This is a genomic window from Mesorhizobium sp. EU05-FHT14A09 (assembly GCF_058790995.1).
Map to the genome: position 1 here is coordinate 57,163 of NZ_JBYTDF010000007.1, position 114,968 is coordinate 172,130.

Sequence of the window (114,968 nt, forward strand, 5' to 3'; positions counted from 1 at the left end):
CAGCCCTATGCCCAGCGGTCACAAACCGGAACCCGCATTGAGCAGGCCGGCCCGTGACGGCCGCTGCGAAAGCTCGTGGATCAGGTGATCGGCAATTACCCGGACGGAGGGCAGTTGCCCACGCCGATGCGGCATCAGCAGTGTCGTCGTCACGCCACGCGCCGTCCAGCCGGGCAAGATGCGGACGAGTGCGCCGGAACCGATCAGCGCCGTACAGAAGCTGCTGGCCAGGCAAGCCACGCCAAGCCCCGCTTTGGCGGCTTCCAGCAGGGACACAGTTTCATTGGCGATATAGCGCGGTAATGGCGTGACATCGGCGGCCGCACCTTCGTCATCGTGAAGCGTCCAGGCGCGATCGGACGACGATGCCATCAGCCCATCGAGCCCGTTCGCCTGCTCGGGACGCGACGGCACGCCCTTCTCTGCGATGTATCCGGGCGACGCGACGAGCCAGGCAGGGTCGTGGTTGATGCGACGCTGCACCAGATCTGTATCCGGCAACGGGCCGAAATGATTGCGAATGGCGATGTCGAAACCTTCCTGCACGATGTCCACCAACCGGTCCGAGACATCGAGCACGACACGCACCTTCGGGTAGCTTGCCGCGAGACGCGGAAGCAGCGGCGCCAGATGGAACTGCGCGATGGGCAATGATGCGGTGATCCGAACGGTTCCACTGGGCTCCGCCAGACGTCCTTTGATGACATCTTCCGCCGCCTCTGCCTCGATGAGCATTGCGGCGGCATGGCGATGGAAATCGCGGCCGATCTCGGTCACGGTGAAATTGCGCGATGTCCGCTGGATCAGGCGCACGCCGATCGCCTTTTCCAGTTCGGAAAGCCGTTTGCTGAGCGTGGACTTCGGGACGCCCAGAGCCCGCCCTGCGGCGGCAACGCCGCCGTGGTTCACCACCTGAACGAAAACGAAGAGGTCGTTGAGATTGAGCATTGGCAGCCATCGTTCCGATTTGTGGACGATGGGTCTACGGATACCCCACTACAGCTTCTGCGTCCAATTCCGCATCTCTTTGCCACCGCCGCGATGGGCGGGGCTTCGAACCAGGAAAGACGCACACGGATATGGCCAACATCTCGATCATCGGCCTCGGAGCCATGGGGCAGGCACTCGCCGCCCGCTTTCTCCAGCAGGGTCACAGGCTCACGGTGTGGAACCGCACACCCGACAAAGCCGTACCGCTGCTCGCCAAGGGTGCCCGCGAAGTGAAGTCCGCTGCTGACGCCGTCGCTGCAAGCGACGTCACCGTCATGTGCGTGCTGGACTATGCCGCGTCGGCAGCGGTGATCGATCAGGCGGCTTCGGCGCTGCCCGGACGCACGCTGGTCAATCTCACCAACGGTACGCCGGCGCAGGCGCGCGCCATGGCCGAGCGGGTCGGCGGACTGGGCGCGGCCTATCTCGACGGCGGCATCATGGCGACGCCTCCGATGATCGGCGGCGAGCATGCACTCATTCTCTATAGCGGATCGCAGGCAGCCTTCGATGCGCATGCCGATGCGCTCAAGGACCTCGGCGCCGCCAATTATCAGGGCAAGGATGCCGGATTGGCATCGCTGCACGACCTCGCCCTGCTCAGCGGCATGTACGGCCTTTTCGCGGGCTTCTTCCATGCCACCGCGCTGGTCGATTCCGAAAGCATCCCGGCCGGCGCGTTTTTCAAGCTGCTCGGCCCATGGATGACGGCAATGATGGGCGAACTGCCAGGATATGCCGATAAGATCGACAGCGGCCGTCACGACCTCAATGTGGTGTCGAACCTCGGCATGCAGATGGCCTCGCTGGACAACATCCTGACCGCGACGCGCGAACAAGGCGTCGCCACCGACCTGCTCGACCCGCTGCTGGGCCTGTTCCGCAAACGCCACGGAGCCGGCTTCAGGCAAGAGGACATCTCTGGCATATTCGAGCTGATCCGGCGCCGCGCCGGAAGTGAGGTTACGGGGATGGAGTGACCTTCCTGTCCCGCTCGCCCCCAGTGGGAGACAATGTCTGCGGCTGGGCGTGCTCAGCCGCCAATTTGGGTACGGCCGAGTTCCGTCTTCAGCCAAGCTGCGACGATGCCAGGTGTGTCGTCAATCTTCCACACGAGATCGAGCCCGACCCGCCAGTCAGTGAATGGATACGCGTCCAGCTTGAGTTCGGTCACAAGGCCAGCCTGCAGATCTGGCGCCACCAGCCGCTTGGGCACGATGGCCCATCCCAAGCCGGATCTGAGAAGGTCGAGCAACGATGCCTGGCTTTGGACGACCCATCTGCGCGGGGATTTCAGATATTCGCTCGTCAGGAGATGCTTGGTCTGTCCTGCCAGAAAGAGCTGCAGGTGGTCGGCGAGATGGGAGAACCGAACCGCATCGACCTGAGCCAAAGGATGGTCGTGTCGGGATGCGTTGATCAGGACAACGTCGCCCAGCCTGCGAAAGCCTATTCCCGACGGGTAATGCGGGCGTGCACATCCAAGCGCGAAAGTCGCATCTCCCTTGATCAGCATATCGACCATCCCTTCGCTTGTCGGCTGCAGGACGTTGAGCTGGATGCCCGGAAACTTCCGGCTGGCGGCCGCCAGCACTCCGCCTATTTCAGCGGCAGGAAAAGCATCTTCAATCACGATCGACAGGTGTGCTTCCGAGGTGCCGCTTAACGCATAAGCCCGCTCCTGGAGGCTGTCGCAGTGCGAGAGGATGGCCTCCACCTCCGGCAAAAGGGCTTCACCCGCATGGGTCAGCAGCGGGTAGCGTCCTTGCCTATCAAACAACGAAATACCGAGATCAATTTCGAGATCAGCGATAGCGCTGCTTACCACCGATTGCGCCCTGCCGAGTTTTCGAGCGGTCTCAGAGAACGATTTCTCGCGGGCGGCCGCTTGAAAAATCCAGAGTTTGTCGAGCGAGAGGTCCATTTGATCCATCGGGAATCCAGATGGGTCCCAATTTTACACGCCAGCGCAACCTCCACAATATTCCGCTTGCCGCACGCACAAGAGGCATTCGACCTCGGCGTCGGCATTCATTTCCAGGGAGGGAGAAATGTCAGTTGAAGTCCATGAAGTAGACCGCAGGCTGCCGCCCGTCCGCACGGCGGTTTTGGGTTTCCAGCATGTCCTAGTCATGTATTCGGCCTGTGTCGTGGTGCCGTTGATACTCGGTGCGGCGCTGAATCTGCCCAAAGAGCACCTGATCATCATCCTCAGCGCGGATCTGTTCGTCGCGGGCATCGTATCGCTGATCCAGTCGCTGGGATTGCCCGGCTTTGGAATGCGGATGCCTGTGATGATGGGGGTAACCTTCACCTCGATCGCCCCTATGATCGCCATCGGCATGAACCCGGGGCTTGGACTGCCGGGCATCTATGGCGCCATCATCGCATCGGGCGTGTTCGGCATCCTGTTTGCCCCTCTGATGGGCCGCTTTCTTCGGTTGTTCCCAGCTGTCGTGACGGGCTCGGTGCTGCTTGTCATTGGTATCAGCCTCATGAAGGTCGGCATCGATTGGGCAGCTGGAGGACCACCTTTGCTGCCCGACGGCAGTCCGAACCCAAAATACGGGTCTCCCATCTACCTCGTCATCTCGCTTGGCGAGCTGATCCTGATCCTGATGCTGTCCCGCTTCGCCAGGGGCTTTCTTGCCAACGTCGCGGTGCTGGTCGGAATTGCGGCCGGTTTCGTCGCTGCCTTTGCCATTGGCGAGATCAACCTGTCGGAATGGTCCCAGACACCCTGGCTGGCCTTCATTCGCCCCTTTGCGTTTGGCATGCCGGTCTTCGATCCGCTGGCGATCCTTTCGATGTGTCTCGTCATGCTGGTCACGATGGTCGAATCCACCGGAATGTTTCTGGCGCTCGGCACCATCGTCGATCGCCCCACAACGCCGCCACGCCTGGTCAAGGGCCTTAGGGCCGATGGGCTTGGCGCGGTTCTCGGAGGCATGTTCAACGCCTTCCCCTACACATCCTTCTCCCAGAACATCGGGCTGGTTACGTTGACAGGGGTCAAGAGCCGCTACGTTTGCGCCGCCGGTGGTCTCATACTCGTCGCCCTCGGGCTATTCCCGAAGCTCGCCTATGTGATCGCTTCGACCCCGCCCTTTGTGCTCGGCAGCGCGGCTCTCGTTATGTTTGCGATGGTTGCCATGATGGGCGTGCGCATCCTTTCGACCGTCGACTTCGAGAAGAACCAGGGGTCCGTTCTGGTGGCCGCAGTCAGCGTTGGTGTCGGCATGATCCCGATGCTGGCGCCGAGCTTTTTCGCTCACCTCCCCGCATGGACAAGCATCGTTACCGAAAGCGGGATCATCCTCGCCACACTGTGCGCCATCCTGCTCAACTTGCTTTTCAACGGATTGGCATCCGACCAGGCCGCAGAGACCGAAGCGCGTCGCAGCGCCCTCGCGGCCGAAGCCTGAATTCCTCTAACCATCTGAATATGGAGAAAATGATGTCACTGATCCTATGCGCCGACCACCTGATTACAATGGACGACAACAATACGGTGATCACGAATGGCGCAATCGCCGTCGGTACAAACGGCCGGATCAAGGCGGTGGGCGAAGCAGCAAGTGTGATTGCGGCGAATCCGGGAATTCCCGTCAGGAAGCTTGCCAACAGGCTGTTGATGCCAGGCTTGATCAACGCCCATGCCCACTCTGGTCTGCTGCGCGGAACCGCTGAGGGACTTCCTGTTTGGGAATGGCTTCAGCAATATATTGATCCGATGCATCGCGTCGTGAACGCGAAGGAGGCCGAGATCGCTTCGCACCTCTGCTATGCTGAAGCGCTGTTGTCGGGAACGACGACAATCCTCGATATGTGGCGGTATATGCATGGCAGCGCCAAGGTCGCCAGGGAACTCGGTATCCGCGCCATTCTGGTTCCCTACGTCGGTGAACACCCGGATCACAACTATTTCGAGACGTTGGACACCAATGAGGCACTTATCCAGGAATGGCACGGGCGCGCTGAAGGAAGAATCCAGGTCTGGGTTGGTCTTGAGCATATGTTCTATGGCACGCCCGATGCGTGGACCCGCGCGACAGAGCTTAGCCGCAAATACAAGGTCGGCTTTCATACCCACAGCAACGAGAGCCGCTTCGATGTCGAGGAAACCGAACGCCGCTATGGCAAACGCCCCGTCCAGGCACTTGAAGCCTTCGGGATGCTTGATGCGCACCATGTCCTGCTTGCCCACTGCGTCTGGCTGTCAGAGGACGAGATCGACATCCTGGCACGACGCAAGGTTGGTGTTGCCCATAATCCGGTGAGCAACATGAAGTTGGCAAGCGGAGCGGCACCGGTGCTTTCATTGCGACAAAAGGGGGTGGCCGTTGGCATCGGGACCGATGGCGAAAAAGAAAACAACAACCTCGACATGTTCGACGAGATGAAGTCCGCTTCTCTCCTGGCAAAGGTGTCTACCCTTGATGCGGCAGCTCTCGATGCATGGTCCGTATGTCGCATGGCAACGATCGACGGAGCCAGAGCATTGAACTTGCACAAGCAGATCGGCTCTCTCGAAGTCGGCAAGCAAGCAGACTTGATTGCGGTTCGCACCGACACGCCACGGATGACCCCGTTGCTAGGTGGGGCTGCGGGAAACCTTCATCACAATCTGGTCCACGCCGTGCAGGGCGGAGATGTCGATTTGACGATGGTTGCGGGACGCATCGTCGTCGATGGCGGGCGCTTGCTCACCGCCGATGTCGGCGCACTAATAGCCGAAGTCAATGCAGTCGTTCCCAGCCTGTTCGAGCGGCGTGCGGAATGGCTGAAAAGCCACGGCGCGATAAATGAACTTCGGCGCGCAGCGTTCGAAAGTGCCGAGATGGCGTGAAGTAATTTGCCGCAAGGGCATCTATCTCGCGCCGCTTGGCACGTATGCATTGAGCCTGCGGCGCACTCGCTGAAGCTTTGACCGATTTCGTCGGCGATCGGCGCGCCCTGCTGATGTGATCGGGAGACGGTAGCTGGACACCTGAACGCATGATCTCGAACGTCGACAGACCTTTCGGGATCCTGCCTCAAGGTTTTGCGGACATCCTCTGCTGCAGCAATTGCATCAGCTCGCCATTTCTGGGGAGCTTGTCGGCCTTCTTCTGCTCGCTGAGCCAATAGAACTGGCCCGGCTTCAGACTGGCGGGCAGTTCGTAATCCATCCCGTCCCAGACGTCTTCACGGAATGAATAGAACGCCCAGTGACCGCCACGTGCGTCGACGGCGTCCATGACATCCTTGAGGTAGGTTCCGCAATCCGCCCACAGGCGCATGCAGCCGAACTCTGCCGCCACGATGCGTGTCGGCTTCAGGCCCTGCGCCTGCGCCCAGTCGAATGCCGTATCGATGTGAGCGCGGACGGCATCGCGGTCCCAGGCAATCGTGCCGCCCGCATAGTCCGTTTTCACGCCCGGATAGCGAAGCGGGATCTTGCGTTTCATGTTTGGCACGCTGGTCGCCTGATAGGGCTCGTACATGTGGAAAGCGTACAGCACCCGATCGTCGGAGAGAGGTTTTGGCCAGGCAGCAAGCGAGCGCGGATTGGCATAATAACCACTGTCGACCATCACCGGCGTGACCGGATCGACGGCGCGGATCGCCGTGACGATCCGCTCATAGAGCTTTGTCAGATCGCGCGGGCTACCCGCCTGTTTTGCCTGCCAGGCCGCGAGGTCGCGCGACGCACCGTTCTCGGCAAGGCCGGTCGTCTTCTCGGGCGCGGGTTCATTGACGATGTTGTAGGCGGCAATGGCTGGATGATCCTTGAGCGCGGCCGCGAGGTCGGACCAGAAGCGAACCGCTTGGTCAGCGAAAATAGGATTCGACCAGAGCCGATCGTCGAATTTGCCACCATTCTGCTGCGCCCAGCGGGCGCCCGGCAGACTGAGCGGAACCACGACGACCTTCAGCTTTGCGGCCTGCGCCGCATCCAGCACCTTGCGGAGCGTTGCGAGGTCTTTGGCTTTCAGACCTTGGTAACGATCCGCGTCCCCAATCAGGAAATCCCGTCCCTCGCCCTTCCATTTGCTGAAGGTGAGGCGCACCCAAGTCGCGCCCGTCGCTGCAAGCGCCTTGAAATACGCTTCGCCGGGAGGTGTTTCATTGAAGCTGTTCCCGCCTCGCTCGCGCTGATCCCAAAAACCCATGAGATCCGCGGCGGCGGCATGGTTCACGCCCTGCATGCCCAACAAGGTCCCCAGGATGGCCGCAAGGCAGCATCGTTTCATCGTGACGTCTCTCCAGATCAGGACGTCGGTGCTTGCGTTTGGTGGCGGTTTTGTGTCGCGGCGCGCCGCGAAAGCGAAACGCGCTTGCGAGCGAAGCGAAAAGCCTGAGCTTCATTTCTTTAGAATTTGACATTGAAGTTTGCGCGAACGGACTGGTCGATGGCGTTGCCGCCATATTGCCCGCCATAGGAGATGCCGAGAGTGGTGTTCGTGGTAATGGCAACGTCCAGTCCGACATCCAGCAGCAGCGCATCCTTCGCGATCGGCACGCCCGCGACGGTGAAAGGCGAGCCGCCGGCAAAGGCGAAGGCGGCGAGCGGCGTGGTGTCGCCGAAGGCATGGCGCCAGCCGAGCGTGCTGCGCAGCGTTGCGGCAATTTCTCCCGAAGCAAAGTCGGTCGAGGCGTGCAGGCCGAACGTCGTGAAGGTGACGCCCGTGCTGGTGCTGTTGCTACGCAAGGCCGCAGCACCGCCGTTCTCCGTGAAACCATCGGTGCTGAGTTTCACATAGGCGAGGTTGGCAAACGGCTCGAAGCCGAATCTGCCGGCATGGATGCCGTAACCCAGTTCGCCGAACACCTGTGTCGTGCCGGCGCGATCGTCACCCTTCAGGCTGTCACCGAAGCCGGGGAACGCCACGCTGCGGCTGGTGGTGATGTCGTGCCACGTATAGGCCGCACCCGTGCGGAAGCCGAGGTTGCCCCATTGCGTGCCGCCGTAGAGGCCGAGGTGATAGTTGTCGCTCAAGCCCGATGAGGCCCGGTTCCTGACATTGAAATCGATTCGGCTGTATCCCGCCATTATGCCGAGGCGCCAGGTGTCGAAGATCGGAGCATCGCCGCCGATGAGAAAACCGCCGGTCGAGTGAGACAGGCGCGCCGCATTGCCGTCGCTGTTGGTGGAGCCCCAACCGCCAAAAGCCTGTCCCCAGAACGCAAAACGGTCGGTCGTGGGTACGACTGCAATTGCAGCCGTCGTTCTTGTATCGGACGAGACGAAGGCGGCATGAGCGCACGTCTTGCCAACAGCCGGGTCGGCATAGGCCATCACCGGGACACGCGAGGTGCCGACCGCGTCAAAAGCGGCGCGGATGCGGTTCGTGGCGGCATCACGCACGAACTGGCTGTCCTCGATCAGCGCCGTCTTGGCTGAAGCATTCGCCTCGCCCGATACCTGATCGAAGGCGTTGCGGGCGGCGGCATCAGTCGGCAGCGCCAGCACCGCGTCGTAGAGCGCATTGCCCGTGAAGAATGGATTGCCGCCCGAAATGCTCTGGATGCCATAGGCAGCCGCCTTCTGATTACGGGTCACGCCGGCGTCGGCGAAGTCGCGCACCCTCGATGTATCGAGATAGGCGCTGTTGGCGTCATAGTTGGCGGTGACGCCGACGAAGGCCGAGATCGGCCCGACATCGCCGGCCAGAGCGCCGAAGGTTCCGGTGAGGCCGCCGGTGGTCGTCAGGACCGTGTAGCGTGCGAGCGCCCGGCCGGAAGCTGAGACATCCAGCGTTGCGCCGCTGATGTTGGCGGCGCCGGTGACGGCGATGCGGTCGGAGGCGCCGGTGCCGTCGATTTGGGCAGAAAACCGGGAACCGGCAACCATGGCCAGGTTGCCCTGCACCGAGAGCGTGCCGATGCCACCGTTGCCGGGCGCGATCGTGCCGCCCGCGTTGATGCTGGTGTTGCCGACCGTGCCGGTGCCGACAACCGTTCCTTTGATCGTCAGCATCTGCGAGGAGGCGATCGAGCCGTTGACCGCGAGCGTCGCGCCGCTGTCCACATTGGTCGGGCCGGTGTAGGTGTTCATCGCCGAGAGCGTCAGCGTGCCGCTGGCCAACGTCAGCCCCAGCCGGCGTGCGCCGCCATCGCGGATCAGGCCGGAGAAGGCCGAGTTTCCGGCGGTCGAACCGTCGATGGTCAGGATGCTGTCGGCAGCGCCGCCATTCTCGATGATCCCCGAACCGGCCGACAGGCTTTGGACGGCGCCGATCACGGTGCTGTAACCGTTGAGCCGGAGCGTGCCGCCGGGGCCGCTATGTTGATTGTCGAAATTGACTGCCACATCCTTGGTCAGGGCATTATCGGCCAGCGTATTGAGCGTGCTGGCGTCGTAGAAATACTGCTGCCCACCGCTGACGGCATTGGCAGCAGAGGCGTTGAGTACGCTGGTTTCGCTGAAATACTGCGTCCCGCCGCTAACCGCATTGGCAGCCGAAGCGTTGAGCGCGCTGGTGCCCCAGAAATACTGTGTTCCGCCGCTGACCGCATTGGCGGCAAAGGCGTTGAGCGAACTGGTGTTGTTGAAATCCTGCATCCCACCGCTGACCGCATTGGCGGCCGAAGCGTTGAGTGCGCTGGAGCCCCAGAAATACTGCTCCCCGCCGCTGACCGCATTGGCGGCAGAGGCGTTCAGTGTGCTGGTGTCGCCGAAATTCTGCGTCCCGCCGCTGGCGGCGTTGGCAGTCGAGGCGTTGAGTGCGCTGGTGTCGCCGAAATTCTGCGTCCCGCCGCTGATGGCGTTGGCAGTCGAGGCGTTGAGTGCGCTGGTGTCGCCGAAATTCTGCGTCCCGCCGCTGACGGCGTTGGCAACCGAGGCGTTCAGCGCGCTGGTGTTGTAGAAATTCTGCGTCCCGCCGCTGACGGCGTTGGCGGCAGAGGCATTGAGCGCACTGGTGTCGATGAAAAACTGCGTCCCACCGCTGACAGCATTGGCGGCCGAGGTGTTGAGTGTGCTGGTGTTGTAGAAATACTGCACCCCGCCGCTGACCGCATTGGCGGCAGAGGCATTGAGCGCGCTGGCGTCGTTAAAACCCTGCGACCCGCCGCTGACGGCATTGGCGGCAGAGGCGTTGAGTGTGCTGGTGCTGTAGAACACCTGTGTCCCGTCACTGACCGCATTGGCGGCAGAGGCATTGAGCGCGCTGGTTTCGGAGAAAAGTTGTTTCCCGCCGCTAACAGCGCTGGCGGCAGTAGCGTTCAGTGTACTGGCGCCGTAGAAACCCTGATTTCCGCCGCTAAGAGCATTGGCGGCAAGGGCGTTCAGCGCGCTGGTCCCGTCGAAATTCTGGATCCCACCGCTGACGGCATTGGTCGCCGAGGCGTTCAGCGCGCTGGCGGCGTAGAAAGTCTGCTTTCCACCACTGACCGCATTGGCTGAGGAGGCATTCAGCTGGCTGGCTCCGCCGAAACGTTGGTTTCCGCCGCTAACGGCATCGGCGACTGAGGCATTCAGCGTGCTCGTATTGTAGAAATACTGCTCCCCGCCGCTGACTGTATTGGCGGCAGAGGCGTCTAGCGTGCTGGTTTCGACGAACCCCTGAATTCCGCCGCTGACGGCATTTGCGGCTGAAGCGTTCAGTGTGCTGGCGCCGTAGAAATTCTGAAATCCACTGCTGACCGCGTTTGTGGCAGAAGCGTTCAGCGCGCTGGAATCGTATAAATACTGCGTTCCGCCGCTGACGGCGTTTGCGGCAGAGGCGTTCAGCGTGCTGGTGTCGCGGAAATACTGGTTTCCACCGCTGACGGCATCTGCGGCAGAGGCGTTGAGCGCGCTGGCGTTGTAGAAAAGCTGCGTTCCGCCGGCAAATGGGCCACTCGTCGTCTGGTTGCCGGTGAAAGTCTGCGCGGCAGCTGTCGATCCCAGGCAGATGGCCACAACCCCAGCCAGCGCCGTGCTCCCGAGCAGAAGGGAGATGCGGCTCTTGCCACGATTGTTATTCATGATCTTCGCCCCCGCGCCGTAGCCAGCCACTTCAGAAATAAAGGCAACGTTCAGCTTGCGATCGGCGCAGGGGCTCTTTTTCTTCGGCGCAAGGGCTCATCTCATGGTGAGCCGGCATGTAATGATGCGGGCAGTTGAAAGCGGCTTGGGGAAGATCTAAACGAGGACATGGAGGACAGGCTTTTATTATCGACAAACTCCGTCGAGCCGGATTTGCGCAGCGATTACTGGCGCGAGATGGTTGCCCCGTTTTTTGATGCCGAGCCGCTTGAAACTGCGCGCAACACCCATCTGGAAGGATCGATCGACGCACGTTTTATTGCCGGACTGAGCGTCTCCCGCACGACCTTCGGTGCCCAGCACCTCAACCGAAGCCGGCGCCTGACCCTGAGCAGTGAAATGAGCGATTTCTACATGCTCGAACTCTTCACGGCGGTGAACGGAAAGATGGATTGCCAAGGGCACACGATGGCCATCGAAGATGGCGATGTCTGCCTTCTGGATCTTGGCCGGGCTTTTACAAGTCAGTTTTCCGCTGGGTCAGGGCTGCCCCTTGTTTTGCCGCGCGCGCCGCTGGATCGGGCGCTGGGTGGCCGGCCCCTGGACGGCCTCCTCCTCAAGGCCGGCCTGCCGGTCACCCGGCTGATTTCCGATCTGATTTTGAGTCTGGACCGCTTGCCATCCATGGGCATCGCGGTTGCGTTGGCCATCGAGGAGGCGGTCACGACGCTGCTCGTCTCCGTGATTGCCGGCCGGACCGTCGACGAGCTGCCGGAGGATCCAGTGCTGAGCCGGATATTCCGCCAGCGTGTCCTGCAATTCATCGATGCGAACCTGCACCGCCCGGACCTCGATCTGGCACTTCTCATGCAGCAGTTCCGGGTGTCGCGCGCCCATCTCTACCGGATGTTCGCCGGGGACGGCGGGGTGCGGGCCGTCATCCGCGACAGGCGGCTGAATGCCGCCTACCGCCAGCTCCTTTCGCACCAAGGCAAGACCGGTTCGATCACCAGCATCGCCCACAAGTTGGGTTTCTCCAGCAGCAATCAGTTCTTGCGGGCTTTCCGCGAGCAGTTTGGCGTGACGCCGAGCGAGGTTCGGCATGAGGGCATGTCGATTGCGTCTGGCGAGGCGGAACGCGGTCTCCAGGCCCATCTTCGCAAAGTGAAGCGATAGCCTGGATGTTCAGTGCCGGCATGGCCATCCCGGCCAACGTCTGGAGCCGCGACGGCTGGGCCGGTGGCATCACCGAAGGTTCGGATTCGGGCGCTGACATCGAGCATTTGCGCCACCACGCGAACCACTCGAGTATCGCAACGACCGGCCGCTACAATCGGAAACCGTCGAGAGGACCCGGAAAGCTGCCGAGCTTCGTGTCGCCCATCGCGTCGGCAAGACCGACTGAGGAACGCCGTCGGAACGCCATCGCCTGACACGTTCTCAGAAACATAAGAAAAGTTTGCGGTCAGATGGCGCGCCCGAAGAGATTCGAACTCCTGACCCCCAGATTCGTAGTCTGGTGCTCTATCCAGCTGAGCTACGGGCGCGCAACAGGCTTTGCCTGACAGCAATCACGGCCTGCGTTTGGTGCCGCCGCGATGCGAGGTGTTCCCTAACGACTCAATTTCCGAAAAGCAAGCGATCAATGAAAAAGTTTTGCCGTCGTCGTGAAAGGCGGCGTTGGCCGGCCGTCAGGCCGACCGCCTGAGACCCCGACGGGCGCGGTCGAGACTGACCGGCTGATCAGGGATGCTGACCGAGAACACGGTGCGGCCACCGATGCTTTCGAGCAGCTCGAGCTTGCCGCCATGGGCGCGCACCAGCTCATGCGCGATTGCCAAGCCGAGACCGGTGCCGCCGCTGCGCGCCGAACCACGGAACGCCAGGAACAGGTTTTCGCGTGCCTTCGCGGGCAGGCCGGGGCCGGTGTCCATGACCAGGATCTGGCTTGTCCCGCCGGTCCGGTCCGCCGATATGACCAGACGCCGGACGACCGCGCCTTCCATGTCGGCGGCCATGGCCTGCACGGCATTGCGCGACAGGTTGGTCAGGACGCGAAACAGCTGTTCGGAATCGGCATCGATCTCGAAGGCGGCATCGACGCCATTCTCGAAATCGATGCCGTCGCCCATGTCGAGCAGTCCGTGCACCTCGTCGACCAGCTGGCGCAGGCGCAGCATGCGGCGGGACGGTGGCGCCTCCTGGGCGCGGCCATAGGCGAGCACGCCTTCGGTGTAGGAAACGGCGCGGTCCAGCGCTTTCAGCAATTTCGGCGCGAAGGCCTGGACGCTGGCATCCCGCACCTGCAACAGGCGATCGGACAGAAGCTGCGCCGACGCCAGCACATTGCGCATGTCGTGGTTGATCTTGGATACGGCGAGACCGAGATCGGCAAGATGCCGCTGCTCGGCGAGCATCTTCTGCAGCCGCGTCTGCATCTCAGCCAATTCGCGTTCGGCGACACCGATCTCGTCGTCGCGGTCGGCGGGCCGCACGATGCGGCCCGGATCGTCCGGCGCTTCCGAGAAAACAAGCATCGAGCGTGTCATCGCCCGCACCGGTCGGATCATGATGCGGTCGACGGCGACATAGACGAGCATCGCGGAAAAGACCGAGATCAGGAGCCCGATCAGGGCGATGTTGCGCGAGAAGGAGAGCATGGCCGCGCGCAGCCGGTAGTCCGGCATGATCAGCTCGAACTCGCGGCCCTGCTCGCCGACCGGACCGAAGATGCGCAGCGTGTGGTCGCCTCCCCAGAACAGGGTTTCGAGCGCATCCGAAAGCTGCTCGAACATGCCTGTGTTGGCGATGTCGATATGCTCGTCGACCTTGGGCGGCATGGCCGCAACCGCCAGCAGGCGCGAGGAATCGCCATCACGCACCGCGATTGCCTTGGCGCCCAAGGCCATCAAAAGGTCGTCTTGGGCGGTGCGGGACAAAGCTCCCGGATCTCCCTCGACCAGAACCACCGACACGGCGGCGGCCGTGTTGAGACGCTCGTGCAGCCAGCGCATCCTGTAGTCGGCGATGGACGGCAGGAAGATCAGCACCTCGGCCAGAAGCACGAAGACGATGGTGAGCAGGATCAGCTTGGCCGACAGGCCGCGTGCCAAAGGCACCGCACGGGCCAAGGCTCCGGCCACAGGCCCGGCGGCCTCCGTACTCTCAATCGTGGAAGGTTCGACGCTCATACACCCAGTGCCGCCATGCCTTCTGATCCAAACTAGGCAATTGTGACGGAATTTCCAGCTATATGAGATCCGCCGACATCTTGCGCGAATCTTTGCCGCCGAGTCGGATTGACTTCCAAAACCCTTCTACCTATAAGCCCCGCTCACGCTCGGGCCCTAGAACCCGGCGCGGTTTCGGTCGCGCCAAACAGGGCCCAGCCAACAAGCTCCTGTTACAAAGTGACAGACACAAGAAGGGCCGCACCCCGCGGTATTTAAACAAATGAAGCGTACCTACCAACCCTCCAAGCTCGTTCGCAAGCGCCGGCACGGCTTCCGCGCCCGCATGGCCACCAAGGGCGGCCGCGGCGTCGTCGCTGCTCGCCGCAACCGCGGTCGCAAGCGGCTGTCCGCTTAAGCGGACGCCACGGCCGTTGCCCTCGACCCGGCCAATGGGACAGGCACCCAAACGGCTTCTGAAACGCACGGATTTTCTGACCGTCCGGCGCGGCGAAAAGCGGCGCGGGCGGTTTTTCCTCGTTGAAGTACTGAACCGCGGCGACAGCGATGCGCCGCGTGTCGGGTTCACGGTCACCAAGAAGGTCGGCAACGCCGTCGTGCGCAACCGGGTCCGCCGGCGACTGAAAGAAGCCGTGCGCACTTATGCCGCCGCTGACATGGAAAGCGGCCATGACTATGTCATCGTGGGGCGCGAGGATGTCCTCACCGCGCCCTTCGGCGAGTTGAAAGCCGAGCTTTCCCGCCGTATCCACGCAAAACGCTAGCGCGACAGGCCAAGGTCTCGATGGAAAACAACCGCAATTTCTTCATCACCATCGCCCTGTCGGTGCTGATCCTGACGCTGTGGCAGGTGTTCTACATGAACCCCCGCGTCGAATCCCAGCGCGAGACGGCACGCATCGAGGCCGAGCGTCAGGCCAAGACGGCACCGGCAGCGGGAGCAACCGGCGCGCAGACACCGGCACAGCCAGGTGCGGTGCCGAGCCTTCCCGGCACCGACGGCGCGACTCCGGCCGGACGCGAACAGGCGCTTGCCGCCACCAGCCGCGTCAAGATCGATACGCCGAGCCTCGAAGGCTCGATCAACCTCACCGGCGCGCGTCTCGACGACCTCAAGCTGAAGCGCTACCGGCTGACCGTCGACAACACTTCGCCAGAGATCGAGCTGCTGAACCCGTCGGCACTGCCCAACGGTTACTATGCCGAGCTTGGTTTCGTCGGCAATGAAGCGACCGGCAAGGTGCCGAGCCCGGACACGGTGTGGACGGTCGATGGCAACGCCACGCTGACGCCGACGACGCCGGTGACGCTCGCTTACACCAACGACAAGGGCCTGACCTTCAAGCGCACCATCTCGGTCGACGCGAACTACATGTTCAAGGTCTCCGACACGGTGCAGAACACCGGTTCGGCGGCTGTCAGCCTTTCCAATTACGGCCGTGTCACCCGCTTCGACAAGCCGAGCACGCCGTCGATCTACGTGCTGCATGAAGGCCTGATTGGCGTGACCGGAAGCGAAGGCCTGCAGGAGCACAAATACGCTTCGGTCGAAAAGGACAAGCAGTATGTGCCTGCCAAGTCGACCGACGGCTGGCTCGGCATCACCGACAAATACTGGGCCGTGACGCTGGTTCCGACCGAAAAGCAGCCGTTCCAGCCGCGCTTTGCTTATTTCGACGACGGCCGTCCGCGCTATCAGTCGGACTTCCTGACCGATCCGATCACCGTGGAGCCCGGCCAGTCCACCACGGTGGAATCGCTGATCTTTGCCGGCGCCAAGGAAGTGTCGAAGATCAACGCCTATGAAAAGGATCTCGACATCCGCCGCTTCGATCTCCTGATCGACTGGGGCTGGTTCTCCTTCTTCACCAAGCCGATGTTCTGGCTGATCGACACGCTCTACAAGTTCTTCGGCAATTTCGGCCTGGCGATCCTCGCCACCACCGTCATCGTCAAGGCAATCTTCTTCCCGCTCGCCAACAAGTCGTACAAGTCGATGGCGAACATGAAGAAGGTGCAGCCCAAGATGCTTGAGATCCGCGAGAAATATGCGGACGACAAGATGAAGCAGCAACAGGCGATGATGGAGCTGTACAAGACCGAGAAGATCAACCCGATCGCCGGCTGCTGGCCGGTGCTGATCCAGATCCCGGTGTTCTTCGCGCTCTACAAGGTGCTCTATGTCACCATCGAAATGCGGCACGCGCCGTTCTTCGGCTGGATCCACGACCTGGCGGCACCCGATCCGACGTCGCTGCTCAACCTGTTCGGTCTGCTGCCTTTCGCCACGCCGGCCATGCTGCATATCGGCATCTGGCCACTGTTGATGGGCGTGACCATGTTCCTGCAGATGCGCATGAACCCGGCACCGCCGGATCCGACGCAGGCTGCGATCTTCACCTGGATGCCGGTGATCTTCACCTTCATGATGGCGGGCTTCCCGGCCGGTCTGGTGATCTACTGGGCCTGGAACAACCTGCTGTCGATCCTGCAACAGGGCGCGATCATGAAACGGCAAGGCGCCAAGATCGAGCTGTGGGACAATCTGGCCGGCCTGTTCAAGAAAAAACCGACGCCCGCGGAATAGCGGGCCTCAGCCATCCCTTTGGAAAAAGGCCCTGGCATAGCCGGGGCCTTTTGCTATTGGCGAAAGGAATAGGCTATCCTCCAGTTCCGCCGCAATCTCGACGGAGATCACAATGAACGGCCCTAATCCCAATACCAAGCATCCGACGCTGCATCACAATCGCGTCGGTTTCCTGAAGCCGATCGTCAACGCTCCCAACATCGAGATCGGCGACTATACCTATTATGACGATCCGGGTGGTCCGGAGAGTTTCGTCGAGACCTGCGTGCTGCATCACCACCCTTTCATCGGCGACAAGCTGATCATCGGGAAATTCTGCGCCATCTCCGAAGGTGCGCGTTTCATCATGAACGGCGCCAACCATGTCATGGGCGGTTTCTCGACCTATCCGTTCAACATCTTCAGCCATGGCTGGGAAAAGGGTTTCGATGTCGCGACATGGAAAGCCGAACTGCGTGGCGACACGGTTATCGGCAATGATGTCTGGATCGGCATGAACACCGCGATCATGCCGGGCGTGAAGATCGGCGACGGCGCCATCATCGCCGCCAAGTCGGTGGTTACTCGTGACGTGCCACCCTATGCGATCGCCGCCGGCAACAGCGCCAAGGTGGTGAAAATGCGCTTCGACGACGAAACCATCACGCGCCTCAGGCAGATCGCCTGGTGGAACTGGCCGGCAGACAAGATCACCCGCAATCTCGATGCCATCCGCGGCGCCGATATCGACCGGCTCGAGGCATCGACGTGACGGCGGAAACGATCACCACCGTCGGCGAAGACATCTTCACGCGGCCATGGGTCTTCATCCGCGGCGTGCCCGCCATGAAGTTCCTGCCACCTGAAGGTCCACCGGAGATCGCCTTCGCCGGCCGCTCCAATGTCGGCAAGTCGTCGCTGATCAACGCGCTGGTCGGCCAGAAAGGGCTGGCGCGCACTTCCAACACGCCGGGCCGGACGCAGGAGCTCAACTATTTCGTGCCGGACGGGTTTTCCGGGGAAGGCGCCGACCTGCCGCCCTTGGCGCTGGTCGACATGCCGGGCTACGGCTATGCGCAGGCCCCGAAAGAGCAGGTCGACCAGTGGACGAAGCTTGTCTTCGACTATCTGAAGGGCCGGGTGACGCTGAAGCGTGTCTATGTGCTGATCGACGCGCGCCACGGCATCAAGAAGAACGACGAGGACGTTCTGACCCTGCTCGACAAGGCGGCCGTCTCCTACCAGATCGTGCTGACCAAGACCGACAAGATAAAAGCGGCTGGGGTGCCGCGCCTGATTGAAGAGACGTTGCTGAAGATCAAAAAACGGCCGGCGGCTTTCCCGGGCGTGCTCGCGACGTCATCGGAGAAAGTGGACGGGCTGGAAGAGCTGCGCGCGGCGATCGTGCTGGTCGCCAACGGCGGATAGACGGTCAGTCTATTCTTGTGGCCAGCCGATCCTGAGCCGTGAACGCCTCGGTGCCGTAGGCCTTCAGGAAGACGTCGACACCGGCCCGCACCACATAGCGTATCTCATGGTCGGCAGGCGACTGGCGGCGATAGCCGTACAGGCGCTGCCTGAGCAGGCCGGCCATGCAGAGCTCGGAGAGCTGGTAGGCGGCAAGATCGACGTCGGCTATCTCGAGCAGGCCCTTTGCGATCGCCCGGTTGAGGAAAGCCTCGACCTTGGCATGACCCTGTTTGGGTCCCTTCTCGTAGAAACGCAGGCCGAGCTCCGGAATGCGCTCCGCGACGCCGATGACGGTGCGCTGCGCCATCACCACCTTGTCCGAGGTGATCTTGTAGGAAAGGGCCATGCCGAAGTCTTCGAGGACATCGCGCAGATTGTCCTCGCGGTCGAGCACCTCATAGAGATTCTGGAAGATCTTGCAGCGTTCTTCCTCGACCAGAGCCTCGAACAGCTCTTCCTTGTTGTCGAAGTAGACGTAGATCGTGCCTTTCGAGACGCCGGCCTCGCGGGTGACGTCGTTCATCGAAGCCGCGTCGAACCCCTTGTCCATGAAAACGCGGCGCGCGCCTTCCATGATCTGGTCGCGTTTCACCGGGTCCTGGCCTGCCGCGGGCCGGCCACGCCCCGCCGTTTCCTCGGCTCTCTCCAATTTCGCTTCGGTATCTATCAGTGTCTCGCTCATTTCCCTGTACGCGTAAAATAATTCGAACCAATCGGTTCGATATCTCTTGATATGGGCTTGTTCTTACGTTAAGTCAACATCGAACCGAACGGTTCAGTTCGCAAATCACAAGAGCGTTGCCATGTCGAACTCTTCTACCCCGAGCACAGCCGAGGTGCATCCGTTTCCAAACGCCAAGGCGCCATCCGCCGAAGCACCGACCGCGCCGGTGGAAAGCGCGGCCGCAGCTCCGGCGCCGGCCAAGAAGAAGCGTTCGGTGCGCTCCCTGCTGCTCCCGATCATCGGATTGGGCCTGGTCGGCACCGGCCTCTGGTACGGCTATGGCTACTGGACCGACGGCCGTTTCATGATCTCGACGGACGACGCCTATGTGCAGGCCGACATGGCCTTCGTTTCGCCGAAGGTCTCTGGCTACATCGACGAGATCAAGGTCGAGAACAACCAGCATGTGAAGGCGGGCGACCCGCTCTTCGTCGTCGATGCCGGCGACTATCGCATCGCCGTCGACCAGGCTGCCGCCCAGATCGCGACGCTGGACAAGACGCTGGCGCGCATCGACGCGCAGATCACCGCTGCCCACGCCTCCCTGCAGCAAGCGTCGGCCCAGAAGAATTCCGCGCAAGCCGCCGCCGACAATGCCCAGCGCACCCAGGGACGCACGGCGCAACTCGTGAAGACCCATGTCGCCACACTGGCGCAGCTGGACGATGCGCAGACGGCGGTCGACCAGACGCGCGCCTCGCTCGCCAGCGCCGAGGCCCAGATCGCAGCGGCGACCGCCAACATCAGTGTCCTGGAAGCGCAACGCGCGGAATCCGCCAGCACGCAGGCCTCGCTGCGCCTGACCAAGGACAAGGCCGAGCGTGACCTCGGCTTCACCGTGTTGCGGGCTCCCTATGACGGCGTCGTCGGCAACCGCTCGGTCGAAAAGGGCAATCTTGTCAGCCCGGGCCAGAAGCTTGCGGTGATCGTACCGCTGAACAAGCTCTACATCGTCGCCAACTTCAAGGAGACGCAGCTCGCCCGCCTGGTGCCGGGCGAGAAGGTCCGCATCGCGGTCGACGCCATGCACAACGAGACGTTCGAAGGAACCGTCTCGTCACTGGCGCCGGCGTCCGGCGCGGTCTTCTCGATGCTGCCGCCGGAGAATGCCACCGGCAACTTCACGAAGGTCGTGCAGCGCGTGCCGGTGCGCATCGACGTGTCGTCCGATGCCATTGCCACGGGCAAGCTGCGCGCGGGCCTGAGCGTCATCGTCGACGTCGACAGCCGCACCGCACCGGCCACAACGACCAAATAGCGGGAAGACACCATGTCGAGCGTCGACGCCGTTGCCGCAGCAAGGCCTGTCGATCACATCGAACCGCGGCGCATCATCGCTTTCCTGGCGATGGTGTTCGGCATGTTCATGGCGATCCTGGACATCCAGATCGTCTCCGCCTCACTGGCGGAGATCCAGGCCGGGCTTTCCGCCAGTTCCGATGAGATACCGTGGGTTCAGACCTCCTACCTGATCGCGGAAGTCATCATGATCCCGCTGTCTGGGTTCCTCAGCCGCATGCTGTCGACACGTGTGCTGTTCACCGTCTCCGCGGCCGGCTTCACGGCGGCGAGCGCGCTGGCCGCCACCGCGACCAACATCGACCAGATGATCATCTACCGTGCGATCCAGGGGTTCATCGGCGGCGGCATGATCCCATCGGTCTTCGCGGCCGCCTTCACCATCTTCCCGCCGTCGCGGCGCGCCATCGTCTCGCCGATGATCGGCCTCGTCGCCACGCTTGCGCCGACCATCGGCCCGACGGTCGGCGGCTATATCAGCCACGCCATGTCCTGGCACTGGTTGTTCCTGATCAATGTCGTACCCGGCATCATGGTCGCGACGGCCGCCTGGACGCTGATCGATTTCGACAAGCCTGACATGAGCCTCTTGAAGAAGTTCGACTGGTGGGGCCTCGCCGGCATGGCGGCGTTTCTCGGCTCGCTGGAATATGTGCTCGAAGAAGGCCCGAACCACGACTGGCTGCAGGAGCAGTCGGTGTTCATCTTCGCCATCGTCATGACGGTGGGCGCGATCGTGTTCTTCTGGCGCGTGTTCACCGCGGAAGAGCCGATCGTCGACCTGCGTGCCTTCAGCAACGTCAACTTCGCCTTCGGCTCGCTGTTTTCCTTCGTCATGGGCATCGGCCTCTATGGGCTGACTTATCTCTACCCGATCTATCTCGGCCGCATCCGAGGCTACGATTCGATGATGATCGGCGAAGCGCTGTTCGTGTCCGGCCTTGCCATGTTCCTCACGGCTCCGGTCTCCGGCATCCTGTCGAACAAGCTCGACCCACGGCTGATGATCGCAACCGGCTTTGTCGGCTTCGCCGCCGGCACCTGGCAGATGACGCATCTGACCGCAGACTGGGATTTCTGGGAGCTGTTCGTTCCGCAGATCCTGCGCGGCGCGTCGATGATGCTGTGCATGGTCGCGATCAACAACATCGCGCTCGGCACCCTGCCGCCGTCACGGCTGAAGAACGCGTCGGGCCTGTTCAACCTGACCCGCAACCTCGGCGGTGCGGTCGGACTGGCGCTGATCAACACGATCCTGATCGACCGCAACGCCTTCCACTACGCCCGCCTGTCGGAGCATGTGCAGTGGGGCAGTGAAGCCGCCCAGGACAAGCTGCGCAACATGACGCTGAACTTCCAGTCGCAAGGCGGGCTTGATGCCAACAGCGCCGCGCTTTCCAAGCTTTCAGGCATCGTGCATCAACAGGCAGCACTGCTTTCCTTCATGGACGTGTTCTATCTGCTGACGATGCTGTTCCTGTCGCTGGCGGCCTTCGTGATGGTCATCAAGCGGCCGCCGACCGCGGCCGGCGGTGGAGGCGGCGGCGGTCACTAGAGCGTTTCCGTCTTTCAAGGAAACGCTTGCCCCCGGAGCCGTCAGGCGGCAGCGGCTCGGAAATTCAAGGCAACGCCATTGATGCAATGGCGCTTGCCGGTGGGCGGCGGGCCGTCGTCGAAGATGTGGCCGAGATGACCACCGCAGCGGCGGCAATAGCATTCCACCCGCACCATGCCGAGCGTCCTGTCTTCATGCGTACCGATGGCATTAGGCATGGCTTCCCAGAAACTCGGCCAGCCGGTGCCTGAGTCGAACTTGGTCTCGGATGCATAGAGCTGCAGGTCGCAACCGGCACAGGCAAAGACACCCTTGCGGTGCTCATTGAGCAGCGGGCTGGTGCCGGGATACTCGGTATCCTCCTGGCGCAGCACGGCATATTGCTCGGGCGTCAGCTGGCTTTTCCATTCGGCATCGGTCTTCTGGATTTCGAATGTCTCGGCTTGCGCCGGCTGCGCGCCGCCAAGGCGCGAGAACACCCAGGCACCCGCTCCGACCGTCACGACGGCTACCGTGCCAAGCAGGAAATCGCGCCGATCCATGAGCCTCATCCTTTTCTGTATCCTGCCCCGTTCGACATCCACGGTGAAGTCACTTCCAGGTGACTGTTTTTCTGCTCGACGGGGCTGAGTAAAAACGGCCGCACGCCAGTCTGGGAGGACCAACGCGCGGCCGCCATGCCTTATTCCTGCTTTTCGCGGGAAACCGGCCTGCCGTTACATCTTGGGCAGAAGAACCTTGTCGATGACGTGGATGACGCCGTTCGACTGCTCGACATCGGCGATGGTGACATGCGCGACATTGCCGCTTTCGTCGGTCACCGTGACCTTGCCACCCTTGTCCTTCAGTGTCAGTTCGCAGCCACCGGCAGTCTTGACCTTGTGCGCGCCGCCATCGGCCTTGACCATCTTGGCGACGTCAGCCGACATCGCCTTGGCGGCAACGACATGACAGGTGAGGATCTTGGTGAGCTTGTCCTTGTTTTCCGGCTTCAGCAGGGTTTCGACCGTGCCCTTGGGCAGCGCCGCAAAAGCTTCGTTGGTCGGCGCAAAGACCGTGAACGGGCCCTTGCCCTGGAGGGTTTCGACCAGGCCGGCCGCCTTGACCGCGGCAACCAGCGTGGTGTGGTCCTTCGAGTTGACCGCATTCTCGACGATGTTCTTCTCGGCATACATCGGCGCGCCGCCGACCATCGGGTTCTTGGCATAGGCGATACCGGCGAGTGCGGATATGGCGACGGTGCCGGCGAACAGCAGCTTGGTGATCTTGTGCATATTCAATCTCCTCTGGTTCCAACCCTCTTCGGGGACGCAAGGAGATACGGAACGTGATCTTCGTGAGTTTCAGCCGATCGAATTTTTTTCGACACAGCGCGCGAAGCAGGCGCTCAGATGTTCCTGAGGTCGCCGGCAGCAACCACCGGTCCGGTGGGCTGGCCGGTCGGCGAGCCGCCCTTCGGTTCCAGGCTGATGGCGAGGACCGCCCCTTGCGCCAGTTTCTGCCGCAGGGGCGCGGAAGGAACCAGTTGTGCTGTCGTGCCGGCTGGAACGACACCGACGGACACCGGCGCGTTCTTGCCTTCGATCAGCCAGAGTTCGAAATCCTTGTCCGAGGCCAGTTGGCCGGCAAGACGCGACAGTCGCACTTCATTGCGCCCCGCATCATAGACCGCGACATAACGCACATCGCTGCCGTCGGCGGCGAGTGAAGCGACCAGTTCGGTCTGCAAGGGCGGAGGGCCGAGGTAAGGAATTGCGACGGCGAGCACCAGCGCGGTGACAGCCGCTGCAGCCAGGCCGCGCCAGAAGGAAAGGCTCGCCCAGAGACTGCCTGGATCTTGCAGCGCGGCGCTGCTCGCGAACAGCCGGCGATCGATCGCTGCTTTCACCGACGCCGGCGCCTCCACCTCGGCATAACCGCTATCGAGTGGCGAAAGCCGCCCCACCCAGGCATCGACCAGGCGCGCGAAGGCAGGATCCTGATCGACCCGTTGTGCCGTCGCCTGGCGTTCGTCCGTCGAAAGCACGCCGAGCACATACTCCGCGGCAAGCGCGTCGTCGTCGCGTTCCGGTCCGGTATGGTCGCTTTGCGTCATCGCTCCAGGCATTCCCGCAATCTGATCAGGCTGCGTCGCAGCCAGGTCCTCATCGTGTTGAGCGGAACGCCATGGCGCTCCGCCAGTTCGGCGTAACTCTCTCCCTTGAGATAGGCGCCTCGCACCGCATCCGCGCGATCCTCTTCAAGCTCATCCAGGCACCGGTGGATGCGGTCAGCCTCGCCGCCCGCCACCGCCGTCGCCTCGGGCCCCGGCGCCGGGTCGGCCACATCGAGCGCGGCGTCGATGTCGGCCGCTGGCCGGCGACGCGCCCTGATGCGATCGATGGCGTGGTTGCGCGCCACCGCGATCAGCCACGACATCGGACTCAGTTCCGACACAGCAAAGCGGTCGGCTTTCGTCCAGACCTTGACGAACACCTCCTGCAGCGCCTCCTCGGCTTCTGCGCGATCGTTCAAGACACGCAGGCAGACGCCGAAAAGTTTCGCACTCGTCTGCCGGTAGAGCAGATCGAACGCGGTCCGGTCCTTCAGCGAAGTCCGGACAATCAGCTTGGTGATGTCCTCGAGCGTCATCGCACCAGCCTATGATGACGGCAGCGATTTGCCTAGCGGCAGCAAAAGCTCTCGAAGCACTCAGGCATCGCGGCGAAACGTCCCAAAGTGGAAACGCTGGGTCGCCCCCCACGGCGTGACATGGTCGTGGCGTCTGCTGTCGACGAGCCGAAAGCCGGCGCCAAGCGTGGCGCCGAGAGATCGTGCGTCATAGCGTAGTACCGTCAGTCCACTGCATTTTTCCGGACCATCCGGTGCAAAGGTACCGATGATCGCATGACCGCCGACGCGCAGGGCCGAGCGCAGCCGCTCGACATAAGCGGCCCGGTCGCTCTCCTCGACCAGGAAATGGAACGCGGCGCGATCGTGCCAGATGCCGTAGGCCCGTTCGGGGCGCCATTGTGTGATGTCCGCCACGATCCAGTCGACCTTGCCGGCATCAGCACCGAGACGCGCCTGCGTGGCCTCGAGTGCTACCGGTGAGATATCGAGGACAGAGAGATCGTCATAGCCGAGTGCCAGCAGCGTGTCGGTGAGGATCGAGGCGCCGCCGCCGACATCGATGATGCCGGTGTCCGGTCTGGCGCCGGCCATTTGCAACAGATCGAGCGAAGGTTCCGGCGTCTCCTGGTACCAGCTCACGGACGTCGTTGCCTTGCTGGCGTAAACGTCGTGCCAGTGGGTTTTCGAATCGACCCCCGTCATCGTGACACCTGTTTGACGGTTTCACCGCTGTTCACGAACAGATGACTCCGGCGTCAGGCCAAAACAAGGCTTGCCGCCTGCTATCGATTGCCCCTCTCGCTGTTTCCCGCTAAGACCTCGCCGTTTCTTTCCAGACAGCCGGGAAATTCGCCATGACGGAAGCCGCCGCCAACGCCGAGATGCAGGCCGCGCTGCTCTCAAGGGCACTGCCTTACATGCAGCGCTACGAGAACAAGACAGTCGTGGTGAAGTATGGCGGCCACGCCATGGGCGACATCGAACTCGGCAAGGCCTTTGCCCGCGACATCGCGCTTCTCAAGCAGTCCGGCGTAAATCCCATCGTCGTGCACGGCGGCGGCCCGCAGATCGCAGCCATGCTGGCCAAGATGGGCATCGAGTCGCGCTTCGAGGGCGGCCTGCGCGTCACCGACGAAAAGACCGTCGAGATCGTCGAGATGGTTCTGGCCGGTTCGATCAACAAGGAGATCGTCGCGCTCATCAACGCCGAAGGCGAATGGGCGATCGGCCTGTGCGGCAAGGACGGCAACATGGTCTTCGCCCGCAAGGCGCACAAGACGATCAAGGACCCGGACTCCAACATCGAGCGTGTGCTGGATCTCGGCTTCGTCGGCGAACCGGTCGAAGTCGACCGGACCTTGCTCGACTTGCTCGCGCGGTCGGAAATGATCCCTGTCCTGGCCCCGGTGGCGCCCGGCCGCGACGGCCACACCTACAACATCAACGCCGACACCTTCGCCGGTGCCATTGCCGGTGCGGTCAAGGCCACGCGCCTGCTGTTCCTCACCGACGTTCCCGGCGTGCTCGACAAGAACAAGAAGCTGATCGACGAGCTGACTGTCGCGGAAGCCAAGGCGCTGATTGCCGACGGCACGGTTTCCGGCGGCATGATCCCCAAGGTGGAAACCTGCATCGAGGCGATCGAGCGCGGTGTCGAGGGCGTTGTCATCCTCAACGGCAAGACGCCGCATTCGGTGCTGCTCGAGCTTTTCACCGAACATGGCGCCGGCACGCTGATTGTGCCGTAAAGCTCCGGTTGGAGCTTTCTTCGAACCGCGACAGGCTCTAATTCAGGCAATTGCGGACGCCAAGCGCGATGCACTACGATCGCCCTAGTCCGACTGTTCGCCTGCCTTTAGCCTCCGCAACTCGTTGTGCTGGAGATCCGCCGCGGCGGTCATGAATTCCAGGATGGTGGCGAGTTCCACGTCGTTGAAGTTGCGCAGCATCCTTTCGCCGACGCTGGCAATACCGCCATAATAGCGCGCGCACAGGTCTCGCGTCTTTTCCGTGGCTTCGACAACCACCTTGCGCCTGTCCTCGGTGCTGCGCGTTCGCGTGAGAAAACCACGCGCTTCCAGTCTGTCGATCAGAGCCGTGACCGCGGCCGGGGTCAGCCCGGAGACCCGTGCGATGGCCCCTGCAGACTGCGGCCCGTGATAGAGCAGGCTGAGGCAGCGGCCTTCCGCGCTGTTGATGCCCATTTTCTCGCGCACCGCCTCGTCGAAACTCTGCGTCTCGTCCTGCCAGCGCATGATGGCGCTCAGCAATGCTCCAAGCAGTTCGTCGCGACTCGTGGTTGACGATGTTATTTCGATCATCTAAATATCATTCTATCGAGCATTTCGACTGACGTATCATTAAATGAAAGCCGAGATGCCGACAAGTCGACCCTTGCAGAAGGAGAGCCTGATGGCCCAGTCACAGATGTCACGAGAAGAAGAAATGCGTTTCGCCGAACGTTCCATGGAATGGTACGGCTGGGGATCACCGATCGGCCTGGGTGTGATGATCGTCGCGCTGGCTATGGCAGCCGTGCTGCTGCGCATTGCCATCTACGGTTTCTGAGCCGACGACCCGGTCAGGCGGCGCGGCAAACCGCGGCATCGACGATCACCAGATTGCGGCCCCGTCGTTTGGCTTCATAGAGACGCAGGTCGGCGCTGCGCATCAGATCCGGCAATGTCATCTTGTCCTGGCAGAGCGCGCCGCCGATCGACACTGTCAGCCTGACGGTTCGCTCGAGCGGCCTGAACAGGATCAGTTCGACTTCGGTGCGGATGCGTTCGGCGATGCGGGCTGCCTCGCGTTCGTCGGCGCCGTGCAGGAAGGCCGCGAACTCCTCGCCGCCGATGCGGCCGAGCACGTCGCCGGAGCGCATGGCGCGCTTGATGGCAGCGGCAATCAGCAGCAAGGCTTCGTCGCCGGTCGGGTGGCCGTAGCTGTCATTGATGGCCTTGAAGTGATCGGCATCGATGATGAGCAGCGCGCCGCCGGTCTTTTCCTTGGCGTTCTCCAATGCCATCAGAAAGCTCTCGCGGTTGAGCATGCCGGTCATGTCGTCGCGGCTGGCCTTGTCGGACAGTCGCCGGTGCGCCACCGCCAATTGCGCATGGGTGCGGGCAAGCTCGCGGTGCGCGGCCTTCAGCCTGTCGCCCTGCGCAAACATATAGGCACTTGTCGGCCCGGCAATCAGCACCGGGCATACCGTGCCGATGATCCAGGCATCGAGGCCGATAAGGTCACCAGCCAGGGCGCCGATAATCAGAACGACCAGAAGCGATACGAGAACCGCAGCCCCAGCAACAGCTGCGGAACGCACGACTATGCTGGTCATCACTGCCCTCCCTCCCGGCTGGCGGCCTTATGACCGCTAGACTTGAAGGTCTCCTTTAAGCGCTGGCTAAAATTTGAACGATCGCGCGAGTTTGACTTCGATCGGCCCCGGAAAACGATCGACAAAGCAGCTTCCGCTTCGCCGGTTTCATGCGATAACTGCATCATGACCGAATCCCCAGATCCCGCACGTTTTGCCCATGTCACCGACTGGGTCTTCGACCTCGACAACACGCTCTATCCGCATCACTCAAACCTATTCTCGCAGATCGACGCGAAGATGACGGCTTATGTGTCGGAACTGCTCACCTTGTCGCGCGAGGACGCGCGCAAGCTGCAGAAGGAACTCTATCTGGAATATGGCACCACGCTGAACGGCCTGATGGAACGCCACCAGATCGACCCTGACGACTTCCTGGAGAAGGTACACGACATCGACTATTCCTGGCTGGTGCCGGATCCGGTGCTGGGAACGGCGATCCGCCAGTTGCCGGGACGCAAGTTCATCTTCACCAACGGCGATCGCGGCCACGCCGAACGCGCGGCGCGGCAGTTGGGCATCCTCGATCATTTCGACGACATTTTCGACATCGTCGCCGCGGGACTGACGCCCAAGCCGGCACGCCAGACCTATGAGAAATTCGCCAACCTGCACGCCGTCAGCGGACCGAGTTCGGTGATGTTCGAGGATCTGGCGCGCAATCTCGCCGTGCCGAAGGCACTGGGCATGACGACGGTGCTGATCGTGCCGCGCAACTTCGAGCCGACCTTCTCGGAGATCTGGGAACGCGACCCCGACAACGCCGACGACGTCGACTATGTCACCGATGATCTCGCCGGTTTCCTGTCGACCATCGTCGAAACGAACGCTTGAGACGTTTCACTTCCGTCGAAACATTCATCGATGCCGCCGCCCACGGCGTGCTGGACCGGTTGCCGGCGCGCGGCGTGTCGGGCGCGGCGATCGAGTTCCTCGTCTTCGGCCTCAAGCAGGGCTGGGCCTGCCTGTTCGGCGGAGCGATGCTTGCCCTGATCATGGCCACCAAGCTCTGGTGGCCGGATCAGGCCTGGCTTGCCCGCTACGACTGTCTGTTCCTGGCGGCGCTGGCGATCCAGCTAGCCATGCTCGGCTTCAAGCTGGAAACCTGGTCTGAGGCCAAGGTGATCCTGGTTTTCCATGTCGTCGGCACGGTCATGGAGATCTTCAAGACATCGGCCGGTTCGTGGATCTACCCGGAAGATGCCTTCTTCCGCATTGGTGGCGTGCCGTTGTTTTCCGGCTTCATGTATGCCGCCGTCGGCTCCTACCTGGCGCGCGTCAGCCGCATCTTCGACATGCGCTACACCGGCTACCCGCCGCTATGGGCAACCGCCCTGCTTGCGGCAGCGATCTACGTCAACTTTTTCGCGCATCATTTCACGGTCGACATCCGCTATGGCCTGTTCGCCGCGACGGCCGTCCTCTTCTTCAGGACGACGGTGCACTACCGCGTCTTCCGCTTCCGCCACCGCATGCCGCTGCTGCTCGGCTTCCTGCTGGTCTCACTGTTCATCTGGTTCGCCGAGAACATCGGCACATGGTCCCGCGCCTGGATCTATCCGAACCAGAACGAGGGCTGGGCGCCGGTTTCCATCCAGAAACTCGGCGCCTGGTATCTCCTGATGATCATTTCGTTCGTTCTGGTCACACTCGTGCACCGGCCGCGAACGATGGATGAGACCGCCCCGAAAAGCGCACCTCAGAGCGCGTAGAAGCGGCGGATGATCTCCCAGGCTTCGTCGGCGGTATCGACGAAATCGATGATGTCCTGGTCGCCCGGCGTGATGGTGCCCTGCTCGGCCAGATAATCCAGGTCGATGGCGCGCTGCCAGAATTCCTTGCCGAACAGGATCACCGGCACGCGCTCCATGCGTCCCGTCTGAATCAGCGTCAGCGTCTCGAAGAACTCGTCCATGGTGCCGAAGCCGCCTGGGAAAACCGCCACGGCCTTTGCCCGCATGACGAAATGCATCTTGCGGATGGCGAAGTAGTGGAAGTTGAAGCACAGCTCCGGCGTCACATAAGGGTTGGGTGCCTGTTCATGCGGCAACACGATGTTGAGACCGATCGACGGCGCTCCGACATCGTCGGCACCGCGATTGCCGGCCTCCATCACGCCTGGCCCACCACCGGTGACGACGACGAATTCACGATAGTAGGAAGCAGCCGAATGCTGCGAACACAGCCGCGCGAACTTGCGCGCCTCGTCGTAGTAGCGGCTGTTCTTCTCGAGGTTGCGTTTCTGCGTCTCGTTCTTGGCCGCCCATGCCTCGCCACCCGGCTCCGGAATGCGCGCGCCGCCGAACAGGATGACGGTTGAGCGGATGCCGCGTTCGGCCAGGATCATCTCCGGCTTCAGCAGTTCGAGTTGCAGCCGCACCGGCCTCAGCTCGCGCCGCGTCATGAACTCTTCGTCGTTCCAGGCAAGGCGATAGGTCGAGGCGCGGGTCTGTGGCGTATCGGGTACGCTTTTGGCGCGCTCCAGGTCTTCGTCCGAGTGAGGCAGGGGCGTCCAGCCCGACTTTTCCATTGGGTTCATGTCCACCCGTCCAAATCCCTTTCAAGCGTCGTCCCATGACGCAGCTGCGATTGACCCTCACATTCCCATCAAATAGGGTCCGCGCGGCTTTCAAACAGGTTAAGAGCCTGCCTTTCACTGCGTTGTAACGGAGCATTTGATGTCGAAGCCCGATCTGGCGAGCCTTGAAAAGACCCTCGACAAGGCTTTCGAGGAGCGCGACGGCATTTCGACCGCGACCCGCGGCGAAGTGCGCGACGCCATCGAATCAGCGCTGGAACTGCTCGACAAGGGCACTGCACGTGTTGCCGAACGCCAGGACGATGGTCCGTGGAAGGTCAATCAGTGGCTGAAGAAGGCCGTGCTGCTGTCGTTCCGCCTCAAGCCGATGGAACTGATTTCGGGAGCGCCTGGCGGCGCCTCCTGGTGGGACAAGGTTCCCTCTAAGTTCGACGGCTGGGGTTCGCTCGAATTCGAAAAGGCCGGTTTCCGCGCCGTGCCATCCGCGGTCGTGCGTCGCTCGGCCTATGTCGCTCCGGGAGCCGTGCTGATGCCGTCCTTCGTCAATGTCGGCGCCTATGTCGACAGCGGCACCATGGTCGATACCTGGGCCTCGGTCGGGTCCTGCGCGCAGATCGGCAAGAATGTGCATCTCTCCGGCGGCGTCGGAATTGGTGGCGTGCTGGAGCCGATGCAGGCCGGCCCGACCATCATCGAGGACAATTGCTTCATCGGCGCGCGCTCCGAAGTGGTCGAGGGCTGCATCGTGCGCGAAGGCGCTGTGCTCGGCATGGGCGTGTTCATCGGCAAGTCGACCAAGATCATCGACCGTGCCACCGGCGACGTCTTCTACGGTGAAGTGCCGGCCAATGCGGTGGTGGTTGCCGGTTCGCTGCCGGGCAAGCCGTTGCCGAATGGCGAGCCGGGCCCGAGCCTCTACTGCGCCGTCATCGTCAAGCGCGTCGACGCCAAGACCCGGGAAAAGACCTCGATCAACGAACTGCTGCGCGACTGAGCGGTGATCGCGTGAGTCTCCAGCAGACGCTTTGGGCGTTTTTCGGTTTCAGCGGACGGCTGAGCCGGCAAGCCTTCGCGCTTGCCGGGTTGCTGCTTTACGTCATCCGCCTCTACGCGGTTACCCGCCTCGATATCGACATCAATCAGAACATCGTTGAACAGTTGCCGCCACTGTTTCTGATGGCGATGTGCGTCCTGTTTGTTTCACATCTCGCTCTCGCGGCGAAACGGCTGCATGATTTCGACAAGACCGGCTGGTACGGTCTGTTCTTCATCCTAGGAGACATTTTCGTATTCCTCCTGCTCTGCCTGCCGCAGGGAACGAAGGGCGCCAACCGCTATGGCAGCGAGACCAACGCTCCGGCCTGACGATACATTGATATTCTCTGCGCGAGAGCATTTTGTAGTTTCCGTGAAACACGGAAACGCTCTAGTCTTGTCGCTACAATGGAATCCTAACAGATTCTTAGCCGATCCATGCAAGATGGAGCGGATGTTGTAGCGACATCTGAGGGGGAACGACTGTCAGACCCGACAAAAGTTCTCGGCAGCAGCCTCTCCGGAAGAGCGGCGCGCCTTTTCGACTGGTTCTCGACTCCCTTGGAGAACGAGGCCACGGCTGTTCGCTCTCGTTTCCTTGAAACGACCTATGACCGCAAGTTCGCCATCCTCTTCGCCAGCCTGAGCGTCATCGTTCTTGCCGGCACGACAATCGTGCTGACAGGAGCTTGGTGGCCCTGGCTGTGGATGGCAACCGAGCTTGTGTTGCTGGCCGTGCGGTTCACCTTGATCATACGCTGCGAGGTTGCGCGGCTGCAGGGCGAAAACCCGCCTCTTGGCGCGCTCATGGCGGCGGGTGGTATCTGGTCGGCGGTTTTCGGCCTCGGCTGCTTCGGCTGCATCGCCAGCGAAAACCTGGTCCTTTCGGTGCTTGCCGGACTGAATGTCGCCGGCGTGATCGGTGTCATCTCCTCGCGCAATGCCGCGACGCCACGCTATGCCATCCTGGTCATGGTGCTGGTCAGCCTGCCCTTCATGGTCGGCGCGCTGCTTTCCCAGCAACCCGGCATGTGGGTGGTCGGCCTGCAGACGCCTTTCTATGTCGCCGGAATCGTCGGCGTCCTGGTGCACAATCATGCCATCAGCGTGCGCATGATCCGGGCGGAACTCGACAACCGGGATCTCGCAGTGAGAGACGCCCTGACCGGCCTGCCCAACCGCATCCTCATGCAGGAGGAACTGCATCGGATGTGTGGCCAGCTGGCTTCGCAGGCGGCCAATGGCGGCAAACCGTTCGTCGTGCTCAGCATGGACCTCGACGGCTTCAAATACGTCAACGACAGCCATGGCCACACCGCCGGCGACCGGCTGCTGCGCATTGTTGGCGAGAGATTGCGGAAGACCTTCCGCTCCACCGATATGGTGTTTCGCATCGGCGGCGATGAATTCGTCGTGCTTTTGCCGGCCACATCGGAAATCGAGGCCGCTCATCTCGCCAAGCGGGCGATCGAAGCGATTTCAGAACCGTTCGAGATCGAGGTCGGATCGCCGGCCTATATCGGCATGAGCGCCGGCAGCGCGCGAGCTCCTATCGATGGCGATACGCCGGAGAAACTGCTGACATGCTCCGATATCGCGCTTTATGAAGCCAAACGATCCGGCAAGGGCCGGCACCGCTCTCATCTGCCAAGCACGGCTTGAGGGTCCGGCTAGGCCTGTTCGATGGCGTCGGCCGTCAATTTCGGTGAACCCTGGCCCCGCTCTTCCGCCTCCTTCACCAGGGCCGTGATCCGCTCCGTCAGTGGTGCCCGCACGCCGCCTCTGGCGGCCAGCCGCAGGATCGTGCCCTGCAGCTCCTCGATTTCCGTCTTGCGGCCCAGTTGCAGATCCTCCCACATCGACGAGCGCGCCTGCGGATCGATCGCCAGCATGCGCCTGGCCAGGCGCAGAAAAAGGAAGTCCGGCAGCCTCAGGATCGTCGGCAGCAGCGCGGGCGGCGGACCGGCAACCCGGCCCGGCCGGATGCCTGCCGCCTTCATCGCCGCCAGTGCCTCCGCGACCTGAGCCGCCAGCAGCGAGCGCCAGCGCCGGTCGGAAAGTTCCGTCGCCAACGGCAGGTCAGACAAGGCCACCAGTGCGTTGTTGAGGTTGAACAGCAGCTTGCCCCATTGCACCGAGCGCAGGTCGGCGTGGGTGGCGGTCGCGAAACCTTCGACATTCAGCAGGGTCGAGATTCCCGGCACGCCGCTGTCGACCAGCACGGTTCCCTCGCTGGCGCGATGCACCCGGAAAGAGGTCTCGTCCTCCTGCTGCACGACATTGAAAGGCACCATCCCGGCGAGTACACGCTGCCCACCGACGGTTGCAACCAGGCGGTCGACATTACCGACGCCGTTCTGCAGGCTGACGACGACCGCATGGCTGGGCGCGTGCGCCGCAATCTGCCTGCCGATCTCGTCCGTGGCGCCGCTCTTGGTGGTGACCAGAACGATGTCGGCATCCTTGAACGCCGCTTCAGCGTGCGTTTCGACCGCAAATGCCGCCTGGCTCAAATGCCTGTCGCGCTTGTCGAGATCGGTGACACGCAGGCCACCGCGCAACAGGGCCCTCTCGATCCGCGGGCGGACCAGCAACGTCACCTTGCGTCCGGCCAGCGCCAGACAACCGCCGGCATAGCAGCCGATGCTACCGGCGCCGGCGACAACAACGGATGCGTCGCGCAATGTCATCGCAATCTCCGAGCAAGGCACAGCAGCTAGATGGCTGCCGGCCTATTGTTGACCCGTTCAAGCAGGCTTGCCAAGAACCGCAGGCCTTGCCACTTCAAGGGCCGTGACACGATCCACTCTTTCGAATAACGCTGCGTATATGACACTGCCGACCGATCCCGCCCAGAATCTCGCCGCCCTCATCCGCTGCCCCTCGGTGACCCCGGCCGAAGGCGGCGCACTGTCGTCGCTGGAGACCATGCTGAAACCGCTCGGCTTTGCCATCGAGCGCCCGGTATTCAAGGAAGACGGCACGCCCGACGTCGAGAACCTTTACGCGCGGCGCTCCGGCAACGGACCGCATTTGATGTTCGCCGGCCATACCGATGTGGTGCCTGTCGGCGACGAGGCGGCATGGACACATCCGCCGTTTTCGGCAGCGATCGCCAATGGCGAGATGTATGGCCGCGGCGCCGTCGACATGAAAGGCGGCATCGCCTGCTTCATCGCCGCGCTTGCCCGCCATGTTGCTGAGAAAGGCGCGCCGAAGGGTTCGGTTTCGCTGCTGATCACCGGTGACGAGGAAGGCCCGTCGATCAACGGTACGGTCAAGCTTCTGGAGTGGGCGGCGGCGAAAGGCGAGAGCTGGGACGCCTCGATTGTCGGCGAGCCCACCAACCCCGATCAGCTGGGCGACATGATCAAGATCGGTAGGCGCGGCTCGCTGTCGGGAACGGTGACCGTCAGCGGCCGCCAGGGTCACGTCGCTTATCCGCACCTTGCCGACAACCCCGTGCGCGGCCTGATCACGCTCACCGATGCGCTGCTCAACCCCGTCTTCGACAAGGGCACCAGGGATTTCCAGCCGACCAATCTCGAGGTCACGTCGATCGATGTCGGCAATCCGGCCACCAACGTCATCCCGGCCAAGGCGAGCGCCACCTTCAACATCCGCTTCAACGACACCTGGGATGCCGAGACGGTGCAGGCCGAGATCCACAACCGGCTCGACACCGCCAGCGGCCGCAAGAAGTACCGCAAGGGACGCAAGGAGCCGATCGAGTTCGAGCTGGTCTGGAAGGACCGGCCGAGCCATGTCTTCCTGACGCGCGACGACAAGCTGATCGAGACGCTGAGCGGCTCGGTTGCCGCCGTCACCGGCCGCAAGCCGCAGCTGTCGACGTCCGGCGGCACGTCCGATGCCCGCTTCATCAAGGACTATTGCCCGGTGGTCGAGTTCGGCCTGGTCGGCAAGACCATGCATATGGTGGACGAGCGCGTGGCGTTGGACGATCTCGAAACGCTGACCGTGATCTATCAGCGTTTCATCGAGGACTGGTTCGGGTAAGCGGGCCAAGCATGCTTTCAGCCGATGAAATCCAATCGTCGCTGAACGGCGCCTGGCGCATGATGCTGGGCAAGGCCGACGGCCTGCGCCTGCTCGACCTGTCGGCCGACGGATTCTGGAATTCCTTCTTTGCCATTCCGGTGGCCGTGCCTGCCCTGATCGTGGGCTGGGTCGGCATCTCCAACTCGACGGGCGAGACCGCAGCGGAACGGTTCGAACTGCTGTTAAAGCTGGCTGTCGTCGACGTCGGCACCTGGATTTTGCCTTTGCTGGCGCTGGCAGCGGTGGCGCCGCGTGTGGGGCTCGGCTCCCGCTTCGTGCACTATGTGGTGGCCGGCAACTGGGCCGGCGCCATCATCGCCTGGCTGATGCTGCCGGGCGCCCTGATCCGCTTGCTCGTTCCCGCGGCGGACCAGGCGAGTGGCCTGGTCTCGCTGGTGCTTTTCGTGGTCTCGCTGGTGTTCAGCTGGCGCATGACCAACATCGCCATCGGCAAGGGCGCCGCGATGGCCACGGCGGTGTTTGCCGGCATGTTTGCCGTCTCGCTGATCGCCCTGTTCGCGCTGCAGACACTGCTTGGCATATCAGCCCTGGGCGCCTAGGGCGCTGCGGCCCGTCGCTCGCCAGCTTCCGGCGAGCGCAGCCACCAGCATCAGCGCCACAGCGACCAGGGCAGCAGCAGCAAATCCCCATGTCGCGTAGAGCGGACCAAAACCGGTCGTTCCGGCAAATACCGCCAGATAGGTGACGGCGCTGTTGAGGCCCATGATGGTGCCGCGGCGTGCCGGGTCGATCGCCGCCAGCCGCATGATCAGCACATTCAGACCAAAGTGATTGGTGAGCCCCCACAGAAAGGTCAGCACCAGCACGCTGAGGAAGCTGTCGCCGGCCAGGGCAAAGCCGAGGTAGACGGTTCCGACGGCCAGGAATGCGAAAGGCATGACGCGGCCGGGGCCGAGCCGGTCGACGACGCCGTCAAGCAGGGCCGCGGCGCCGAAGCCGATGCCGTAGACCAGTGCCACGATGCCGTTGGCGCTCACCGGTTCGCCAAGACCGCTGTGCAGATGATCGCCCAGATAGCCATAGATGCCATAGAAGGCGCTCATGAAAGCCGCGCAGGCGACGAGCAGCGGCTTGACGCCGCCGATCCGCAATGCAGCCAGCGGCTGCGGTGCCGAGCCGGTCGCCGGCACGTCACGATAACGGCTGGCTTTCAAGGTCAGGAAGGCGGCAAGCGCAAGCAGCGCAACGACGGCATAGACGGCACGCCAGTGAACGTAGTCGGCAACGACGGCCGACAGCGAAACACCGGCGACCATGCTCAGCGTCCAGCCGGTCAGCACCAGGCCGATGGTGCGGCTTTCACGCCCGGCCGGGGCTACCGCCGCCGCGCTGGAATAGATTGCCGGCAAAGCAACGCCGGAGGCAATGCCTGCCACCAGCTGTGCTCCGGCCAGCGCCGGCACGATAGGCGCAAGCGCGCTCAGGGCCAACGCCGTGGCCAGTCCGAGCAGCGCCCACAACAGCATGCGCCTGGCACCGAACCGGTCGACGTGGCGCGCCATCAGCAGGGCGCTGGCGGCCGTTCCCAGCCCAAAGACCGCCGACGCCGACATGACCAGCGCAACGTTGGAGCCGAGTGACCGCGCCACCTCCGGCGCGATCGGCCCGAGCACCAGCGAATTGGAGCCGATGACCGCGATGCAGAACGTCAGCACATAGGCGACGGCCGGCATCCGCGCAGCAGGTTCGGCAAACAGGGGAGATGATTGATCTGTCTTCGGCATGAGCGCATGATGACGGAATGACATTCCGCAACAAGAGGAATTTTTGGCGATGACGCAAGAAACAGATGACGTTCGGCAAAACGCTGTTCCGACGCGGGACCTCGACGAGATGGACCGAAAGCTATTAGGCGCGCTCTGCGAGGATGCCACTGTCAGCTATGCCGAACTCGGGGAGAAGGTGGGGCTTTCGGCGCCCGCCGCGCATGAGCGGGTGAAGCGCTTGCGCCGCAGCCAGGCGATCCGCAGCACGTCGGTGCTGATCGATCCGGTCGCTGTCAACAAGCCGTTGCTCGCTTTCGTGCATGTCGACACGCGCGGCTGGGGCAAGACGCCGGAGCTGATGGCGATTTCGGCCTATCCGGAAGTCGAGGAGATCCACTCAGTCGCCGGCGATGCCTGCATGCTGCTCAAGGTTCGCGCCAGGGATACGCGGGCACTCGAAGGACTGCTGGCCAGGCTCTATGACACGCCGGGTGTCATGACCACGCGCAGCTATGTGGTGCTGTCGACCTATCTGGAACGGCCGGTGCAACCCGGTTCGACCAAGGTCTGGCCGATGCCGGGCCACATGGCGCAGCCAATCGAACACCGGCGCAACGTCAACGCGCTTGCCAGGAGCGAATAGTTCGCGGGGACTGAAGCAATTCCAGCAAAAGTGCGTAGCGGTTTTGCGTCCGGAATTGCGTCGAAACAAGGAGATAGAGCATTGAGGCGACCCTGTTTTCGCCGGAAATGCTCTAAGACGTCGGGTAGTCGACGCCGGTGAGGAACAGGCCGTCAGGCGGCGCAACCTGGCCGCAGGAGGCACGGTCACGTGCCTCGAGGGCGGCCCTGAGATCGGCGGCGGTCCATGCGCCTTCGCCGACGCGCTTCAGCGACCCGACCATGGAGCGCACCTGATTGTGCAGGAAGGAGCGTGCCGAGGTGCGGACTTCGATCGTCTCGTCCTGGCGCGAGACATCCAGCCGTTCCAGCGTGCGCAGCGGGCTGTTGGCCTGGCATTTCGTGGAACGGAAGGTGGTGAAGTCATGCCGCCCGAGCAGAACCTTGGCCGCTTCATGCATGGCTTCGGCATCGAGCCGTTTCGGCACCCACCAGACCTTGCCCATGTCCAGTGCCGGCGGCGCGCGGCGATTGGCGATGCGGTAGATGTAGTGGCGCCCGACCGCGGAGAAGCGGGCATCGAAGTCGTCCGAAACGGCGGCCGCCGCCAGAACGGTGACGCGTTCGCCAGCGCGCTGCAGATAGGCATTGACGGCGTCGCGCACCGTATCGGCCGGCCATGCCTTGCTCAGGTCCGCATGAGCGACCTGGGCCGTGGCATGCACGCCGGCATCGGTGCGGCCGGCTCCACGAATGGAGATCGCGTCACCACAGAAACGCGTGATCGCCTGCTCGATTGCTGCCTGCACAGAATGCTGGCCGGCAGCCTGCCGCTGCCAGCCGGAATAAGGCCCGCCGTCATACTCGATGTCGAGGCGATAGCGGGGCACGTCGGGGCGCTACGCTGCCAGCGCGGTGCCGAAAGCCGAAGCGTAGACCAGTTCGCCGCTCTGCGGCGCCTCGCCCCAGGCCTGCGCCTGCAACGCTTCGCCCTGATAATCGCTGGCGAAACCGGAGGCGCGCTCGTGGCTGTAGCCGAAGCGGCCGTAATAGGCCGGGTCGCCCAGCACGATGGCCAGGTTCTCGCCGGCATCCTTGAGACGAATATGCGCTTCGCGCACCAGCGCGCCGCCGATGCCCGTGCCGTGGAAATCCGGCTCAACAGCCAGCGGCGCCAGCGCCACGGCCGGGTACTGCTTGCCGCCGTTCTCGACATAGAGGCGCGAGAACAGGATATGGCCGACAACCTGGCCTTCTTCTTCCGCGACCAGTTCCAGGACCGCATCGCCTTGCGCGACGATCGCATCGACGAGACCAGCCTCGGTCTGCTGGCCGAAAGCATGTTCTTCAACGAGGCGGATCGCCTCGCGATCCCGCGGCGTCGCCGCGCGTATCGACATCATGCTCATGACAGTTTCATTCCTTCTTCCAATTTTGCCCCGCGCAGGAACTCCTGTGCGGTCACGGGCTTGCCGCCCGCGCGCTGCACTTCGACCAGCCTGACCGCACCTGACCCGCAGGCGACCGTCAGCCGGTCGTCGAGAATTCCTCCCGGTTCCCCCATGCCGTCGGCGACAGTCGAACGCAGCAACTTCAGCCGTTCGACCCGGCCGCCGATCGTGGCCTCGCACCATCCGCCGGGGAAGGGCGAAAGGCCGCGAATGTGGTTGTGGACCGTATCCGCAGGACGGGTCCAGTCGATCCGGGTCTCCGTCTTATCGATCTTCGCGGCGTAGGTCACGCCCTCGGCGGCCTGTTCCACAAAGCTCAGCGTCCCGGCCTCCAGCCTCGACAAGGCTTCGACCATCAGTCCGGCGCCTGCAGCCATCAATCGGTCATGCAGATCGCCGGCGGTCATATCGGGATCGATCGCCAGTTTTTCAACAAGTCCGACCGGACCGGTATCCAGTCCCTGCTCCATTCGCATGACCATTATGCCGGTTTCGGCATCGCCGGCCATGATGGCGCGCTGGATCGGTGCTGCACCACGCCAACGTGGCAAAAGCGAGGCGTGACCGTTGAGACAGCCGAGGCGTGGTGCGTCGAGAATGGGCTTCGGCAGCAGCAGACCATAGGCCACGACAACGGCAACATCGGCATCCAGAGCGCGAAAAGCCGACTGTTCGGCCTCGCTCTTCAGCGACACCGGCGTGTGGACCGCGATGCCCAGCCGTTCGGCCTCGCGCTGCACGGGCGATGGCGTGAGCTCCAGGCCGCGACGGCCGGCGGCACGTGGCGGCTGGGTGTAGACGGCAACGATGTCATGCCCGGCCTCGGCCAGCGCGCGCAGCGTCGCGACCGAGAAATCGGGCGTGCCCATGAAGACCACGCGAAGTGTCATGAATTCGTCCCGGGTCAGCCCACCAGGCGGCTTGGCGCCTTGTCGCGGGCGAGCTTCTTGAACTTCTTGACCACCATGTCGCGCTTCAGCTTCGAGATGTGATCGATGAACAGCACGCCGTTCAGATGGTCGATCTCATGCTGCAGGCAGGTGGCCATCAGGCCGTCGGCATCGATCTCCTGCAGGCGGCCGTCGCGGTCCAGGTAACGGACCCGGACGGTTGCCGGCCGTTCGACCTCGGCATAGTAATCGGGGATGGACAGGCAGCCTTCTTCGTAAACGGAGCGCTCCGACCCGCTTTCGAGAACGTCCGGATTGATGAAGACATGCGGAGCCGGCGGCTCGCCTTCCTTGGCGAGGTCGATCACCAGCATGCGCAGCGGCTCGCCGATCTGGATCGCGGCCAGACCGATGCCGGGAGCATCGTACATCGTCTCCAGCATGTCGTCGGCCAGCTTCAGCAACGGCTGATCGATACGCTCGACCGGCTTGGAAACCTGGCGCAGGACGGGATCGGGAAGAATGATGAGCGGCTTGATCGACATATCGCTCACCTAAAACCTTGCAGGGAAGGCGTCAACCACACAGCCGTCAGCATGTTCACGGTTTGATCTTCTCCTGTCACAAGAATCGTTTATGCTGTGCTGATGAACGACCTCAGCTCCATCCTTTCCGAACCCGTCGCCCGGCTCGGCGCGACGACGATCACGCTTGGCCAGGCATTGGGCTTCGTCGTGTTTGTCGTCCTTGTCCTGTTCATCGTGCTCATCGCCGCGCTGTGGCGCGCGGCCAAGGCACGCAGCGTCGCCGCGGCCGAAGCGGCCGATCACGCCCGCGACGCGGACGCCCGCATGGCCGGCATCCTGCAAAGCCAGGCCGAAATGCAGGGGCGCATGGGTGCACTGGCGGACGTGTTCGGCGCGCGCCAGGCCGAATTGACGCAATCGATCGGCCAGAGGCTCGATGCCATGACCGGCCGTATCGGCCAGACGATGACCGAGCAGACGAAGTCGACGCATGAAAGCCTGGCGAAGCTGCAGGAGCGGCTGGCCGTGATCGACACCGCGCAAGGCAATATCCAGTCGCTCGCCGGACAGGTCGTGCAGTTGCAGGCGATCCTGTCCAACAAGCAGACGCGCGGTGCCTTCGGGCAGTCGCGCATGGAAGCGATCGTCGCCGATGGTCTGCCGCATGGTTCCTACGAATTCCAGGCAACCCTCACCAATGGCAGCCGCCCGGATTGCCTGGTGAAAATGCCGAATGGCGCGCCCTCGCTTGTTGTCGACGCCAAGTTCCCGCTCGAAGCGTGGAATGCCATCCGTGCCGCCGAAAGCTCTGAATTGCAGAAAGTCGCAGCGCAGGCGTTCCGACGCGATATCGAGGTGCATATCCGCGACATCGCCGAGAAATACCTGATCCAGGGCGAGACCCAGGACACCGCCTTCATGTTCGTGCCGTCGGAATCGGTCTTTGCCGAAATCCACGAAAATTTCGAGGCGCTGGTGCAGCGTGCCCATCGCGCCCGTGTCGTCATCGTCTCGCCATCGCTGCTGATGCTGTCGATCCAGGTCATCCAGGCGATCCTGAAGGATGCGCGCATGCGCGAACAGGCGCATCTGATCCAGGGCGAAGTGATCCGGCTGATGGAAGACGTCTCGCGTCTCGACGAAAGGGTGCGCAAGCTGCAGACCCATTTCGGCCAGGCCTCGAAGGACATCGACGACATTCTCGTCTCCTCCTCCAAGGTCACCAAGCGCGGCCAGAAGATCGAGGCACTGGAGTTCGGTGCAACCGAAGGCACGGACGCCGCGGCCGCCGGTCAACGCAAGGCCGACGCAGCACCCCGAACGGCAGACTCAAAGACCGGACAACTCAGATTGCGAGTCGTCGACCCCGACGACGCCTGATTGTCTCCAGACGTCTTCTGACGCTTATTGCCCTTCGATCGTCGTCTCAACGCTCTCGAAGCGCGGCATCCAGCCGAGCGCCGAGCCATGGAACTTTTCCAGGCGCGGCACGAGTTCCTGTCGCTGGCGAGCGGTACCGGTTCTGATCCCATAAATCTTCGGCCCGTCGCCGGCACCGACGACATAAAGATGTGAGCCGCAATCGCCGCAGAAGGCTTGCAGGCGCTTGGCGCCGCTGCTGCCGGTCTTCTCAAAGATTTTCGGCTCGCCCCTGGTAAGCCGGAACTGCGCCTCCGGTGTGGGAAGGGAGACGCGAAACGCCGTGCCCGTAAGTTGCTGGCAATCGGTGCAGTGGCAGATCAACGTTGCGCTTGGGTCGACCTCGGCCTCATAGGCAATCGCGCCACAGTAGCAGCTCCCGTCGATCTTCATGGTCTTTTCTCCCGATGTTTTGCGGCAATCTAGCGCTGCGGGACAGTCCGGCAATGGCTGTCTGCAACTGGCGTCATCATTGGTGGAGCGGAATGGCGTCAGATGAACCGACATTCGCTTCTATCCCCTTGTTTTGCCCTATGATCTTGGTCCGAAATGCCGGCAATCTTTCGGAACCGTGCTCTGGCATGGTGCCTTGCTCTTTCCGAAATCTGTTGTTTCATTGCTTCCTGTCCCAACGGAGGAGCGAATCATGGCTAAAGGTTCGATGAGGCCGGGCAAAGAGGCCCGCAAACCCAAAAAAGACGCCAAGAAGCCAGCAGCGGCGCCAACGATAAAGGCAACGCCCGTGCAGGCAACACGCATCAAAGACAAGTGAGGTCGCGGACAAACGACCAGCACATTACAGCCGGCGCTATGCCGCGCCGGCTGTAAAATTGGCATCCCGGAACGTCACACTTCACGCAGCCCGCGCCGGAATGCAGCCATGAACGGCTCCATCAGATAGGCAAGCACCGTCCGCTTTCCCGTCACGATCAGCACTTCGGCCGGCATGCCGGGCATCATGACGACGCCTTCCTCGAGTGTTGCCAGCTCGTTCTGCGGCACTTCGATCCTCGCAAGATAGTAGGTCTGACCGGTCGCTTCGTCGGTTACCCTGTCGGCGGAAACCGATTTCACCGTGCCGGTGACGCGCGGCATGCCGCGGCTGGAATAGGCCGTCAAATGGACGGTCGCCTGAAGGCCGGCAGCCACAACATCGATGTCGCTCGGCGAAACCCGCGCATCGATCAGCAGTTCCTCAGTTGTCGGCACGATATCGAGAATGGCCTGGCCCGGCCCGATCACGCCGCCAGAGGTTTTGAACTTGAGATTGGCGACCTTGCCGGTGACCGGTGCGATGATGACCGTGCGGTCGAGCACGTCCTTGCTGGCATTCAGCCGTTCGGCGGCGTCGATGTAGCTGGCTCTCGCCTTCTCCAGCTGGTCGGCGATGTCGGCCGACTGTGTGGCTTTCAGCGACATGCTCTGGGTGTCGAGTTCGCCGATCTTCTGTTCAACTTCGGCGATCTGGCCGATGAAATTGCCCCGGTCTCCATCCAGCGCCGCCTTCGAGCGCTCCAGCTTCAGGGTCTCTGACCGTGCCAGCAGCGCCTTGTCGACCAGGCTCTTCTTGACGCTGTGCTCCTGCTCGGTCAGCGCGAGCTGCGCATCGACACTGACCACCTGCGACCGCAGACCGGACAGCTGCTCCTCGAACTGGCGCTTGCGCACATCCAGGATCTGCAGCTGCGCGTCGAGCGAAGAACGGCGCTGGTTGAACAACAGGGTCTGGCCAGCGATGATCTTCCTGGCCCGCTCATCGCCGCTGGCCAGAAGGTCCGGCGGAAAATTGATCTCGGTCCTCTCTTCCTGTTCGGCGCTCAGGCGCGCCTGTGTAGCCTCCAGCGTGCGGGCCTGCTCCAGATAGAGATCATAAAGGGCTGCCGCCTGCGTACTCTGCAAGGTAACCAACTGATCGCCCACGCGTACAAGGTCACCGTCGCGTACTTTCAACTCCTTGATGATGCCACCCTCGAGGTGCTGGACGGTACGCCTGCTTCCATCCGGGCTGATAATGCCGGTTGCCGTGGCTCCCTCGGCCATCGGCGCCGCCGCCGACCAGACAATGCCGCCGACGATGAACATGTAGGCGAGGGCCATGCCGTAGCGGGCCGGTTTGCGGACAGCGTCCCTCAACCTCGGCGGCTCGACCCTGGCGTCAATGACGTTCGGCGACTTCCTGACCAGTGCCTGCGACTTGCCGGGCTGAAACTCTGACATCTTTCTCTCCCCTGGAAGCATCCCATGCGGTCCATTTCGCTCAGGCGATCTGTTCTATCTGAGGCGCAGGCGCGCCACTTTTCTGCGGTTTGGACTCGGCGTCTCCATCAGCCTGTGGCTCGTCGGAGGCCCTGATCACGTGCAGTGGTGGGCGCTCGCCTTCCTTGGCGATGGAGCGCAAGCGGACGAGGACTTCGTCGCGTGGTCCGAACAGATGCAGTCGACCATCCCGCAGGAAAAGCACCTTGTCGGCCTGGGCAAGCGTCGATGGACGATGGCCAACAATGATCAGGGTCGTCCCCTGTGCCTTCAGCTCGGCGATCGCGGCGGCCAAAGCCGATTCGCCGACCTGGTCGAGATTGGCGTTGGGCTCGTCGAGCACGACAATCCTGGGCGAGCCGTAGACGGCGCGGGCAAGGCCGATGCGCTGGCGCTGGCCGCCCGACAGACGCGACCCCGCATCGCCGATCGGCGTCTCGTAGCCCTGTGGCAGGCGTTGGATCATGTCATGGGCATGCGACAGCATGGCCGCATCGATCACGGCCTGATCCTCAGCCCTGGCCATGCGCGAGATGTTGTCGCGCACGCTGCCGGAAAACAGCTCGACGTCCTGCGGCAGGTAGCCCATCGCCTCGCCGAGCTGCTCGCCGTTCCAGTGCTGGACGTCGGTGCCATCGAGGCGGACGGTTCCAGAGCTTGGCAAGACGATGCCGGCGATCAATCGGCATAAGGTGCTCTTGCCGCTGGCGGACGGGCCGATGATGGCTACCGCCTCACCAGGCTGGAAAGCGACGCTCAGATTGTCGATGATGGCGGGCCGACCGGGCTGGGCAGCGTAGGAGACGTTTTCGAGAATGATGCGTCCCTCCGGTTCCGGCAGGCGGATGCGATGGGGCTCCGCACTGACATTCTGCAGGCGCTCGGTCAGCCGCGCATAAGCGATGCGGGTCTGACCGAGATTGCGCCAGATCGCCATCAGATGTTCGACGGGAGCGAGCGCACGGCCAAGCAGGATGGAGGACGCAATCATCACGCCGCCGGTGGCTCCGCCCTGCAGCAGCAGATAGGCACCGAGACCAAGCGTTGCCGATTGCACGAACAGCCGCACGAATTTGGTGATGCCGACGATGGTCGCGCCGCGTTGCGAAGCCAGATCGGATGCGTTCAGGAAGGCATCGTTGCTGGCGCGGAAGCGTTCCAGCAGGCCAGGCAGCATTCCCATCGCACGAACCACTTCAGCGTTGCGGATCGCCATGTCGGCTTGCTGCAGCGCCTGGATCTGCGAGGTGCTCGCCACCAGGGAGGACTTGCGCGTCACCACCTCGTTGAGCACGCCGAGAAGAACCAGCAAGATCGTCGCGGCGAGCGCGAATGCGCCAAGCGCTGGATGCAACAACCAGATCAACAGCAGGAAGACCGGGGTCCAGGGTAGATCGAACAGCGCTGTCGAGGCCTGTGACGAGAGGAAGGACTGTACCTGGCCAAGGTCGCGCAACGGCTGGGTGCCAGCCTGGTCGCCAAGCAGGCGGGCGCGGACACTGCCGGCGATGATGATCGGGCTCAGGCGATCGCTCAACCAGTTCGCGGCGCGCGCCATGATGATGTTGCGCAACATGTCGAGCAGGCCGAGCACGAGCAGCGCCGCGCCGGCCATGACCGTCAGCAGCACCAGCGTTTCAAGATGGCCGGTGACCAGCACGCGGTCATAGACCTGAAGCATATAGATGGGCGATGCCAGCATCAGGAGGTTGATGGCGAGACTGAAGACCGCGACGATGATCATCGCGGATTTCACCTGCCCCATGGCATCATCGAGTTCCGTCTTTCTCGCCTTGCGCGCCCGTGAACCCACAATTGCCATCACATCACTCCTTTTTCAGTTCACTCAGGCCAGAAGCGCGGGATCGATGAACAGGTCGTGCGAAACGAAACTGCTGAACGCGTTGGTTATGGCGGCGTCCGGATTTGTCGTCGTCCGCTCGCCAAGCACCACGAAGGTCGAGCTCTCCATGCCGGGAGCCGTGCTGGCCACCCGCGCGACCCAGTAGGCGAGGCCGCTGACCGTGAGCGAAGCCAGGGATGCCGAGACGGATGCCGGATTGGAGCGGACAAAGACATCTTCGCCGGCCTGGTAGTCGAAGATCAGGTTGTTGGTGCCGCCCAGCACACGAAAGATGTCCTGGCCGGCCACGCCGCCATCGCTGACGCCGTCGCCGAACACCGTCTTGGTACCAGTACCGGTGATCGAGAGGATGTCGGCGCCGCTGCCGCCACGCATCTGGTCATTGCCGCTGCCACTGATCAGCCGATCATTGCCGCCGGCACCGATCAAGGTGTTGGTCAAGGCGTTGCCGACGAGCACGTCACCAAAGCTTGAGCCCGTCAGGTTCTCGATGCCGCTCAACTGATCGCCCTGCGCATGGCCGCCGACGCCAGTTGCCGCGCCGGTGTTGTCGAGCTGCACGAGGACGCCAGCTGTGGAACTGGAATAGGACGCGGTATCGAGACCGTCGCCGCCGATAAGCACATCGGCTCCACCACCTCCGGTCAGGACGTCGTTGCCGGCGCCCCCTTCGAGGCGATTGGCACCGGAGGCCCCAATCAGCTCATCGTTGAATGCCGAGCCGACGATGTTCTCGACGGCGACCAGCACGTCGTTCTGGGCATCGCCGCCGCTCGACAACACGCCGGACGTCAGACTGTCGGACAGGACCGCACGCACCGCCGCAGCGGACGTCGAGTACTCAGCGGTATCGATGCCGTCGCCGCCGATCAGGAATTCGGTGCCGGTATTGGCACCACCACGAAGGAAATCGTTGCCCGCGCCGCCGTCGAGACGGTTGGTCGAGCCGTCACCGATCAGGATATCGTCGAAAGCCGAACCAATCAGGTTTTCGATGCCACTGAGGATGTCGCCCGCCGCATCGCCGCCGCTGGCCATAGCCCCAGCGAGATTGACTGATACCGCCGCCGCCGAGGTCGAATATTCCGCGGTGTCATTGGCGCCCAGGCCGCCATCGATGTGATCCGCCCCAGCGCCGCCAACAAAGATGTCGTTCAGTTCGCCACCCACGAGACTATCGTCGAAGGCCGAGCCGATCACACGCTCGATCAATTGCAGCTGGTCGCCTTCGGCATCGCCACCGGTGCCGGTCCCTGTCGCCAACGGATCGGCCACTGTGGTGTTGAGATGGATCGTTACCGCCGCGGCCGAAGTGGAGTAGTCGGCCGTGTCGACGCCACCTTGACCGATCAGAGTGTCGGCGCCGCCATTCCCGGTAAAGGTGTTGGCATTGGCATCGCCGACCAGAATGTCGTTCTGCGCCGAGCCGATGATGTTCTCAATGCTGATCAGCTGGTCACCCGCGGCAGCGCCGCTGACGGAGCCTGTGGCCAGGTTGATGCCGACGGCACCGCCTTGCGAATAGTCAACGGTGTCGACGCCCGCACCGCCATCCATGATGTCCGCGCCCGCGTCGCCCTGCAGCATGTCGTTGCCGGCACCGCCGAGCAGGCGATCGTCGCCGGACGACCCGACCAGCCGGTCATTGCCATCGCCGCCATCGACCAGATCGTTGCCGTCGCCGGCCTGCAGATCATCGTCGCCGCCTTCGCCGAACAGCTGGTCGTCGCCAATGGAAGCGGTCAGGAAATCATTGCCTTCGCCGCCATGCATGACATCGTCGCCCAGGCTGCCGATCAGCTCGTCATTGCCGCTGCCGCCATCCATGAAGTCGTTGCCGTCGCCGCCGGTCAGCAAATCGTCGCCCGAACCGCCATAGAGCGTGTCATTGCCGAAGCCGCCGATCAGCGTGTCGTTGCCGCTGCCCCCGAACAGGCGATCGTCGCCAAAGCCGCCGTCGAGCGTGTCATTGCCGCCCCCGGCTGCATCAATGCCATCCGGAATGCCGTCACCGTCGAGATCGTCGGCAATGCCGTCCTGGTTGGCGTCATCAGCGCCGTCGCCGATCAGAACATCGTTGCCGTCCATGCCGCGCAGCAGATCATCGCCCGCATTGCCGATCAGCTGGTTGTCGAGCTTGTTGCCGGTCAGCGTGTCGTTGAAAGCTGAGCCGGTGATGTTTTCGATGCCGCTCAGCACGTCGAGCGCGGCATCTCCGCCGGAGCCGCGCGCGGTGCGCTGTGGATCCAGGGGCAACGCCACCATCACCTTAAGGCCCGAGGTCGAGTAGTCGGCCGTGTCAATGCCGTCGCCGCCGTTCAGCGTGTCCGCACCGGCACCGCCGCGCAGCAGATCATTGCCCGCACCGCCGTTGAGGGTGTCATTGCCATCGCCGCCGTCCAGCACATCGTCGGTGGCAGCGGCGTTCAGCGTGTCATTGCCGGCGCCACCGTCGAGATAGTCGCGGCCGAGGGAGGTCGTAGCAACTGTGATGACGTCGTTGCCGCCCAGCCCTTCAATGCGATAGCTGCCATCCGCCGGTTGGGTGAAGTTGTCCGTATTGCCGGAGAGCTGGATCAGCACGAAAGGATCCGCTGCCATGCTGGCCAGTCCCGCCGACACGCGCGGCGCGGCCGGTGCCGTCGCTGCGGCTGGCATGGATGCAGCCTCGTTGGCTGCAGCGGTGATCTTCTGGCTGCCGATCTGACGGGATATCGATATCTTGCGCATCTGAGCCTCTCTCCGTCTGCCCCTTTGCGCAGACGAAACTCTGCGAGGGCACCCAACGGGAGATTAGCGGTGAAGCGACGCCGGCGGCACAACGCTTAGGTGGAGTTACACTTCTGGCGTAGTCCACGGCCTCTTTGGTAGGATCAGGTAGCCCTGCCAATGCCCGGACCACAGCGTTCGTCGCACTGCCGTCCAATAAAAAAGGCCCCGCACGAAGCGGAGCCTTTTTCGGTCAGGCTGCAGCGATGGGAGGATGCGCCGCAGCCGACTATGAGTTTATCAGCCGGCAGCCGCGTAGCCGGTTGCCGTGATGCTCGACCACTCGTTTTCCTGAACCGCAACCACGAGGTTGAGGTCGGTCGCGGTGTCGTGGCCATAGGCCTGGACGTCGATCGCGAAAGTGGCTTCGTTGCCGTTGATGTCGACGCAGACATCGATGTCATGATTGACGTCGAGGTTGCTGTCGATGTCCGAATACAGGTCGAAATCGACATCGATGTTGGAATCGAAATCGTACGAGGCATCCAGGTTCACGTCGGAAGGATCACAGTAGAAGGTCATGTCACTCTCCTTGTCGCTTTGATGATGTCCGGTTCACAGGTCCGGCGCATTTGAAGCCTAGGCCTCATCGATCCGATCGGCAAATATTCAAGCGGAGTAAATTTGTCATCTTGCAGAGTAAAACTTTCGATATTCAAAACTAAACTCATTTGTAAAAAACGAAAATAGGCGCCTCCCTTATCGGAAGGCGCCTATTCATATTTTCTTTTATTCGTTTCAGCCAAAAACGGCTAGCAGATCACCCAACTGGAAGGTGAGTTGCGCGTCGGTCAACGCCAGGCCGGCATCGGCATCGACCGCAATGGCGTGCATGATCGTGGCCGTCTGCTGCGCGCTGAATGCCCCCCGCATCGGCATTGCACCAAAATCGGGATTGTTGGCGAAGAACTCGTCCAGGGTGAGTGTCGAACGTTCGCCGTCGAGACGCAGTGTCACGACAAGATCGTCGCGGTCGCCTCTGTCGCGCTCCATCGAAACAGCTCTCGAACCCAGCAAGGCATCGAGACCTTCGATGGCGAGACGGTCGCCGCCGCCGACCGAGAAGTCGGCAATGGTATCATCGTCGAAAGCGCCAACGATGAGATAGGTGTCGGCTCCGGCGCCTCCCCTCATCACGTCGTCACCGTCACCACAGGACGAGCCGAGCAGGAACACATCGTCGCCGGCGCCGCCCGAAACATCGTCGCGACCGTCGCCGCCGCTCAGCAGATCGTTGCCGTTTCCGCCCGCGATCTGGTCGTTGCCGTCGCCCCCGACGAGCATGTCGTTGCCGGCGTCGCCGGAAAGGGTATCCCTGCCATCGCCGCCGAACAACCAGTCGTCGCCATCGCCCCCGCCGAGAGTGTCACGGCCGTCACCACCAAAGGCGGTGTCGTTACCGCCGCCGCCGCTGATGCGGTCATCGCCTTTGCCGCCAAACAGCCAGTCATCGCCATTGCCGGCGCGGATGACATCGTCGCCACGGTCTCCGCGCACCAGCGAGTCGCCATTGTCCGTCACGATGGTGTCGTCCCATCGGGTGCCGACATATTCTGTGTAGACGACCTGGGTATCGATTGCCGATGTCGCCAAAACGACGCTCGAGGAATACTGGTCCTCCAGGGCGATCGCATCAGCCTGGAGATCGGCGAAGCTGTTCTCGCCATGCGCAGTCACATTCGCTTCGAATGTCGCCAGATTGCCCTGTAGGGTGCCGACATCGGATCGACAGGACTCCACCGCGACATCATTGACCTGGTGGGCAGCAGCCAGACCCGTTTCGAAAGCAAAACTGGCGCCGATGGCCGACACGACGGTCTGCTGGCTCATTGCGTGGGCATCCGTGCCGGTAACGGTCCTGCTGTTGGCGACCGAAATATCGGCATTGCTCATCGTGACCACCGCTGAGGCCATGGCAAGCGGTGTTTGATCGCCGGCGGCCTGTGCAGCCGCCTGTGCGCCAACTGCGGCGATGGCAAACGACGCAAGCCCACGGTCTATGGTGGTCAGATGGACCTGGGTGTTTGAAAACGTGGATTGACCGAAAGCGTCCGCGCTAACCTGCGCGGAAACACCGATTGCGCTTTGCGTCGTCACCGTGCGCACCTGCACGGTCTGCGACGGATGATTGCCGCAGCCGTGCTGGTGGCCTTTGTTCCAATTCGACGCGCTCATGGCGAACTCCTCCATTGCGCGCCAAGCATAATCGCCATGGCGGTGCCGGAAACGGTTTCATAGCGATGATCGCCTAGATTGCCGGCCTACGCCTTCCGGCTGAGCGCCGTTGGAGCGGATGGTGCTCCTAAGACGGTCCTCATGCCGTGTCCGCGGAGTAAGCCTCGGAAGTCCAAGCAAATTCGGCCGCTTGTCCGACATCCATGGGCTCTTTCGAAGAGCTTTTTTTGCATGTGAAGCGCCTCACATCGGAGGCGACCTCATTGCGATACGACTGGAGCAATTCCAGCAAAAGTGCGCAACGGTTTTGCGTTCGGAATTACGCGAAACAACAAGTTGGCATTTCCGTGAAAAATGGAAACGCTCGGATGAAACCGATGCGGAAAGAGGGTTCCGGCGGCGCAAAGGCAAGCGCCCACAAACCGAGGAGACTAGTAAAATGACTGGGGATGCACAAAAGGCGGTTGTGCTGGTAGTTGATACCTTGGCGCTGCGATGCGCCGGCATTACGACTTTGATCAACGAATGGGTCAGCCCTCTCGGCAAGTCGGCCCTTGCGATAGAACCGGAGAAACTCGGTCTCTATTCTCAACCAGGCAACATCGTTTCACTTATTGTCCTGAATGTCGGAGGCTCATCACTGCACGATCTGCAGACGCGGACGGTGCTGCAAAGCGTCCGGGACCAGTTCCCGACCACGCCTTGCGCCATTCTGTCGGACCGGCCGGAAGCGGAAGAGGCGGTCGGCGCTGTAAGCTTCGGCTTCCAGGCTTTCATCTCGACCACCACGCCGCTGGCCGTGGTACATCAGGCGCTCGCTTTCATCATGAACGGCGGCGCGTATTTCCCTCGCGAAGCCCTGCTGGAGATCGCGGACGGGCGGGATCGTGCTCGCCACCACTCAACCGCAGCGGCGGGCAGCAGCCTGCTGACGCCACGCCAGAGCCAGGTTCTGGATCGGCTTCGCTCCGGCAAGTCCAACAAGCTGATCGCTCGCGAACTCGACATGCAGGAATCGACGGTCAAGGTCCATGTCCGGCAGATCATGAGCAAGCTCGGCGCAACAAACCGCACCCAGGTGGCGATCATGGCCCTGATGAAGGGCGATCTTGCTGCCGGCGGGCCTGAGCCAATGGTGGCTTAGGCGGCAAAAAAGCGCCCGCGAGGCGGCAAATACCTTCGGGTCGCTATCCAAGCTGCGCCTGCGCGCGTAGACTTCCGCAGACCAGGCAACAAACGAAACTTCAGAAGAAGCAAAACAGAATCTCATTTGAACTGAGATCACGTTGGGGGCACCGATGTTGATGACCAGTCTGGACCAGGAATCAAAACACACGCTGGCGAAATTCGCCCACTATGACCGCGACCTGCTGGACAGGATGTTCGGCGACGCCAAGCCCGAAAAATACGCCGCGGGACGGCTGCTTTTTCTCCAGGATGACCCATCGGATCGCGTCTACGGCCTGCTTGCAGGGTCCGTGGAGATTTCGATCTTCTCGGCCGAAGGCGACAAGCTTGTCGCCAACCTGCAGTTGCCCCCCAGCCTCATCGGCGAAATTGGCGTGCTGGACGGTGGTCGCAGGACGGCGACAGCCATCTGCAGGTCGGACTGCTCCATTGTATCGCTGACGCGCAAGCAGGTTCTGGACCGCATCGAGCGGGATCCTCAGCTCGGACGCGCCATCATCGAACTGCTGTGCAAGCGGTTGCGATGGATCAGCGAAGAGCTTGGCGACCACACCTTCCTCGCCATCGAAGCAAGGCTCGCCAAACGCTTGCTGCATCTGAGCGAGCTGCTTGCCGATGGCTCCGGCTGGATTGCCATCTCGCAATCGGAACTCGCCCAGACACTTGGCGCGACGCGGGAATCCGTCAACAAGCTGCTGAACGACTGGCGCGGCCGCGGCCTGATCGCGACGAAACGCGGTCACGTCAAAGTCAACGATCCCGCCCGCCTGCGCCGCGTCAGCTCCGATTGAGCGCTGCAAAACTCAGGCGCTTCTCGAACCCGGGGCGGAGCCTTCGTCATCGCGCGACAATCCGGATCGATGGCCCTGCCATGCGGGACAAGCCGATCAAAGCGCCAGGTCCGGACCGCGCCCCCGGCGGGGTTTGCTGTTTTTGGGTTCGAGGCGCGATTGGAGATATTGCAATGCTGCCCGGCTCGGCATGAAGAAATAACCGCCGCCACGTGTGGTGACAAAGGAAGGCAGGTTGGTCAGTTCGACGCCGCCCTCCCAGCGCGGGATGGTGAAGCGGCCAGACTCTCCGCCAGCCACTTCGATCTGCTGGTTGCCGATCAACGGATCCTTCTCGCCGCGCAGTCCTTGGAAATTCTGCGCCGACATCCAGGTCTGCTGGATGAATTCGTATTGCCGTTCGAAACTGGCATTGAAGCAGATGAACAGCAGGCCCTTTTCCGGCTTGCCATCGGCACCTTTGTCCAGGCTGTAGCTGCGGCCGACCCGCAGGATGCGGTGGCGTTTCGATATCCTGAGCTGGGTGTCGATATCGGTGCCAAGCGAATCGCGCGGATTTGAACGCCTGATGTGTGCGCCCAATGGGCAATGCAGCCCCTGCGGGTCTTCCGCGCCATAGGTGAACTGGTTGTCGAGCTCGCCGCCCGGCTTGTCGGGGTTGCGAATGAGCGAAGAGCCGTCCTTCCAGCGACCGACGATGCGGGCGCCGACCCAATCGGCATCGACGGCGCGGTATGCAGCAAGGCCGCTGGCGCGCAGATTGTCCGCTTCCGTCCGGCAGTAGGTGTTGAAGCCTTCGACATCCTGCGCCAGCTGGCGGATGACGACGAAGGAGCCGTTGCGGCCGAAATCATGCACGATGCTTCTGCCGCTGATCGGCTTGCCATCGGCGTCGATCGCAAGCAATCGCCCCTCGGGGTCGAGCTCGGAAGGCGTCGTCGGGCTGGGAGGATAGTAGCCGTATTCGTCACGGTAACCGAAAAGGAATTCACCGGCAGCGATCTGATGGATCGGGCTCGAATTGTGGTTTCGCCGGCGCCTCGTGCCCTTGATGACCGGCTGGGAGATGCCGTCGACGAAACCGAAATGTTCCCGGGCTGGCGGCCGTTCGTCCTGGCCGTAGGCTGGCGAGGATACGACCTGTTTCAAGCGCTGCGCTCCCGCCGGTTTCGGCGGAAGTCGAACCGGGCATCCGGGCCCGTCGCGCCCGATCTCGAGCGCAATGGCTGCCCTGTCGATGAGGCCCGCCGATCTGGCCAGGTTGGTGGTCTCGAGGGCCATGCCGTTCAGCGTTTCCTCGCTGTCGGCATAACAGAGGATGGCAAGGTCGACCGGCGTCTGCCTGGAACCCCAGCCCCATTTCTCCGGAGCGCTGTCACCCTGGTCGTCCAGGATGCGGCTGCGATACTCGTTGGCCATGCCTTGCCGAAACGTCATTGGGAAACTGGCAAGCGGATCGCTGTTGGGACTGCTTGTCAGACCAAGCTTCTTCAACCCATTCGGGCCGAACACGCAGAACATGGCTTTCCCAGCCGGCCTGATGTCGCCGAAACTCGTGTTCTTCACCAGATGGTCAAGTATCTGAAGGCGCTGCGCCGTGCTGGCGTTCTTCTCATCGATTTCGAAAGCCAGCATCCTGGCGAATGGAAGGCTGCCGAGCGGACCGAAAATCAACGACTGTATTTCACCGCTTTCCAGGCTTTCGACGGCGGTATCATCGGACTGGTAGAGAAGCTTGCCGAGCGACGACTGTTTCGTGCCCTCCTGCCGGGGCAACGAGGTGAACAGGCTCAACCAGTCACGCGCTTCGCTGGCGCGCGCGCTGTAGAGCCCTTGCCGTATCTGCGAGTTCTTGCGGATCAGCGTCGTGTTCAGTTTGGGATAGGCGGAATACCAGAAAGAGGTCGGGATCTGTTCGGCGCGCGCCCAGCGCTTGAAGCGATCACCGTCGCGGCTGCCGTCGAGAAACAGAAAGCGTGCGCGCGGGAAACCCTTGGTGTTGCTCCAGATCGCGGTCAGGCCAGCTGAGGCCTTGGTGACGAAATCCTCGAGATAGCTTTCCCAGCTGCCGCCATAGTTGCTCAAGAACACCAGCCGATCGGTCCCGGGGACCCTGACCCAGCGCGCGAAATGGATCTGTCCGGTATCGCCGAGATGTCCTGGCCGGAAAGCCCATCTGGCAGTGATCGAAATCACGTAGAACGAAAAGCCGAGCAGGAACCACCGCAACCATCCGGGCTTCATGACCGAGACCGCCGTCATATGGTTCTGGCGATAACCCAGGGCATCTTCGTGCACCTGCAGCTTCGTCAGCGTGTCGAGCTTGATGCCTGCGCTGCTGACCTCTTCCTTGCGCTCGATACTGCGCAACCAAAACGCGACTGCCGCAAACAACGCCGTCGCGGTGATGGTCAGGCCGACCACCGCCAGAATGAAAGAATCGCCGATCCGCGCCAATGTGCGGAACCAACCGCCGCTGGTATCGAATTGCATGACATAGGTCAGCCACGTGCAGACGCCGACGAGGACAACCAGCGGAATGGCTGTCCGCAGGTTGAAGACGATATGGCGCAAGGCCCGCAGGAGCGTACCACCAGGGTTTTCGAGTAGGCTGTCTGCGGGGGAAAAAACCCAGTTGAATTCTGACGACAGCTCTCCCCGGACCTTCGTCAATATCTGCGCTGCTGACATATCGCTGGGAACCAGCGCTTTCGAAGTGCCTGGAAGTGCTGTGGGGTCCGGCTTGCGCCAGATGCCGTCCTCGACGATTTTGGCGGCCTCATTTGCCAGTTCCTGCTCGGCGATGATGCGCTCGACAGAATGTCCGGGTGTGCCGCAGAAAACGAGCCCTGCCATGCTGCCATAGCGGGGCGATACATCGACCGTGTGCTTCTGCAGAAACGCCTCGAATGTCCCCTTCAGCGGGTCGGCGGCATAACGTTCGAACAGTGGCACGAAATGGCCGTGCACGGCATCGGCGAAAGCCTTGATGACTTGCTGTTTGGTGCCGTCGCCTGACAGCTCCAGCAACAGATAGAGGTCATCGCCATCAGGCTTTCGGGAATCGCCGGTCGGAATAAGGCTGAGACTGGCGAAGTGAATGGTCCCAGCCTTATCAAGGCCCGCCTTGATCGCACCAAGCGCCGGATTGCCAAGGCCGTCGACATCCTTTCGCAACTGCTCCTGATCGATACCGGCCTGCACCCTTGCACACACCGTGACCAGCGACTGTTCGGTCAGGCAATTTTTAGGCGGGACGTCGAATTCGACCATGAGCCTGTCCGGGTAAGGACCCAGGCGCGTCAGCTTGCCCTCCTTGCCGCTCGCACGCCGAAAACCCGGCTTCGTGAACAGAGCGCGGAAGGCTTCGGCAATCTGCACGCTGGCGATCGCAGCGCCGATGCAGCGATGGATGCCGACGCCGAAGACCATGTTCTCGCTCAGGCTGCGGTCCGGATTGAAAGTCCAGGGGTCGTTGACGACCGATTCGTCGAACATCGCCGAGCGCGTGGCGGGGAGAACCGTGACCCCGGCGGGAATGCTGTAGGGGCGGCCTCGTTTGACACCGATGGTCTTGGCCTCGCCGGCGTAGCGCCAGGGCCAGATCCAGTGCGGCTTGAAGCGCATGGCCTCCAGGATCGCCTTGTCGAGGCGCGCGTTGTCGCCATCCTTGATGGCCTTCTTGATGTAGTCGAAAATCTCCGGCCGGCTCAGCACGGCATCCAGGCAGTTGATGCCGCCCAGCAGGTTGGTTGGCGCGAAGCCGACGACCATGCCGACCATGATCGAGCGCACCACCTCGCGCTCCGTCGCCGCCGGGTTGGTCTCGTGCACGATCTCCATGACCCGCTTGAACGGATTGTCATGGTCGGATTGCGCCATCTGGACGAGACGCCCGAGCGGCGTATCGACAACTTTGCCCTGCTTGACGGCGTTCTCAGCGATGATGATGGAACGGTCCACCGTCGCGAACAGGCTCGCGGCACCGGCTACCGCAAGCTCGCGCGTGACCGCGTCCGCGCCCCAGTCCCCGAACAGGATCTGATTGATGGAGATGGCCCAGTCGCCGAACTGCCGTGGGTCTTCGATGTCCAGTCCATAATAGTCCCGGCAGATGAGGACCGGAACGATGCGCATCAACTGGCTGGCGGCATCGAATTTCTCGCCGGCGTAACTCACGATCTCGTTCGAGCATTCGGCGGCAATGCGGCGTACCCGATCGTCCACTTCCTGGGGAGGAAAAGCGCTGAGCACCACGGACTTCTGTTCGCGATAGAGTTTCCCGTCCTTGAGGCTGAGCAGGAAATCGAAACCACCGGAAAATTCACGCAGTTCGCGGCCATAAGGCGTTTCGAATTCATCCTGACGCTCGAGAACCTCGCGCACATCCTCGAAACGGGTAAGAAAAACGACCTTGCCCCAGCGCACGCGCGGAAAGAAACGCCGGAAGAACCCAAGCCACCAATCGGGATGCTCGAAAAGCCAGGTAAATATTCGTCCGACAAAGGTCGTCTTGCGCTGTCTCTCGCGGTCGAATGGCGGCGCTTCTTCGCCGAATGGCAGCTCAGTTTGTCCCTTCAACACCCCGTCATAATATTTGGTCGAGAAGCCCATCCTGACGATCCCCCGGGAAAACGCAGAGAAATGCTGGCTATGCTATGGTCCGGTACATGTCCGGTAAGTGATCCTGTTCACATTCCTGCCGTGCAGGACGGCAAAAACGCCAGCCTTTGCGACGCTCAGCCGGCGGCGTCGAAATTGTCGAGCAGGCGCTGATTGATGGAGCCGTCAGCGAACGGTATCCAGTCGATCCAACTGCGGCTGAAACGCGGATGCCTGGCTTCGAAGAGCTCGCGTTCGGCACGCGCCGCCTCGATCTGCCCGCTGCGGACGAGCGCCCCGATCTTGAGGAAGCGCGGGTAGAAATAGTCCTGGGCAAATGACAGCGAGCGCTCCGCGGTCGTTATGACGGCCGGCCAGTCTTCCAGCAGTGTGTATGCCGCCGTCAGCTCGCCCAGCGTGTGAAAGCGATAGTTCTCGAATGGCGACAGGCGATCGGCTCGCTTGAGTACGGCGATCGCTTCCTGCGGACGCGATGCCATGAGCCGGGCACTGCCCATCGCCTGATAGGCCAGCACGAAGCTTGGATTGTAGTGCAGTGCCTGCTGCAGGAAATCCAGCGCCACGAGCGGCCGTCGCTTGAGCACTTCGATGGAGCCCAGGAATGCATAGGGGCGGGCGTCCTGACTGTCGACGAGAAGAGCTCGCTGGGAAAGCTCTGCCACGCGGGCAAGATCACCCGGTTCGCCGCGGTTGAGCCAACCGCGCCACAGATACCACCAGGCCAGCTCGCTGAGCACGGTGCTGGAATTGGGATCCTCGTCATAGGCCTGCTGGAACAGATTGAGCGCCGCCTCCATGTCCGCCCGCGTGCGCCGCTGCATGTGCCAGCGGCCGCGGCGCACCAGTTGCCAGGTCTGCAGCCTTTCCCAGGGAACTTGGAAGGTTCGCACCTGCTCGACGCGGTCGACCTCGCGCTCGAGGGTGGAGACGATCTCTCCGCCGAGATCGTCCTGAAGCTGGATGAGTTCATCGAGCCCGCGTTCGAACCGGCCCGACCAGACGACACGGCCGTTGCTGCTGTCGGTGAGCGACGCGCTCAGCCGAATGCGCTTGTCGAAGCTGGCAACCGAACCCGTCACCAGGTATCGAGCCCCTAGCAGATTGCCGATCGCGGCCGTTCCCAGCCATTGATCGCGAAACTGGAAGCTGGAATCCCTCGCGATGACCGGCAATGACCGTGTCGCCGCGAGCCCATGGATGATGTCGTCGACGATGCCATCGGCCAGATAGTCCGTCGACCGGTCTGGACTGCTGTTCTGGAAGGGCAGCACGGCAATGGCCGGCTGATTGTCCCTGGCATCGGTGTTGCCGGGCTGGACGATGGATGAGCGAACCGCGGCGAACGCCATGGACTTGGCCTGGCCGGAGGCCGGAGACGTCACCAATATCCTGACGGGCAGGGCAATGTTCTTGAGCTGCATCGGGCCGAGATCGGTGAATTCGACCGAAAACCTGCCGCTGACATGTTCGTGCGTCGTGCCGGCGATGGCGACACCGCTGGGCGGCGAGAATTCCTGCAACCGCGCCGATATGTTCACGCAGTCGCCGAAGGTGCCGTCCTCACTCTGGATGACCACGCCTGTCGCGACACCGATGCGGAACGGCATGCGCAGGTTTTCAGCCGCCGTGGCATTGAGTTTGTCGAGGCGCAGCTGGGCTTCCAGCACGGCCCGCAGCGCCTCCACGGGGCTGCCGAATTCCGCCATCAGGCTGTCGCCTGCCGCTCCGAAGATGCGGCCACCGAACTCGCCGACCGTTTCAGCGATCAGATTGCGTCGCTCTTGGAAGATCCTGACGGCCGTTTCCTGATTTTCATTCATCAGGCGCGAAAAACCGACTGCGTCGATGGCGCAGATGGTGGAAAGCTGCCGGATCGCCTGCTGATCAACCATTCATGTTGATCTCAAAACCTCAATAGCCGTCAGGCCGGCACAAGCCTGAATCGGCCGTATCAAGGCCGATGGCAGATACTTTAAATCGCAGAACGATCGGAAGTACTTCGCCATTGTCCCCGCTTGGGCAAAGCCTGCGGAAACGCTAGCACGGATTTATTCACTCGCAAAATCATTAGAGTACAAACAACCCTGCCTGGCCTCGGAAATTTATGCGAGGCGGCATCCGGGCAGTAAAATTCCAACAAGTGAAACGCTTCGCGGCGAAGATCAACCGCGAAGCGGTGCCGATTTTACTCGGCGATGTCGACGCTTTCGAAACGATGCGAGCCAAGCGGATCCATGACGTAGCCCGTTATCTTCTTCGACATCGGCAGCGACACCGTCGAATGATCGAGCGTTGCCCAGGGCGCCTGTTCTTTGAACAGGACCTGGAGCTCATGATACATCTTGGTGCGCTCGGCCTGATCGGACGTGACACGGGCCTTCTGCATCAGGTCTTCAACCGGCTGATAGCACCAGTTGGCGAAGTTGGCGCCACCGACACCCGAGCAGGCGAAGAAGTAGCTGATCAGATTGTCAGGGTCGCCATTGTCGCTGGTCGCGCCGAGGATGATGGCGCCGTCGCGGTCCTTGTCGCGGGCGCGTTTCACGTACTCGCCCCACTCATAGGACACGATCTCCACCGTGACGCCGACCTTGGCGAAGTCCGCCTGGATCAGTTCCGCGGTCCGCTGCGCGTTCGGCATGTAGGGACGACTGACCGGCATCGCCCAGATCTTCATCTTGAGATCCTTGACGCCAGCTGCTTCCAGCATCTTCCTGGCCGCTTCCGGATCGTATTTGTCGTCGGCGACAGCATCGTTGTAGCCCCACATGCCTGGCGGCAACGGGTTCTTGGCAACTTGCCCGGTGCCCTGGAAAATAGCATCGATGATCGCCTGCTTGTTCATGGCCATGTTGAGCGCGCGGCGCACTTCCGCCTTGTCGAAGGGCGGCACCAAGGTGTTGTAGGCGAGATAAGCCACGTTCAGCCCGGGCTTTTCCATCACCGTCAGGTTGGGATCGGTCTTGAGGTCGGCAATGTCGGCAGGCGCCGGATAGGGCGCCATCTGGCATTCGCCTGCCCGCAGGCGCTGGATGCGTGCGGTCGGATCGACGGTGATGGCGAAGACCAGCTCGTCGAGCTTCGGCTTTTCGCCGAAATAGTCGGGATTGGCCTGGAAGCGGATGACCGCATCCTGCTGGTAGTCGACGAAGCGGAAGGGGCCGGTGCCGATCGGCTGCTGGTTGAGTTTTTCCTTGGTGCCGGCGGCGAGGAGCTTGTCGGCATATTCCTTCGACAGCACCGAGCCGAAATCCATCGCCAGCATGGCCAGCAGTGACGCGGAGGGCTGGTTGAGGACGATCTTCACCGTATTGTCGTCAACCCTGGAGATGTCCTTGATGAGGTTCTGCATCTCCATGCCTTCGAAGATCTCCCAGCTCGAGCCGGCGACATAGCCGAACCAGGGATTGTCCTTCAGGCGCTGGCGATCGAGCGAGAAGATCACGTCATCGGCGGTCAGCTCGCGGCTGGGCGTGAAATAGTCGGTGGTCTGGAACTTCACGCCCTTGCGCAGCTTGAACGTGTATTCGAGCTTGTCGTCCGAAATCGTCCAGCTTTCCGCGAGGCCAGGGACCACGTTGGTGGTACCCTGCTCGAACTCGACCAGCCGGCTGTAGATCGGCTTGGACGAGGCATCCCAGGTGGAGTTGGTGGAGTAGAGCGCTGGATCGAAACCCTCTGGCGCGCTTTCCGAACAATAGACAAGGCCCTTGGCCAGGGCCTGGCTGGCGAACAGGCCGGACAGAAGGGCGACGGCCGCGCCGGTGGCGAGCCGTGCGGCCAGGCGGCCGCGTTTTGGAACAGTCATGATCTTCCCCTTTTTTGGTTGTTTTTAGCAGTCACACGATGGCCCGCCCCTCACAGCGGCTAGTCGGCCCTGCCGCCGGTGGTTTCCAGGCCGCGGCCTGCACGCCAGACCGGATCCGGCCGCGTCCAGAGAATGTCTGACGTGATGAGACTGGCAACTTCCCGGGCATGCAAGGCCAGGAATTTTTCACCCTTTTCGGCAGTGCCCTTGCTGGGGAAGCCCCAGGTGCCGGTCTTCGGCGCGCGCTCGGAGAAAGAGTAGAAACGCGAGGCACCATGCGGCGCTTCGTTCTGTCCGGCCTGCAGCGCCTCCGCTTCCTTGAACTTATCGGTTTTGACGATATCGCCGGCAATCGCCAGCATGACGGAGGCTTCGCCTTCGCAGGCGTGCTTGGGACCATCGTCGGATTCGAACAGCGCCGAGGTCTCTTCCTGCGCCAGGAACCATGGCGTCGTCGCCACGATCGGCATGTCGAACTCGACCGCCAGTTCGCGCACGGCAACGGCCAGCGGGTCGACATTGCCGCCATGGCCATTGACGATGAGCAGGCGGGCGAAGCCGATTGCCTTCAGCGAACGCGCGATCGAACGCAGCACACCGTGATAGGCGGCATAGTCCAATGTGATCGTGCCGCCGAACGGCAAATGATGTTCACTCATGCCAAGCCAGAGCCCCGGCAGGACGGCGAGGGGTACATCCTCAGAGACCAGCCGCGCCGCCCGCACTGCGGCCGCCGCAGCACTCGCCGTGTCGGTGATCACCGGCAGATGCGGCCCGTGCTGTTCCAGCGAACCCACCGGCAGGATGGCCAGTGCGTTGCCACGCTCGGCGATCGCACGCAGTTCCGGCGCCGTCATGCGCGCCCATTCGACTTCCCGAGCCATTGGTTTCCTCCTGGCAGAAATTTTGTTTTCTAATTCGCTAAATGATTTTCCTTGTTGCCGATATTGTCAACGGCTATCGTCGTGTCGTCGAACTGGACCAATGATTGGGGATTGATGGCCAAGCACCCGAAACTCGGATCCAACCTCAAGGCGCTGCGCCAGAAGCATGGCTGGAAGCTGAGCGACGTCAGCAGCAAGACCGGCGTGGCGATCTCGACGCTGTCCAAGGTCGAAAACGACCAGATGTCGCTTTCCTATGACAAGCTGCTGCAGATCGGCGAGGGGCTGGGGCTGTCGATGGCCGAACTGGTCGCCGAGCCGGAAATCTCCGGCCATCCGCTGACCCGGCGTTCCATCAATCTGCAGGGCGACGGGCTGCGGCAGAAAACCCAGAACTACGACTATCTCTACCTCAGCACGGACATAACCAGGAAACGCATGGTGCCGGTGCTGACCCGCATCACCACCCGCTCGCTGGAAGAGTTCGGCCCGCTGATCAAACATGCCGGCGAAGAGTTCCTCTATGTGCTCGAAGGCATCATCGAGGTGCACACCGAGCACTATGCGCCGGTGCGCCTCGGGAAGGGCGAGAGCATCTACATCGACAGCACCATGGGTCACGCCTATCTCGCCGTCGGCGAGGGCGATGGGCTCGTGCTTGCGGTCTGCTCCAGCGCGCAGCCGGATTTCCAGTCGGCCCTGATCGAGATGCTGGACCACTAGGGCACCCTCGCACACAAAGACGTCCCACCGCCCCGTGGCCATGAGCCTCGGAATGCGGGAACGATTCGAGGTCCCTTGCCAGGCGATGCTTGACGACGTTTTCAAATTTTGAAAATGTTTAGCGTATCGGAAAGCAAGCCTGCCATGCGGATCGCTGGCACGAAGGATCGACCATGACAACGCAAGAGCCGGTGAAAGCCGATGTCCTGATCATCGGCGGCGGCATCGCCGGCGCATCCGTCGGCTACTGGCTGGCGCCGCACCTGAAGACGGTGCTGCTCGAACGCGAAAGCCAGCCGGGCTATCATTCGACCGGCCGCTCCGCCGCGCTGTTCAGCGAAACCTACGGCACGCGCCAGGTGTGCGCCCTGACGGCGGCAAGCCGCGCTTTCCTCGAAACCCCGCCAGCAGGCTTCGCCGAGCACCCGATCCTGACCCCGCGCGGCATGCTGGTCGTTGCCTCGAGCGAGCAGGAGCACCTGCTTGCGGAGCACCAGGATGCGGTCCGTTCGATCGGACTGCCCGGAGAACGGCTCGATTTCGAAGGTGCCAAGGCCTGGGTGCCGGTGCTGCGACCGGAAAGCGTTGCCGGCGCCGTCTACAATCCCAATGCCGAAGACATCGATGTGCACTCCCTGCATCAGGGCTATCTGCGCGGCTTGAAGCGCTCCGGCGGCACCGTGATCGGCAATGCCGAGGTTACCGCTGCGGAACGGACCGGCGCCGACTGGCGCGTCGTGGCTTCGGGCAAGGAATACATCGCGCCGATCGTGATCAACGCGGCAGGTGCCTGGGGCGACGAAATCGGCGCGCTGTTCGGCGCCCGCTCGCTCGGGCTGGAGCCACGCCGGCGGACGGCTTTCGTCTTTGCGCCGCCGGCCGAGCATGACGTCACCCGTTGGCCGATGTTCATCACCGCCGACGAGAGCTGCTACATCAAGCCCGATGCGGGCCTGCTCCTCGGCTCGCCGGCCAATGCCGACGTGATGCCGCCGCAGGATGTCCAGCCCGAAATGGAAGACATTGCGCTGGGCATTCACCGCATAGAGGAGCTGACCACGCTCTCGGTCGGCCGTCCCAGCCGCGTATGGGCCGGGCTACGGTCGTTTGTCGGCGATGGCGATCTGGTCGGTGGCTTTGACAGCGCGGTGCCCGGCCTGTTCTGGCTGGTCGCGCAAGGCGGCTATGGCATCCAGACATCCGCGGCCATGGGCGAGGCCTGTGCGGCCCTTGTGCGTGGTCAGCCGCTGCCTGCACGTATCGCCGATTTCGGGCTCGACAATGCCATGCTCGACCCAAAACGGCTCGATCAATAGCAAGACCGGAAGCAATCCGGCGACCAGGACGTTCCCGTTTTTCACGGAAACGCTCTATCTCTTTGTTTTGCCGCACGATCTTGTCCGAAAAGTCTGCAACTTTTCAGGATCATGCTCGAACCGCTTCGCGGCACATGCAAAAAGCCCGCTTCATCTTGCGTGAGGCGGGCTATTCTTTTTCTGCATTCGAGTTGGTGCATGCGCCTTTCCGAAAATCGATCCCGATTTCGGAGGTCATGCACCAGGCAATCAGCGCGCCGAGAAACCCGGGGGCGTACGGCCGACGCGTGACTTGCGCGCAGCGTAGCGCGCGTCGCGTTTGGCCTTGCGCTCGGCCTCGTCCGCCAGCAAGCGCGAGATGCGGTCGTTTTCTTCCGCTTCACGCAGCGCAGCTTCTTCCTGCGCCTTCGCTTCAGCCTCGATCCTTGCGGCTTCCGCCGCGGCTTCGCGCTCTGCCTTTTCGGCTGCTTCGCGAGCCAGACGCTCCTGCTTCAGCCGAGCCTTCTCGGCTTCGCGAATGGCGCGTGCCTCGAGGATCGCCTTGCGTTCTGCCTGGCGGGCCAGCACGGCCGGATCATCCGCTGCCGGCTTTGCCTTGAAACGCTCCAGGAGCGCCTTCTTTGCCTCGTTCGCGGCATTGCGCCGCTCGAAAATGTCTTTTTCCCTGTAGATAGCCAAGTCCAGTTCCCTGAAATCTATGTGCGGGGCTTACATACGCGCGCGAAAGCAGAGATCAAGCACCAATTCGGTATGCCAGCCATGAATAGAACGCGTATGTTGCAGCGCAACGACACATAGTGGGCTGGCCCAATCCCAATATTTGGTGCTTCGCTAACGTGTCCCTATATGCGCTCGGACCAGCCAGCGGGACACGCTCATGACCGATCTTTCCGTTCTCGACCTCTCGCCCGTCGGCGAGGGCAGCACACCAGGGCAGTCCCTTGCCAATTCGCTGGACCTCGCCCGCCATGCCGAACGGCTGGGCTACAAACGCTACTGGCTGGCCGAACACCACAACATGCCAGGCATCGCCAGCGCCGCCACCGCCGTCGTCATCGCTCATGTCGCGGCAGGCACCAAGACCATCCGGGTTGGCGCCGGCGGCATCATGCTGCCCAATCACGCCCCGCTGGTGATCGCCGAGCAGTTCGGTACGCTGGCCGCCCTGCATCCCGGCCGCATCGATCTCGGTCTCGGCCGCGCCCCCGGCACGGACATGATGACGGCACGCGCGCTGCGCCGGAACCTTGACGCCGGCGTCGACAACTTCCCACGCGACGTCGTCGAACTGATGGCCTATTTCGAGCCTGCGGAAGAGGGCCAGCGCATTCGGGCGGTGCCGGGAGAGGGTGAAAACGTGCCGGTCTGGATCCTCGGTTCCAGCCTCTATGGCGCGCAGCTCGCCGCCATGCTCGGCCTGCCTTACGCCTTCGCCTCGCATTTCGCGCCGGCGGAACTCGATCAGGCTCTCGAAGTCTACCGCACACGCTTCGAGCCGTCGCAACAGCTCGACAAGCCGCGCGTGATGCTGGGCATCAACGTGATCGCGGCACCGACCGACGCGGAAGCGCGGCTGCTGTTTACGTCGCTGCAACAGGCCTTCGTCAACCTGCGCAGCGGACGGCCCGGCCGATTGCCGCCGCCGGTCGAGAATTTCGACCGCGATCTCGACCCCGTTGCGCGAACCATGCTGAACCAGGCGCTGTCCTGCGCCGTGGTCGGCTCCCCGGAAACGGTGAAGCAAGGCGTCGAAGCCTTCATCGCGCGCACCGGCGCCGACGAGCTTATGGTGACGGCGCAGGTTTTCGACCACGCCGCGCGTGTGCGTTCCTTCGAGATGCTGGCCGACATCCATCGCGGCGTGTCGAAGGCTGCCTAGGGCATTTTGTAGCCAAGTGGAAACACTTGGCGTTACAAAAATGCAGCGAAAACAAAACTTAGAGCGTTTCCGCGTTTCCGTGAAAAACGGAAACGCTCTGGAGCAAAGGCTGCGCGCTATTTGACCGCCTGCACCAGTTCCGCATCTGGATAGCAGGTTGCGGCACGGCCGTTCTTCGCCTGCCACTCGCCGATCGAGCGCCGCGTCTTGAACCCCGGCAGGCCGTCGGCGCTGCCGACGTCGTAGCCCTTCTTTTCGAGAACCCGCTGCAGCGCGGCGATGTCCGATCGGTATAGCCCGCCCACTGCGCCCCATTCCGCCGAAAAGCGGTGGTCTCCCCGCGCGATGCGATCGGCGCCGAGGCCGATGAACAGCGCATAGAGGTCGGAGGTGTTGTATTCCTTGAGCACATAGAAGTTCGGCGTGACCAGGAATGCCGGGCCATGCCGCCCGGCCGGCATCATCAGGAACGACTCGGCCGAATTCTCGGCGACCGGGAACGGCTTGCCGTCAACCCGCCTGACACCGAGCTTGCTCCAGGCGGAGACCGCCTTGCCGCGGTCCGGCCCTTCTAGCGCGCAGGATAGCGTATCGGGAGCGGTGACCTCGTAGCCCCAGCCACGCCCCTTCACCCAGCCATAGTGGACCAGATAGTTGGCGATCGATCCCATGACGTCCGGCACCGAATTCCAGATATCGGTCTTGCCGTCGCCGTCGAAGTCGACCGCGTGTTTCAGGAACGAGGTCGGCATGAATTGCGGCTGGCCGAGCGCGCCGGCCCAGGACGACTTCATGGCGCCGACCGGGGCGAGCCCGCGCTGCACGATGTCCAGCGCTGCCAACAGCTCCCGACGGAACATGTCCTTGCGCGTCGCCAGGAAGGCCTTGGTGCCGAGCACCTCGAAAGCGTCATAGGGGATCTTGGCGGTGCCGAAACCGCTCTCGCGGCCCCAGATGGCCAGCACCACCGACCCCGGCACGCCGTAACGTTTCTCGACCTGGCGCAGCGTGGCGGCGTATTGTCCGGCGCGGGCACGGCCGCCGTTGGCGACCGCCGCGACGATCTTTTCGGCAAAGTAGGCGCCGGGCGAACCGAACTCGGGCTGGTGCTGTTTCTTCGGCGTCTTCGGCTCTTCGCCGGGCAGCACCAGATCGGGCAGCTTGAGATTGGGCTTCACGCCGTCGAAGGCAGCGCTGAACGTGGCCTGCGAAATGCCTTTTGCCTTGGCTTCCGGCCAGAGATCGTTCTGCAGCCAGGCGCGGAACTGGTCGTCGATGGTGGCGGCAGCAGCTGGCCCTGCGAATCCCGCAAGAAAGGCCCCGAGCAAAAACAGCACCTGCAACGAGGAGAGCAGAAAGCGGCCAGAGAAGCGATCCATTCCGTCTCCTGGATAAATCTCGTTCAGAATGTCGTGCGCGACTTCAGCGCTGCGGCGAGCGTGCCCTCGTCGAGGTAGTCGAGCTCGCCGCCGACCGGCACGCCATGCGCCAGCCTTGTCACCTTCACGTCGAAGCTGGAGAGCTGATCGGTCAGGTAGTGCGCCGTGGTCTGGCCCTCGACCGTGGCGTTGACGGCAAGGATGATTTCCTTGATGGCGCCGGCGGCGACGCGATCGACGAGCGAACGGATGTTGAGCTGGTCAGGGCCGACGCCATCGAGCGGCGACAGCGTGCCGCCGAGCACGTGGTAGCGGACATTCATCGCTGCCGCCCGCTCCAACGCCCAGAGATCGGAAACGTCTTCGACAACGATCAGCATGGCATCGTCGCGGCGCGGATCGGTGCAGATCATGCACGGATCGGAAGTGTCGACATTGCCGCAGGTCGAGCAGATACGCACCTTCTCGACGGCCTCGCCCATGGCATTGGCCAAAGGTGCCAGCAGCTGGTCCTTCTTCTTGATGAGATGCAGCGCGGCGCGGCGCGCCGAGCGCGGCCCCAGGCCTGGCACCTTGGCCAGAAGCTGGATCAGGCGTTCAATTTCAGGGCCGGCGATTCGCTTGGACATCGCACCGATGTAGGATTTTTTCAGCCGCTTTGGAACTGAGCACCTAGGCGCGCCAACGCTGTTACGGACAAACGCTGTCGGTAGCCCGAGGCTCAGCCCTCTATAAGAATCACTGCAGCGGGCGGCTTTCCGACACGATCAGAGCGCCGATGGCATCGGTGTTTTCCGGCGTCGACTGGAACGACATCACGACGTCAGGCTCGGATGTCGTCGCCGAGGCCAAAACACGCTGCGGCCTTTCGCTTGGCACCGCCGAAGCGGTCTTGAACGGAAGCTGAGTAGGTTCGGCCGATGCCACCATAACCGGTGCGGCGGCCGGGGCTGGTGCCGGCTTCGTTGAAGCATAGGCCGTCGTCGGGATCGTGGCAGCCGAAGCGACGGCAACGGTCTGAGCCGGAGCAACCGGCGTCGCCGAGGCCATCATGGTGGCGCCTTCTTCCGGCAGCGGCTGCCAGTTGCGGCCGCGCTTCTCGTAAAAGGCATTGCCGCCGGCGACCAGCACGTAATGCATGTTCTTGTAGGGGAACTTCAGGCCAGCCGTGTGGAAGAACATCGAGTTCTTGGCCTTGGTCGAGCGCTCGCCCTTCAACACCGACTCGGCGGCGTCCATGACATCGGGCAGGGCCTTGGAGTTCATGCGACGGGTCATGACGCCGGGCGCGAACTGGCCGGGCTGACCGACAACGCTGCAGATGTTGTCGCCATACTTGCCGGAACGCAGGCGGTTCATCACCACCGTGCCGACGGCGACCATGCCGTCGCGGCTTGAACGATTCGATTCGAAGAACATCGCACGCGCCAGGCATTCCTTGTCGCGGCTGGTGTAGCGGTAAGCGCCGACCTTGGAACTGGGGGCAACCGAATCGGAAAGCTTGGCAACGGACAGGCCGTGACTGCCGGTGGTCTGGCTGCAGGCAGCCAGGAAGAGCGGGCCCAGGACAACCGTCCCGAGGGCGATCAGCTTTTTCCAACGCGTGGCGATCAACAAACGTCCCTCATTCTCGCTGCCGCCTTGTCCCCAGGATATGCGGCAAGAATGAGACACTTTCGGGCAAAAAGATGGCCAAAGCCTTACTTTGCCGAACAAGGTGAACAATTCGTGGATTTAGGGAAGTCGTTACCGAGGGGTTAACCCCAAGATATAACGCAATGTTTCATTTCGTAACAAAAGGGGAGCAAGAGAACGGTATCCGATATTCTGGAAGATTTCTCTTGCTCCTTTCCGATATACTTACTCTTTCAAATTAAAACGGCAGTTTCATGCCAGGCGGCAGAGGCAATCCTGCGGTCAAAGCCTTGGTTTTTTCCTGCATGATCTGTTCGACCTTGACCTTGGCATCGTTGTGAGCCGCCAGGATAAGGTCTTCCAGGATCTCGACCTCGTCTTCCTTGAACAGCGACGGATCGATCTTGAGTAGCTTCATCTCGAACTTGCCGGTCAGCGTGACATTGACCAGCCCGCCGCCGGCCTGGCCGGTGGCTTCGAGGGTGGCGATCTCCTCCTGCATGGACTGGAACTTGGCCTGCATTTCTTTTGCCTTGCCCATCAGGCCGAGCAGATCTTTCATCGTCTGATCCTTCTCAAAAATCGATGTCGTCGTCCGCAGCCGGCTCTATCGGCTGGTCGGCATCTTCGTTTTCTTCATTCGGCGCATCTGGAATGCGCACGTCGATGATCTTCGCGCCGGGGAACCGGGCGAGAATGGCAGCCACCGCCGGATCCGCGCGCGCGTCCGAAAAGGCGATCTCGCGACGCGTCGTCTCGACCTCGGCCATCGTCTGGCCGCCCTCTTCCTTGGACAGCGACACCAGCCAGCTGCGGCCGGTCCAGGCGCGCAGCTTCGAGGTCATCTCGTTGAGCAGCATCTTCGGCGCGTCTTCGGTCAGCGTCACGTCGATGCGACCCGGTTCGAAGTGCACCGGGCGCACGTAGCGCTTGATCTGGACCTTGAAGGCGATGTCGCGGTTCTGATCGGCGAGAGCGATGATGTCGGCCAGGGATTTGACCGGAACCGACTGCTGCTCCTGTGCCGGTTCGGGGGCCGGCACGAAGGCGGGAGATTGAACCGGCTCCACCAGGCGCATGGTCTGTCCGCCGCCCGGGGTGACCGGCATGCGAACCGATGCGGTGGCCATGGCCGCGCCGCCGTTTCCACCGCCGGGAGCAGGGGCGCCATTCGCACGCGCTGCTGTGCCGGGCGCCGGCTGCCCGTTCTCCAGCGACTTCAGCGCCTCATCGAGCGTAGGCAGGTCGGCGGCATGGGCAAGCCGGATCAGCACCATCTCGGCGGCGCTTACCGGGCGGTTGGAGCTTTGTACTTCCGGGATGCCCTTGAGCAGCATCTGCCAGGCGCGGGACAGCACCCGTACCGACAGGGTGCGCGAGAATTCGACGCCGCGCGTGCGTTCATCCTCGCTCAGCGCGGCATCATCAGCTGCACCCGGCACGAAACGCAGGCGCGTGACGAGATGGGTGAACTCGGCCAGATCGGTGAGCGCGGCCGCAGGATCGGCACCGACATCGTAGAGCGCCCTGAGACCCTGCAGCGCCGAGGCGATATCGCCTTTCATGATGTGTTCGAACAGGTCGACGATACGGGCGCGATCGGCGAGACCGAGCATGGAGCGTACGGCTTCGGCCGTGACATTGCCTGCACTGTGGGCGATGGCCTGATCGAAGATCGACTGAGCGTCGCGCATCGAGCCTTCGGCCGCGCGGGCGACCATGGCCAAGGCATCGTCGTCCGCCTCGATCTGTTCGAGACCGGCGATGCGTTTCAGATCCGCCTTGATCATGGCGGCGTCGATGCGGCGCAGGTCGAAGCGCTGGCAGCGCGACAGCACCGTGATCGGAACCTTGCGGATTTCCGTGGTGGCGAAAATGAACTTCACATGCGGCGGCGGCTCTTCCAGCGTCTTCAGCAGGCCGTTGAAGGCCTGCGTGGACAGCATGTGCACTTCGTCGATGATATAGACCTTGTAGCGCGCGGAGACCGGCGCATAGCGGACACGGTCGATGATGTCGCGAATATCGTCGATGCCGGTATGGGAGGCGGCGTCCATCTCGATGACGTCGACGTGGCGGCCTTCCATGATTGCCTGGCAATGTTCACCCGGCACGGAAAGGTCGACGGACGGGCGATCGATCTCGGCGGTCTTGTAGTTGAGCGCTCGCGCCAGGATGCGCGCGGTGGTTGTCTTGCCGACACCACGTACCCCGGTCAGCATCCATGCCTGCGCGACGCGACCAGTGGAAAAGGCGTTGGTCAGCGTCCGGACCATCGGCTCCTGGCCGATCAGTTCCGAGAAATTGGACGGACGGTATTTGCGCGCCAGGACACGGTAGCCACCAGGGGCCTTTTCCGGTGCGGGATTGTTTCCGGCTTCGCTCATCCGCCCTGACTGCTCCCTCGAACCTGTTTCCGCATAGGTTTCGCCCGCTGAGCTGCGCGCCGTTGTTGTTCGCGACAGAAGGACCGCGGAAGAAGAGCGAAGAGGCGGGAGGCTGGAACAATGACCCGTTCCGGGCTCGTTAGGGCTGCTTCCTTCCGGACCTGACCCGGTTGGCGAGTGGATCGTCCACCACCAACCTCCCACCCTCCATATCGGCAATTTGACGCCAGAATGCAAGGGTGCAGAACAACCGTCGGCTATCGGGTCAAACCAAAGGAAGGGCTTGCGACGAAACCTGTGCCGTTTTAGCCTCCTTACAACTCTCAGGGGGAATGCCGATGCTGCCTGGCCTCAAGGCCGGATTTTCGCTGGATGCCCGGTTGGAGGCAGACAGCGAACAATTGCTGTGGCTCGGCCTGTGCGAACTGCGCATCATGAACGATAGCCGCTGGCCATGGCTGATCCTGGTGCCGCAGCGGCCCGGCATCGAAGAGTTGCATGACCTCACCCCGCTCGACCAGGCGATGCTGACGTTCGAGACCAACATGGTCGGGCAGGCGCTGAAGGCAGCGACCGACTGCACCAAGATCAACACCGCCGCCCTCGGCAACATTGTCCGCCAGTTGCATGTCCATGTCATAGCCCGCAACGAAGCCGACACGGCCTGGCCGGGGCCGGTCTGGGGCCAGGGGCCGCGCGAGCCCTACAAACGCTCCGATCTCCACCGGTTTGCCGAACTGATCAAGGCGGCGCTATAAATCGCCGACACATCCGCCGAGCCCCTGAGTCTCCCCATGACCTTTCGCCTGTTCGACGCGCCGTTGCGCGAGCCCAGTCAATTCGTCGGCTTTGCCGGCAACCGCATCGACCGTCAGTCCGAGAACCGCTCCGATGACTGCGTCGAAATTGCGCTGAAAGATCCGCGCGTCCGCATCCTGCCGATGCGCGATGGCCGGCTCTACCTGAAATTGAGAGAAGACGGCACTTTCGATCCATGGTTCGACCTGGCTGAGAGCGCCGGCGTCGAAACCATACTTTCAGACGCCATCCTGCTGGGATATGCCGACGGACAACCGATCCTGGCGGCACCGGCAGCCATGGCAGCCGAAACGCTGCCGGAGACCATCAAGGCGATCGATCACCGCTCCGTCTATATTCAGGGTCTTGTCGACGAAGCAGCGCTCGGCGCGCTGGCACAAGGCGCGGCGCTGCTTTCCTGGAATGCCAGCCATCGTTTCTGCTCGAAATGCGGAAACCCGTCCGAAATGCGCGCCGGCGGCTACAAGAGGCATTGCCCGGCCTGCGGCAGCGATCATTTCCCGCGCACCGACCCGGTGGCGATCATGCTGACGGTCTCGCGCGAGCGATGCCTGATGGGGCGCGGCCCGCATTTCGCACCCGGCATGTATTCTTCGCTGGCCGGCTTCATCGAACCCGGCGAGACGATCGAAGCGGCGGTGCGTCGCGAGACCCTGGAAGAGGCCGGCATCCGGCTCGGCCGCGTCGTCTATCACGCCAGCCAGCCCTGGCCATTTCCCTATTCGCTGATGATCGGCTGCTTCGGCGAAGCGCTGAACGAGGACATCCAGGCCGACCTCAGCGAGTTGGAAGACTGCCGCTGGTTTTCACGCGAGGAGACGCGGCTGATGCTGGAACGACGCCATCCGGAAGGGCTGATGACGCCACCGCCGGGCGCCATCGCGCATCACCTGATCAAGACGTGGCTGGACAGCGCAAATTGACTACCTTCCGGCCTGGAAATCGCGGCTGATCGCTCCGATATGATCGGCCTCCACGCCTTGCCGGTGTGGCGCCAGCGACCACGCTCAGGAGCACGGCTTGATCAAACGTCAGACGCTCAATCCCACCGGATTGTTTGGCAGCCAGCAATATGGTTTCAGCCAGGCAATGGTGGTCGAAGGCGGGCGCAGGGTGCTTCTGTCCGGCCAGGTCGGCGTCGACGAACATGAAAAGACGGTCGAAGGCGGCATGGGCCCGCAAACCGTCAAGGCACTCGACAACATCGACTATCTGCTCAAACAGGCCGGCGGTAGCCTGACCGATGTGGTGATGCTGCGTATCTACATCGCGGCAGCAGCCCGCGACGACCAGGGACCGATCGCGGAAGCCCTGCGCCAGTATTTCCCGACCAATCCGCCGCCATCGTCCTGGATCATCGTCACCGGCCTGTCAGTGCCGGAATGGCTGATCGAGATCGAGGCGGAAGCGGTATTGCCCTAAAGCAGGACCGCTCCGGCCGACGGGGATCAGTCCGCCAGTTTCCACTGTTCGCGCGAATCGCTGGCCGGATAGACGCCGAGGATACGAACTTCCTTGGAAAAGAAGCGCAGTTCCTCAAGCGCGTTCCTGACGCCCGGATCTTCCGGATGGCCCTCGATGTCGGCGTAGAACAGCGTCGCGGTGAACGCGCCGAGCTGATAGCTCTCCAGCTTCGTCATGTTGACGCCATTGGTGGCGAAACCGCCCATTGCCTTGTAGAGCGCGGCCGGGACGTTGCGGACGCGGAAGATGAAAGTGGTCATCATCTTGGTGTCCGGCGAGGGGCGCTCGACCCATTGCTTCGATTTGGTCAGCACGACGAAGCGGGTGACATTCGAATCGGTGTCCTCGACATTTTCTTCCAGGATATCGAGGCCGTAGAGGGTGGCCGCGAGGCGCGGTGCCAGAGAGGCCATTGTGCGGTCCTTCTCGGCGGCCACGAATTTTGCCGAACCCGCGGTGTCACCCGCCACGACCGGCTTCCAGCCATTCTTGCGGATGTATTTGCGGCATTGGCCGAGCGCATGGATGTGGCTGTGCACCGTCTTGATTTCGGAACGCTGCACGCCGGGCAGCACCATCAGCTGGAAATGGATCGGCAGGAAATATTCGCCGATGATGTGCAGCTTCGATTCCGGCAGAAGATGATGGATGTCGGCGACGCGTCCCGCGATGGTGTTCTCGATCGGGATCATGGCGAGATCGGCCTTGCCGGTCTCCACGGCATTGAAGGCATCTTCGAAAGTCGGGCAGGGCAACGGCTCCATCGTCGGAAACATGTTGCGGCTGGCGGTGTCGGAATTGGCGCCCGGTTCGCCCTGGAACGAGATACGGTTGGTGGGGGCAGGAGACATTCTTAGCTAGGCCTTCGTCAGTGAGACAGAATTTCGCGCGCCCGTTCCAGATCCTCGGGCGTGTCGACGCCGAGCGGCACCGAACGCACGATTTCTGCATCGATGCGCATGCCTGCTTCGAGCGCACGAAGCTGCTCCAGGCTTTCGCGGCGCTCCAGCACCGATTGCTTCAGCGCCACGAACCTTTCGAGCGCGGTGCGACGGTAAGCATAAAGCCCGACATGATGGTAAAGCGGGCCTTCGCCCCAGGGCGCAGTGGCGCGTGTGAAATAGAGGGCCCGCAACCGCGTTTCCGAGAGCGGCGACCCGACGATCTTGACGACGTTCGGATTGGTTTTCTCTTCCGCGCGCACGATCTCGACGCCGAGCGTTGCTATGTCGACGGCCTTGTCTTCGAACGGCTTCAGCGCAGCGCGGATGATGGCCGGTTCGACAGTCGGCAGATCGCCCTGGACGTTGACGATCGTCTCGATCTCGCCTTTCGGATCGAAGGTCCCGAGCGCCTCGAAAATCCGGTCCGAGCCGGACTGATGGTCGGCGCGGGTCATCACCGCCTCGAAACCATGTGCGCGCACCGCGTCAGCCACCGCGTCGGTATCGGTCGCGACTGCCACGCGGCCGAGACCAGCCTCCGCGGCACGGGCCGCCACATGAACGATCATCGGCTTGCCGGCAATATCGGCCAGCGGCTTGCCCGGCAGCCGGGTGGAAGCCATGCGGGCGGGAATCAGGATCAATGTGGACATGATTGGCGCGGAACTGAACGGGCGGGACGAAAAGTGGCAAAAGGTCTCACAGGAAGCGCCCTTATAGGTGTTGCAACGGAATAGCAAAAGACCTAGTTTCCGCCCGATTTGACCCCCTCGACGGGGAGGGTCTCGATACCGACAGCCGGAAGGACGGAACGGTCTGCCGGAAAAGGGAGCTGGGGTTTATGGATTCCAACGAAGTCAACAAGGTACTGGCCGGCCTGCTCGGAACCGTGTTCGTGGTTTTTTCGGTCGGTATCGTATCCGACTCGCTGTTCGCGTCGCCCAAGCCTGAGAAGCCCGGCTTCACGATCGAAGCGGCTGAACCGGAAGCTGCGGGCGGCGGCGGCAAGGAAGCAAAGGTCGCGACCCCGGTCGCCGATCTGCTGGCCGCAGGCAAGGCCGAAGCCGGCGCCACCGTTTTCAAGAAGTGCCAGGCTTGCCACAGCGGCGAGAAGGGCGGGCCCAACAAGATCGGTCCGGATCTGTGGGACATCGTCAACCGCCCGGTCGCACATCATGAAGGTTTCGCCTATTCGGCCGGCATGAAGGATTTCGCCAAAGGCGATAACAAATGGACCTTCGAGAACCTGAACCACTTCCTGACTTCGCCGAAGGGTCTCGTGAAGGGTACTGCCATGGGCTTCGCCGGCCTGCCCAAGGACGAAGATCGCGGCAACCTGCTGGCTTACCTGCGCACGCTGTCCGACAGCCCGGCACCGCTGCCGGAAGCTGGCGCAGCACCTGCAGCCACTCCCGCTGCTGCACCAGCCGACGCCAAGCCGGCAGAGGCCAAGCCCGCGAACTGACGGATTTGTCATTCCAAAGATCACGAAAAAGCCGGGTTTGACCCGGCTTTTTTGTTGCGCGCGGGCAAATAGGCAGCTTCTGCCGGTTTGCGCCGGCTGCGAATAAGCTAAGGTGCCGGTTCAGGCCAGCAACAGGCAGAAGGATCAGGAATGCAGCGTTTCCGGCTCGGGATGCCCTTGAAGTTCCTCGCGGCAGGCGTCGCTCTCGCCGTCGGCATCCACACGGCATCCGCCGATGAGTGGCGCACCACCTCCTCGCTGCTCGGCGAATCGAAATACGGTGAGAATTTCCAGCGCTACGATTACGTGAACCCGGATGCTCCCAAGGGCGGAACGCTGAATTCGACCGTTATCGGCACCTACGACAGTTTCAACCCTTACATCGTGCAAGGATCCCCTGCTGCAGGCTTCTCGCCGTTCGGCGGCGGCCTGCTGTACGAAACGCTGATGGAGCAGGCCATCGACGAAGGCAGCGTCAGCCACCCGTTGATCGCCGACGCCTACAAGTATCCAGCCGACTATTCATCCGCCACCTACCGTCTCGACCCACGGGCCAAATGGCACGACGGCAAGCCGATCACCGTCGATGACGTGATCTGGTCGTTCACCGTACTGAAGGCCAACAGCCCGCTCTACAACCGCTATTTCGCCAACGTTACCGAGGCCGTGGCCGTCGGCGAGCACGAGGTGGAATTCCGCTTCGATCAGAAGGGCAATCGTGAGCTGCCCAAGATCATGGGCGACCTTGCCATCCTGCCAAAGCATTGGTGGGAAGGCACGGACGCCAAAGGCAACAAACGCGACATCACCAAACCCACGCTGGAAATTCCGCTGGGTTCGGCTGCCTACAAGGTGAAAAGCTTCAAGCCGGGCTCGGAGATCATCTGGGAACGCGCAGCTGACTATTGGGGCGCCAAGCTGCCCGTGAAGATCGGCCGCGAGAATTTCGACACCAAACGCTACGTCTATTTCCTCGACGACAGTGCCGCATGGCTCGCCTTCACCAAAGGCGGCCTGGAAGACATCAACGTCGAAAACAGCGGTCGCAACTGGATGACGAAGTACGACTTCCCTTCCTTGAAGGCCGGCGACGTCATTAAGAAACAGTTCCCGGCCGCGGCGCTTGCCAATTTCCAGGGGTTCATCATGAACACCCGCCGGCCGCTTTTCCAGGATCGCCACGTGCGCCAGGCGCTGTCCTACCTCTATGATTTCGACACGGTCAACCGCACGCAGTCCTTCGGGCTGAACACGCGGATCACCAGCTATTTCATGGGCAAGGATCTTGCCTCGAGCGGCCTGCCCCAGGGCAAGGAGCTTGATATCCTCAACCAGTACAAGGACAAGCTGCCTCCGGAGCTGTTTACGGACGAGTTCAAGATACCCGCTTTCGACAATCCCCAGGCAGAGCGCAAGATCCTGAAATCAGCGGTCGATCTCTTTGCGCAGGCAGGATGGGTGATCCGCGACGGCAAGATGGTCAATGCCAAGACAGGCCAGCCGTTCGCCTTTGAGATCCTCGATTCGAGGCAAGGCGCCGAAGCGACGCTCAACCCCTATGTCACCATGCTGCGCAAGATCGGCATCGTCGCCACGTTGCGCTTCGTCGACAGCAGCCAGTACGTAAACCGTGTCAACAATTTCGACTACGACATGATCACCGCCGTGCTGCCGCAGTCGGATTCGCCGGGCAACGAGCAGCGGGACTTTTGGTCGACGAAGGCTGCCGACACGCCGGGTTCGCGCAACTATTCGGGTATCAAGGACCCTGTCGTCGACGCTTTGGTCGACCGGGTCATCTTCGCCGCGGACCGGGACGATTTGCTGGCCGCCACCCGCGCGCTCGACCGCGTGCTGTTGTGGAATTTCTACGCGGTGCCGCAGTTCACACGTCCGGACGTGCGGCTGGCGTACTGGAACAAATTCGGTATTCCGGACAAACAGCCGTCCTATGTCGGGCCGGACATCGATTCCTGGTGGATCGATGTCGACAAGGAAAAGGCGCTGGCCGCCAAATACAAAGGCCTCAATTGATGGCGACCCGTCGCGCTCTGCTGGCGCTCGGGGCAGCGGCGGCGGCCGTCGCTCTTTTGCCGAGCCGGGTCTTTGCGGCAAGCCCGACCGAAACGCCCCTGCATGGGCTTTCGGCCTTCGGTGACCTTAAATACCCTGCCGGCTTCGAGCACTTCGACTATGTGAACCCGAATGCTCCGAAGGGCGGTACGTTCAACTTTGCGCCGTTCACCTGGGTGTTCAATCAGAACCCGCAGACCTTCAACACGTTGAATTCGTTCATTCTCAAGGGCGACGCGCCACCACGCATGGATATGTGTTTCGATGCATTGATGGCATCGGCGCTGGATGAACCCGATTCGATGTACGGGCTGGTGGCGGAAACCGTGACGATCGCGCGTGACCGCAACAGCTTCACCTTCAAGCTCCGGCCGGAAGCGCGGTTCCATGACGGCTCCCCGCTCACGGCGGAAGACGCCGCCTTCTCCTACAAGCTCCTGAAAAACGACGGCGCTCCGGATTTCTCCATTCCGCTGGCACGGCTCACCGATGCGGTCGCCGAGGACAAACAGACGCTCCGGCTCGTCTTCGACGGCAAGCAGAGCGAACGGCTCATCCTGTCGGTCATCGGCTTTCCGATCCTGTCCAGAGCCGATATCGAGGCCAACGGCTTCAAGGGCGGCATGCGACCGCTGCTCGGCTCGGGCGCCTACAAGGTCGGGCGCGTCGCTCCGGGCCAGACGATTGAATACGACCGCGTCGCCGACTACTGGGCACGCGATCTCAACGTCAATCGCGGCCAGTACAATTTCGATCGCCTTCGTATCGACTTCTACCTGGATCGTCGGGCGGCTTTCGAAGCCTTGAAGAAGGGCGACACCTTCTATCGGGAAGAGTCGGTCTCGCGCAGCTGGGCCACCGACTATGACTTTCCGTCGCTCAAGGAAGGCAAGGTCATCAAGCACGAGTTCGCGGCCGAAAAGCGTCCGCTCATGCAGGCATTGGCGCTCAACCATCGCCGCAACGCCCTGAACGACATCAGGGTGCGGGAGGCCATCGGTCTCTGCTTCGATTTCGAATGGACGCGGCGCAACTTCTTCTACGATCTCTATGACCGCTCGCAGTCGATGTTCGAGCTTTCCGACTATCGCGCCGAGGGCAAGCCGAGTACCGAGGAGCTGGCATTGCTGGAGCCATTGCGCGGCAAGATCCCTGAGGCGGCCTTCGGCGAAGCCGTCCTGCAACCGGTCTCGGACGGTTCGGGCCGCGACCGCAAGATGCTCGGCAAGGCGTCGAAGCTGCTTGCGGAGGCCGGCTGGAAACGTAACGGTTCCTTCGTCCAGAACGACAAGGGCGAAAGACTGACGCTGGAGATGCTGAGCGACGAAGAAGTGCTGTCGCAACGCTTCTCCCCCTTTATCGAAAACATGCGGGTCGTCGGCATCGATGCCACCTCCCGCATCGTCGACACGCCGCAATATCAGCGCCGGCTGTCGGATTATGATTTCGACATGGTCATTGCGGCGGCGCTGTTTTCACCGTCGCCGACGCAGGATGAGATGGAGCAGTTCTTCCATTCACGCAGCGCGGCAATGCCGGGAACACGCAATTATGCCGGCATCTCCGACGCGGGTGTCGATGCTCTGGTGGACGCCATCGGCGCGGCCAGGGACCGGCAAAGCCTGATTACCGCCATGCGAGCGCTCGACCGGGTCTTGCGCGCGCGGCACGACTGGATTCCAAACTATCACAAGGCGAATCACTGGGTGGCATTCTGGGACATGTTCGGCTTCAAGGAGCCGAAGCCCGATTATGCCTTCCCGATTGAAGCGTTGTGGTGGTTCGACAAGGACAAGGCGGCAAAGATTGGCAAAGGGTGATGTAGCTTTCCTCTCCCCACTCGCGGGGAGAGGATGCCGGCAGGCAGGTGAGGGGCAGCGCGAGCCTCACAACATTGAATGCTGCCCCTCATCCGCCCTTCGGGCACCTTCTCCCCGTGAACGGGGAGAAGGGAAAAGCTGATGGGCGCCTATATCCTCCGCCGACTGCTGCTGATGATCCCGACGCTGTTCGGCATCATGGCGATCTCCTTCGTGGTGGTGCAGTTCGCGCCCGGCGGACCGGTCGAACAGGTCATCGCCAAGCTGACCAACCAGGGTGGTAGTGCCTCCGACCGCCTGGGCGGCGGCGGTGGCAGCGATCTTGCCGGCGGCAACAATTTCGACCCGGCCGCCAACGTCAACTCCAAATACCGCGGCGCGCAGGGCCTCGATCCTGAATTCATCGCCAAGCTGGAAAAGCAGTTCGGCTTCGACAAGCCGCCGCTCGAGCGCTTCGGGCTGATGCTGTGGAACTACGCGCGCTTCGACTTCGGCGACAGCTACTTCCGCGACATTTCCGTGGTGAGCCTGATCCTGGAGAAGATGCCGGTTTCGATCTCCATCGGCCTCTGGATAACGCTGCTTTCCTATCTGATCTCGATCCCGCTCGGCATTCGCAAGGCGGTGAAGGACGGCTCCTCCTTCGACACCTGGACCAGCGCCATCGTCATCATCGGCTATGCGATTCCCGGCTTCCTGTTCGGCATCCTGCTGATGATCCTGTTCGCAGGCGGCTCGTTCTGGGACTGGTTCCCGCTGCGTGGCCTGACGTCCGACAACTGGGACCAACTGTCCTGGCCACAGCGCATCCTCGACTATTTCTGGCATCTTGCGCTGCCGCTGACGGCCATGGTGCTGTCGGCCTTCGCCACCTCGACGCTGCTGACGAAGAACTCGTTCCTGGAAGAGATCCGCAAGCAATATGTGGTGACGGCGCGCGCCAAGGGCCTGTCCGAGCGACAGGTGCTCTATGGCCATGTCTTCCGCAACGCGATGCTGATCGTCATCGCCGGTTTTCCCGGCGCTTTCATCTCTGCCTTTTTCTCCGGCTCGCTGCTGATCGAGAACATCTTCTCGCTGGATGGGCTTGGCCTGCTCGGCTTCAAGTCAGTGGTCGACCGCGACTACCCGGTCGTCTTCGCTAATCTCTACATCATGTCGCTGATCGGCCTGTTCGTAAGCCTGATCTCCGACCTCACCTACACCTGGATCGATCCGCGCATCGACTTCGAGCGGAGAGACGTGTGATGGCGGATATCGCAGCCAATCCCGTCGCCGATGCCGCACCTGTCGGGCGACCGAGGATCTCTCCGCTCAACCAGCGCCGCTGGGCCAACTTCAAGGCCAACCGGCGCGGCTACTGGTCTTTGTGGATTTTCCTCGTGCTGTTCGTGCTGTCGCTGGGTTCGGAATTCATCGCCAACGACAAGCCGGTCATCGCTTCCTACAAGGGTGAAATCCTGTTCCCGGTGCTGGTTGCCTATCCGGAAGAGAAATTCGGCGGCTTCTATGCGGTCACCGACTATCGCGATCCGGTGATCCGTGACGAGATCAACGCCAATGGCTGGATGATCTGGCCGCCGATCCGCTATTCCTATCGCACCGTCAACAATGCGGTCCCGGAAGCGGCTCCCTCCAAACCGTCCTGGATGTACGACGCCGAGAAGCGCTGCGGACAGTATCCGCTGAAAGCAGCCGACCCCGATTGCATCGTCGGCAACTGGAACTGGCTGGGTACGGACGACCAGGCGCGAGACGTGCTGGCGCGCGTCATCTACGGTTTCCGCATTTCCGTGCTGTTCGGGCTTATCCTGACGCTTGGTTCGGCGTTGATCGGTGTCTCGGCCGGCGCGATCCAGGGTTACTTCGGCGGCTGGACTGACCTTCTTTTCCAGCGTTTCATCGAAATCTGGTCGGCGATCCCGGTGCTTTATTTGCTGCTGATCGTCGCTGCCGTGCTACCGCCAGGCTTCTTCATCCTGCTCGGGCTGATGCTGCTGTTTTCCTGGGTCGCCTTCGTTGGCGTGGTTCGGGCGGAGTTCCTGCGCGCCCGAAATTTTGAATATGTCAACGCAGCGCGGGCGCTCGGCGTACCGAACGCCACCATCATCTTCCGCCATCTCCTGCCCAACGCAATGGTGGCGACGCTGACCTTCCTGCCATTCATCCTGAACGGCTCGATCTCGACGCTGACCTCGCTCGACTTCCTCGGCTTTGGCCTGCCACCCGGCTCGGCTTCGCTCGGCGAATTGCTGAAGCAGGGCCAGCGCAATCTCAACGCGCCCTGGCTCGGCCTGTCCGGCTTCGTGGTGATTTCGTTGATGCTATCGCTGCTGATCTTCGTCGGCGAGGCGACCCGCGATGCCTTTGATCCGAGAAAGACCTTCAAGTGAGCGAGACGCCTCTTCTCTCCGTCCGCGATCTTTCGGTTGCCTTCCTGCAAGGCGGCAAGGTCTCGACCGCTGTCGACCACATCTCCTTCGACATCGCCAAGGGCGAGACGGTGGCCCTGGTCGGCGAATCCGGCTCCGGCAAGTCGGTCTCGGCACTTTCGGTGCTCAAGCTCCTGCCCTATCCGCCGGCAAGCCACCCGTCCGGGGAGATCCAGTTCGGCGGCCAGGACCTGCTCAAGCTGGACGAGCGGCAACTGCGAAACGTACGCGGCAACAAGATCACCATGATCTTCCAGGAGCCGATGACATCGTTGAACCCGCTGCACACGATCGAGCGGCAGATCGGCGAAATCCTGAGGTTGCACCAGGGCATGGGCGAGGCACAGGCCCGCAAGCGGACTGTCGAGCTGCTCAATGAGGTCGGCATCCGCGAACCGGAAAAGCGGCTCGACGCCTATCCACACCAGCTGTCCGGCGGCCAACGCCAGCGCGTGATGATCGCCATGGCACTGGCCAACGAGCCCGAACTGCTGATCGCCGACGAGCCGACCACCGCGCTCGACGTGACGGTGCAGGCGCAGATCCTGGAACTGCTGGCCAAGCTCAAGACGAAGAACGGCATGTCGATGCTGTTCATCACCCATGACCTTGGCATCGTGCGCAAGATTGCCGACCGCGTCTGCGTCATGACTAAGGGCAAGATCGTCGAGACAGGCCCGACCAAGGAGATCTTCGCCAATCCGCAACATGCCTATACGCGGCATCTGCTCGCGGCCGAACCCAAGGGGCGGCCACCGGCAGCCGATCACAATGCCAAGGCGGTGATGCGTGGTGACGACATCAAGGTCTGGTTCCCGATCAAGCAGGGCTTCTTCCGCCGCGTGGTCGACCATGTGAAGGCGGTGGACGGCATCGACGTGACCGTGCGCGCCGGCCAGACGCTGGGCGTTGTCGGCGAGTCCGGTTCAGGTAAGACGACACTTGGCCTGGCGCTGTCGCGCATGATCTCTTCGACGGGCGCGATCCAGTTCGACGGGCGCGACATCAACAAGCTTTCGTTCAGCGCCATGCGGCCGTTGCGCAGCGAATTGCAGATCGTCTTCCAGGACCCGTTCGGATCGCTCAGCCCGCGCATGTCGATCGCCGAGATCATCGAGGAGGGCTTGAAGATCCACGAGCCGAAACTCAGCGCCGAAGACCGCGATCAACGCGTCGTCGACGTCCTGAGCGAGGTGGGCCTCGACCCTTCGACGCGCTTTCGTTACCCGCACGAATTCTCCGGCGGCCAGCGCCAGCGCGTGGCGATCGCACGCGCCATGGTGCTGAAGCCCCGTTTCGTCATGCTGGACGAGCCGACATCGGCGCTCGACATGAGCGTGCAGGCGCAGGTGGTGGACTTGCTGCGCAACCTGCAGGCCAAGCACAATCTCGCCTATCTGTTCATCAGCCACGACCTCAAGGTGATCCGGGCGCTGGCCAACGACGTCATCGTCATGCGCAACGGCAAAGTTGTCGAGGCTGGACCATCCGAACAAATTTTCGAGCGGCCGCAGACCGAGTATACTCGGGCCTTGATCTCGGCCGCTTTCCGCATCGAGACCGCGCCGCTCGGCGCCGTCAACGACTAGCAGCGGCATAACCCTCGGGGGAAGAAAGAAGCATGTCCGTTCTGGAAAAGGGCCGCGTCCTGCTCTCGGTCACCGGATTTCATCCGCAGCGCTGGCACGAATTGCTTTCAGCCGAGCGCGACGTGGTGACGGAGCCTGCCGGAAAGGACGATCCCTCGATCGCCTATGCGGTGGTGTGGAAGCACAAGCCCAATCTGCTTTCCAGCCTGCCGAACCTGCGCGCCATCTTTTCGATCGGCGCCGGCGTCGATCATATCTTCAACGATCCGGGCTTGCCCAATGTGCCCATCGTCAAGGTCGTGGCCGACAACCTCACGCAATACATGACCGAATATGTGGTCTGGCGCGTTCTCGACCATCATCGCCAGGGCTCGCTCTATCGCTATCAGCAACAGAAGAAGACATGGCACGAACCGCTGCAGCGACCGGCCAGCGACATCTCCGTCGGGATCATGGGACTGGGCACGCTGGGCAGGGCGGCAGCGTCGGTGCTGCTGTCACTGGGCTTTTGCGTCAACGGCTGGTCGCGCAGCGTGCGGCCGATGGAAGGTGTCACCACCTATGCCGGCGACAGCGGGCTGATCCCCTTCCTTAACGCGACCGACATCCTGGTGGTGCTGCTGCCGCTGACGCCAACCACTCAAGGCATGGTCAATTACGGGCTGCTGAAGGAGCTGCGCCGCAGGAACGGGCTGGGTGGCGCCGTGCTGATCAATGCCGGTCGCGGCCGGCTGCAGAAGGACGATGACATTGCGCGGGCACTGGACGAGGGCATCCTGAAGGAAGCAAGCCTCGATGTCTTCGAAGTTGAACCGCTGCCCAAGACCAGCCCGCTGTGGAGCCATCCGAAGGTCTATGTGACGCCGCATGCGGCGGCGACATCCGACCCCAACCATTTGGTGCCGATCATGTTGGCCCAGATGTCGGCCCTTGAACGCGGCGAACCGCTCCAGAACACGGTCGATCGCGCAGCCGGTTATTGATCGGCGTGCGCTGCAGCGCTTTCGGTCAAGCAGCAGGCTTCGGGATGCACTGCCGCCTGATCAGCGAACGGTTCATGGCATCGATCTGGCCGGCAGCTTTGTCGGCCGATTGCTTTTTCGCCGAACGGGTGTCGGGCAGTACAGGGCCGAGCCCGAGCGGGGTTTCGGCAAACACCGGCTTGGCATCGGTGGCGAGGCCGTTGGCACTTGCGATGGAGTCACGCTGAGAGATCAGCTTCTTGCATTCGATCCTGTCGTATTGGATCGACGTCTGCACGGCCGCATCCTGGCGCGAGACCAGTGAGGCATCGCCGGCGCAGCCAGCCAACATCAGCAGCAACAGGAAAGCGGGCGATCTCGGCGCCATCGGCGAATCTCCTAGGGCATTTTGCAGCCAAGCGGGGTCACCTAGCGTCGCAAAAAATGCGGACGAATACAAACCTTAGAGCATTTCCTCGTTTCTGTAAGAAACGGAAATGCTCTAAGTTCGGGCCGCCATTTCGCACGGCTGCAGCCATACCCGCAACTGTGCTTGGGTGCCCTTCGACCTCGGCCTGTGGCGTTCGTATCCTATCCGCGCAGTTCACGCCTCAGGATCTTGCCGACATTGGTCTTCGGCAGTTCCGTGCGGAACTCGATGTATTTCGGCCGCTTGTAGCCGGTGAGGTTCTGCTTGCAATATGCCAGCAGCGCCTCGGCGGTGAGGTCCGGATCCTTCTTGACGACGAACAGCTTGGGGATCTCGCCGGATTTTTCGTCCGGTACGCCGATCGCAGCCACCTCCAGCACGCCGGGATGCTGGGCAACAACTTCCTCGAGTTCGTTGGGGTAGACGTTGAAGCCGGAGACCAGGATCATGTCCTTCTTGCGGTCGACGATCTTGGTGTAGCCCTTGTCGTCCATGAAGCCCATGTCGCCGGATTTGAAGTAGCCGTCATCCGTCATCACCTTGGCGGTCTCGTCGGGCCGGTTCCAGTAGCCGGCCATGACCTGCGGGCCCCTGATGCAGATCTCGCCGACTTCGCCGAGCGGTACCGGATTGCCGTCCTCGTCGCGAATGGAGATTTCGGTCGACGGGATCGGCAGGCCGATGGTGCCGGTGAATTCATCGGCGTCGAAGCGGTTCGCGGTCGCAACTGGCGACGTCTCCGAAAGACCGTAGCCTTCCGAGATGTTGACGCCGGTGAGCTTCTTCCAGCGTTCGGCCACCGGCCGCTGCGCCGCCATGCCGCCGGCAAAGACCAGAAGCAATGGCTTGAAGTCGAGCTTGCGGAAATCCTCGTTGTTGAGCAGCGCATTGAACAGCGTGTTCAACCCGGGGAAGACATTGACCGGATATTTCTGCAGTTCCTTCACGAAGCCCGGAATATCGCGCGGGTTCGGGATCAGGATGTTCTGCGCACCCTGCTGCATGCCCATCAGCGCGTTCACCGTCAGCGCGTAGATATGATAGAGTGGCAGCGCACATACGAAGACCATGCGGTCCGGGCGTGGGCGCTTGACGAAGGCCGTTTCCTGCCACAGGCGGTTCTGCTCGACATTGGCCAGCACATTGCTGTGCAGCAAGGTAGCGCCCTTCGAAATGCCGGTGGTGCCGCCGGTGTATTGCAGGAAGGCGACATCGTTGCGGGTGACCGCTACCGGCTTGAAGGCCTTGCCTGCCCCTTCCCGGAGAGCGGCTGGGAATTTGACGTGGCCCGGCAGAGACCAGGCCGGAACCAGCTTCTTGACCTTGCGCACGACCAGGTTGACGATCATGCCCTTGAGGCCGCCCAGCATGTCACCCATGGAAGCGACGATGACATGCTTGATCGGCGTGCGGGCGACAACCGCCTGCAGCGTGGTGGCGAAATTCTCCAGGATGACGATCGCTTCGGCCCCGGAATCCTTGAGCTGGTGTTCGAGTTCGCGCGGTGTGTAGAGCGGGTTGACGTTGACCACGGTGTAGCCAGCCCTGAGCACAGCCATCATCGCGACCGGATATTGCAGCACATTCGGCATCATGATGGCGACGCGCGCCCCCTTGGCCAGCCCCCTCGATTGCAGATAGGCGGCGAAGGCCGTCGAATGCCGCTCCAGCTCGCCATAGCTCATGGTTTTGTCCATGCAGGTGTAGGCCGGGTGCGATGCATATTGCTTGCAGGCCGTGACCAGCAGGTCGCCGATGGATTCCGCCGGCAGGCCGGCGATTTCGGCAGGAACAACGCTCGCATAGCTTGCCAGCCAAGCTTTCGCCGGTTGGCCAGCGGCGAGGGAGGCGATCGCCTTGGGAAGGTCCTTGGTCGCGGGCCGGGCTGCCGGCGCTACTGATGCCTTGGCCGCGCTGTTTGCCTTGGCCGGGGCCTTTGCCGTGACCGCAGGCTTTGTCGCAGCGGGCTTCACTGGTGCCGCCGGCTTGGCTTTTGCCACATCTGTCTTCGCGGCCGGAGCAGCAGCGGTCTTGGCCGGTGCCACTTTGGCCGTGACTGTCTTGGCGGGAGCCTTCGCGGCAGCGGCCGCTGGTTTGGCGGCGGCCTTCGCTTTGGCCGGAGCTTTTGCCGTGGCCGCAGGCTTCGCCGCCGCCGGCTTCACAGGCGCTACCGGCTTGGCTTTCGCCACATCTGTCTTCGCGGCCGGAGCAGCAGCGGTCTTGGCCGGTGCCGCTTTGGCCGTGACTGTCTTGGCCGGAGCTTTCGCGGCAGCGGCCGCTGGTTTGGCGGCGGCCTTCGCTTTGGCCGGAGCTTTTGCCGTGGCCGCAGGCTTCGCTGCCACCGGCTTCACAGGCGCTACCGGCTTGGCTTTCGCCACATCTGTCTTCGCGGTTTTCGTGGCCGGAGCAGCGGCTGCCTTGGCCGGGGCCTTCGCCGTAACGGCCGGTTTGGCGGCGTCCGTCTTGGCAGGGGCAGCGGGTTTGGCGACCGTTTTCGCCGCGGCTGGAGCCTTTATCACTCTGGGGGCCACTGCTTTTGCGGCAGGCTTGCTCGCCGCCGGCGCTGCCTTCACGGCTGCCGACTTGGCTTTTTCCGGAGCGGGTTTCACTGCCTTGACCTGGGCTGGCTTTGCCGCCGCAGGCTTTGACGCGGTTGTCGTCACCGCCTTTGCCTTTTCCGGCGCCTTCGCTTCGGCGGGTGCCTTCGCCTTGGCCGCGGACTTGACCGAACCTGCTGTCTTCGTTGCCTTCGCCACCTGTTCCTCCCTCGACGATATGGGTCGGCTCGACCCCTCTTGGGCGGGGGCTGCTGCGCCGTGCGACTGGCGCTGTTCGCGCCGAAAACCCTGCTGCCGACTATGTATTGCGACTATTCGTCTGCGTGCAAGTCTTGCCCCAACGGCAGCTTGCCGGGAATTTGCAACAGGTCGTCAACAAGACACTGGGCGCGTCCTTTCTTGTCGCAAATAGCCGTAGGAGTTTTTTGCACTTCAACGAAAGATACGAGCTTTCATATTCCCGTGATGGAGCATTGAAGCAACAATCTTATCAATCTCTTGGCTCTTTTGGAATATTATTCCCATAACAGTATAGGGGACAGACAGGGAGTTCCAATGCCGCAAAAACGGTGCTTATATGCGCCCTTCGCGAGCCTATAGAGGGGCTTGGAAGAACACCAGGGAGTGCTCAATGAAAACGAAACTGACTTTTGCGGCCGCGTTGCTGGCCGCAACCGTCATGGGTGGGGTGGCGAACGCCAAGCAGCTGGTTTACTGCTCGGAAGCTTCGCCAGCAGGTTTCGATCCGTCGCCGTGGAGCGGCGGCAACGACTTCGACGCGTCGTCGCGTACCATCTATTCCCGCCTGGTCGAATTCGACCACGGCAAGACCACCATCTCTCCCGGCCTGGCCGAGAGCTGGACCGTGTCCGACGACGGCAAGGAATACACCTTCAAGCTGCGCAAGGGCGTGAAGTTCCAGACGACCGACTGGTTCACCCCGACCCGTGAGCTCAATGCAGAGGACGTCAAGTTCTCCTTCGAGCGCCAGTGGAAGAAGGAAAGCCCGTGGTACAGCTACCTGGCCGGCACCGGCTGGGAATACTTCGCAGGCATGGGCTTCCCGGACCTGCTCAAGGAAATCGTCGTCGTCGACGACCTCACGGTCAAGTTTGTGCTGAACAAGCCGGAAGTGGCCTTCCTGCCCGACCTCGGCATGGACTTCGCTTCGATCGTGTCGAAGGAATATGCAGACCAGCTCGAGAAGGCGAACACGCTGCCGCAGTTCTCGCAGAAGCCGGTCGGCACCGGTCCTTACCAGTTCGTCGACTACCAGGTTGACGCCGTCATCCGCTATCAGGCCTGGGACGGCTATTTCGGCGGCCGCCAGAAGATCGACGACCTGATCTTCGCGATCACGCCGGATGCTGCCGTGCGCGCGCAGAAGCTGAAGGCCGGCGAATGCGATATCATGTCCTATCCGGCTCCGGCGGACATCGCCGGCCTGAAGGCTGATGCCAACCTCAACGTCGCCGAGCAGGAAGGCCTGAACGTCGGCTACATGGCCTACAACACGACCGTCGCTCCGTTCGACAAGGTCGAGGTCCGCAAGGCCCTCAACATGGCCGTCAACAAGCAGGCGATCATCGACGCGGTCTATCAGGGCGCCGGCCAGGTTGCCGTCAACCCGATCCCGCCGACGATGTGGTCCTACAACAAGAACATCAAGGACGATGCTTACGATCCTGAAGCGGCCAAGAAGATGCTGGCCGATGCAGGCGTCAAGGACCTGTCCATGAAGATCTGGGCCATGCCGGTGTCGCGTCCGTACAATCCGGGTGCGCAGCGCGTCGCCGAGATGATCCAGGCCGACTACGCCAAGGTCGGCGTCAAGGCCGAGATCGTCTCCTACGAGTGGACCGAATATCGCGAACGCGGCAAGGCCAAGGATCGTGACGGCGCCTTCCAGCTCGGCTGGACCGGCGACAACGGCGACCCGGACAACTTCCTGTTCTTGCTCGGCTGCTCGGCCATCGGCCAGTCCAACTACGCGATCTGGTGCAACAAGGAGTTCGAGGACCTGCTCCAGGCGGGCAAGGCCACCACGGACACCGCCAAGCGCACCGAGATCTACGAGAAGGCCCAGGAAGTGTTCAAGCGTGAGGCCCCATGGCTGACGATCGCTCACTCCAAGGTGTTCATGCCGATGAACAAGAAAGTCGTCGGTTACGCCATGGATCCGCTCGGTATTCACCGTTTCGACGGTGTTGACGTCACCGAATAAGGCTTTCAACGCGAAATAGGGAACGGCGGCGCTGGACTTTCAGCGCCGCCGTTTTATTAAGGTCCATGTTCCGCTATCTACTCCACAAGCTGGCACTGATTGTGCCAACCATCTTCGGCATCTCGCTGGCAGCCTTCGCGTTTGTGCGCCTGCTGCCGGGAGACCCGATCCTCGCTATGGCTGGCGAGCGCGGCGTGAGCCCCGAACGCTATGCCGAACTGATCGAACGGTTCGGTTTCAACCGGCCTTACATCGTCCAGTATTATGACTACATCATCCGCGTTCTAGGCGGTGATTTCGGCATCTCGCTTTCCACCAAGCGGCCGGTTTTCGGCGAATTCATGACGTTGTTCCCTGCGACGCTCGAGCTCGCTCTCGTCGCCATGATCATCGCCATCCTGATCGGCATTCCCGCCGGCATCTTTGCCGCCGTCAAACGCGGCTCCTGGTTCGACCAGGCCACCATGGGCGTGGCGCTGACCGGCTACTCGATGCCGATCTTCTGGTGGGGCCTGCTGCTCATCATCTTCTTCTCCGGCTATCTCGGCTGGACGCCTGTCTCAGGCCGTATCGGCCTGCAGTTCTTCTTCAAACCCGTCACCGGCTTCATGCTGATCGACAGTCTGCTCTCCGGCCGGCCCGGTGCCTTCTGGTCCGCTTTCAGCCATCTGATCCTGCCTTCGATCGTGCTCGCCACAATTCCGCTCGCCGTCATCGCGCGGCAGACGCGCTCGGCGATGCTCGAGGTGCTGGGCGAGGACTATGTGCGCACCGCCCGCGCCAAGGGCCTGTCACCGCGTCGCGTCATTGGCCTTCACGCCTTCCGCAATGCGCTCATCCCAGTCATCACCACGATCGGCCTGCAGGTCGGTACGCTGATGGCAGGCGCCATCCTGACCGAGACGATCTTCTCCTGGCCTGGCATCGGCAAGTGGATGATCGACGCCATCGGCAAGCGCGACTATGCCGTCGTGCAAAGCGGGCTGCTCATCATCGCCCTCATCGTCATGGCCGTGAATCTCGTCGTCGACGTGCTCTATGCCGTCATCAACCCACGTATCCGGGTGCAGTGACATGACCGATCAAACAGCAGGCGAGACCACCGCCGCCACGGTGCCATCCGGCCCCAAGCAGCGCGCATTCGCCGAATTCTGGCACTATTATTCCATGAACACCGGCGCCGTCATCGGCCTGGTGGTGTTTACCCTCCTCGTGCTGGTGGCGGTCTTCGCGCCACTGGTGGCGCCGCACCTTCCGGATGAACAATACCGCGATGCCTTGCTCACTCCGCCGGCCTGGCAGGAAGGCGGCAAGTCGATGTTCATCCTTGGCACCGATGCCGTCGGTCGCGACATCCTCTCGCGCCTGATCTTCGGCGCGCGCTACTCGCTGTTCATCGGCCTCATCGTCGTCGTCTTCGCGCTGTCTTCGGGCATCGTGCTGGGCGTCCTGGCCGGTTACTTCCGCGGCTGGGTCGACACGCTGATCATGCGCGTCATGGACATCATCCTCGCCTTCCCGTCGCTGCTGCTGGCGCTTGTGCTGGTGGCCATCCTCGGGCCCGGCCTGTTCAACGCGATGCTGGCCATCGCGCTGGTGCTGCAGCCGCACTTCGCACGCCTGACCCGCGCCGCGGTGATGGCCGAGAAGAACCGCGAATATGTCGTCTCGGCCAAGGTCGCCGGCGCCAGCCATTGGAGAATGATGGTGGTGACGATCCTGCCGAACTGCGTGGCGCCGCTGATCGTCCAGGCGACGATGTCCTTCTCCAACGCCATCCTCGAAGCGGCCGCACTCGGCTTCCTCGGCATGGGCGCGCAACCGCCGACGCCGGAATGGGGCACGATGCTCGCCTCGGCGCGCGAATTCATCCTGCGTGCGCCATGGGTCGTCACCTTCCCCGGCCTCGCCATCCTGATCACCGTGCTCGCCATCAACCTGATCGGCGACGGTCTGCGCGATGCGCTCGACCCCAAGCTGAAGAGGTCGTGACATGGCGTTGCTAGAGATCAAGAACCTGACGGTTTCGTTCGATACGTCGAGCGGGCCGTTCATGGCGGTGAAAGGCATCGACCTGTCGATCGAACCGCGCGAAGTGCTGGCGATCGTCGGTGAATCGGGCTCCGGCAAATCGGTGTCTATGCTGGCGGTGATGGGCCTGCTGCCACCCTCAGCGACGGTGAAAGCCGATCGCATGAGCTTCAACGGCATCGACCTGCTGGCGCTCGACGCGGCGGAACGGCGCAAGATCATCGGCAAGGACATCTCGATGATCTTCCAGGAGCCGATCGCCAGTCTCAATCCGTGTTTCACGGCGGGCTACCAGATCGAGGAAGTGCTGCGCGTGCATATGGGCATGGACAAGGCCCAGCGTCGCGCCCGCGCCATCGAGCTGTTCAAGCTTGTCGGCATTCCCGAACCGGAGGAGCGGCTCAATTCCTTCCCGCACCAGATGTCGGGCGGCCAGTGCCAGCGCGTCATGATCGCCATGGCGATCGCCTGCAACCCGAAGCTTTTGATCGCCGACGAGCCGACCACCGCGCTCGACGTGACGATCCAGAAGCAGATCCTCGATCTCCTGATGAAACTGCAGGCCGAACACGGCATGGGCCTCATCATGATCACCCACAATATGGGCGTGGTCGCCGAAACGGCCGATCGCGTCGTCGTGCAGTACAAGGGCACGAAGATGGAAGAGGCAGACGTACTGTCGCTGTTCGAGAACCCGAAGAGCAACTACACGCGCGCGTTGCTGGCGGCCCTGCCGGACAACGCCACCGGCGACCGGCTGCCGACCGTCTCCGACATGCTGTTCGAGCCCGCCGTTTCGGGAGCCGCGTCATGACCATCGTCGTCGAAGGTAAAAACATCAAGCGCGACTATCATGTCGGCGGCGGCATGTTCCGGCCGGCGCGCACGGTGCATGCGGTGAAAGGTGTCTCGTTCTCGGTCGAGAAGGGCAAGACGCTGGCCATCGTCGGTGAATCCGGCTGCGGCAAGTCCACTTTGGCCCGCATCATCACCCTGATCGACGCGGCGAGCGCCGGCGAGCTGTTCATCGACGGCAAGAAGGTCGACATCGCCAAGGACGGCCTGTCGAAGGAGATGCGCCGCAAGGTGCAGATCGTGTTCCAGAATCCCTACGGTTCGCTCAACCCGCGCCAGAAGATCGGCGACATCCTGGGTGAGCCGCTGGTGATCAACACCGATGTCCCGGCCTCGGAGCGGCGCGACCGCGCCATGGCGATGCTGAAGAAGGTTGGCCTGGGACCCGAGCACTACAACCGCTATCCGCACATGTTCTCGGGCGGCCAGCGCCAGCGCATCGCCATTGCGCGCGCGCTGATGCTGAACCCGAGCCTGCTGGTGCTCGACGAGCCGGTATCGGCACTCGACCTTTCGGTGCAGGCACAGGTGCTCAACCTGCTTGCCGACCTGCAGGACGAGTTCCAGCTGACCTACGTCTTCATCAGCCACGACCTGTCGGTGGTGCGCTACATCGCCGACGACGTCATGGTGATGTATTTCGGCGAAGCGGTCGAATACGGTCCGCGCGACGAAGTCTTTGCCAACCCACAGCACAGCTACACCAAGACGCTGTTTGCAGCGACGCCGCGTGCCGACGTCGACAGCATCAAGGCGAGGCTTGCCCGCAAGAAGGCGGCCTAGAGCGTGATCCCGAAAAGTGGGAACCGGTTTCCGGAAAAGATCGCGCTCCAACAAACCGCGAAACCAGGATGACGTTTCAACCAAACGTCATCCTGGTCTAAAGCCGCCTTCCATGTCTTCCTTTCAGGCCATTGAAAAGCGCGGTCCGTGCCAGCAGGCGTTTGCCTGATGAACGCGGCGCGCTTGCCCGATCTGCCTGTAACCGCTGTTCTGCCAGCGCTGAACGGTGCTCTCGAAACCGGCAGCAGCGCGGTGCTGGTGGCGCCGCCGGGAGCGGGCAAGACGACGCTGGTGCCGCTCGCCCTGCTCGACGCCTCCTGGCTCAGACCCGGCAAGATCGTGCTTCTGGAACCGCGCCGGCTTGCCGCCCGCGCGGCAGCCAGGCGCATGGCCGCCCTGCTCGGCGAAGAGCCGGGCGGCACGGTTGGCTATGCAATGCGCATGGAGAACCGTACTTCGGCCAGGACCCGCATCCTTGTCGTTACCGAAGGCGTTCTGGCGCGCATGATCCTCGATGATCCGGAGCTGCCGGGCGTGTCGGCGGTGATCTTCGACGAATTCCACGAACGCTCGCTGGATGGCGATTTCGGGCTGGCGCTGGCCCTCGATGTGCAAGGTGCGCTGCGGCCCGACCTGCGCCTCGTGGTGATGTCGGCCACCCTCGACGGTGCGCGCGTGGCGAAATTGTTGTCGGGTGCGCCGGTCATCGAAAGCGAAGGGCGCAGCTTCCCGGTCGAGATTCGCTACGATGAGCGCCCCGCCGGCATGGCGGTGGAAGAAGCGACGGCCAAGGCAATAAGAACCGCGCTTGCCTACGAAACCGGCAGCGTGCTCGCCTTCCTGCCTGGACAGCGCGAGATCGAACGCACCGCCGCGCAGCTCGAAGGCCGTGTCGGCAGCGATACGGACGTGGTGCCGCTTTATGGCCAACTCGACGGCAACGCGCAGGATGCAGCCATTCGCCCGGCAGCCGAAGGCCGGCGCAAGGTGGTGCTGGCGACCGCGATCGCGGAGACTTCCATCACCATCGACGGCGTGCGCGTCGTCATCGATTCCGGCCTGTCGCGGCTGCCGAGGTATGAACCGGCGAGCGGCCTGACGCGCCTCGAGACGGTGCGTGCCTCGCGCGCGTCCGCCGAGCAGCGGGCCGGCCGCGCCGGGCGCACGCAGCCGGGCGTCGCCGTCCGACTCTGGCGCGCCGAACAGACCGCGGCGCTGCCGGCTTTCACCCCGCCCGAAATCCTCGAAGCGGACCTCTCCGGGCTGATGCTGGACTGCGCCGCTTTCGGTGTCGCCGATCCGGCCAGCCTGTCCTTCCTCGACACGCCACCGGCGCCGGCCCTGGCCGAAGCCCGTGCCCTGCTGAAAGCGCTTCACGCGATCGACGACGCGGGCCGACTGACCGAAGCCGGTTCGGCGATGCGCAAGCTGGCGTTGCCGGTGCGGCTTGCCCATATGGTTGCGGAAGCAGCCAATCACGGCCGCGCGGCGGATGCCGCACGGCTTGCGGTTCTGCTCACCGAACGTGGGCTCGGCGGCGACAGCGCCGATCTGGAGCGGCGGCTTATGCGCTTTGCTTCGGACCGGTCGCCCCGCGCCAACGCGGCACGGCAACTGGCCGAGAGGCTGGCGCGCGCCGTCTCTTCCACGACCGCGGAAACCGGCACCGCCGGGGCGCTGCTTCTCGACGCCTGGCCCGACCGTGTCGCCAAGGCCCGCGGCGAGCGCGGCCGTTTCGTGCTTGCCAACGGTTCCGGCGCCATGGTGGATGCCGCCGATCCGCTCGCCGGGGAAACATTCCTTGTCGTCGCCGATCTGCAGGGCAAAGCGCAGAATGCCAGGATCACCGCAGCCGCGCCGGTCAGCGAGCCGGAAATCCGCGAAGCCCTGTCCGACCGCATCGAAACCCGCCGCGAGACCAGTTTCGATCGCGAGAGGCGCTCGGTGCGCGTGCGCGAGACGGTGCGCCTCGGCGCCATCACCCTGGCCGAGCGCATGCTGCCGGCGCCAAAGGGCATGGATGCCGATACCGCCGTCATTGAAGCGGTGCGCGAACATGGCCTCGACCTGGTGCCGTGGAGCAAGGAAGCGGAAAGCCTGCGCAATCGCCTCGGCTGGCTGCATCGCGGCCTTGGCGCGCCATGGCCGGAGATGAGCGACGAAGCGCTGATCGAACGCCTCGACGATTGGCTGGCGCCCTTCCTGACCGGCGAGGCTTCGCTCAACGCCATTTCCGGCGGGGCCTTGACGAATGGCCTTACCGCGCTGGTGCCGCACGACCTCCAGCGCAGGATCGATGCTCTCGCGCCGACCCATTTCGACGCGCCGTCCGGCATCCACGTGCCGATCCGCTATGATGGCGAAACACCGGTGCTGGCCATTCGCGTGCAGGAGCTGTTCGGCCTAGACCGCCATCCCTCGATCGCCAACGGCACGGTGCCGCTGACGCTCGAACTGTTGTCGCCGGCACATCGGCCGATCCAGATGACGCGCGACCTGCCCGGTTTCTGGCGCGGTTCCTGGGCCGACGTGCGCTCCGACATGCGTGGCCGCTATCCGAAACATGTCTGGCCCGAAAATCCGCTCGAGGCCGCCGCCACCAGCCGCGCCAAGCCGCGCGGCACCTGATTTCGCCATGACAAGCGGCGCATCAGAAAAGCGCCGCTGTCTGTTTGCTCTCGAAGGTTTCGTTTCTAACGGAAACACTCCAACCCTTGCTTTCCATGCAATTCCGGACGGAAACCGCTACGCACTTTTCCCGGAATTGCTCTAGAAGACCTGATGATCAAAATCCTGCGCTCTCCCGATTTCCAGCCACCGGACCGGTTGCGGCTCAACACGCTGATCTGGCTGCGCTGGCTGGCGATCGTCGGCCAGAGCATCACCGTCCTGGTCGTTGCCTATGTGCTGCACTTTCCGTTGCAGGTCAGCTTCTGTTTCACGCTGATCGCCTGCTCGGCCTGGATGAACCTGTTCCTGGCCTTCCGCTATCCCGCCGCGCACCGACTGGCACCGCCGGCCGCCTTCGGAATCCTGGTGTTCGACAGCCTGCAGCTTGCCGGCCTGCTCTACCTGACCGGCGGCCTGACCAACCCGTTCGCGCTGCTGCTCACAGTGCCAGTCGTCATCTCGGCAACGTCGCTGCCGCTGCGGCTCACCGCAATCCTCGGCGCCCTGGTGGTGGCCGCGGCGACGCTGCTGGTGTTCTTCCACGAGCCCTTGCCCTGGTATGAGAACATCACGCTGGTGATGCCTGTGCCTTATGTGGCGGGCGTGTGGGTGGCGGTGCTGTGCTCGATCGCCTTCACCGGCATCTATGCTTTCCGCGTCGCCAAGGAAGCGCGCCAGCTGGCCAACGCACTCGCCGCCACGGAACTGGTGCTGCAGCGAGAACAACACCTGTCGGCGCTCGACGGTCTGGCAGCGGCGGCGGCGCATGAACTCGGCACTCCGCTCGCCACCATCACGCTGGTGGTGCGCGAGATGGAAAAGACGCTGGGCAAGGACCCGAAGTACCGCGAGGACGTCTCCCTGCTGCGCACGCAGAGCGAGCGCTGCCGCGAGATCCTGAAGCGCCTGACCAATCTCTCCTCGGAGGGCGAGCCGCTGCTGGCACAGCTGTCGCTGACCGCGCTGGTCGAGGAAGTGGTGACGCCGCATCGCGACTTCGGCATCAAGATCGATCTGCAGCCAGGCGAATGCATCGGTGCGGAACCGATCAGCCGCCGCAATCCCGGCGTGCTCTACGGGCTGGGCAACCTAGTCGAGAACGCCGTCGACTTCGCCCGCTCCGCGATCACCGTGCGCTGGGGCTGGAACGACCAGCATGTCACGCTGTCGATCACCGACGATGGCCGCGGGTTTCCGCCGGAGATCATCGACCGCATCGGCGAACCCTATATGTCGACAAGACAAGGCACCGAGCGTGGCGGCGGCGGGCTGGGGCTCGGCCTGTTCATCGCCAAGACGCTGATCGAACGTTCGGGCGCGGACATCGAGTTCCAGAATTCCGGCGGCCCCGGTGAAGGCGCCGTCGTGCGCATCCGCTGGCCGCGCGAAGTGTTCGCCAATGCAAGGGCGATGCATCCCGCTGGTTTCGATGCGGCGGAATAGCGCAGAAAGACCTCGAAACCGGGCTGAAAACCGCTCAAAATTGGACAATTACGGCTTAGTCGCTATATCTGAGCCGAAAAAATAAGAAAGAAGGACAAGGACCATCATGAGCGGTGAAGATGCCCAGGGCAGCATGGTGACGGGCGACGATACCTCGCTGTTGATCGTCGAGGATGACAAGCCATTCCTCACCCGCCTGGCGCGCGCCATGGAAGGGCGCGGCTTCGTGGTCGACACCGCTGAAAGCGTCGAGGAAGCCCTGGTGAAGGCACGCGCCAATCCACCGGCCTATGCGGTCGTCGACATGCGGCTGGGCGACGGCAGCGGGCTGGACGTGGTTGCGGCGATCCGGGAAAAACGCGCCGATGCGCGCGCCATCATCCTCACCGGTTACGGCAACATCGCCACTGCGGTGACGGCGGTCAAACTCGGGGCTGTCGATTATCTTTCCAAGCCGGCCGATGCCGACGACATCTTCGCGGCGTTGACGCGCACCGGCGCCGAACGTGTCGTGCCGCCGGAGAATCCGATGTCGGCCGACCGCGTACGCTGGGAACACATCCAGCGCGTCTACGAGATGTGCGAACGCAACGTTTCGGAGACGGCACGGCGGTTGAACATGCACCGTCGGACGCTGCAGCGTATCCTGGCCAAGCGCGCACCGCGCTGATCCCCCAGAACAATCCCGATAAATCGCCATTATTGTCGCAGGCGGTGCGGCTTTGCTTGCCGCATCCCGCTGCCTTGGGCATCATCGGGCCCAGTTGCAATTCGATCCGGAGCGTTTCCGTTATCAAGGAGCAGACATGGTGAATGACAACCCGCGCCCAATCTCGGTTTTCCGTGAATTCCTGGATGGAGAGGCCGCGGGCGGCATTATCCTGATCGCAGCGGCGGCACTTGCGCTGATCGTTGCCAATTCACCGCTGGCGGAGACCTATTTCGCTGCGCTGCATGCCTATCTCGGCCCGCTCAGCGTGCTGCATTGGGTGAACGACGCGCTGATGGCGGTGTTCTTCCTGCTGGTCGGCCTGGAGATCAAACGCGAGATGCTGGATGGCCAGCTGTCGACCTGGCCGCGCCGGATGCTGCCCGGCATCGCGGCGGCGGGCGGCATGGCGGTGCCGGCACTGGTCTACATCGCGATCAACCGGGACAACGCTGCGGCTCTGTCCGGCTGGGCGATCCCGACCGCAACCGACATCGCTTTCGCGCTCGGCGTGCTCTCGCTGCTCGGCAATCGTGTGCCGGCCTCGCTTAAGGTCTTCCTGACCGCGCTCGCCATCATCGACGATCTCGGCGCCGTCATCATCATCGCTCTGTTCTACACAAGCGGGCTGTCGCTCGCCTATCTAGCAGCCGCGCTTGCCGTCATCGTCGTGCTGATCGTGCTCAACCGCATGGGCGTGCTGTCACTCGTCCCTTATCTCGTGCTCGGCGCGGTGCTGTGGGTGCTGGTGCTGAAATCCGGCGTGCATGCCACCCTGGCCGGCGTCGCGCTGGCGCTGACCATTCCGCTGCGGGCGACACCCGGCATCGCGCATGATCTCGAGCATTCGCCGCTGCACCGGCTGGAACATGCGCTGCACCGTTTCGTACCTTTGATCATCATTCCGATCTTCGGCTTCGCCAATGCCGGCGTTTCGCTGGCCGGCTTCACGCCGGCGACATTGGTCGAGCCGCTGACGCTCGGCGTTGCCGCCGGCCTCGTCGTCGGCAAGCTGGTCGGTGTGCTCGGCGCTTCGGCATTGGCGATCAAGCTCGGGCTGGCCGACCTGCCGGCGCGCGCCGGCTGGATGCAGATGACCGGCATCGCGCTCTTGTGCGGCATCGGTTTCACGATGAGCCTGTTCATCGGCCTGCTGGCCTTTGCCGACAACCCGGCGCTTCAGGACGCCGTCAAGGTCGGCATCCTCGCCGGCTCGCTGGTCGCCGCGCTGGCAGGTGCGGCTCTGCTTCTGGCAGCGCCCAGCGTCGCGGATAATGGCGAAGACGAATAGGCAAAAGAAAAAGCCGGCGCTTCATGTCGAAGACGCCGGCTTTTTGGGTTCTGGCGGATGGCCTTTGCAATCCTAAGCCGGAGCGGTCTCCAGAAGCACGGCGACCAGCATGCCGGCGGCCATCAAAGCGAGGACAATCTTCTTCATCACGTTCATTCTGGTCTCCTTGTGATGGCCCTTAGTTGGGGCCTGTTGCGGCATCCGTCCAGAGGCGCGGATGCCGCAGGAATCAAAGCCTGAGCGTACGCAGCCTGAGCGAATTGGCAATAACCGATACCGAGGACAGGCTCATTGCCGCTGCCGCCAGCATCGGCGACAGCAGCGCGCCGAACACCGGATAAAGCACGCCGGCAGCGACCGGAACGCCGGCGACGTTGTACAGGAAGGCGAAGAACAGGTTCTGGCGGATGTTGGCCAGCGTGCCTTTGGCAAGCCTGCGCGCCCGCACGATGCCGGTGAGGTCGCCCTTCACCAGCGTGATGCCGGCACTTTCCATCGCCACGTCGGCGCCGGTGCCCATGGCGATGCCGACATCCGCCGCAGCCAGCGCTGGCGCATCGTTGACGCCGTCGCCGGCCATGGCGACGATGCCGCCGCGGCTGCGCAGTTCCTCGATCAGCGCGCTCTTGTGCTCGGGCAGCATGTTGGCACGGACCTGATCGATGCCGAGCCGCTTGGCGATCGCCTTGGCTGTGCGCTCATTGTCGCCGGTCGCCATGACAACGGTGATGTTCTCGTCGTGCAGGGCACGGATCGCCTCGGCCGCGGTCGCCTTGATCGGATCGGCGACGGCGACGATGCCGGCCAGCTTGCCGTCGATCGCCACATACATCGCCGTCTTGCCCTCAGTCTGCAGCGCCGCTGCGCGCTCAGCAAGAGCCGCCGCATCGAGAGCGAGTTCCGTCATCATGGCGAGATTGCCGAGCGCCACCTTGCGGCCGGACACCGTGCCGGCAACGCCCTTGCCGGTGACGGCTTCGAAATCGGCGGCGGCCGCGATCTTCAGGCCACGCTCCTCGGCGCCGCCGACGATCGCCTCCGCGAGCGGATGTTCGGAGCCTTTCTCCAGCGCCGCCGCCAATCCCAGCAGCTCGTCCTCGGACACGCCGCCCGTGGCAATGGCATCGGTGAGTTTCGGCTTGCCTTCGGTGAGCGTACCGGTCTTGTCGACCACCAGCGTGTTGACCGAAGCGAAACGCTCAAGTGCCGCCGCATCCTTGATCAGCACGCCGGCCTGCGCACCGCGCCCGGTCGCGGTCATGATCGACATCGGCGTGGCGAGACCCAGCGCACAGGGACAGGCGATGATCAGCACCGACACCGCCGCGACGATGGCGAACACCAGGCTGGGCTTGGGTCCGAACACGGCCCAGGCAATGAAGGCGACGATAGCCACCAGCACCACGGCCGGGACGAAGTAGAACGACACACGATCGGCCAGGCTCTGGATCGGCGCGCGGCTGCGCTGCGCCTTGGCGACCAGTTCGACGATGCGGGCGAGCGTCGTCTCCGAACCGACCTTCTCGGCCAGCATGACCAGCGAGCCATTCTTGTTCAGCGTGCCACCGGTCAGTGCATCGCCTTCGATCTTCTCGACCGGAACCGGCTCGCCGGTGATCATCGATTCATCGACGGAGGAACGGCCTTCCAGCACGATCCCGTCCACCGGCACCGCTTCGCCCGGCCGCACGCGCAGCCGGTCGCCACCCTTGACCTGGTCGAGCGGCACATCGTTCTCCGAACCGTCCGCACCGATCAGTCGCGCCGTCTTCGGTGCAAGGTCGAGCAGCGCCCGGATCGCCGAACCGGTCTTTTCCCGCGCGCGCAACTCCAGCACCTGGCCGAGGAAAACCAGCGCGATGATGACGGCGGCGGCTTCGAAATAGACCGGCACCGCACCACCATGGCCGCGGAACTGATGCGGGAAGATGTCCGGGAACAGTGTGGCGACGACGCTGTAGACATAGGCGGCGCCAACGCCGAGCGAGATCAGCGTCCACATGTTCGGGCTGCGGTTGACGATGGAAGCCCAGCCACGTTCGAAGAAGGGCAGTGCCGCCCACAACACCACCGGCGTCGCCAGAACGAGCTCGACCCAGACAGCCGCCTGCTCGCCCAGCCAGTCACGCAGGAAGGGCAGGCCGACCATCGGCCCCATGGTGATGATGAGCAGCGGAAGGGAGAGCACCGCACTGACCCAAAAGCGGCGGGTGAAATCGACCAGCTCCGGATTGGGACCTTCGTCACCCGTCGGCATCATCGGCTCCAGCGCCATACCGCAAAGCGGGCAGGAGCCGGGCTTGTCGCCAATGATCTCGGGATGCATCGGGCAGGTGTATTGCGTACCCTTGGGTATCGGCGCGGGCGCCGGCCTGTCGCCGAGATAGGCCTTGGGGTCGGCCTCGAACTTCTTCTGGCAGCTTTCCGAGCAGAAATAGAGCTTCTCGCCTTCATGGCGCAGGAAATGCCTGGCGCTGGCACGGTCCACATCCATGCCGCAGACCGGATCCTTGGCCGTCAGGAACTCTTCGGGATGCGCTTCGAACTTGCCGCGGCAGCCCGCCGAGCAGAAGTGGAAGACACGTCCGCCGTGCTCGAGGGTCGGCTTGCCGGCATTCGGGTCGACCTCCATGCCGCAAACCGGGTCGCGCAGCACAGCGTCATTCGTCGGCTTGGTGCCCGAACAACACGACCCGTCCCTGGCATGCTGATGGTGACCGTGGTCGTGATGTGTCTTCGTCATGGCCGAATCCCTGATATTTTCCGCTTTTGGGAACAGATAAGGTTTCCAGTAACTGGAAGGTCAAGAGCCAATCTGATGGCGACCCGGGGCGGCGCGGCCCCATACCCATAGCCGTCAAAACAGGCTATAGACGCCGCCGGAAAGACGCTACCAAAGGGCTCATGGCGAAGATTCCCCTCAAGCTCGACGAGATCATCGACGGCAGACTGTTGCGCGAAGAACTGTCGGCGCTCACCGCCGAGACGAACGGCGACGGATCGGATGCCGCCGTACGCACGGCTGTCCTGAAGCTGCTCAAGGCCAGGATGGCGGAAGGCCGCGTGGCCGCCGAGCGCCTGCTGATGGACGATGGCGGCGGCACCGCCTGCGCGGCACGGCTTTCCCACCTCATGGACGAGATCATCGCCGCGCTCTACGACTTCGCCGTCGGCCATGTCTATCGCGCCAAGAACCCGTCCGCCGCGGAGCGCATGGCGATCGTTGCCGTCGGCGGCTACGGACGCGGCACGCTGGCGCCGGGCTCCGACATCGACCTGCTTTTCCTGCTGCCCTACAAGCAGACCCCCTGGGGCGAGCAGATCGTCGAATACATGCTCTACATGCTGTGGGACATGGGGTTGAAGGTCGGCCATGCCACCCGCAACATCGAGGAATGCCTCAGACTGTCGCGGTCTGACATGACGATCCGCACCGCGGTGCTCGAAGCTCGCTTCGTCTGGGGCGAGAAGCCGCTCTGCGACGAGCTGATCACGCGTTTCGACCGCGAAGTGGTGCGCAACACGGGCGCCGAGTATGCGCAGGCCAAGCTGGCCGAGCGCGACGAGCGGCACCGCAAGGGCGGCGAGAGCCGCTATCTTGTCGAGCCCAACATCAAGGACGGCAAAGGCGGCCTGCGCGACCTGCAGACGCTGTTCTGGATCGGCAAATATTTCTACCGCGAACGCACGGTCGAGGAACTCGTCGCCCAGGGCGTGTTCACCAGCGATGAGTTCGCGCAGTTCCAGAAAGCCGAGGACTTCCTGTGGGCGGTGCGCTGCCACATGCATTTCCTGACCGGCAAGGCCGAGGAGCGGCTGCATTTCGACATCCAGCGCGATATCGCCGACCGGCTCGGCTACAAGAGCCATCCCGGCCTTTCGGCGGTCGAACGCTTCATGAAGCACTACTTCCTGGTCGCCAAGGATGTCGGCGACCTCACCCGCATCTTCTGCGCGGCGCTGGAAGAAGAGCAGGCCAGCCATGTCTCCGGCTTCAACCGGTTGTTCCTGACCTTCTCGCGCCGCCGCCGCAAGCTCGCCGGCACGGCCGATTTCATCGTCGACAACGACCGCATCAACATCGCCGACAGCAAGGTGTTCGACCGCGATCCGGTCAACCTGCTGCGGCTGTTCTGGTTCGCCGACCGCCATGCGCTGGAATACCACCCGGATGCACTGAAGCTGGTGACGCGATCGCTCAAGCTGGTCGACCGCAACCTGCGCCGCGATCCCGAGGCGAACCGGCTGTTCCTCGACATCCTGACCTCGGACCGCCGGCCGGAGCTCAATCTGCGCCGCATGAACGAGGCCGGGCTGCTCGGCAAACTGATCCCCGATTTCGGCAAGATCGTCGCCATGATGCAGTTCAACATGTACCACCACTACACGGTGGACGAGCATCTGCTGCGCTGCATCGACGTGCTGTCCGAGATCGAGCGCGGCGACGGCGAGAAGATCCATCCGCTGTCGCACAAATTGATCGGCGAACTGAAAAGCCAGCGCGAGGCGCTCTATGTCGCCGTGCTGCTGCACGACATCGCCAAGGGACGACCTGAGGATCATTCCGAGGCCGGCGCGAAAATCGCCCGACGGCTTGGTCCGCATATGGGGCTTTCCGCAACCGACACCGAAACCGTTGCCTGGCTGGTGGAAAACCACCTGGTCATGTCGATGACCGCGCAGACGCGCGATCTCAACGACCGCAAGACGATCGAGGATTTCGCCAATGTCGTGCAGTCGGTCGAGCGGCTGAAGATGCTGCTCATCCTCACTGTCTGCGACATACGCGGCGTCGGTCCCGGCGTGTGGAACGGCTGGAAAGGCCAGCTCCTGCGCACGCTCTATTATGAAACGGAACTGCTTCTGACCGGTGGCTTCTCCGATCTCTCGCGCGCCGAACGCACGGCGGCGGCCCGCGAGCAACTTGAAGAAGCCCTGTCCGACTGGCCGCAGGACGAACGCAAGCGCCTGGTCGGCCTGCACTATGAGAATTACCTGCTCACCGTCGACCTCAAGGACCAGCTGCGCCATGCCGCTTTCGTGCGCGAAGCCGATGCCGCGGGCAAAAAGCTCGCCACCATGGTCAAGACACACGAGTTCGAGGCGGTGACCGAGGTGACCGTGCTGGCGCAGGACCATCCGCGCCTGCTCTCGGTCATTGCCGGAGCCTGCGCGGCCGCGGGCGGCAACATCGTAGACGCGCAGATCTTCACCACCGCCGACGGGCGCGCGCTGGACACGATCCTGATCAACCGGGAATTCGACCGCGACGAGGACGAACGCAGGCGCGGCGAACGTGTCGGCAAGTTGATCGAAGACGTGCTGTCCGGCCGCTCCTGGCTGCCCGAAATGATCGAGAAACGCACCAAGCCGAAACGTGGTGCCAAGACGTTCCGCATCCAGCCGCGTGCCGAAATCCGCAACACGCTGTCCAACCGCTTTTCGGTGATCGAGGTCGAAGGGCTGGACCGACCGGGTCTGCTCTCCGAGATCACCGGCACGCTGTCCGACCTGTCGCTCGATATCGCTTCGGCGCATATCACCACCTTCGGCGAGAAGGTGATCGACACCTTCTACGTCACCGACCTGACCAACCAGAAGATTGAAAGCCAGGGCCGGCTGAAGACCATCCGCGAGCGGCTGATCGCCACGCTGGAGGGAAACCATGGCGGCCGCACCAAAGCGAAAGCCGCGGCGGAGTAACGGTAGAACCCCAATGCCCCATTGTTTCTTCACCGGTGTCTGTCACAGGACCACTGCATGAGCCTCGTCAAGAAATTCGCCACGGTTGCCTCGGGCACGCTGATGAGCCGCATCCTCGGTTTCACGCGAGAGATGTTCATGGCGGCGGCGCTCGGCACCGGACCGATCGCGGATGCCTTCAACGCTGCGTTCCAGCTGCCCAACACCTTCCGCCGGCTGTTTGCCGAAGGCGCCTTCAACGCCGCCTTCGTGCCGCTGTTTTCCAAGGAAATCGAGGCAAACGGCATCGACGGCGCCAAGCGCTTTTCCGAAGAAGTCTTCGGGGTGCTGTTTTCGGTGCTGCTGGTGCTGACGATCGCCATGGAACTGGCGATGCCGCTGATCGTGCGCTACCTGGTGGCGCCGGGCTTTGCCGACATTCCGGGCAAGTTCGACGTGACGGTGCGGCTCGCCACCATCATGTTCCCCTATCTCATCTGCATGTCGCTCGGCGCGATGATGGCCGGCATGCTGAATTCGCTGCGCCGCTATTTCGCCGCCGCGGTGGCGCCGGTGTTCCTCAACATCATCCTCATCGCCGTGCTCGCCTATGCCTGGTACGAAGGCAAGGACGCACACTATGTCGGCTACGGACTGGCCTGGGGCGTGCTGGCGGCGGGTATCGTCCAGCTCGCCATCGTGTGGATTGCGGTCCGCAATGCCGGCATGCGCATCGGCTTTCGTCGCCCGCATATGACGCCCAACGTGAAACGGCTGCTGTGGCTGGCGCTGCCGGCGGCGATCACCGGCGGCATCACCCAGATCAACCAGCTGATCGGCACGGCGATCGCATCCGGCCAGAACAGCGCCGTCTCGTCGCTCGCCTATGCCGACCGTGTCTACCAACTGCCGCTCGGCGTGGTCGGCATCGCGGTGGCGATCGTGCTTCTGCCCGAGCTGTCGCGCGCGCTGAAATCCGGCAACATGGTCGAAGCCGCCAACCTGCAGAACCGCTCCGTCGAATTCACCCTGTTCATGACACTGCCGGCAGCGGTGGCATTGCTGGTGATGGCCGATCCGATCGTGCGGCTGCTTTACGAGCGTGGTGCGTTCGCTGCCAACAACTCGACGCCGACGGTGGCGGCCATTCTTGCCATCTTCGGCCTCGGCCTGCCGGCTTTTGTTTTGATCAAGGCTTTCACGCCAGGCTATTTCGCGCGCGAGGATACGCGCACGCCGATGATCTTCGCGGCCATCTCGGTGGTGGTGAACATCGCTATCGCGCTGACTTTGTTTCCATCGATGGGTGCGCCCGGCATTGCGGTCGCCTCCGCCGTCGCCGGCTGGCTCAACGCCGTCATGCTGCTTGCCGTGCTGATCCGGCGCGGTCACTGGGGCCGCGACATCCCGCTGCTCAAGCGAATTCCGCGGCTGGTTCTGGCGGCGGCACTGATGGGCGTCGCGCTCTATTTCGGCGAACGCTGGTTTGCTGTCGAGCTGTCATCGGCATCGCATCTGGCCACCAAGGCCATCACGTTGACGTCCCTGTGCGGGGCTGGCGCCGTGATCTATTTCGTGGTCGCCTTCGCCACAGGCGGCGCTGACCTCGGCATGATCCGCCGCAACATCAAGCGCGGCGGCGCAAGGACACCGTCGGCGTCCACCGACACGGAGTGAGACAGTCCAGGCCGATTTTTTAAGGTTTCCTGCATAAGAGGAGGGGGATCCGCCGAGGCAACACAGCCTCGCACAACTAGAGCAACTCCAGCAAAACTGCGCAGCGGTTTTGCGTCCGGAATTGTGCAAAAACGAGGAGATAGGGCATTGAAGGCGATTCTTTTTTCGCCGGAAATGCTCTGGAGCGCGGGCCCATGCAGGACACCAGGCTTCACTATATCGACTGGCTGCGCGTTTCGGCCTTTGGCCTGCTGATCCTCTATCACTCGTCGGCGGCGTTCCTCTATGACCTCGACTGGCTGTTCAACAGCCCGGAGAAAAGCCAGACGCTGTCGCTGGTCACGCTGTTTCCCCGCGCATGGCGGCTGGCCTTGCTGTTCTTTGTCTCCGGCATGGGCACCTGGTTCGCCTTCCGCTCGCAAACGACTTTCGATTTCCTGAAAAGCCGCTTCGTGCGGCTGTTCCTGCCGCTGATCTTTGCCATGTGCGTGATCATCGTGCCGCAGGTCTGGTACGAGCGCTTGCTTGATGGCCGCTTCGAGGGCTCGCTGATGGAGTTCTGGGTGCTGCGCTACTTCACCGAAGGCCGCTATCCGACCGGCAATTTTTCCTGGGCGCATATGTGGTTCGTGGCCTATCTGCTGGTGATGACGGCGATCTGCACGCCGATCTTCTGGCTGCTGACCCATTCTTCGGGTCGCGGGCTTGCGGACTGGTTCGAAAGGACGGCCCGCACACCTATCATCTATCTGTTCGTGCTGCTGCCGCTGGTGCTGCACCTGATCTTCCTGCCGTTCTTCCCGCGCGAAACCAATGTTCTCTACAATGACGGCGCCTGGTTCGCGGTCTGGGCAAGCTGGTTCGGCCTGGGTTTCCTCGTCGCCAAGCACCATCTGGCGGTGGTGCCGACCATCGTCGCAAAACGCTGGCTCAGCCTCGCGCTCGCCGCCGTCCTGACGGTCTGTCTCTGGCGTTATTCCTGGATCAGCAAGGCGGCAGGCATCGGCGGTGAAACCGGGGGCATGCAGATGGCGCTGTACAAGGCGCTGACCTTCTCGCTGGCCTGGACGGTGATCCTCGCCGCCATCGGTTTTGCGGCGCTTCACCTGAACCGCAAGAGTGCCGCGCTTTCCTGGCTGAACGCCAAGATATTTCCGCTCTACATCGTCCACCAGACCTTCGTGGTCATGGCACTGTATTACCTGCTGCCGCTCGATCTGTCGTTGTGGAGCAAATTGGGCCTGGTGATCGTCATCACCGCATTCTGGTCGCTGCTTGCCGCCACGCTTGCCGACCTGTGGCCCGCGCCCTATCGCATCCTGATCGGCCTGCCCGACCGCCGCAAGGCGGCTGCCAATCGCCGGGGAGTGGCCACGGCAGAAGGCTAGTCTTCGCCCATCCACGACCCTCTCGAACCGCGCACCTCTTGAACGCGAAGCCTGCTTCGTCCATAACGCGCCGTCCGAAATTTCGCCGCGCGCGAAACGGCCCTCCACAAGCCAAGGAAACCGCAATGACCGCCTTCAAACCGCTTATCTTTTCCGGCGTGCAGCCGACCGGCAACCTGCACCTCGGCAACTATCTCGGCGCGATCCGCAAGTTCGTCGCCCTGCAGGACACGATGGATTGCATCTACTGCGTCGTCGACCTGCATTCGCTGACGGCGCAGCTCGTGCACGAAGATCTCAAGGACCAGACCCGGCAGATCACCGCCGCGTTCCTGGCTGCCGGCATCGATCCCAACAGACACATCGTCTTCAACCAGAGCCGCGTGATGCAGCACGCCGAGCTTGCCTGGGTGTTCAACTGCGTGGCGCGCATCGGCTGGATGAACCGCATGACACAGTTCAAGGACAAGGCCGGCAAGGATCGCGAGAATGCTTCGCTCGGCCTGCTCGCCTATCCGAGCCTGATGGCTGCCGACATCCTGGTCTACCGCGCCACGCATGTGCCGGTGGGTGACGACCAGAAGCAGCACCTGGAACTGACCCGAGACATCGCCCAGAAGTTCAACAACGACTTCTCGCACCGCATCGCCGAGCTCGGCGTCGGGGTGGAGATCCAGATGGGCGATGAGACCGTGAATGGCTTCTTCCCGCTGACCGAACCGGTCATCGGCGGGCCGGCGGCACGCATCATGAGCCTGCGCGACGGTTCCAAGAAGATGTCGAAGTCCGATCCATCCGACCTGTCGCGTATCAACCTGACCGACGATGCCGACACGATCTCGAAGAAGATCAAGAAGGCCAAGACCGATCCCGAAGCGCTGCCTTCCGAAATTGCCGGCCTGACCGGCCGTCCGGAAGCCGAAAACCTGGTCGGCATCTATGCCGGCCTCGCAGACACCAGCAAAGAAGCCGTGCTGAAGGAGTATGGCGGCCAGCAGTTCTCGGTGTTCAAGCCAGCGCTCGCCGACCTGGCGGTCGAGAAAATGGCGCCGATCGCCGGCGAGATGCGTCGCCTCATGGCTGATCCGGGCCATATCGACGGTGTTTTGCGCAATGGCGGCGAACGCGCCGGCGTGCTGGCCGAGGCCAACATGAAGACGGTGCGTGACATCATCGGCCTGCTGCAGGGCTGAACCAGCCGCTGATCCTACCCTCAAGGGCGGCCGTTTCCCGGCCGCCCTTGTTTTTTCGAGCAACGCCACTTGCACGGCTCTTTAGCCTGACCGAATGGCGGGGCCGCTTGCAAGGAACCCCGTGCGAATGGCAGATTGCCGCCAAAGCTGGAACGTTTCCGTTTCGAACGGACCGTGGAAACGCTCTGGCTCCTTGGTTTTACGCAAGTCCGGATGGAAAGCCGCTGCGCACTTCCCCTGGAATTTTGCCCAGAAGACAGGACATCAATGGTCTCCAAACGCCTGAGCCGTGAAGCCGGCCACCGCCGCAAGTTCCTGGCGGTCATCGACGACACGCCGGAGTGCGAACGCGCCGTGGCCTATGCCTCGAAGCGGGCGCAAAGCACGGGCGGCGTGCTGGTGCTGCTTTACGTCATCGAGCCCGACGATTTCCAGCATTGGCTGGGCGTGGAAAAGATCATGCGCGAGGAAGCCAACACCACGGCACGTTCGGCGCTGGACGGTTACGCCGGCAAGGTGCGCCAGAAGGTGGGGATCGAACCCGAACTGGTCGTTCGCGAAGGCAAGCGCGCCGACGAGATACACAAGCTGATCGAGGAAGACCAGGATATCGCCATCCTGGTCCTTGCCGCAGGCGCCGGCAAGGAAGGGCCTGGCCCGCTGGTGGCCTCAATCGCCGGCAAGGGCGCGGCGTTCCCGATCCCGGTTACCGTCGTACCGCAAAACCTTTCCGACGACGATATCGAAAGCCTGGCCTGACCGTCCTATATTGGCATTAGGATTCGACAGCCTTGCCGGCTTTTGCTTGAATGCCCGGCGGATTGGGCCTATTTAGAACCATTCCAAACTATCGCCCGCACGATACGGGCCGGAGACAGCTATGTTCATCCAGACCGAGTCGACCCCAAATCCGGCGACGTTGAAGTTCCTGCCGGGCAAGGAAGTGCTGCGCGAAGGCACCGCCGACTTCCGCGACGCCGCCGCCGCGCGCGAAGCCTCTCCCTTGGCTGGCCGCCTGTTCGACATTCCGGGCGTGACCGGCGTGTTCTTCGGCTACGATTTCATCACCGTGACCAAGGACGGTCCGGACTGGCAGCATCTGAAGCCAGCAATCCTCGGCGCCATCATGGAACACTTCATGTCAGGCCAGCCGGTGATGGCCAGCACCGCTCCATCCACCACCGCCGCCGATGAAGGCGAGTTCTACGATAAGGATGACGAGGAGATCGTCGTCACCATCAAGGAACTGCTTGATACACGCGTGCGGCCTGCCGTGGCGCAGGACGGCGGCGACATCACCTTCCGCGGCTACGAGAAGGGCACCGTGTTCCTTCACATGAAGGGCGCCTGCGCCGGCTGCCCGTCCTCGACCGCTACGCTGAAGCACGGCATCCAGAACCTGCTGCGCCACTTCGTGCCCGAAGTGGAGCATGTCGAGCAGGTGTCGTAACCGCCCCCTTTCAATACAAAACCCCGGGACATCGTCCCAGGGTTTTTGCTTCTGGAATTGCTCCAACAAAAAACCGGGCATCATGCCCGGTTTTCTGTTTGGGACGTCCGTGTTGCCTAGACGGTCCGCGTACGAAACTCTTGCCCCATGCGTCCCTTCGAACGCACAGCGCCTTGACTACATCACGATCACCTTGGCGCCGACTTCAGCGCGATTGTAGAGATCGATGATATCCTGGTTCATCAGCCGGATGCAGCCCGACGACATCGCCTTGCCGATCGACCACCATTCCGGCGTGCCGTGCAGACGGTAGCCTGTGTCACCCTTGTTGAAGAGATAGAGTGCGCGCGCGCCGAGCGGATTCTTCAGTCCCGGATCCATGCCGTTGCGGAACTGTGCCAGTTCCGGCTGGCGCTTGATCATCTGCGACGGAGGGGTCCAGGTCGGCCACTCACGCTTGATGGCGACATGAGCCGTACCGTTCCACTCGAATCCCTCGCGGCCGACGCCGATGCCGTAACGCACCGCCTCGCCTTCCGGCAGAACGAAGTATAGGAACTTGTTGGCCGTATCGACAACGATCGTGCCCGGTTTCTCATTGGTGTCGTAGGCGACGATCTGACGATGGAACCGTTGCGGGACCTTTTCGATCGGGATGCGCGGCAGTTGATAACCCGCGTCGCTGATGCCGCCATAGTCGTTGGAGAAAAGCCGCATCTGGCCGACAGTGCTGCAGCCGGCAAGCGAGGCGGCAAGCGCCGCAACGACAATGGCAGATTTCAAGCGCATGAACCGTTTCTACGCTCCGTCCCGTTGATCCGCGGCGATTCGGTAAAAATCGTTAACGTATTCATGCTGGCATTTCTTTTGCTTGCCAAGCAGCCGATGCTTATATGGAGGGGTGTGTCTGCCGGTAAGGCACCGGCTATGGCATTTTGGCAACATCTGCCAAGGGATTATCGAACAAAAACAAAGAAAGCGGCCCGAAAAACACCTTCATGCGGGCTGCCAGAGGACGCGATCATGAATATCGGCGACGCCGCACGCCGCTCCGGACTGCCTGCCAAGACCATCCGCTACTATGAAGAGATCGGGCTGATCTCGCCTGAGCGCTCCGACAACAGCTATCGCGACTATTCGGGTGACGACGTACATCGGCTTGCCTTCCTGAAGCGGGCCCGAAATCTTGGTTTCTCCATCGATGATTGCCGCCAGCTTATGGCGCTCTATCAGGATCGCGAACGCGCCAGCCAGGACGTGCGCGCAATTGCATCGGCGCATGTCTCGGCGATCGAGGAAAAGGTGCGCGAGCTGCAGTCGATGCGCGCGACTTTGAACAAGCTGATCCATGCCTGCCATGGCGACAGCCGCCCTGACTGTCCGATCCTGGAAGAGATGGCAGGAGAGATGGAGACGGTGGACTGAAGGGTTCAAACCGTGAACGGAATCGGGCATGATGGGGTATGCCCATTGTCTCACCGATAGCGCAGAATCCCCTGATCGACGGTCGCCAGTCCGAGCGCGCCATGCTGGTGCGGCGCGGTGTGCAGCGGCTGCTCACCCAGATGGGCGCACATGTCTTGCCGGAACTGTCGCTGGCGACCGGACGGCGCGCCGACCTCGTCGCACTGACCCGCCAGGGTGACATCTGGATCATCGAGGTCAAATCCTCGATCGAGGATTTTCGCGTCGACCGCAAATGGCCGGACTACCGGTTGCATTGCGACCGCTTCTTCTTCGCCACGCATCCAGGCGTGCCGGCCGAAATCTTTCCCGAGGAATGCGGCTTCATGCTGTCGGACGGCTATGGCGCCGAAATGCTGCGCGACGCGCCGGAACATCGCATGGCCCCGGCCACCCGCAAGGCGCTGATGCTCAGGATCGCCCGCGCCGGAGCGGCCAGGTTGCTGGCGGCCGAACTGGCCGGCGTTTCCGTGCCGGCGCTGGACGGCGAGAGCGAATAGCGCCTGAAGCATTTTGTAGCCGAGTGGAATCACCTGGCATTACAAAATGCGACGAAAACAAAAGCTTAGAGCGTTTCCGCGTTTCCGTAAAAACGGAAACGCTCAGCCGCTTCTTCCCGAAGCATCATCGAAGTTTCGCCGTTCACTTGCGCAACCTTGACTCTTACCCACTCTCGTAACATATAAAGTTGCATGAAACGAGACAGTCGACTTTCCGGTGTCCTGCACGTCCTGCTCCATATGGCCGAGGAAGGCCGGCCGATGACGTCGGAACAGCTTTCCAAGACACTGAGCACCAACCCCGTGGTGATCCGCCGCATCATGGCTGGCCTGCGAGACATGGGCATCGTGCAGTCCGAACGCGGCCATGGCGGCGGCTGGACGATCTGCCGCGACCTTGCCAGCGTCTCGCTGCGCGACGTCTATACCGCGCTCGGCGAGCCAATGGTCTTTGCCCTCGGCAACCGCCAGGAAATGCCGGATTGCCTGGTGGAGCAAGCGGTCAACGCGGCGCTGGATGACGCCTTCCGCGACGCGGAAGCACTGCTCATCCAGCGGCTCGGCGCGGTGACGCTGGCCGACCTTGCCGCCGATTTCCACGAGCGCTGGAAGCACAACAAGACAAAGAAGGCCAATCCCCATGCAGCCTGATGTGCAGATGTTCGCAAAACCCTTCGACGCGGTCGTGATCGGCGGCTCCTATGCCGGCCTGTCCGCCGCCATGCAGCTCGCGCGCGGGCGCCGCAATGTCGCGGTCATCGATGCCGGCAAGCCACGCAACCGTTTCGCCGCCGCCTCGCACGGCTTCTTCGGCCAGGATGGCGCCGAGCCGGCGCGCATGATCGCTGCTGCCCGCGACAAGCTCACCGCCTATCCCAATGTCTATTTCATCGCGGACGAAGCTGTCGATGCATCTGGACGGGAAGGCGCCTTCACGGTCACGCTCGCGTCGAGATCCAGGCTGGAAGCCGCACGCCTCATCCTGGCGACCGGCGTCACCGACATCCTGCCCGAATTGCCCAGACTGGCCGCGCGCTGGGGCGTCAGCGTGCTGCACTGCCCCTATTGCCATGGCTATGAATTCGATGGCGCGCCGCTCGGCGTTCTGGCAACCACGCCGCACTGCTCGGAAAAAGCCCTGATGATCCCCGAATGGGGGCCGACGACGCTGTTCCTCAATGGCCAGCCGATGCCGGATGCCCATGTGCTGGCGAAACTCGCGCGGCGCGGCGTTACAGTCGAGCAAACAGCGGTCGAGGCCCTGGAAGGCGAAGGACAGACGCTGCAGGCGATCTTGCTGGTCGACGGACGCCGGATCGCCATGACGGCGCTTTACGTGACACCGCGGACGGTGATGGCCAGCCCGCT

99 protein-coding genes, 1 tRNA gene and 1 other RNA gene (1 of these 101 running past the window's edge) are annotated in these 114,968 nt (G+C 62.6%); 57 read left to right on the forward strand and 44 right to left on the reverse strand.

The features are described 5' to 3' along the window. Positions 1 to 18: 18 nt before the first annotated feature. Entirely contained in the window at positions 19 to 948 is a 930-nt protein-coding gene (locus AC3WTO_RS22080) for a LysR substrate-binding domain-containing protein (protein WP_492463067.1), read from the reverse strand. 131 nt (positions 949 to 1,079) lie between these two features. Between AC3WTO_RS22080 and AC3WTO_RS22085 the strand changes: the two genes are divergently transcribed. Beyond that, a complete protein-coding gene (locus AC3WTO_RS22085) occupies positions 1,080 to 1,970 on the forward strand; it encodes an NAD(P)-dependent oxidoreductase (RefSeq protein ID WP_492463068.1) in 891 nt (296 codons plus the stop codon). Between the two features lie 53 nt (positions 1,971 to 2,023). On the opposite strand, the gene AC3WTO_RS22090 is transcribed toward AC3WTO_RS22085, so the two are convergent. Next, positions 2,024 to 2,923 (reverse strand): LysR family transcriptional regulator, encoded by a 900-nt coding sequence (locus AC3WTO_RS22090; protein WP_492463069.1) that lies wholly within the window; start codon positions 2,921 to 2,923, stop codon positions 2,024 to 2,026. Positions 2,924 to 3,041: 118 nt separating this feature from the next. Here AC3WTO_RS22090 and AC3WTO_RS22095 point away from each other — a divergent pair, with 118 nt between their 5' ends. Both AC3WTO_RS22095 and AC3WTO_RS22100 read left to right on the forward strand, forming a co-directional pair. Next, positions 3,042 to 4,415 (forward strand): nucleobase:cation symporter-2 family protein, encoded by a 1,374-nt coding sequence (locus AC3WTO_RS22095; RefSeq protein ID WP_492463070.1) that lies wholly within the window; start codon positions 3,042 to 3,044, stop codon positions 4,413 to 4,415. A 32-nt stretch (positions 4,416 to 4,447) separates the two neighbouring features. Then, positions 4,448 to 5,839 (forward strand): amidohydrolase family protein, encoded by a 1,392-nt coding sequence (locus AC3WTO_RS22100; RefSeq protein ID WP_492463071.1) that lies wholly within the window; start codon positions 4,448 to 4,450, stop codon positions 5,837 to 5,839. 187 nt (positions 5,840 to 6,026) lie between these two features. Here AC3WTO_RS22100 and AC3WTO_RS22105 read toward each other — a convergent pair whose 3' ends face one another. Together AC3WTO_RS22105 and AC3WTO_RS22110 are read right to left on the reverse strand one after the other, a co-directional pair. After that, entirely contained in the window at positions 6,027 to 7,181 is a 1,155-nt protein-coding gene (locus AC3WTO_RS22105; RefSeq protein WP_492463072.1) for a glycoside hydrolase family 5 protein, read from the reverse strand. A gap of 164 nt (positions 7,182 to 7,345) precedes the next feature. Then, the gene (locus tag AC3WTO_RS22110) at positions 7,346 to 10,945 is read right to left on the reverse strand and encodes an autotransporter domain-containing protein (protein ID WP_492463073.1); all 3,600 of its coding nucleotides are present in this window, start codon (positions 10,943 to 10,945) and stop codon (positions 7,346 to 7,348) included. Between the two features lie 168 nt (positions 10,946 to 11,113). On the opposite strand from AC3WTO_RS22110, the gene AC3WTO_RS22115 reads away from it, so the two are divergent. Then, positions 11,114 to 12,121 carry a helix-turn-helix domain-containing protein gene (locus AC3WTO_RS22115; RefSeq protein ID WP_492463074.1) on the forward strand — a complete coding sequence of 336 codons (1,008 nt, stop codon included), beginning with the start codon at positions 11,114 to 11,116 and terminating at the stop codon, positions 12,119 to 12,121. Positions 12,122 to 12,415: 294 nt separating this feature from the next. Here AC3WTO_RS22115 and AC3WTO_RS22120 read toward each other — a convergent pair. Further along, positions 12,416 to 12,492 (reverse strand) — tRNA-Arg (locus tag AC3WTO_RS22120). Between the two features lie 144 nt (positions 12,493 to 12,636). Then, a complete protein-coding gene (locus AC3WTO_RS22125; protein ID WP_492463075.1) occupies positions 12,637 to 14,136 on the reverse strand; it encodes an ATP-binding protein in 1,500 nt (499 codons plus the stop codon). A 262-nt stretch (positions 14,137 to 14,398) separates the two neighbouring features. On the opposite strand from AC3WTO_RS22125, the gene rpmH reads away from it, so the two are divergent. The 5 genes from rpmH (at position 14,399) to yihA (ending at position 18,130) form a co-directional block, all read left to right on the forward strand. Further along, the gene (gene rpmH, locus AC3WTO_RS22130; RefSeq protein WP_008833937.1) at positions 14,399 to 14,533 is read left to right on the forward strand and encodes a 50S ribosomal protein L34; all 135 of its coding nucleotides are present in this window, start codon (positions 14,399 to 14,401) and stop codon (positions 14,531 to 14,533) included. Between the two features lie 34 nt (positions 14,534 to 14,567). Then, positions 14,568 to 14,900: a ribonuclease P protein component gene (gene rnpA / locus AC3WTO_RS22135; protein WP_492463076.1), complete on the forward strand. Its 333-nt coding sequence runs from the start codon at positions 14,568 to 14,570 to the stop codon at positions 14,898 to 14,900. Positions 14,901 to 14,920: 20 nt separating this feature from the next. Next, positions 14,921 to 16,723, forward strand: a complete 1,803-nt coding sequence (gene yidC, locus AC3WTO_RS22140; protein WP_492463077.1) for a membrane protein insertase YidC — start codon at positions 14,921 to 14,923, stop codon at positions 16,721 to 16,723. 112 nt (positions 16,724 to 16,835) lie between these two features. Beyond that, positions 16,836 to 17,474, forward strand: a complete 639-nt coding sequence (locus AC3WTO_RS22145) for a CatB-related O-acetyltransferase (RefSeq protein ID WP_492463078.1) — start codon at positions 16,836 to 16,838, stop codon at positions 17,472 to 17,474. Continuing rightward, complete coding sequence (gene yihA / locus AC3WTO_RS22150) at positions 17,471 to 18,130, forward strand: ribosome biogenesis GTP-binding protein YihA/YsxC (RefSeq protein WP_492463079.1); 660 nt, start codon at positions 17,471 to 17,473, stop codon at positions 18,128 to 18,130. The genes AC3WTO_RS22145 and yihA overlap by 4 nt, the downstream gene beginning before the upstream one ends. 4 nt (positions 18,131 to 18,134) lie before the next feature. Here yihA and AC3WTO_RS22155 read toward each other — a convergent pair whose 3' ends face one another. Then, positions 18,135 to 18,854, reverse strand: a complete 720-nt coding sequence (locus AC3WTO_RS22155) for a TetR/AcrR family transcriptional regulator (protein WP_492463080.1) — start codon at positions 18,852 to 18,854, stop codon at positions 18,135 to 18,137. A 121-nt stretch (positions 18,855 to 18,975) separates the two neighbouring features. Here AC3WTO_RS22155 and AC3WTO_RS22160 point away from each other — a divergent pair, with 121 nt between their 5' ends. Beyond that, positions 18,976 to 20,154, forward strand: coding sequence for an HlyD family secretion protein (locus AC3WTO_RS22160; protein WP_492463081.1), 1,179 nt, complete (start codon positions 18,976 to 18,978; stop codon positions 20,152 to 20,154). A gap of 12 nt (positions 20,155 to 20,166) precedes the next feature. Next, positions 20,167 to 21,750 (forward strand): DHA2 family efflux MFS transporter permease subunit, encoded by a 1,584-nt coding sequence (locus AC3WTO_RS22165; protein WP_492463082.1) that lies wholly within the window; start codon positions 20,167 to 20,169, stop codon positions 21,748 to 21,750. A gap of 41 nt (positions 21,751 to 21,791) precedes the next feature. Here the strand turns inward: AC3WTO_RS22165 and msrB are convergent, their stop codons facing one another. The 5 genes from msrB to AC3WTO_RS22190 form a co-directional block, all read right to left on the reverse strand. Beyond that, complete coding sequence (gene msrB, locus AC3WTO_RS22170; RefSeq protein WP_492463083.1) at positions 21,792 to 22,292, reverse strand: peptide-methionine (R)-S-oxide reductase MsrB; 501 nt, start codon at positions 22,290 to 22,292, stop codon at positions 21,792 to 21,794. Between the two features lie 174 nt (positions 22,293 to 22,466). After that, positions 22,467 to 23,024, reverse strand: coding sequence for a fasciclin domain-containing protein (locus tag AC3WTO_RS22175; RefSeq protein WP_492463084.1), 558 nt, complete (start codon positions 23,022 to 23,024; stop codon positions 22,467 to 22,469). A gap of 113 nt (positions 23,025 to 23,137) precedes the next feature. Further along, entirely contained in the window at positions 23,138 to 23,845 is a 708-nt protein-coding gene (locus tag AC3WTO_RS22180) for an anti-sigma factor (protein WP_492463085.1), read from the reverse strand. Then, complete coding sequence (locus AC3WTO_RS22185) at positions 23,842 to 24,381, reverse strand: sigma-70 family RNA polymerase sigma factor (protein WP_492463086.1); 540 nt, start codon at positions 24,379 to 24,381, stop codon at positions 23,842 to 23,844. The genes AC3WTO_RS22180 and AC3WTO_RS22185 overlap by 4 nt, the downstream gene beginning before the upstream one ends. Before the next feature lie 60 nt (positions 24,382 to 24,441). Continuing rightward, entirely contained in the window at positions 24,442 to 25,065 is a 624-nt protein-coding gene (locus tag AC3WTO_RS22190) for a class I SAM-dependent methyltransferase (RefSeq protein WP_492463087.1), read from the reverse strand. Positions 25,066 to 25,217: 152 nt separating this feature from the next. Between AC3WTO_RS22190 and argB the strand changes: the two genes are divergently transcribed. Beyond that, a complete protein-coding gene (gene argB / locus AC3WTO_RS22195; RefSeq protein ID WP_492463088.1) occupies positions 25,218 to 26,111 on the forward strand; it encodes an acetylglutamate kinase in 894 nt (297 codons plus the stop codon). Positions 26,112 to 26,195: 84 nt separating this feature from the next. Here argB and AC3WTO_RS22200 read toward each other — a convergent pair whose 3' ends face one another. Next, complete coding sequence (locus tag AC3WTO_RS22200) at positions 26,196 to 26,684, reverse strand: MarR family winged helix-turn-helix transcriptional regulator (RefSeq protein ID WP_492463089.1); 489 nt, start codon at positions 26,682 to 26,684, stop codon at positions 26,196 to 26,198. A 91-nt stretch (positions 26,685 to 26,775) separates the two neighbouring features. Between AC3WTO_RS22200 and AC3WTO_RS22205 the strand changes: the two genes are divergently transcribed. Further along, positions 26,776 to 26,931, forward strand: coding sequence for a hypothetical protein (locus tag AC3WTO_RS22205; RefSeq protein ID WP_492463090.1), 156 nt, complete (start codon positions 26,776 to 26,778; stop codon positions 26,929 to 26,931). 13 nt (positions 26,932 to 26,944) lie between these two features. Here AC3WTO_RS22205 and AC3WTO_RS22210 read toward each other — a convergent pair whose 3' ends face one another. Then, positions 26,945 to 27,700 carry a GGDEF domain-containing protein gene (locus AC3WTO_RS22210; protein WP_492463091.1) on the reverse strand — a complete coding sequence of 252 codons (756 nt, stop codon included), beginning with the start codon at positions 27,698 to 27,700 and terminating at the stop codon, positions 26,945 to 26,947. 165 nt (positions 27,701 to 27,865) lie between these two features. Here AC3WTO_RS22210 and AC3WTO_RS22215 point away from each other — a divergent pair, with 165 nt between their 5' ends. Next, positions 27,866 to 28,573 carry a pyrimidine 5'-nucleotidase gene (locus tag AC3WTO_RS22215; RefSeq protein WP_492463092.1) on the forward strand — a complete coding sequence of 236 codons (708 nt, stop codon included), beginning with the start codon at positions 27,866 to 27,868 and terminating at the stop codon, positions 28,571 to 28,573. Then, on the forward strand, positions 28,570 to 29,451 hold the full coding sequence (locus AC3WTO_RS22220; RefSeq protein WP_492463093.1) for a DUF817 domain-containing protein: 882 nt from the start codon (positions 28,570 to 28,572) through the stop codon (positions 29,449 to 29,451). The genes AC3WTO_RS22215 and AC3WTO_RS22220 overlap by 4 nt, the downstream gene beginning before the upstream one ends. Here AC3WTO_RS22220 and AC3WTO_RS22225 read toward each other — a convergent pair. Continuing rightward, positions 29,439 to 30,278, reverse strand: coding sequence for an LOG family protein (locus AC3WTO_RS22225; RefSeq protein WP_492463094.1), 840 nt, complete (start codon positions 30,276 to 30,278; stop codon positions 29,439 to 29,441). The two genes, AC3WTO_RS22220 and AC3WTO_RS22225, sit on opposite strands and share 13 nt — an antisense overlap. 139 nt (positions 30,279 to 30,417) lie before the next feature. Between AC3WTO_RS22225 and dapD the strand changes: the two genes are divergently transcribed. The 3 genes from dapD (at position 30,418) to AC3WTO_RS22240 (ending at position 32,975) form a co-directional block, all read left to right on the forward strand. Further along, complete coding sequence (gene dapD, locus AC3WTO_RS22230; RefSeq protein ID WP_492463095.1) at positions 30,418 to 31,272, forward strand: 2,3,4,5-tetrahydropyridine-2,6-dicarboxylate N-succinyltransferase; 855 nt, start codon at positions 30,418 to 30,420, stop codon at positions 31,270 to 31,272. Between the two features lie 11 nt (positions 31,273 to 31,283). After that, complete coding sequence (locus AC3WTO_RS22235) at positions 31,284 to 31,643, forward strand: DUF805 domain-containing protein (RefSeq protein ID WP_492463096.1); 360 nt, start codon at positions 31,284 to 31,286, stop codon at positions 31,641 to 31,643. Between the two features lie 231 nt (positions 31,644 to 31,874). Continuing rightward, the gene (locus tag AC3WTO_RS22240; RefSeq protein WP_492463097.1) at positions 31,875 to 32,975 is read left to right on the forward strand and encodes a diguanylate cyclase domain-containing protein; all 1,101 of its coding nucleotides are present in this window, start codon (positions 31,875 to 31,877) and stop codon (positions 32,973 to 32,975) included. An 8-nt stretch (positions 32,976 to 32,983) separates the two neighbouring features. On the opposite strand, the gene AC3WTO_RS22245 is transcribed toward AC3WTO_RS22240, so the two are convergent. Then, complete coding sequence (locus AC3WTO_RS22245; protein WP_492463098.1) at positions 32,984 to 34,003, reverse strand: 2-dehydropantoate 2-reductase; 1,020 nt, start codon at positions 34,001 to 34,003, stop codon at positions 32,984 to 32,986. A 139-nt stretch (positions 34,004 to 34,142) separates the two neighbouring features. On the opposite strand from AC3WTO_RS22245, the gene dapE reads away from it, so the two are divergent. After that, positions 34,143 to 35,330, forward strand: coding sequence for a succinyl-diaminopimelate desuccinylase (gene dapE, locus AC3WTO_RS22250; RefSeq protein WP_492463099.1), 1,188 nt, complete (start codon positions 34,143 to 34,145; stop codon positions 35,328 to 35,330). 11 nt (positions 35,331 to 35,341) lie between these two features. Then, complete coding sequence (locus AC3WTO_RS22255; RefSeq protein ID WP_492463100.1) at positions 35,342 to 35,932, forward strand: transporter; 591 nt, start codon at positions 35,342 to 35,344, stop codon at positions 35,930 to 35,932. Here AC3WTO_RS22255 and AC3WTO_RS22260 read toward each other — a convergent pair. Continuing rightward, positions 35,915 to 37,117 carry an MFS transporter gene (locus tag AC3WTO_RS22260; protein WP_492463101.1) on the reverse strand — a complete coding sequence of 401 codons (1,203 nt, stop codon included), beginning with the start codon at positions 37,115 to 37,117 and terminating at the stop codon, positions 35,915 to 35,917. The two genes, AC3WTO_RS22255 and AC3WTO_RS22260, sit on opposite strands and share 18 nt — an antisense overlap. Positions 37,118 to 37,166: 49 nt before the next feature. Here AC3WTO_RS22260 and AC3WTO_RS22265 point away from each other — a divergent pair, with 49 nt between their 5' ends. Next, positions 37,167 to 37,742: an Lrp/AsnC family transcriptional regulator gene (locus tag AC3WTO_RS22265; protein ID WP_492463102.1), complete on the forward strand. Its 576-nt coding sequence runs from the start codon at positions 37,167 to 37,169 to the stop codon at positions 37,740 to 37,742. 112 nt (positions 37,743 to 37,854) lie between these two features. Here the strand turns inward: AC3WTO_RS22265 and truA are convergent, their stop codons facing one another. From truA to def, 4 genes are read right to left on the reverse strand one after another with little or no spacing between them, the layout of a single operon-like run. Continuing rightward, the gene (gene truA, locus AC3WTO_RS22270; protein WP_492463103.1) at positions 37,855 to 38,610 is read right to left on the reverse strand and encodes a tRNA pseudouridine(38-40) synthase TruA; all 756 of its coding nucleotides are present in this window, start codon (positions 38,608 to 38,610) and stop codon (positions 37,855 to 37,857) included. Positions 38,611 to 38,619: 9 nt separating this feature from the next. Continuing rightward, positions 38,620 to 39,129, reverse strand: a complete 510-nt coding sequence (locus AC3WTO_RS22275) for a GNAT family N-acetyltransferase (RefSeq protein WP_492463104.1) — start codon at positions 39,127 to 39,129, stop codon at positions 38,620 to 38,622. Beyond that, on the reverse strand, positions 39,126 to 40,061 hold the full coding sequence (fmt, locus tag AC3WTO_RS22280) for a methionyl-tRNA formyltransferase (protein ID WP_492463105.1): 936 nt from the start codon (positions 40,059 to 40,061) through the stop codon (positions 39,126 to 39,128). The genes AC3WTO_RS22275 and fmt overlap by 4 nt, the downstream gene beginning before the upstream one ends. 14 nt (positions 40,062 to 40,075) lie before the next feature. Next, the gene (gene def, locus AC3WTO_RS22285; protein ID WP_492463106.1) at positions 40,076 to 40,606 is read right to left on the reverse strand and encodes a peptide deformylase; all 531 of its coding nucleotides are present in this window, start codon (positions 40,604 to 40,606) and stop codon (positions 40,076 to 40,078) included. 102 nt (positions 40,607 to 40,708) lie between these two features. Between def and AC3WTO_RS22290 the strand changes: the two genes are divergently transcribed. After that, entirely contained in the window at positions 40,709 to 41,968 is a 1,260-nt protein-coding gene (locus AC3WTO_RS22290) for a DNA recombination protein RmuC (protein WP_492463107.1), read from the forward strand. A 24-nt stretch (positions 41,969 to 41,992) separates the two neighbouring features. On the opposite strand, the gene AC3WTO_RS22295 is transcribed toward AC3WTO_RS22290, so the two are convergent. Then, positions 41,993 to 42,400: a GFA family protein gene (locus AC3WTO_RS22295; protein WP_492463108.1), complete on the reverse strand. Its 408-nt coding sequence runs from the start codon at positions 42,398 to 42,400 to the stop codon at positions 41,993 to 41,995. A 253-nt stretch (positions 42,401 to 42,653) separates the two neighbouring features. On the opposite strand from AC3WTO_RS22295, the gene AC3WTO_RS22300 reads away from it, so the two are divergent. Continuing rightward, positions 42,654 to 42,779, forward strand: coding sequence for a hypothetical protein (locus tag AC3WTO_RS22300; protein ID WP_492463109.1), 126 nt, complete (start codon positions 42,654 to 42,656; stop codon positions 42,777 to 42,779). A gap of 74 nt (positions 42,780 to 42,853) precedes the next feature. Here AC3WTO_RS22300 and AC3WTO_RS22305 read toward each other — a convergent pair whose 3' ends face one another. From AC3WTO_RS22305 to AC3WTO_RS22325, 5 genes are all read right to left on the reverse strand, one after another. After that, complete coding sequence (locus tag AC3WTO_RS22305; RefSeq protein WP_492463110.1) at positions 42,854 to 44,224, reverse strand: HlyD family type I secretion periplasmic adaptor subunit; 1,371 nt, start codon at positions 44,222 to 44,224, stop codon at positions 42,854 to 42,856. Positions 44,225 to 44,264: 40 nt separating this feature from the next. Next, the gene (locus tag AC3WTO_RS22310) at positions 44,265 to 46,085 is read right to left on the reverse strand and encodes a type I secretion system permease/ATPase (RefSeq protein WP_492463111.1); all 1,821 of its coding nucleotides are present in this window, start codon (positions 46,083 to 46,085) and stop codon (positions 44,265 to 44,267) included. Positions 46,086 to 46,109: 24 nt separating this feature from the next. Continuing rightward, positions 46,110 to 48,857: a calcium-binding protein gene (locus AC3WTO_RS22315; protein WP_492463112.1), complete on the reverse strand. Its 2,748-nt coding sequence runs from the start codon at positions 48,855 to 48,857 to the stop codon at positions 46,110 to 46,112. A gap of 279 nt (positions 48,858 to 49,136) precedes the next feature. Then, positions 49,137 to 49,418: a hypothetical protein gene (locus AC3WTO_RS22320; RefSeq protein ID WP_129412295.1), complete on the reverse strand. Its 282-nt coding sequence runs from the start codon at positions 49,416 to 49,418 to the stop codon at positions 49,137 to 49,139. Positions 49,419 to 49,634: 216 nt separating this feature from the next. Further along, positions 49,635 to 51,071, reverse strand: a complete 1,437-nt coding sequence (locus tag AC3WTO_RS22325; RefSeq protein ID WP_492463113.1) for a calcium-binding protein — start codon at positions 51,069 to 51,071, stop codon at positions 49,635 to 49,637. 190 nt (positions 51,072 to 51,261) lie between these two features. Between AC3WTO_RS22325 and AC3WTO_RS22330 the strand changes: the two genes are divergently transcribed. Beyond that, complete coding sequence (locus tag AC3WTO_RS22330) at positions 51,262 to 52,215, forward strand: response regulator transcription factor (protein ID WP_492463114.1); 954 nt, start codon at positions 51,262 to 51,264, stop codon at positions 52,213 to 52,215. A gap of 154 nt (positions 52,216 to 52,369) precedes the next feature. Beyond that, positions 52,370 to 53,050, forward strand: a complete 681-nt coding sequence (locus AC3WTO_RS22335) for a Crp/Fnr family transcriptional regulator (RefSeq protein WP_492463115.1) — start codon at positions 52,370 to 52,372, stop codon at positions 53,048 to 53,050. A gap of 96 nt (positions 53,051 to 53,146) precedes the next feature. Here AC3WTO_RS22335 and AC3WTO_RS22340 read toward each other — a convergent pair whose 3' ends face one another. From AC3WTO_RS22340 to AC3WTO_RS22355, 4 genes are all read right to left on the reverse strand, one after another. Beyond that, a complete protein-coding gene (locus AC3WTO_RS22340; protein WP_492463116.1) occupies positions 53,147 to 57,664 on the reverse strand; it encodes a cytochrome P450 in 4,518 nt (1,505 codons plus the stop codon). 125 nt (positions 57,665 to 57,789) lie between these two features. Next, the gene (locus tag AC3WTO_RS22345; protein ID WP_492463117.1) at positions 57,790 to 59,565 is read right to left on the reverse strand and encodes an adenylate/guanylate cyclase domain-containing protein; all 1,776 of its coding nucleotides are present in this window, start codon (positions 59,563 to 59,565) and stop codon (positions 57,790 to 57,792) included. A gap of 293 nt (positions 59,566 to 59,858) precedes the next feature. After that, positions 59,859 to 61,481: an ABC transporter substrate-binding protein gene (locus AC3WTO_RS22350; RefSeq protein WP_492463118.1), complete on the reverse strand. Its 1,623-nt coding sequence runs from the start codon at positions 61,479 to 61,481 to the stop codon at positions 59,859 to 59,861. Positions 61,482 to 61,540: 59 nt separating this feature from the next. Beyond that, positions 61,541 to 62,365 carry a creatininase family protein gene (locus AC3WTO_RS22355; protein ID WP_492463119.1) on the reverse strand — a complete coding sequence of 275 codons (825 nt, stop codon included), beginning with the start codon at positions 62,363 to 62,365 and terminating at the stop codon, positions 61,541 to 61,543. A gap of 114 nt (positions 62,366 to 62,479) precedes the next feature. Between AC3WTO_RS22355 and AC3WTO_RS22360 the strand changes: the two genes are divergently transcribed. Both AC3WTO_RS22360 and AC3WTO_RS22365 read left to right on the forward strand, forming a co-directional pair. Then, positions 62,480 to 63,088: a helix-turn-helix domain-containing protein gene (locus tag AC3WTO_RS22360; protein ID WP_492463240.1), complete on the forward strand. Its 609-nt coding sequence runs from the start codon at positions 62,480 to 62,482 to the stop codon at positions 63,086 to 63,088. Between the two features lie 173 nt (positions 63,089 to 63,261). Further along, positions 63,262 to 64,404, forward strand: coding sequence for an NAD(P)/FAD-dependent oxidoreductase (locus AC3WTO_RS22365; RefSeq protein ID WP_492463120.1), 1,143 nt, complete (start codon positions 63,262 to 63,264; stop codon positions 64,402 to 64,404). Positions 64,405 to 64,653: 249 nt separating this feature from the next. Here AC3WTO_RS22365 and AC3WTO_RS22370 read toward each other — a convergent pair whose 3' ends face one another. Continuing rightward, on the reverse strand, positions 64,654 to 65,082 hold the full coding sequence (locus AC3WTO_RS22370; protein ID WP_492463121.1) for a DUF6481 family protein: 429 nt from the start codon (positions 65,080 to 65,082) through the stop codon (positions 64,654 to 64,656). Between the two features lie 199 nt (positions 65,083 to 65,281). On the opposite strand from AC3WTO_RS22370, the gene AC3WTO_RS22375 reads away from it, so the two are divergent. Beyond that, positions 65,282 to 66,283: an LLM class flavin-dependent oxidoreductase gene (locus AC3WTO_RS22375; RefSeq protein WP_492463122.1), complete on the forward strand. Its 1,002-nt coding sequence runs from the start codon at positions 65,282 to 65,284 to the stop codon at positions 66,281 to 66,283. A gap of 116 nt (positions 66,284 to 66,399) precedes the next feature. Here the strand turns inward: AC3WTO_RS22375 and AC3WTO_RS22380 are convergent, their stop codons facing one another. The 6 genes from AC3WTO_RS22380 to ffs all read right to left on the reverse strand — a co-directional run bounded on the left by AC3WTO_RS22380 (position 66,400) and on the right by ffs (position 71,885). Then, a complete protein-coding gene (locus AC3WTO_RS22380) occupies positions 66,400 to 67,662 on the reverse strand; it encodes a lytic murein transglycosylase (protein ID WP_492463123.1) in 1,263 nt (420 codons plus the stop codon). 23 nt (positions 67,663 to 67,685) lie between these two features. Next, positions 67,686 to 68,291, reverse strand: a complete 606-nt coding sequence (gene recR, locus AC3WTO_RS22385; protein ID WP_492463124.1) for a recombination mediator RecR — start codon at positions 68,289 to 68,291, stop codon at positions 67,686 to 67,688. A gap of 109 nt (positions 68,292 to 68,400) precedes the next feature. Further along, the gene (locus AC3WTO_RS22390; protein WP_492463241.1) at positions 68,401 to 69,252 is read right to left on the reverse strand and encodes a cell wall hydrolase; all 852 of its coding nucleotides are present in this window, start codon (positions 69,250 to 69,252) and stop codon (positions 68,401 to 68,403) included. A gap of 283 nt (positions 69,253 to 69,535) precedes the next feature. Further along, the gene (locus tag AC3WTO_RS22395) at positions 69,536 to 69,859 is read right to left on the reverse strand and encodes a YbaB/EbfC family nucleoid-associated protein (protein WP_492463125.1); all 324 of its coding nucleotides are present in this window, start codon (positions 69,857 to 69,859) and stop codon (positions 69,536 to 69,538) included. A 13-nt stretch (positions 69,860 to 69,872) separates the two neighbouring features. After that, positions 69,873 to 71,684 carry a DNA polymerase III subunit gamma/tau gene (locus AC3WTO_RS22400; protein WP_492463126.1) on the reverse strand — a complete coding sequence of 604 codons (1,812 nt, stop codon included), beginning with the start codon at positions 71,682 to 71,684 and terminating at the stop codon, positions 69,873 to 69,875. A 104-nt stretch (positions 71,685 to 71,788) separates the two neighbouring features. Further along, an RNA gene (gene ffs, locus AC3WTO_RS22405) (signal recognition particle sRNA small type) lies at positions 71,789 to 71,885 on the reverse strand. A 137-nt stretch (positions 71,886 to 72,022) separates the two neighbouring features. On the opposite strand from ffs, the gene AC3WTO_RS22410 reads away from it, so the two are divergent. From AC3WTO_RS22410 to AC3WTO_RS22420, 3 genes are all read left to right on the forward strand, one after another. After that, complete coding sequence (locus AC3WTO_RS22410; RefSeq protein ID WP_492463127.1) at positions 72,023 to 72,442, forward strand: HIT domain-containing protein; 420 nt, start codon at positions 72,023 to 72,025, stop codon at positions 72,440 to 72,442. A gap of 36 nt (positions 72,443 to 72,478) precedes the next feature. Next, positions 72,479 to 73,426 carry an NAD(+) diphosphatase gene (gene nudC, locus AC3WTO_RS22415; RefSeq protein ID WP_492463128.1) on the forward strand — a complete coding sequence of 316 codons (948 nt, stop codon included), beginning with the start codon at positions 72,479 to 72,481 and terminating at the stop codon, positions 73,424 to 73,426. 97 nt (positions 73,427 to 73,523) lie between these two features. Then, positions 73,524 to 73,925 (forward strand): RidA family protein, encoded by a 402-nt coding sequence (locus AC3WTO_RS22420; RefSeq protein WP_492463129.1) that lies wholly within the window; start codon positions 73,524 to 73,526, stop codon positions 73,923 to 73,925. A 26-nt stretch (positions 73,926 to 73,951) separates the two neighbouring features. Here AC3WTO_RS22420 and AC3WTO_RS22425 read toward each other — a convergent pair whose 3' ends face one another. Both AC3WTO_RS22425 and AC3WTO_RS22430 read right to left on the reverse strand, forming a co-directional pair. Then, complete coding sequence (locus tag AC3WTO_RS22425) at positions 73,952 to 74,818, reverse strand: prephenate dehydratase (protein ID WP_492463130.1); 867 nt, start codon at positions 74,816 to 74,818, stop codon at positions 73,952 to 73,954. A gap of 17 nt (positions 74,819 to 74,835) precedes the next feature. Next, entirely contained in the window at positions 74,836 to 75,564 is a 729-nt protein-coding gene (locus AC3WTO_RS22430) for a 3-deoxy-manno-octulosonate cytidylyltransferase (protein ID WP_492463131.1), read from the reverse strand. Positions 75,565 to 75,752: 188 nt separating this feature from the next. Between AC3WTO_RS22430 and AC3WTO_RS22435 the strand changes: the two genes are divergently transcribed. The 7 genes from AC3WTO_RS22435 (at position 75,753) to AC3WTO_RS22465 (ending at position 85,273) form a co-directional block, all read left to right on the forward strand. After that, positions 75,753 to 76,376, forward strand: coding sequence for a c-type cytochrome (locus AC3WTO_RS22435; RefSeq protein ID WP_492463132.1), 624 nt, complete (start codon positions 75,753 to 75,755; stop codon positions 76,374 to 76,376). A 150-nt stretch (positions 76,377 to 76,526) separates the two neighbouring features. Further along, positions 76,527 to 78,410, forward strand: coding sequence for an extracellular solute-binding protein (locus tag AC3WTO_RS22440; RefSeq protein WP_492463133.1), 1,884 nt, complete (start codon positions 76,527 to 76,529; stop codon positions 78,408 to 78,410). Next, entirely contained in the window at positions 78,410 to 80,269 is a 1,860-nt protein-coding gene (locus AC3WTO_RS22445) for an extracellular solute-binding protein (protein WP_492463134.1), read from the forward strand. The genes AC3WTO_RS22440 and AC3WTO_RS22445 overlap by 1 nt, the downstream gene beginning before the upstream one ends. 141 nt (positions 80,270 to 80,410) lie before the next feature. Further along, on the forward strand, positions 80,411 to 81,517 hold the full coding sequence (locus AC3WTO_RS22450) for a microcin C ABC transporter permease YejB (protein ID WP_492463135.1): 1,107 nt from the start codon (positions 80,411 to 80,413) through the stop codon (positions 81,515 to 81,517). Beyond that, complete coding sequence (locus AC3WTO_RS22455; protein WP_492463136.1) at positions 81,517 to 82,662, forward strand: ABC transporter permease; 1,146 nt, start codon at positions 81,517 to 81,519, stop codon at positions 82,660 to 82,662. Before AC3WTO_RS22450 ends, AC3WTO_RS22455 begins: the two co-directional genes overlap by 1 nt. Further along, positions 82,659 to 84,290: an ABC transporter ATP-binding protein gene (locus AC3WTO_RS22460; RefSeq protein WP_492463137.1), complete on the forward strand. Its 1,632-nt coding sequence runs from the start codon at positions 82,659 to 82,661 to the stop codon at positions 84,288 to 84,290. Before AC3WTO_RS22455 ends, AC3WTO_RS22460 begins: the two co-directional genes overlap by 4 nt. A 41-nt stretch (positions 84,291 to 84,331) precedes the next feature. Beyond that, a complete protein-coding gene (locus AC3WTO_RS22465; protein WP_492463242.1) occupies positions 84,332 to 85,273 on the forward strand; it encodes a 2-hydroxyacid dehydrogenase in 942 nt (313 codons plus the stop codon). Between the two features lie 25 nt (positions 85,274 to 85,298). Here AC3WTO_RS22465 and AC3WTO_RS22470 read toward each other — a convergent pair whose 3' ends face one another. Then, on the reverse strand, positions 85,299 to 85,640 hold the full coding sequence (locus AC3WTO_RS22470; protein WP_492463138.1) for a hypothetical protein: 342 nt from the start codon (positions 85,638 to 85,640) through the stop codon (positions 85,299 to 85,301). A gap of 203 nt (positions 85,641 to 85,843) precedes the next feature. Next, on the reverse strand, positions 85,844 to 87,871 hold the full coding sequence (locus AC3WTO_RS22475; protein WP_492463243.1) for a long-chain fatty acid--CoA ligase: 2,028 nt from the start codon (positions 87,869 to 87,871) through the stop codon (positions 85,844 to 85,846). Between the two features lie 1,000 nt (positions 87,872 to 88,871). On the opposite strand from AC3WTO_RS22475, the gene AC3WTO_RS22480 reads away from it, so the two are divergent. The 9 genes from AC3WTO_RS22480 (at position 88,872) to nhaA (ending at position 100,246) form a co-directional block, all read left to right on the forward strand. Further along, positions 88,872 to 90,464, forward strand: a complete 1,593-nt coding sequence (locus AC3WTO_RS22480; RefSeq protein WP_492463139.1) for an ABC transporter substrate-binding protein — start codon at positions 88,872 to 88,874, stop codon at positions 90,462 to 90,464. A 65-nt stretch (positions 90,465 to 90,529) separates the two neighbouring features. Further along, entirely contained in the window at positions 90,530 to 91,537 is a 1,008-nt protein-coding gene (locus AC3WTO_RS22485; protein WP_492463140.1) for an ABC transporter permease subunit, read from the forward strand. 1 nt (position 91,538) lies between these two features. Continuing rightward, positions 91,539 to 92,456, forward strand: a complete 918-nt coding sequence (locus AC3WTO_RS22490; protein ID WP_492463141.1) for an ABC transporter permease subunit — start codon at positions 91,539 to 91,541, stop codon at positions 92,454 to 92,456. 1 nt (position 92,457) lies between these two features. Further along, entirely contained in the window at positions 92,458 to 93,309 is an 852-nt protein-coding gene (locus AC3WTO_RS22495; RefSeq protein ID WP_492463142.1) for an ABC transporter ATP-binding protein, read from the forward strand. Beyond that, positions 93,306 to 94,133, forward strand: a complete 828-nt coding sequence (locus AC3WTO_RS22500; RefSeq protein ID WP_492463143.1) for a dipeptide ABC transporter ATP-binding protein — start codon at positions 93,306 to 93,308, stop codon at positions 94,131 to 94,133. Before AC3WTO_RS22495 ends, AC3WTO_RS22500 begins: the two co-directional genes overlap by 4 nt. 168 nt (positions 94,134 to 94,301) lie before the next feature. Continuing rightward, the gene (hrpB, locus tag AC3WTO_RS22505; protein ID WP_492463144.1) at positions 94,302 to 96,761 is read left to right on the forward strand and encodes an ATP-dependent helicase HrpB; all 2,460 of its coding nucleotides are present in this window, start codon (positions 94,302 to 94,304) and stop codon (positions 96,759 to 96,761) included. Between the two features lie 153 nt (positions 96,762 to 96,914). After that, positions 96,915 to 98,246, forward strand: coding sequence for an ActS/PrrB/RegB family redox-sensitive histidine kinase (locus AC3WTO_RS22510; RefSeq protein WP_492463145.1), 1,332 nt, complete (start codon positions 96,915 to 96,917; stop codon positions 98,244 to 98,246). 106 nt (positions 98,247 to 98,352) lie between these two features. Then, positions 98,353 to 98,916, forward strand: coding sequence for an ActR/PrrA/RegA family redox response regulator transcription factor (locus AC3WTO_RS22515; protein ID WP_492463146.1), 564 nt, complete (start codon positions 98,353 to 98,355; stop codon positions 98,914 to 98,916). A gap of 136 nt (positions 98,917 to 99,052) precedes the next feature. Continuing rightward, positions 99,053 to 100,246, forward strand: coding sequence for a Na+/H+ antiporter NhaA (gene nhaA, locus AC3WTO_RS22520; RefSeq protein WP_492463147.1), 1,194 nt, complete (start codon positions 99,053 to 99,055; stop codon positions 100,244 to 100,246). A gap of 229 nt (positions 100,247 to 100,475) precedes the next feature. Here the strand turns inward: nhaA and AC3WTO_RS22525 are convergent, their stop codons facing one another. Beyond that, positions 100,476 to 102,989: a heavy metal translocating P-type ATPase gene (locus tag AC3WTO_RS22525; protein WP_492463148.1), complete on the reverse strand. Its 2,514-nt coding sequence runs from the start codon at positions 102,987 to 102,989 to the stop codon at positions 100,476 to 100,478. Between the two features lie 161 nt (positions 102,990 to 103,150). On the opposite strand from AC3WTO_RS22525, the gene AC3WTO_RS22530 reads away from it, so the two are divergent. The 6 genes from AC3WTO_RS22530 (at position 103,151) to AC3WTO_RS22555 (ending at position 111,636) form a co-directional block, all read left to right on the forward strand. Beyond that, on the forward strand, positions 103,151 to 105,949 hold the full coding sequence (locus AC3WTO_RS22530) for a [protein-PII] uridylyltransferase (protein WP_492463149.1): 2,799 nt from the start codon (positions 103,151 to 103,153) through the stop codon (positions 105,947 to 105,949). A 57-nt stretch (positions 105,950 to 106,006) separates the two neighbouring features. After that, entirely contained in the window at positions 106,007 to 107,605 is a 1,599-nt protein-coding gene (murJ, locus tag AC3WTO_RS22535; protein ID WP_492463150.1) for a murein biosynthesis integral membrane protein MurJ, read from the forward strand. 194 nt (positions 107,606 to 107,799) lie between these two features. Then, positions 107,800 to 108,993 carry an acyltransferase family protein gene (locus tag AC3WTO_RS22540; RefSeq protein WP_492463151.1) on the forward strand — a complete coding sequence of 398 codons (1,194 nt, stop codon included), beginning with the start codon at positions 107,800 to 107,802 and terminating at the stop codon, positions 108,991 to 108,993. 125 nt (positions 108,994 to 109,118) lie between these two features. Beyond that, a complete protein-coding gene (gene trpS, locus AC3WTO_RS22545) occupies positions 109,119 to 110,186 on the forward strand; it encodes a tryptophan--tRNA ligase (protein WP_492463152.1) in 1,068 nt (355 codons plus the stop codon). Positions 110,187 to 110,453: 267 nt separating this feature from the next. Further along, entirely contained in the window at positions 110,454 to 110,945 is a 492-nt protein-coding gene (locus AC3WTO_RS22550) for a universal stress protein (RefSeq protein ID WP_492463153.1), read from the forward strand. A gap of 121 nt (positions 110,946 to 111,066) precedes the next feature. Then, complete coding sequence (locus AC3WTO_RS22555; protein WP_492463154.1) at positions 111,067 to 111,636, forward strand: NifU family protein; 570 nt, start codon at positions 111,067 to 111,069, stop codon at positions 111,634 to 111,636. Positions 111,637 to 111,813: 177 nt separating this feature from the next. Here AC3WTO_RS22555 and AC3WTO_RS22560 read toward each other — a convergent pair whose 3' ends face one another. Next, on the reverse strand, positions 111,814 to 112,425 hold the full coding sequence (locus AC3WTO_RS22560; protein WP_492463155.1) for a L,D-transpeptidase: 612 nt from the start codon (positions 112,423 to 112,425) through the stop codon (positions 111,814 to 111,816). A 234-nt stretch (positions 112,426 to 112,659) separates the two neighbouring features. Between AC3WTO_RS22560 and cueR the strand changes: the two genes are divergently transcribed. The 4 genes from cueR to AC3WTO_RS22580 all read left to right on the forward strand — a co-directional run. After that, entirely contained in the window at positions 112,660 to 113,061 is a 402-nt protein-coding gene (gene cueR / locus AC3WTO_RS22565) for a Cu(I)-responsive transcriptional regulator (RefSeq protein ID WP_492463156.1), read from the forward strand. 38 nt (positions 113,062 to 113,099) lie between these two features. Beyond that, positions 113,100 to 113,600 (forward strand): MmcB family DNA repair protein, encoded by a 501-nt coding sequence (locus tag AC3WTO_RS22570; protein ID WP_492463157.1) that lies wholly within the window; start codon positions 113,100 to 113,102, stop codon positions 113,598 to 113,600. Positions 113,601 to 113,792: 192 nt separating this feature from the next. Further along, positions 113,793 to 114,251 carry an Rrf2 family transcriptional regulator gene (locus AC3WTO_RS22575; RefSeq protein WP_492463158.1) on the forward strand — a complete coding sequence of 153 codons (459 nt, stop codon included), beginning with the start codon at positions 113,793 to 113,795 and terminating at the stop codon, positions 114,249 to 114,251. Beyond that, positions 114,241 to 114,968 carry the 5' portion of an NAD(P)/FAD-dependent oxidoreductase gene (locus tag AC3WTO_RS22580; protein ID WP_492463159.1) on the forward strand. 211 nt of this gene lie beyond the right edge of the window, so 728 of the gene's 939 nt are visible here — the first part of the coding sequence; it begins with the start codon at positions 114,241 to 114,243; its stop codon lies off the right edge, out of view. Before AC3WTO_RS22575 ends, AC3WTO_RS22580 begins: the two co-directional genes overlap by 11 nt.

Bases quoted from the DNA above. Each gene is read 5' to 3' on its own strand.
- AC3WTO_RS22145 (WP_492463078.1), top strand. From the start codon at position 16,836: ATGAACGGCCCTAATCCCAATACCAAGCATCCGACGCTGCATCACAAT.
- AC3WTO_RS22530 (WP_492463149.1), top strand. From the start codon at position 103,151: ATGGCGAAGATTCCCCTCAAGCTCGACGAGATCATCGACGGCAGACTG.
- argB (WP_492463088.1), top strand. From the start codon at position 25,218: ATGACGGAAGCCGCCGCCAACGCCGAGATGCAGGCCGCGCTGCTCTCA.
- AC3WTO_RS22495 (WP_492463142.1), top strand. From the start codon at position 92,458: ATGGCGTTGCTAGAGATCAAGAACCTGACGGTTTCGTTCGATACGTCG.
- AC3WTO_RS22570 (WP_492463157.1), top strand. From the start codon at position 113,100: ATGCCCATTGTCTCACCGATAGCGCAGAATCCCCTGATCGACGGTCGC.
- msrB (WP_492463083.1), bottom strand. From the start codon at position 22,292: ATGGATCGGCGCGATTTCCTGCTTGGCACGGTAGCCGTCGTGACGGTC.
- AC3WTO_RS22355 (WP_492463119.1), bottom strand. From the start codon at position 62,365: ATGGCTCGGGAAGTCGAATGGGCGCGCATGACGGCGCCGGAACTGCGT.
- trpS (WP_492463152.1), top strand. From the start codon at position 109,119: ATGACCGCCTTCAAACCGCTTATCTTTTCCGGCGTGCAGCCGACCGGC.
- AC3WTO_RS22525 (WP_492463148.1), bottom strand. From the start codon at position 102,989: ATGACGAAGACACATCACGACCACGGTCACCATCAGCATGCCAGGGAC.
- AC3WTO_RS22550 (WP_492463153.1), top strand. From the start codon at position 110,454: ATGGTCTCCAAACGCCTGAGCCGTGAAGCCGGCCACCGCCGCAAGTTC.
- AC3WTO_RS22450 (WP_492463135.1), top strand. From the start codon at position 80,411: ATGGGCGCCTATATCCTCCGCCGACTGCTGCTGATGATCCCGACGCTG.
- AC3WTO_RS22110 (WP_492463073.1), bottom strand. From the start codon at position 10,945: ATGAATAACAATCGTGGCAAGAGCCGCATCTCCCTTCTGCTCGGGAGC.
- AC3WTO_RS22500 (WP_492463143.1), top strand. From the start codon at position 93,306: ATGACCATCGTCGTCGAAGGTAAAAACATCAAGCGCGACTATCATGTC.
- yidC (WP_492463077.1), top strand. From the start codon at position 14,921: ATGGAAAACAACCGCAATTTCTTCATCACCATCGCCCTGTCGGTGCTG.
- AC3WTO_RS22315 (WP_492463112.1), bottom strand. From the start codon at position 48,857: ATGCGCAAGATATCGATATCCCGTCAGATCGGCAGCCAGAAGATCACC.
- AC3WTO_RS22090 (WP_492463069.1), bottom strand. From the start codon at position 2,923: ATGGATCAAATGGACCTCTCGCTCGACAAACTCTGGATTTTTCAAGCG.
- AC3WTO_RS22410 (WP_492463127.1), top strand. From the start codon at position 72,023: ATGCTGCCTGGCCTCAAGGCCGGATTTTCGCTGGATGCCCGGTTGGAG.
- AC3WTO_RS22175 (WP_492463084.1), bottom strand. From the start codon at position 23,024: ATGCACAAGATCACCAAGCTGCTGTTCGCCGGCACCGTCGCCATATCC.
- recR (WP_492463124.1), bottom strand. From the start codon at position 68,291: ATGTCCAAGCGAATCGCCGGCCCTGAAATTGAACGCCTGATCCAGCTT.
- AC3WTO_RS22455 (WP_492463136.1), top strand. From the start codon at position 81,517: ATGGCGGATATCGCAGCCAATCCCGTCGCCGATGCCGCACCTGTCGGG.
- murJ (WP_492463150.1), top strand. From the start codon at position 106,007: ATGAGCCTCGTCAAGAAATTCGCCACGGTTGCCTCGGGCACGCTGATG.
- AC3WTO_RS22185 (WP_492463086.1), bottom strand. From the start codon at position 24,381: ATGACGCTCGAGGACATCACCAAGCTGATTGTCCGGACTTCGCTGAAG.
- rpmH (WP_008833937.1), top strand. From the start codon at position 14,399: ATGAAGCGTACCTACCAACCCTCCAAGCTCGTTCGCAAGCGCCGGCAC.
- AC3WTO_RS22350 (WP_492463118.1), bottom strand. From the start codon at position 61,481: ATGACTGTTCCAAAACGCGGCCGCCTGGCCGCACGGCTCGCCACCGGC.
- AC3WTO_RS22395 (WP_492463125.1), bottom strand. From the start codon at position 69,859: ATGAAAGATCTGCTCGGCCTGATGGGCAAGGCAAAAGAAATGCAGGCC.
- AC3WTO_RS22265 (WP_492463102.1), top strand. From the start codon at position 37,167: ATGACGCAAGAAACAGATGACGTTCGGCAAAACGCTGTTCCGACGCGG.
- AC3WTO_RS22325 (WP_492463113.1), bottom strand. From the start codon at position 51,071: ATGAGCGCGTCGAATTGGAACAAAGGCCACCAGCACGGCTGCGGCAAT.
- hrpB (WP_492463144.1), top strand. From the start codon at position 94,302: ATGAACGCGGCGCGCTTGCCCGATCTGCCTGTAACCGCTGTTCTGCCA.
- AC3WTO_RS22435 (WP_492463132.1), top strand. From the start codon at position 75,753: ATGGATTCCAACGAAGTCAACAAGGTACTGGCCGGCCTGCTCGGAACC.
- AC3WTO_RS22575 (WP_492463158.1), top strand. From the start codon at position 113,793: ATGAAACGAGACAGTCGACTTTCCGGTGTCCTGCACGTCCTGCTCCAT.
- def (WP_492463106.1), bottom strand. From the start codon at position 40,606: ATGTCGATCAAGCCGCTCATCATTCTTCCCGATCCCGTCCTGCGCCAG.
- cueR (WP_492463156.1), top strand. From the start codon at position 112,660: ATGAATATCGGCGACGCCGCACGCCGCTCCGGACTGCCTGCCAAGACC.
- nudC (WP_492463128.1), top strand. From the start codon at position 72,479: ATGACCTTTCGCCTGTTCGACGCGCCGTTGCGCGAGCCCAGTCAATTC.
- nhaA (WP_492463147.1), top strand. From the start codon at position 99,053: ATGGTGAATGACAACCCGCGCCCAATCTCGGTTTTCCGTGAATTCCTG.
- AC3WTO_RS22080 (WP_492463067.1), bottom strand. From the start codon at position 948: ATGCTCAATCTCAACGACCTCTTCGTTTTCGTTCAGGTGGTGAACCAC.
- AC3WTO_RS22430 (WP_492463131.1), bottom strand. From the start codon at position 75,564: ATGTCCACATTGATCCTGATTCCCGCCCGCATGGCTTCCACCCGGCTG.
- AC3WTO_RS22180 (WP_492463085.1), bottom strand. From the start codon at position 23,845: ATGACGCAAAGCGACCATACCGGACCGGAACGCGACGACGACGCGCTT.
- AC3WTO_RS22165 (WP_492463082.1), top strand. From the start codon at position 20,167: ATGTCGAGCGTCGACGCCGTTGCCGCAGCAAGGCCTGTCGATCACATC.
- AC3WTO_RS22215 (WP_492463092.1), top strand. From the start codon at position 27,866: ATGACCGAATCCCCAGATCCCGCACGTTTTGCCCATGTCACCGACTGG.
- AC3WTO_RS22345 (WP_492463117.1), bottom strand. From the start codon at position 59,565: ATGGTTGATCAGCAGGCGATCCGGCAGCTTTCCACCATCTGCGCCATC.
- AC3WTO_RS22490 (WP_492463141.1), top strand. From the start codon at position 91,539: ATGACCGATCAAACAGCAGGCGAGACCACCGCCGCCACGGTGCCATCC.
- AC3WTO_RS22275 (WP_492463104.1), bottom strand. From the start codon at position 39,129: ATGAGCATGATGTCGATACGCGCGGCGACGCCGCGGGATCGCGAGGCG.
- AC3WTO_RS22255 (WP_492463100.1), top strand. From the start codon at position 35,342: ATGCTTTCAGCCGATGAAATCCAATCGTCGCTGAACGGCGCCTGGCGC.
- dapD (WP_492463095.1), top strand. From the start codon at position 30,418: ATGTCGAAGCCCGATCTGGCGAGCCTTGAAAAGACCCTCGACAAGGCT.
- AC3WTO_RS22210 (WP_492463091.1), bottom strand. From the start codon at position 27,700: ATGACCAGCATAGTCGTGCGTTCCGCAGCTGTTGCTGGGGCTGCGGTT.
- AC3WTO_RS22555 (WP_492463154.1), top strand. From the start codon at position 111,067: ATGTTCATCCAGACCGAGTCGACCCCAAATCCGGCGACGTTGAAGTTC.
- AC3WTO_RS22200 (WP_492463089.1), bottom strand. From the start codon at position 26,684: ATGATCGAAATAACATCGTCAACCACGAGTCGCGACGAACTGCTTGGA.
- AC3WTO_RS22300 (WP_492463109.1), top strand. From the start codon at position 42,654: ATGGCTAAAGGTTCGATGAGGCCGGGCAAAGAGGCCCGCAAACCCAAA.
- AC3WTO_RS22305 (WP_492463110.1), bottom strand. From the start codon at position 44,224: ATGTCAGAGTTTCAGCCCGGCAAGTCGCAGGCACTGGTCAGGAAGTCG.
- AC3WTO_RS22295 (WP_492463108.1), bottom strand. From the start codon at position 42,400: ATGAAGATCGACGGGAGCTGCTACTGTGGCGCGATTGCCTATGAGGCC.
- AC3WTO_RS22125 (WP_492463075.1), bottom strand. From the start codon at position 14,136: ATGAGCGTCGAACCTTCCACGATTGAGAGTACGGAGGCCGCCGGGCCT.
- AC3WTO_RS22560 (WP_492463155.1), bottom strand. From the start codon at position 112,425: ATGCGCTTGAAATCTGCCATTGTCGTTGCGGCGCTTGCCGCCTCGCTT.
- AC3WTO_RS22400 (WP_492463126.1), bottom strand. From the start codon at position 71,684: ATGAGCGAAGCCGGAAACAATCCCGCACCGGAAAAGGCCCCTGGTGGC.
- AC3WTO_RS22425 (WP_492463130.1), bottom strand. From the start codon at position 74,818: ATGTCTCCTGCCCCCACCAACCGTATCTCGTTCCAGGGCGAACCGGGC.
- fmt (WP_492463105.1), bottom strand. From the start codon at position 40,061: ATGACACTTCGCGTGGTCTTCATGGGCACGCCCGATTTCTCGGTCGCG.
- AC3WTO_RS22190 (WP_492463087.1), bottom strand. From the start codon at position 25,065: ATGACGGGGGTCGATTCGAAAACCCACTGGCACGACGTTTACGCCAGC.
- AC3WTO_RS22095 (WP_492463070.1), top strand. From the start codon at position 3,042: ATGTCAGTTGAAGTCCATGAAGTAGACCGCAGGCTGCCGCCCGTCCGC.
- rnpA (WP_492463076.1), top strand. From the start codon at position 14,568: ATGGGACAGGCACCCAAACGGCTTCTGAAACGCACGGATTTTCTGACC.
- AC3WTO_RS22155 (WP_492463080.1), bottom strand. From the start codon at position 18,854: ATGAGCGAGACACTGATAGATACCGAAGCGAAATTGGAGAGAGCCGAG.
- AC3WTO_RS22365 (WP_492463120.1), top strand. From the start codon at position 63,262: ATGACAACGCAAGAGCCGGTGAAAGCCGATGTCCTGATCATCGGCGGC.
- AC3WTO_RS22105 (WP_492463072.1), bottom strand. From the start codon at position 7,181: ATGCAGGGCGTGAACCATGCCGCCGCCGCGGATCTCATGGGTTTTTGG.
- AC3WTO_RS22510 (WP_492463145.1), top strand. From the start codon at position 96,915: ATGATCAAAATCCTGCGCTCTCCCGATTTCCAGCCACCGGACCGGTTG.
- AC3WTO_RS22260 (WP_492463101.1), bottom strand. From the start codon at position 37,117: ATGCCGAAGACAGATCAATCATCTCCCCTGTTTGCCGAACCTGCTGCG.
- AC3WTO_RS22335 (WP_492463115.1), top strand. From the start codon at position 52,370: ATGTTGATGACCAGTCTGGACCAGGAATCAAAACACACGCTGGCGAAA.
- AC3WTO_RS22290 (WP_492463107.1), top strand. From the start codon at position 40,709: ATGAACGACCTCAGCTCCATCCTTTCCGAACCCGTCGCCCGGCTCGGC.
- AC3WTO_RS22340 (WP_492463116.1), bottom strand. From the start codon at position 57,664: ATGGGCTTCTCGACCAAATATTATGACGGGGTGTTGAAGGGACAAACT.
- AC3WTO_RS22540 (WP_492463151.1), top strand. From the start codon at position 107,800: ATGCAGGACACCAGGCTTCACTATATCGACTGGCTGCGCGTTTCGGCC.
- AC3WTO_RS22160 (WP_492463081.1), top strand. From the start codon at position 18,976: ATGTCGAACTCTTCTACCCCGAGCACAGCCGAGGTGCATCCGTTTCCA.
- AC3WTO_RS22100 (WP_492463071.1), top strand. From the start codon at position 4,448: ATGTCACTGATCCTATGCGCCGACCACCTGATTACAATGGACGACAAC.
- AC3WTO_RS22440 (WP_492463133.1), top strand. From the start codon at position 76,527: ATGCAGCGTTTCCGGCTCGGGATGCCCTTGAAGTTCCTCGCGGCAGGC.
- AC3WTO_RS22085 (WP_492463068.1), top strand. From the start codon at position 1,080: ATGGCCAACATCTCGATCATCGGCCTCGGAGCCATGGGGCAGGCACTC.
- AC3WTO_RS22320 (WP_129412295.1), bottom strand. From the start codon at position 49,418: ATGACCTTCTACTGTGATCCTTCCGACGTGAACCTGGATGCCTCGTAC.
- AC3WTO_RS22360 (WP_492463240.1), top strand. From the start codon at position 62,480: ATGGCCAAGCACCCGAAACTCGGATCCAACCTCAAGGCGCTGCGCCAG.
- AC3WTO_RS22485 (WP_492463140.1), top strand. From the start codon at position 90,530: ATGTTCCGCTATCTACTCCACAAGCTGGCACTGATTGTGCCAACCATC.
- AC3WTO_RS22480 (WP_492463139.1), top strand. From the start codon at position 88,872: ATGAAAACGAAACTGACTTTTGCGGCCGCGTTGCTGGCCGCAACCGTC.
- AC3WTO_RS22470 (WP_492463138.1), bottom strand. From the start codon at position 85,640: ATGGCGCCGAGATCGCCCGCTTTCCTGTTGCTGCTGATGTTGGCTGGC.
- AC3WTO_RS22515 (WP_492463146.1), top strand. From the start codon at position 98,353: ATGAGCGGTGAAGATGCCCAGGGCAGCATGGTGACGGGCGACGATACC.
- AC3WTO_RS22245 (WP_492463098.1), bottom strand. From the start codon at position 34,003: ATGACATTGCGCGACGCATCCGTTGTTGTCGCCGGCGCCGGTAGCATC.
- AC3WTO_RS22445 (WP_492463134.1), top strand. From the start codon at position 78,410: ATGGCGACCCGTCGCGCTCTGCTGGCGCTCGGGGCAGCGGCGGCGGCC.
- AC3WTO_RS22115 (WP_492463074.1), top strand. From the start codon at position 11,114: ATGGAGGACAGGCTTTTATTATCGACAAACTCCGTCGAGCCGGATTTG.
- AC3WTO_RS22205 (WP_492463090.1), top strand. From the start codon at position 26,776: ATGGCCCAGTCACAGATGTCACGAGAAGAAGAAATGCGTTTCGCCGAA.
- AC3WTO_RS22225 (WP_492463094.1), bottom strand. From the start codon at position 30,278: ATGAACCCAATGGAAAAGTCGGGCTGGACGCCCCTGCCTCACTCGGAC.
- AC3WTO_RS22375 (WP_492463122.1), top strand. From the start codon at position 65,282: ATGACCGATCTTTCCGTTCTCGACCTCTCGCCCGTCGGCGAGGGCAGC.
- dapE (WP_492463099.1), top strand. From the start codon at position 34,143: ATGACACTGCCGACCGATCCCGCCCAGAATCTCGCCGCCCTCATCCGC.
- AC3WTO_RS22310 (WP_492463111.1), bottom strand. From the start codon at position 46,085: ATGGCAATTGTGGGTTCACGGGCGCGCAAGGCGAGAAAGACGGAACTC.
- AC3WTO_RS22380 (WP_492463123.1), bottom strand. From the start codon at position 67,662: ATGGATCGCTTCTCTGGCCGCTTTCTGCTCTCCTCGTTGCAGGTGCTG.